This is a genomic window from Burkholderia sp. AU44665, from assembly GCF_030504405.1.
GTDB lineage: Bacteria > Pseudomonadota > Gammaproteobacteria > Burkholderiales > Burkholderiaceae > Burkholderia > Burkholderia semiarida.
Map to the genome: position 1 here is coordinate 57672 of NZ_JAUJRI010000007.1, position 114029 is coordinate 171700.

104 protein-coding genes and 1 pseudogene (1 of these 105 only partly in view) are annotated in these 114029 nt (G+C 68.9%); 56 read left to right on the forward strand and 49 right to left on the reverse strand.

Going from position 1 to position 114029, the window contains the following annotated elements:
• The 7 genes from QZM15_RS16635 to QZM15_RS16665 all read left to right on the forward strand — a co-directional run.
• Positions 1-759 carry the 3' portion of a slipin family protein gene (locus tag QZM15_RS16635; protein WP_059644665.1) on the forward strand. The gene continues 381 nt to the left of window position 1, outside the view, so 759 of the gene's 1140 nt are visible here — the last part of the coding sequence; its start codon lies beyond the left edge, outside the window; it ends in the stop codon at positions 757-759.
• A gap of 62 nt (positions 760-821) precedes the next feature.
• A complete protein-coding gene (locus QZM15_RS16640; protein WP_059580335.1) occupies positions 822-2045 on the forward strand; it encodes an RtcB family protein in 1224 nt (407 codons plus the stop codon).
• Between the two features lie 52 nt (positions 2046-2097).
• Positions 2098-2910 (forward strand): nucleotidyltransferase domain-containing protein, encoded by an 813-nt coding sequence (locus QZM15_RS16645; RefSeq protein ID WP_059580270.1) that lies wholly within the window; start codon positions 2098-2100, stop codon positions 2908-2910.
• Between the two features lie 257 nt (positions 2911-3167).
• Positions 3168-4316: a DUF1176 domain-containing protein gene (locus QZM15_RS16650; protein ID WP_302106805.1), complete on the forward strand. Its 1149-nt coding sequence runs from the start codon at positions 3168-3170 to the stop codon at positions 4314-4316.
• Between the two features lie 62 nt (positions 4317-4378).
• Positions 4379-5683, forward strand: coding sequence for a hypothetical protein (locus tag QZM15_RS16655; RefSeq protein ID WP_059580264.1), 1305 nt, complete (start codon positions 4379-4381; stop codon positions 5681-5683).
• 253 nt (positions 5684-5936) lie between these two features.
• Positions 5937-7232, forward strand: a complete 1296-nt coding sequence (locus QZM15_RS16660) for an O-acetylhomoserine aminocarboxypropyltransferase/cysteine synthase family protein (protein ID WP_059580261.1) — start codon at positions 5937-5939, stop codon at positions 7230-7232.
• Between the two features lie 161 nt (positions 7233-7393).
• On the forward strand, positions 7394-8119 hold the full coding sequence (locus tag QZM15_RS16665; RefSeq protein WP_059580259.1) for a ZIP family metal transporter: 726 nt from the start codon (positions 7394-7396) through the stop codon (positions 8117-8119).
• A gap of 22 nt (positions 8120-8141) precedes the next feature.
• Here QZM15_RS16665 and QZM15_RS16670 read toward each other — a convergent pair whose 3' ends face one another.
• The gene (locus QZM15_RS16670; RefSeq protein ID WP_089465426.1) at positions 8142-8645 is read right to left on the reverse strand and encodes a hypothetical protein; all 504 of its coding nucleotides are present in this window, start codon (positions 8643-8645) and stop codon (positions 8142-8144) included.
• Between the two features lie 220 nt (positions 8646-8865).
• Positions 8866-9261 (reverse strand): hypothetical protein, encoded by a 396-nt coding sequence (locus QZM15_RS16675; RefSeq protein WP_302106806.1) that lies wholly within the window; start codon positions 9259-9261, stop codon positions 8866-8868.
• A gap of 142 nt (positions 9262-9403) precedes the next feature.
• On the opposite strand from QZM15_RS16675, the gene QZM15_RS16680 reads away from it, so the two are divergent.
• Positions 9404-9691 (forward strand): DUF4148 domain-containing protein, encoded by a 288-nt coding sequence (locus QZM15_RS16680; protein WP_059580250.1) that lies wholly within the window; start codon positions 9404-9406, stop codon positions 9689-9691.
• Between the two features lie 79 nt (positions 9692-9770).
• On the opposite strand, the gene QZM15_RS16685 is transcribed toward QZM15_RS16680, so the two are convergent.
• From QZM15_RS16685 to QZM15_RS16735, 11 genes are all read right to left on the reverse strand, one after another.
• Positions 9771-11195 (reverse strand): heavy metal sensor histidine kinase, encoded by a 1425-nt coding sequence (locus QZM15_RS16685; RefSeq protein WP_302106807.1) that lies wholly within the window; start codon positions 11193-11195, stop codon positions 9771-9773.
• Positions 11192-11875, reverse strand: a complete 684-nt coding sequence (irlR, locus tag QZM15_RS16690; protein WP_006490455.1) for a heavy metal response regulator transcription factor IrlR — start codon at positions 11873-11875, stop codon at positions 11192-11194. Before irlR ends, QZM15_RS16685 begins: the two co-directional genes overlap by 4 nt.
• Positions 11875-15087: an efflux RND transporter permease subunit gene (locus tag QZM15_RS16695; protein WP_302106808.1), complete on the reverse strand. Its 3213-nt coding sequence runs from the start codon at positions 15085-15087 to the stop codon at positions 11875-11877. The genes irlR and QZM15_RS16695 overlap by 1 nt, the downstream gene beginning before the upstream one ends.
• A gap of 128 nt (positions 15088-15215) precedes the next feature.
• Positions 15216-16685, reverse strand: coding sequence for an efflux RND transporter periplasmic adaptor subunit (locus tag QZM15_RS16700; RefSeq protein ID WP_302106809.1), 1470 nt, complete (start codon positions 16683-16685; stop codon positions 15216-15218).
• Between the two features lie 26 nt (positions 16686-16711).
• Positions 16712-18022 carry a TolC family protein gene (locus QZM15_RS16705; RefSeq protein WP_104012984.1) on the reverse strand — a complete coding sequence of 437 codons (1311 nt, stop codon included), beginning with the start codon at positions 18020-18022 and terminating at the stop codon, positions 16712-16714.
• A 242-nt stretch (positions 18023-18264) separates the two neighbouring features.
• Complete coding sequence (locus tag QZM15_RS16710) at positions 18265-19473, reverse strand: phosphotransferase enzyme family protein (RefSeq protein WP_060011758.1); 1209 nt, start codon at positions 19471-19473, stop codon at positions 18265-18267.
• Between the two features lie 35 nt (positions 19474-19508).
• On the reverse strand, positions 19509-20120 hold the full coding sequence (gene pnuC / locus QZM15_RS16715) for a nicotinamide riboside transporter PnuC (protein ID WP_059580234.1): 612 nt from the start codon (positions 20118-20120) through the stop codon (positions 19509-19511).
• Positions 20121-20179: 59 nt separating this feature from the next.
• Positions 20180-22411, reverse strand: a complete 2232-nt coding sequence (locus tag QZM15_RS16720; protein WP_302106810.1) for a TonB-dependent siderophore receptor — start codon at positions 22409-22411, stop codon at positions 20180-20182.
• 616 nt (positions 22412-23027) lie between these two features.
• Positions 23028-23231, reverse strand: a complete 204-nt coding sequence (locus QZM15_RS16725; RefSeq protein ID WP_006486164.1) for a DUF2970 domain-containing protein — start codon at positions 23229-23231, stop codon at positions 23028-23030.
• A gap of 121 nt (positions 23232-23352) precedes the next feature.
• Positions 23353-25416, reverse strand: coding sequence for a pyridoxamine 5'-phosphate oxidase family protein (locus QZM15_RS16730; RefSeq protein WP_302106811.1), 2064 nt, complete (start codon positions 25414-25416; stop codon positions 23353-23355).
• Between the two features lie 36 nt (positions 25417-25452).
• Complete coding sequence (locus QZM15_RS16735) at positions 25453-26097, reverse strand: glutathione S-transferase family protein (RefSeq protein WP_059580227.1); 645 nt, start codon at positions 26095-26097, stop codon at positions 25453-25455.
• Positions 26098-26223: 126 nt separating this feature from the next.
• Between QZM15_RS16735 and QZM15_RS16740 the strand changes: the two genes are divergently transcribed.
• Entirely contained in the window at positions 26224-27165 is a 942-nt protein-coding gene (locus tag QZM15_RS16740; RefSeq protein ID WP_302106812.1) for a LysR family transcriptional regulator, read from the forward strand.
• Between the two features lie 69 nt (positions 27166-27234).
• Here the strand turns inward: QZM15_RS16740 and QZM15_RS16745 are convergent, their stop codons facing one another.
• Positions 27235-27564, reverse strand: coding sequence for a type II toxin-antitoxin system Phd/YefM family antitoxin (locus QZM15_RS16745; protein ID WP_302106813.1), 330 nt, complete (start codon positions 27562-27564; stop codon positions 27235-27237).
• 93 nt (positions 27565-27657) lie between these two features.
• A complete protein-coding gene (locus tag QZM15_RS16750) occupies positions 27658-28302 on the reverse strand; it encodes a TetR/AcrR family transcriptional regulator (RefSeq protein WP_302106814.1) in 645 nt (214 codons plus the stop codon).
• A 103-nt stretch (positions 28303-28405) separates the two neighbouring features.
• Here QZM15_RS16750 and QZM15_RS16755 point away from each other — a divergent pair, with 103 nt between their 5' ends.
• From QZM15_RS16755 to QZM15_RS16765, 3 genes are read left to right on the forward strand one after another with little or no spacing between them, the layout of a single operon-like run.
• Positions 28406-29308, forward strand: coding sequence for an SDR family oxidoreductase (locus QZM15_RS16755; RefSeq protein WP_302106815.1), 903 nt, complete (start codon positions 28406-28408; stop codon positions 29306-29308).
• Complete coding sequence (locus QZM15_RS16760) at positions 29305-30906, forward strand: NAD(P)/FAD-dependent oxidoreductase (protein WP_226221470.1); 1602 nt, start codon at positions 29305-29307, stop codon at positions 30904-30906. The genes QZM15_RS16755 and QZM15_RS16760 overlap by 4 nt, the downstream gene beginning before the upstream one ends.
• Positions 30907-30913: 7 nt before the next feature.
• Positions 30914-31897: an alpha/beta fold hydrolase gene (locus QZM15_RS16765; RefSeq protein ID WP_302106816.1), complete on the forward strand. Its 984-nt coding sequence runs from the start codon at positions 30914-30916 to the stop codon at positions 31895-31897.
• A 63-nt stretch (positions 31898-31960) separates the two neighbouring features.
• Here QZM15_RS16765 and QZM15_RS16770 read toward each other — a convergent pair whose 3' ends face one another.
• Positions 31961-32359, reverse strand: a complete 399-nt coding sequence (locus tag QZM15_RS16770) for a carboxymuconolactone decarboxylase family protein (protein ID WP_059580213.1) — start codon at positions 32357-32359, stop codon at positions 31961-31963.
• A 361-nt stretch (positions 32360-32720) separates the two neighbouring features.
• On the opposite strand from QZM15_RS16770, the gene QZM15_RS16775 reads away from it, so the two are divergent.
• From QZM15_RS16775 to QZM15_RS16785, 3 genes are all read left to right on the forward strand, one after another.
• On the forward strand, positions 32721-34907 hold the full coding sequence (locus tag QZM15_RS16775; RefSeq protein ID WP_302106817.1) for a collagen-like triple helix repeat-containing protein: 2187 nt from the start codon (positions 32721-32723) through the stop codon (positions 34905-34907).
• 127 nt (positions 34908-35034) lie between these two features.
• Positions 35035-36318 (forward strand): isoprenylcysteine carboxylmethyltransferase family protein, encoded by a 1284-nt coding sequence (locus tag QZM15_RS16780; protein ID WP_302106818.1) that lies wholly within the window; start codon positions 35035-35037, stop codon positions 36316-36318.
• Between the two features lie 576 nt (positions 36319-36894).
• Positions 36895-37545: a histone acetyltransferase gene (locus tag QZM15_RS16785; protein WP_226221474.1), complete on the forward strand. Its 651-nt coding sequence runs from the start codon at positions 36895-36897 to the stop codon at positions 37543-37545.
• 148 nt (positions 37546-37693) lie between these two features.
• On the opposite strand, the gene QZM15_RS16790 is transcribed toward QZM15_RS16785, so the two are convergent.
• The 5 genes from QZM15_RS16790 to QZM15_RS16810 all read right to left on the reverse strand — a co-directional run bounded on the left by QZM15_RS16790 (position 37694) and on the right by QZM15_RS16810 (position 43485).
• Positions 37694-38320 carry a DUF2894 domain-containing protein gene (locus QZM15_RS16790; protein ID WP_302106819.1) on the reverse strand — a complete coding sequence of 209 codons (627 nt, stop codon included), beginning with the start codon at positions 38318-38320 and terminating at the stop codon, positions 37694-37696.
• Positions 38317-38961, reverse strand: a complete 645-nt coding sequence (locus tag QZM15_RS16795) for an OmpA family protein (protein WP_059640250.1) — start codon at positions 38959-38961, stop codon at positions 38317-38319. The genes QZM15_RS16790 and QZM15_RS16795 overlap by 4 nt, the downstream gene beginning before the upstream one ends.
• A gap of 3 nt (positions 38962-38964) precedes the next feature.
• Complete coding sequence (locus QZM15_RS16800; RefSeq protein ID WP_302106820.1) at positions 38965-41772, reverse strand: DUF802 domain-containing protein; 2808 nt, start codon at positions 41770-41772, stop codon at positions 38965-38967.
• A 10-nt stretch (positions 41773-41782) separates the two neighbouring features.
• Positions 41783-42556 (reverse strand): DUF3348 domain-containing protein, encoded by a 774-nt coding sequence (locus QZM15_RS16805; RefSeq protein ID WP_302106821.1) that lies wholly within the window; start codon positions 42554-42556, stop codon positions 41783-41785.
• 290 nt (positions 42557-42846) lie between these two features.
• Positions 42847-43485: a LysE family translocator gene (locus QZM15_RS16810; RefSeq protein WP_027805824.1), complete on the reverse strand. Its 639-nt coding sequence runs from the start codon at positions 43483-43485 to the stop codon at positions 42847-42849.
• 359 nt (positions 43486-43844) lie between these two features.
• Here QZM15_RS16810 and QZM15_RS16815 point away from each other — a divergent pair, with 359 nt between their 5' ends.
• Positions 43845-44423, forward strand: a complete 579-nt coding sequence (locus QZM15_RS16815; RefSeq protein WP_302106822.1) for a hypothetical protein — start codon at positions 43845-43847, stop codon at positions 44421-44423.
• A 179-nt stretch (positions 44424-44602) separates the two neighbouring features.
• Positions 44603-45982 (forward strand): FAD-containing oxidoreductase, encoded by a 1380-nt coding sequence (locus QZM15_RS16820; protein ID WP_302106823.1) that lies wholly within the window; start codon positions 44603-44605, stop codon positions 45980-45982.
• Between the two features lie 80 nt (positions 45983-46062).
• On the opposite strand, the gene QZM15_RS16825 is transcribed toward QZM15_RS16820, so the two are convergent.
• A complete protein-coding gene (locus QZM15_RS16825; protein WP_302106824.1) occupies positions 46063-46956 on the reverse strand; it encodes an SDR family oxidoreductase in 894 nt (297 codons plus the stop codon).
• Positions 46957-47051: 95 nt separating this feature from the next.
• Here QZM15_RS16825 and QZM15_RS16830 point away from each other — a divergent pair, with 95 nt between their 5' ends.
• Positions 47052-47909: a helix-turn-helix transcriptional regulator gene (locus QZM15_RS16830; RefSeq protein WP_104012994.1), complete on the forward strand. Its 858-nt coding sequence runs from the start codon at positions 47052-47054 to the stop codon at positions 47907-47909.
• A gap of 168 nt (positions 47910-48077) precedes the next feature.
• Here QZM15_RS16830 and QZM15_RS16835 read toward each other — a convergent pair whose 3' ends face one another.
• Positions 48078-48461: a hypothetical protein gene (locus QZM15_RS16835; RefSeq protein ID WP_059580183.1), complete on the reverse strand. Its 384-nt coding sequence runs from the start codon at positions 48459-48461 to the stop codon at positions 48078-48080.
• Between the two features lie 376 nt (positions 48462-48837).
• Between QZM15_RS16835 and QZM15_RS16840 the strand changes: the two genes are divergently transcribed.
• Positions 48838-49785: a GlxA family transcriptional regulator gene (locus tag QZM15_RS16840; RefSeq protein ID WP_104012995.1), complete on the forward strand. Its 948-nt coding sequence runs from the start codon at positions 48838-48840 to the stop codon at positions 49783-49785.
• A 104-nt stretch (positions 49786-49889) separates the two neighbouring features.
• On the opposite strand, the gene QZM15_RS16845 is transcribed toward QZM15_RS16840, so the two are convergent.
• The 4 genes from QZM15_RS16845 to QZM15_RS16860 all read right to left on the reverse strand — a co-directional run bounded on the left by QZM15_RS16845 (position 49890) and on the right by QZM15_RS16860 (position 53317).
• Complete coding sequence (locus QZM15_RS16845; RefSeq protein WP_124863847.1) at positions 49890-50363, reverse strand: SgcJ/EcaC family oxidoreductase; 474 nt, start codon at positions 50361-50363, stop codon at positions 49890-49892.
• 67 nt (positions 50364-50430) lie between these two features.
• A complete protein-coding gene (locus tag QZM15_RS16850; RefSeq protein ID WP_302106825.1) occupies positions 50431-51285 on the reverse strand; it encodes a DJ-1/PfpI family protein in 855 nt (284 codons plus the stop codon).
• A gap of 153 nt (positions 51286-51438) precedes the next feature.
• The gene (locus tag QZM15_RS16855) at positions 51439-52185 is read right to left on the reverse strand and encodes an SDR family oxidoreductase (RefSeq protein WP_302106826.1); all 747 of its coding nucleotides are present in this window, start codon (positions 52183-52185) and stop codon (positions 51439-51441) included.
• A 226-nt stretch (positions 52186-52411) separates the two neighbouring features.
• Complete coding sequence (locus tag QZM15_RS16860) at positions 52412-53317, reverse strand: IclR family transcriptional regulator (RefSeq protein WP_302106827.1); 906 nt, start codon at positions 53315-53317, stop codon at positions 52412-52414.
• A gap of 294 nt (positions 53318-53611) precedes the next feature.
• Between QZM15_RS16860 and QZM15_RS16865 the strand changes: the two genes are divergently transcribed.
• The 8 genes from QZM15_RS16865 (at position 53612) to QZM15_RS16900 (ending at position 61964) form a co-directional block, all read left to right on the forward strand.
• A complete protein-coding gene (locus tag QZM15_RS16865) occupies positions 53612-54694 on the forward strand; it encodes an ABC transporter ATP-binding protein (RefSeq protein WP_302106828.1) in 1083 nt (360 codons plus the stop codon).
• Complete coding sequence (locus tag QZM15_RS16870) at positions 54695-55693, forward strand: ABC transporter permease (protein ID WP_302106829.1); 999 nt, start codon at positions 54695-54697, stop codon at positions 55691-55693.
• Positions 55690-56484, forward strand: a complete 795-nt coding sequence (locus QZM15_RS16875) for an ABC transporter permease (RefSeq protein ID WP_059580164.1) — start codon at positions 55690-55692, stop codon at positions 56482-56484. Before QZM15_RS16870 ends, QZM15_RS16875 begins: the two co-directional genes overlap by 4 nt.
• A complete protein-coding gene (locus tag QZM15_RS16880; protein WP_302106830.1) occupies positions 56484-56831 on the forward strand; it encodes a (2Fe-2S)-binding protein in 348 nt (115 codons plus the stop codon). Before QZM15_RS16875 ends, QZM15_RS16880 begins: the two co-directional genes overlap by 1 nt.
• Positions 56828-58270, forward strand: coding sequence for an NAD(P)/FAD-dependent oxidoreductase (locus QZM15_RS16885; RefSeq protein WP_104012999.1), 1443 nt, complete (start codon positions 56828-56830; stop codon positions 58268-58270). Before QZM15_RS16880 ends, QZM15_RS16885 begins: the two co-directional genes overlap by 4 nt.
• Positions 58263-59414, forward strand: a complete 1152-nt coding sequence (locus QZM15_RS16890) for an FAD-binding oxidoreductase (RefSeq protein ID WP_302106831.1) — start codon at positions 58263-58265, stop codon at positions 59412-59414. Before QZM15_RS16885 ends, QZM15_RS16890 begins: the two co-directional genes overlap by 8 nt.
• Positions 59411-60457, forward strand: a complete 1047-nt coding sequence (locus QZM15_RS16895; protein WP_124863837.1) for an ABC transporter substrate-binding protein — start codon at positions 59411-59413, stop codon at positions 60455-60457. The genes QZM15_RS16890 and QZM15_RS16895 overlap by 4 nt, the downstream gene beginning before the upstream one ends.
• Positions 60458-60626: 169 nt before the next feature.
• A complete protein-coding gene (locus QZM15_RS16900) occupies positions 60627-61964 on the forward strand; it encodes an MFS transporter (protein WP_059580143.1) in 1338 nt (445 codons plus the stop codon).
• Positions 61965-62083: 119 nt separating this feature from the next.
• Here QZM15_RS16900 and QZM15_RS16905 read toward each other — a convergent pair whose 3' ends face one another.
• The gene (locus tag QZM15_RS16905) at positions 62084-63094 is read right to left on the reverse strand and encodes a 3-hydroxybutyryl-CoA dehydrogenase (protein ID WP_302106832.1); all 1011 of its coding nucleotides are present in this window, start codon (positions 63092-63094) and stop codon (positions 62084-62086) included.
• Positions 63091-64197 (reverse strand): NAD/NADP-dependent octopine/nopaline dehydrogenase family protein, encoded by a 1107-nt coding sequence (locus QZM15_RS16910; RefSeq protein WP_302106833.1) that lies wholly within the window; start codon positions 64195-64197, stop codon positions 63091-63093. Before QZM15_RS16910 ends, QZM15_RS16905 begins: the two co-directional genes overlap by 4 nt.
• 149 nt (positions 64198-64346) lie before the next feature.
• Between QZM15_RS16910 and QZM15_RS16915 the strand changes: the two genes are divergently transcribed.
• Both QZM15_RS16915 and QZM15_RS16920 read left to right on the forward strand, forming a co-directional pair.
• Positions 64347-65321, forward strand: a complete 975-nt coding sequence (locus QZM15_RS16915) for an AraC family transcriptional regulator (protein ID WP_059580135.1) — start codon at positions 64347-64349, stop codon at positions 65319-65321.
• Positions 65318-66355 (forward strand): LysR family transcriptional regulator, encoded by a 1038-nt coding sequence (locus tag QZM15_RS16920; protein ID WP_302106834.1) that lies wholly within the window; start codon positions 65318-65320, stop codon positions 66353-66355. The genes QZM15_RS16915 and QZM15_RS16920 overlap by 4 nt, the downstream gene beginning before the upstream one ends.
• 44 nt (positions 66356-66399) lie before the next feature.
• Here QZM15_RS16920 and QZM15_RS16925 read toward each other — a convergent pair whose 3' ends face one another.
• A complete protein-coding gene (locus tag QZM15_RS16925; protein WP_302106835.1) occupies positions 66400-67518 on the reverse strand; it encodes a porin in 1119 nt (372 codons plus the stop codon).
• Between the two features lie 410 nt (positions 67519-67928).
• Between QZM15_RS16925 and QZM15_RS16930 the strand changes: the two genes are divergently transcribed.
• Entirely contained in the window at positions 67929-69332 is a 1404-nt protein-coding gene (locus tag QZM15_RS16930; protein ID WP_302106836.1) for an MFS transporter, read from the forward strand.
• A gap of 214 nt (positions 69333-69546) precedes the next feature.
• Positions 69547-70527 carry a PDR/VanB family oxidoreductase gene (locus QZM15_RS16935; protein ID WP_302106837.1) on the forward strand — a complete coding sequence of 327 codons (981 nt, stop codon included), beginning with the start codon at positions 69547-69549 and terminating at the stop codon, positions 70525-70527.
• 121 nt (positions 70528-70648) lie between these two features.
• On the opposite strand, the gene QZM15_RS16940 is transcribed toward QZM15_RS16935, so the two are convergent.
• On the reverse strand, positions 70649-71566 hold the full coding sequence (locus QZM15_RS16940) for a LysR family transcriptional regulator (protein ID WP_124863819.1): 918 nt from the start codon (positions 71564-71566) through the stop codon (positions 70649-70651).
• A 140-nt stretch (positions 71567-71706) separates the two neighbouring features.
• On the opposite strand from QZM15_RS16940, the gene QZM15_RS16945 reads away from it, so the two are divergent.
• The 3 genes from QZM15_RS16945 to QZM15_RS16955 all read left to right on the forward strand — a co-directional run bounded on the left by QZM15_RS16945 (position 71707) and on the right by QZM15_RS16955 (position 73942).
• Positions 71707-72990 carry an aromatic ring-hydroxylating dioxygenase subunit alpha gene (locus QZM15_RS16945; protein ID WP_302106838.1) on the forward strand — a complete coding sequence of 428 codons (1284 nt, stop codon included), beginning with the start codon at positions 71707-71709 and terminating at the stop codon, positions 72988-72990.
• Complete coding sequence (locus QZM15_RS16950; protein WP_059640303.1) at positions 72987-73490, forward strand: aromatic-ring-hydroxylating dioxygenase subunit beta; 504 nt, start codon at positions 72987-72989, stop codon at positions 73488-73490. The genes QZM15_RS16945 and QZM15_RS16950 overlap by 4 nt, the downstream gene beginning before the upstream one ends.
• A gap of 65 nt (positions 73491-73555) precedes the next feature.
• Positions 73556-73942 carry a tautomerase family protein gene (locus QZM15_RS16955; protein WP_059580117.1) on the forward strand — a complete coding sequence of 129 codons (387 nt, stop codon included), beginning with the start codon at positions 73556-73558 and terminating at the stop codon, positions 73940-73942.
• Positions 73943-73992: 50 nt separating this feature from the next.
• Here QZM15_RS16955 and QZM15_RS16960 read toward each other — a convergent pair whose 3' ends face one another.
• Positions 73993-75540, reverse strand: coding sequence for a sensor histidine kinase (locus tag QZM15_RS16960; protein WP_059580114.1), 1548 nt, complete (start codon positions 75538-75540; stop codon positions 73993-73995).
• Between the two features lie 153 nt (positions 75541-75693).
• Between QZM15_RS16960 and QZM15_RS16965 the strand changes: the two genes are divergently transcribed.
• The 5 genes from QZM15_RS16965 (at position 75694) to QZM15_RS16985 (ending at position 79855) form a co-directional block, all read left to right on the forward strand.
• A complete protein-coding gene (locus QZM15_RS16965; protein WP_302106839.1) occupies positions 75694-76887 on the forward strand; it encodes an acyl-CoA dehydrogenase family protein in 1194 nt (397 codons plus the stop codon).
• A gap of 101 nt (positions 76888-76988) precedes the next feature.
• Positions 76989-77366: a hypothetical protein gene (locus tag QZM15_RS16970; protein ID WP_059580110.1), complete on the forward strand. Its 378-nt coding sequence runs from the start codon at positions 76989-76991 to the stop codon at positions 77364-77366.
• 8 nt (positions 77367-77374) lie between these two features.
• On the forward strand, positions 77375-77896 hold the full coding sequence (locus tag QZM15_RS16975; protein ID WP_302106840.1) for a nuclear transport factor 2 family protein: 522 nt from the start codon (positions 77375-77377) through the stop codon (positions 77894-77896).
• Between the two features lie 31 nt (positions 77897-77927).
• Positions 77928-79052 (forward strand): amidase, encoded by a 1125-nt coding sequence (locus tag QZM15_RS16980; protein WP_059580105.1) that lies wholly within the window; start codon positions 77928-77930, stop codon positions 79050-79052.
• A 59-nt stretch (positions 79053-79111) separates the two neighbouring features.
• Positions 79112-79855: an SDR family NAD(P)-dependent oxidoreductase gene (locus QZM15_RS16985; protein WP_302106841.1), complete on the forward strand. Its 744-nt coding sequence runs from the start codon at positions 79112-79114 to the stop codon at positions 79853-79855.
• Between the two features lie 12 nt (positions 79856-79867).
• Here QZM15_RS16985 and QZM15_RS16990 read toward each other — a convergent pair whose 3' ends face one another.
• Complete coding sequence (locus QZM15_RS16990; RefSeq protein WP_059580100.1) at positions 79868-80500, reverse strand: response regulator transcription factor; 633 nt, start codon at positions 80498-80500, stop codon at positions 79868-79870.
• Between the two features lie 354 nt (positions 80501-80854).
• Between QZM15_RS16990 and hpaC the strand changes: the two genes are divergently transcribed.
• Entirely contained in the window at positions 80855-81400 is a 546-nt protein-coding gene (gene hpaC, locus QZM15_RS16995; protein WP_059580098.1) for a 4-hydroxyphenylacetate 3-monooxygenase, reductase component, read from the forward strand.
• 11 nt (positions 81401-81411) lie between these two features.
• Here the strand turns inward: hpaC and QZM15_RS17000 are convergent, their stop codons facing one another.
• Together QZM15_RS17000 and QZM15_RS17005 are read right to left on the reverse strand one after the other, a co-directional pair.
• Positions 81412-82671 (reverse strand): YbfB/YjiJ family MFS transporter, encoded by a 1260-nt coding sequence (locus QZM15_RS17000; RefSeq protein WP_302106842.1) that lies wholly within the window; start codon positions 82669-82671, stop codon positions 81412-81414.
• A gap of 178 nt (positions 82672-82849) precedes the next feature.
• Positions 82850-83395 carry an alpha/beta hydrolase gene (locus tag QZM15_RS17005; RefSeq protein ID WP_059640318.1) on the reverse strand — a complete coding sequence of 182 codons (546 nt, stop codon included), beginning with the start codon at positions 83393-83395 and terminating at the stop codon, positions 82850-82852.
• Between the two features lie 116 nt (positions 83396-83511).
• On the opposite strand from QZM15_RS17005, the gene QZM15_RS17010 reads away from it, so the two are divergent.
• The 3 genes from QZM15_RS17010 to QZM15_RS17020 all read left to right on the forward strand — a co-directional run bounded on the left by QZM15_RS17010 (position 83512) and on the right by QZM15_RS17020 (position 85443).
• Positions 83512-83967, forward strand: a complete 456-nt coding sequence (locus QZM15_RS17010; protein WP_059580088.1) for an Lrp/AsnC family transcriptional regulator — start codon at positions 83512-83514, stop codon at positions 83965-83967.
• Between the two features lie 341 nt (positions 83968-84308).
• Entirely contained in the window at positions 84309-84431 is a 123-nt protein-coding gene (locus QZM15_RS17015; RefSeq protein WP_006479692.1) for a hypothetical protein, read from the forward strand.
• Positions 84432-84489: 58 nt separating this feature from the next.
• A complete protein-coding gene (locus QZM15_RS17020) occupies positions 84490-85443 on the forward strand; it encodes a leucyl aminopeptidase (RefSeq protein WP_089465401.1) in 954 nt (317 codons plus the stop codon).
• A 19-nt stretch (positions 85444-85462) separates the two neighbouring features.
• Here the strand turns inward: QZM15_RS17020 and QZM15_RS17025 are convergent, their stop codons facing one another.
• Positions 85463-85972 carry a GNAT family N-acetyltransferase gene (locus QZM15_RS17025; RefSeq protein ID WP_302106843.1) on the reverse strand — a complete coding sequence of 170 codons (510 nt, stop codon included), beginning with the start codon at positions 85970-85972 and terminating at the stop codon, positions 85463-85465.
• A 299-nt stretch (positions 85973-86271) separates the two neighbouring features.
• On the opposite strand from QZM15_RS17025, the gene QZM15_RS17030 reads away from it, so the two are divergent.
• Positions 86272-86604 (forward strand): type II toxin-antitoxin system RelE/ParE family toxin, encoded by a 333-nt coding sequence (locus tag QZM15_RS17030; RefSeq protein WP_124863799.1) that lies wholly within the window; start codon positions 86272-86274, stop codon positions 86602-86604.
• Positions 86601-86930 carry a DNA-binding protein gene (locus QZM15_RS17035; RefSeq protein ID WP_006479699.1) on the forward strand — a complete coding sequence of 110 codons (330 nt, stop codon included), beginning with the start codon at positions 86601-86603 and terminating at the stop codon, positions 86928-86930. Before QZM15_RS17030 ends, QZM15_RS17035 begins: the two co-directional genes overlap by 4 nt.
• 24 nt (positions 86931-86954) lie before the next feature.
• Here the strand turns inward: QZM15_RS17035 and QZM15_RS17040 are convergent, their stop codons facing one another.
• Complete coding sequence (locus QZM15_RS17040; protein ID WP_302106844.1) at positions 86955-88973, reverse strand: LssY C-terminal domain-containing protein; 2019 nt, start codon at positions 88971-88973, stop codon at positions 86955-86957.
• Between the two features lie 122 nt (positions 88974-89095).
• Positions 89096-89548, reverse strand: a complete 453-nt coding sequence (locus QZM15_RS17045; RefSeq protein ID WP_099317114.1) for a hypothetical protein — start codon at positions 89546-89548, stop codon at positions 89096-89098.
• A 332-nt stretch (positions 89549-89880) separates the two neighbouring features.
• Here QZM15_RS17045 and QZM15_RS17050 point away from each other — a divergent pair, with 332 nt between their 5' ends.
• Both QZM15_RS17050 and QZM15_RS17055 read left to right on the forward strand, forming a co-directional pair.
• Positions 89881-90528: a response regulator transcription factor gene (locus tag QZM15_RS17050; protein ID WP_059580324.1), complete on the forward strand. Its 648-nt coding sequence runs from the start codon at positions 89881-89883 to the stop codon at positions 90526-90528.
• Complete coding sequence (locus QZM15_RS17055; RefSeq protein WP_302106845.1) at positions 90525-92324, forward strand: sensor histidine kinase; 1800 nt, start codon at positions 90525-90527, stop codon at positions 92322-92324. Before QZM15_RS17050 ends, QZM15_RS17055 begins: the two co-directional genes overlap by 4 nt.
• A gap of 40 nt (positions 92325-92364) precedes the next feature.
• Here QZM15_RS17055 and QZM15_RS17060 read toward each other — a convergent pair whose 3' ends face one another.
• The 4 genes from QZM15_RS17060 to QZM15_RS17075 form a co-directional block, all read right to left on the reverse strand.
• Complete coding sequence (locus QZM15_RS17060; RefSeq protein ID WP_059580066.1) at positions 92365-92664, reverse strand: type II toxin-antitoxin system RelE/ParE family toxin; 300 nt, start codon at positions 92662-92664, stop codon at positions 92365-92367.
• On the reverse strand, positions 92661-92936 hold the full coding sequence (locus QZM15_RS17065) for a YlcI/YnfO family protein (RefSeq protein ID WP_302106846.1): 276 nt from the start codon (positions 92934-92936) through the stop codon (positions 92661-92663). The genes QZM15_RS17060 and QZM15_RS17065 overlap by 4 nt, the downstream gene beginning before the upstream one ends.
• 98 nt (positions 92937-93034) lie before the next feature.
• Positions 93035-94345, reverse strand: coding sequence for an MFS transporter (locus QZM15_RS17070; protein WP_059580063.1), 1311 nt, complete (start codon positions 94343-94345; stop codon positions 93035-93037).
• Between the two features lie 124 nt (positions 94346-94469).
• The gene (locus tag QZM15_RS17075; protein WP_302106847.1) at positions 94470-95495 is read right to left on the reverse strand and encodes an ABC transporter substrate-binding protein; all 1026 of its coding nucleotides are present in this window, start codon (positions 95493-95495) and stop codon (positions 94470-94472) included.
• Positions 95496-95732: 237 nt separating this feature from the next.
• Here QZM15_RS17075 and QZM15_RS17080 point away from each other — a divergent pair, with 237 nt between their 5' ends.
• The 5 genes and pseudogenes from QZM15_RS17080 to QZM15_RS17100 form a co-directional block, all read left to right on the forward strand.
• On the forward strand, positions 95733-96398 hold the full coding sequence (locus QZM15_RS17080; RefSeq protein WP_302106848.1) for a response regulator transcription factor: 666 nt from the start codon (positions 95733-95735) through the stop codon (positions 96396-96398).
• The gene (locus QZM15_RS17085; protein ID WP_302106849.1) at positions 96385-97836 is read left to right on the forward strand and encodes a sensor histidine kinase; all 1452 of its coding nucleotides are present in this window, start codon (positions 96385-96387) and stop codon (positions 97834-97836) included. Before QZM15_RS17080 ends, QZM15_RS17085 begins: the two co-directional genes overlap by 14 nt.
• Before the next feature lie 174 nt (positions 97837-98010).
• On the forward strand, positions 98011-98598 hold the full coding sequence (locus tag QZM15_RS17090; RefSeq protein ID WP_302106850.1) for a PAAR domain-containing protein: 588 nt from the start codon (positions 98011-98013) through the stop codon (positions 98596-98598).
• 35 nt (positions 98599-98633) lie between these two features.
• Entirely contained in the window at positions 98634-99215 is a 582-nt protein-coding gene (locus QZM15_RS17095; protein ID WP_302106851.1) for a hypothetical protein, read from the forward strand.
• 322 nt (positions 99216-99537) lie between these two features.
• Positions 99538-99770: pseudogene (locus tag QZM15_RS17100) on the forward strand (sensor histidine kinase); the annotation flags it as partial.
• Positions 99771-99782: 12 nt separating this feature from the next.
• On the opposite strand, the gene QZM15_RS17105 reads toward QZM15_RS17100, so the two are convergent.
• Genes QZM15_RS17105 through QZM15_RS17120 form a run of 4 tightly spaced genes read right to left on the reverse strand, consistent with a single transcriptional unit; the run spans position 99783 to position 104457 of the window.
• Positions 99783-100547 (reverse strand): ABC transporter ATP-binding protein, encoded by a 765-nt coding sequence (locus tag QZM15_RS17105; RefSeq protein ID WP_059580051.1) that lies wholly within the window; start codon positions 100545-100547, stop codon positions 99783-99785.
• The gene (locus tag QZM15_RS17110) at positions 100544-101401 is read right to left on the reverse strand and encodes an ABC transporter ATP-binding protein (RefSeq protein ID WP_302106852.1); all 858 of its coding nucleotides are present in this window, start codon (positions 101399-101401) and stop codon (positions 100544-100546) included. The genes QZM15_RS17105 and QZM15_RS17110 overlap by 4 nt, the downstream gene beginning before the upstream one ends.
• An 11-nt stretch (positions 101402-101412) precedes the next feature.
• Positions 101413-103224, reverse strand: a complete 1812-nt coding sequence (locus QZM15_RS17115; RefSeq protein ID WP_302106853.1) for an ABC transporter permease — start codon at positions 103222-103224, stop codon at positions 101413-101415.
• Between the two features lie 39 nt (positions 103225-103263).
• Positions 103264-104457 carry an ABC transporter substrate-binding protein gene (locus QZM15_RS17120; RefSeq protein ID WP_302106854.1) on the reverse strand — a complete coding sequence of 398 codons (1194 nt, stop codon included), beginning with the start codon at positions 104455-104457 and terminating at the stop codon, positions 103264-103266.
• Between the two features lie 355 nt (positions 104458-104812).
• On the opposite strand from QZM15_RS17120, the gene QZM15_RS17125 reads away from it, so the two are divergent.
• From QZM15_RS17125 to QZM15_RS17140, 4 genes are read left to right on the forward strand one after another with little or no spacing between them, the layout of a single operon-like run.
• Positions 104813-105826 (forward strand): LysR family transcriptional regulator, encoded by a 1014-nt coding sequence (locus QZM15_RS17125; protein WP_302106855.1) that lies wholly within the window; start codon positions 104813-104815, stop codon positions 105824-105826.
• Complete coding sequence (locus QZM15_RS17130; protein WP_302106856.1) at positions 105823-107283, forward strand: NAD(P)-binding domain-containing protein; 1461 nt, start codon at positions 105823-105825, stop codon at positions 107281-107283. Before QZM15_RS17125 ends, QZM15_RS17130 begins: the two co-directional genes overlap by 4 nt.
• On the forward strand, positions 107280-107810 hold the full coding sequence (locus QZM15_RS17135; protein ID WP_124863781.1) for a CMD domain-containing protein: 531 nt from the start codon (positions 107280-107282) through the stop codon (positions 107808-107810). The genes QZM15_RS17130 and QZM15_RS17135 overlap by 4 nt, the downstream gene beginning before the upstream one ends.
• On the forward strand, positions 107807-108400 hold the full coding sequence (locus tag QZM15_RS17140) for a peroxidase-related enzyme (RefSeq protein WP_302106857.1): 594 nt from the start codon (positions 107807-107809) through the stop codon (positions 108398-108400). Before QZM15_RS17135 ends, QZM15_RS17140 begins: the two co-directional genes overlap by 4 nt.
• Positions 108401-108667: 267 nt before the next feature.
• Here the strand turns inward: QZM15_RS17140 and QZM15_RS17150 are convergent, their stop codons facing one another.
• From QZM15_RS17150 to QZM15_RS17160, 3 genes are read right to left on the reverse strand one after another with little or no spacing between them, the layout of a single operon-like run.
• On the reverse strand, positions 108668-111436 hold the full coding sequence (locus QZM15_RS17150; protein WP_302106858.1) for an Hsp70 family protein: 2769 nt from the start codon (positions 111434-111436) through the stop codon (positions 108668-108670).
• Positions 111437-111441: 5 nt separating this feature from the next.
• Entirely contained in the window at positions 111442-113283 is a 1842-nt protein-coding gene (locus QZM15_RS17155; RefSeq protein ID WP_302106859.1) for an Hsp70 family protein, read from the reverse strand.
• Complete coding sequence (locus QZM15_RS17160) at positions 113280-113870, reverse strand: DUF2760 domain-containing protein (RefSeq protein WP_060315824.1); 591 nt, start codon at positions 113868-113870, stop codon at positions 113280-113282. Before QZM15_RS17160 ends, QZM15_RS17155 begins: the two co-directional genes overlap by 4 nt.
• Between the last annotated feature and the right edge of the window lie 159 nt (positions 113871-114029).

The following is a 114029-nucleotide window of genomic DNA, read 5'->3' on the forward strand; positions in this document are numbered from 1 at the left end:
AAGCGCATCGCGCAACCGTCGCTGCGTGCGCGCGGCGTGGCCGGCCTGACGGGCGTGCTGCTGGCGCAGGTGCCGGCGTACCACGTCGGTGTACTGAAGATCGACGGCAAGATCGAGCGGTTGCTGGACGCGGGCACGTCGGCGTTCTGGCGCTTCAACCGCGACGTCGCGGTCGAGCTGGTCGACCTGCGCGTGCAGGCGATCGAAGTCGGCGGGCAGGAAATCCTCACGCGCGACAAGGTCGCGCTGCGGCTGAACCTGTCGGCGACGTGGCGCTATGCGGACGTGCTGCATGCGTTCGGCCAGTTGCAGAAGCCGGTCGAACACCTGTATCGCGAGTTGCAGTTCGCGCTGCGCTCGGCGGTCGGCACGCGCTCGCTCGACGAGCTGCTGGAGGACAAGCAGTCGCTCGACGACGTCGTGATCGCGCAAGTACGCGCCCGTCTCGACGGTTCGGGCCTGGACGTGCGCAGCGTCGGCGTGAAGGATATCGTGCTGCCGGGCGACATGAAGACGATCCTCGCGCAGGTGGTCGAGGCCGAGAAGTCCGCGCAGGCGAACGTGATTCGCCGCCGCGAGGAAACGGCGGCCACGCGTTCGCTGCTGAACACCGCGAAGGTGATGGAAGAAAACCCGACCGCGCTGCGGCTCAAGGAGCTGGAAACGCTCGAGCGCGTCGCGGAACGGATCGACCGCATCTCGGTGTTCGGCGGCCTCGATCAGGTGCTGAACGGACTCGTCAGCATCAAGGGCACGTAATGCGGGATCCGGCGCGATGCAGGTAACTCGCGCCGGATACCGAAATGAATCAGGTGAAGCAAATGACAGACACGGATTACCAGGTAATGGAACTGGCGAACGGCAAGCCGGTGAAGATGTGGACGCAAGGCGTCGCCGTCGAGGAGGAAGCGCGCGCACAACTGCGCAACACGGCGCAAATGCCGTTCATCTTCGGCCACGTCGCGGTGATGCCGGACGTGCACCTCGGGAAGGGTTCGACGATCGGCAGCGTGATTCCGACGAAGGGCGCGATCATCCCGGCCGCGGTCGGCGTCGACATCGGCTGCGGGATGATGGCCGCGCGCACGACGCTGACGGCGTCCGACCTGCCGGATTCGCTTGGTGGGCTGCGCGGCGCGATCGAACGCGCGGTGCCGCACGGCCGCGCGCCGGGCCGCCGCGATCCGGGCGCATGGGGTGATCGGGCGCCGGCCACCGTGACCGAAGCATGGAAGTCGCTGCAACCGGGCTTCCAGCGGATCGTCGACAAGTATCCGAAGCTGGAAAAGACGAACCACTACGCGCATCTCGGCACGCTCGGCACCGGCAACCACTTCATCGAAGTGTGCATCGACGAAGCGGACCGCGTGTGGTTCATGCTGCACAGCGGCTCGCGCGGCGTCGGCAATGCGATCGGCAGCCTGTTCATCGAACTCGCGCAGGCCGACATGCGGCAGCACATCGCGAACCTGCCGGACCGCAATCTCGCGTATTTCACCGAGGGCAGCCGGCACTTCGACGATTACGTCGAGGCGGTCGGCTGGGCGCAGGACTACGCGCGGCGCAACCGGCAGGCGATGATGGACGCGGTGATCGGCGCGGCGCGCGGCGTGATCGCGAAGCCGTTTTCGGTCGACGAGCACGCGGTGAACTGCCACCACAACTACGTGCAGCGCGAACGCCACTTCGGCGAAGAGGTGCTCGTCACGCGCAAGGGCGCGGTGTCCGCGCAGAAGGGGCAGCTCGGGATCATTCCGGGGTCGATGGGCGCGAAGAGCTTCATCGTGCGCGGGCTCGGCAATCCGGAAAGCTTCTGCTCGTGCAGCCACGGCGCGGGCCGGACGATGAGCCGCACCGAAGCGAAGCGCCGCTTCACGGCCGACGATCAGGCGAAGGCGACGCAGGGCGTCGAATGCCGGAAGGACGCGGGCGTCGTCGATGAAATTCCGATGGCGTACAAGGACATCGACGCGGTGATGGCGGCCCAGCGCAGCCTCGTCGAAGTCGTGCATACACTGCGCCAGGTGGTGTGCGTGAAAGGATAGCGCGGTGCGCGGCCAATGGCCGGCGGCCGCGCGCAACAAAAGGGAACCAACAATGAAAACGGAACAATTGACGCCCGTGCGCAGCGCGCACCCGGTCGATCCGGCCGTGCGGGCGCGCGTGATGGCAGAACTCGCGGAAGTCGAGCGCCGCCACGACGTGACCGTGCTGTTCGCATGCGAATCGGGCAGCCGCGGCTGGGGCTTCGCGTCGCCGGACAGCGACTACGACGTGCGCTTCGTGTATGCACACCGGCGCGACTGGTACCTGAGCGTCGAACCGCAGCGCGACGTGATCGAGCGGCCACTCGACGACGAACTCGACGTCAGCGGTTGGGAACTGCGCAAGGCGCTGCAACTGCTGCGCCGCTCGAACCCGACGCTGCTCGAATGGCTCGACTCGCCCGTCGTGTATCGCGAAGACGCGCGCTGGGCGCCACGGCTCAGGTCGCTGGCGTCGGCGTTCTTCTCGCCGGTGCGCGGGCGTCATCACTACCTCGCGATGGCCAAGAAGAACTTTCGCGGCTACCTGCAAGGCGACACGGTGCGTTACAAGAAGTACCTGTACGTGCTGCGGCCGCTGCTCGCGGTACGCTGGATCGACTCCGGGCTCGGGATGCCGCCGATGCGCTTCGTGGATCTCGTCGACGGCACCGTGCACGAGCCGGCGGTACGCGCGGAACTCGACGCGTTGCTCGCGCTGAAGATGAGCGCGAACGAAAGCGAATACGGGCCGCGCCGGCCGGCGATCCACGCGCTCGTCGAGACGATGCTCGCCGATGCCGAACACGATCGCGAATACAAGCGGCCGTGGGGCGACGTGGCGATGCTCGACGCGTTCCTGCGCGACGTGGTCGATGATCGATGAAAGGCGAACGGCGCGACGCCTGCGGGCATCGCGCCGTATTTGCATCCGCACCTGCCCGGCCCATGCACGCGAGCAACGGTCGTGCCCGCACACTACGCGTCGTCTTCACGATCGCAACGCATTGCGGCGGTATACTCGATGTCGTTCGGTGACGCGCGCCGCCGCATGCGCCGCAGCCTTCGACCTGCCCGCCTGCTGACGATATGCTTGCAGCCCGACGTCTTCCGCGCGCCCATCCACAGTCGATACGAACCGTCATGTCGCACCGCCTTTCGCTCGCCATCGCCGCCCTCCTCGCCGTTTCCCCGATCGTTGCCCAGGCTCGCCCGCTCGCGCGGCCGCCGGTCGAGCGCGAATTCAAGAGCTGGTCGGTCGTCTGCGACAACGGCAATCGCTGTATCGCGGAAAGCCATGCCGACGATATCGACGATGCACGCACCGGCCTGATCCTGCGCGTGACGCGCGATGCCGGCCCGGACGCGCAGCCCTCGCTCGATCTCTACGCATCGGCGCCGATCGACTTGCGCACCGCACGCGTCGATGGCCGGCCGTTCGATGCGATGCCGGCGCAATGGCATGCGTTCGGCGACAAAGCCGACGACCAGGCGCACCCGTTCCGAATCCGGACCAACGATCCGGCAACGGTGGCTGCGTGGCTCGCCGCGGCGCGCAATGCGCAACTGCTGAGCTTCGGCGATCCGGCATCGGCGCCCGCCGCTCGCACGCCGTTGTCGGGACTGAATGCCGCGCTGCTGCTGATCGACGACACGCAGGGCCGCGTCGGCACGGTCACGGCGTTGCTGCGCCCGGGCCTCAAGCCTGCGTCGTCGGTACCGGCCGCGCCCGCCTTGCCGCCCGCTGTCACGCCCGCCCCGCCGCCCGTGTCGAATCTGTCGGCCGCCGAACAGCGGCCGCTCGTCGACGCGGTACTCGCGAAATTCGGCGCCGACGTGAAGCAATGCGCGGCCGATGTCGAAGACGAAATGTCGGCGAGCGATCGCAGGAAAGCGTCGAGAGCCGTCGCGATTTCGTCCGACGAAGCGCTCGTCGCGATTCCGTGCCAGACCAGCAGCCTGTATAACCACACCGACCTGTGGTATCGCGTGCGCCGCACTGCCCCCTACGCGCCGGCCGCGATGAACTTCGGCGAGAACGCGAGCGCGGGCCTCGATGCTGCGTCGTTCGCGAACGAACTGACCGACGCCGGCTACGATCCCGCGAGCGCGACGCTGTCGAGCACGGTCCGGCTGCGCAGCGCGGGCGATTGCGGCTCGACCGCGTCGTGGGTTTTCGACGGTCGGCGCTTCGTACTCGACGGCCTCGCGACGCACAGCACGTGCAACGGCCTGTTCCGGGACCAATGGCCGCACCTGTATCGCCGGGCCGATGCGGCAGGAAACCGCTGACGCACGCATCGCACCGAAACACGCCGGCAGACATAACCGATAACAAACCGAGGGGCCGTACCATGTATCTCCCGTTCATCGACGCGTCGCGCAACCCGACCGCGACGCGGCGCACGCGCGGCTGGCGTGGCGCGCGTGCGTTCGCGCTGGTCACCGTCACCGCAGTCACCGCGTTCGCCTTCTCGCCAGCAAACGCGGCAAGCACCGGCGATTCAGTCGAAATCCCGTTCTGGTCGCGTAACTGGACCGGCACGATCGGCAACCGGCATGTCGAAGTCTCGCTGTCGCGCGTGGCCGACACGGTATCGGGCTCGTACTGCTACGCGCCCTGCACGTCCGACAAACGCTATCGGCTCGCGTTGAAGGGAACGCTCGACGCGCACGGTGTCACGCTTTCGGAACGCGACAGCGGCGCGAAAGCCAACGCCGATCGCGTAACGGGTACGTGGCGCGCGGCATCCTTCGACAACGCCGTGACCGGCACGTGGGCATCGCCGGACGGCAAGCGCACGCTGCCCGTCTCGCTCGCACCGAAACAGGACGGCAGGCCGTTCCCTTACGAGGTCCGCCTCGTCGCCGACAAGCTGCCGGACGACAGCAGTTCGTGCAACGACCCGCCGCACGTCTTCGCGATTCGCCTGTACGACCGCGGCCGCCTCGTGCAGACACTGCAGACGGATTCGCAAGGCACCTGCGGCCTGCCCACGCCCGAATTCGCCGACGTGAACTTCGACGGCTGGCCCGACCTGATGCTTGCGCAAGGGATGGGGGCGAGCCCGAACATTCCGTACCAGACGTGGATCTTCAACCCGAAGACGCGGCGCTTCGTCGATGCGCCGCAGGGACTGCAAGACATCACGTCGCCGGATTTCGATCCGGTGCACCGGATCATATGGACGAACTGGCGCGCGAGCTGCTGCGAGCACGGCGTGACGACGTACCGCTGGCAGGGCAACGACGTGAAGGAGGTCGACTCGGCGAGCAGCTACTTGCTGCCCGTGCTCGACGGGAATACGCGTCGCTATTGCTACGTCGTACCCGGCTACGGCGACGGTTACATCGAGTTTCCGCAACGCATCGAGCAGACCGATGCCGGACTGCGCTCGACGCTCGGTGCACCGAAGGATTGCGAGGTGGGCGATTCGCCGCAGATGTCGCGCGTGTATATCGACATCTGGAAGCCGGGCGCGGCGGGCAGCGCCCCGACGCTCGTGCGTACCGAAAAGGTCGCTTGGAAACGCACGTCAACGCGCGCCGGCATGAAGTTCTGCCCCGACGTGCCGTTCTACGACAACGGCCGCATCCGCCGCATCCTGTTGCGCGACGATCCCGACCAGTGCAGCGACTCGAATCCCGACGAGAGCTAGCATGCGGTACGCCCGCACGGGCGTACCGGCGTCATGTCACGCGGCGCCGACGATCGAAATCGACGGCACGAGCGTTGCCGAGAAGTAAGCATCCAACTGGTTCCAATGATCCTGATTCATCAAGTATCCCTTGTGCGCGGAAGAAGGCATTTTATGCACCGCCCCGCCATAAGCAACAAACCATTCGTTCTAAGGGTTGCCGCGCACGTGCTCCTATAATCGCTCGACCATCACAACAACAGAAGGAGCACCCATGACCGATCAGGCCGTATCGAACTGGCGCCTCGAAACCATCGCAGTACACGGCGGTTATCGTCCCGACCCGACCACGCGCGCGGTCGCCGTCCCGATCTACCAGACCGTTGCGTACGCATTCGACGACACGCAGCACGGCGCGGACCTGTTCGACCTGAAGGTCCAGGGCAACATCTACACGCGGATCATGAACCCGACGACGGACGTGCTCGAGCAGCGGATCGCCGCGCTCGAGGGCGGTATCGGCGCGCTCGCGCTCGCGTCGGGGCAATCCGCCGTCACGTACGCGATCCAGACGATCGCCGAAGCGGGCGACAACATCGTGTCCGCGAGTTCGCTGTACGGCGGCACCTACAACCTGTTCGCGCACACGCTGCCGCAATACGGAATCACCACGCGCTTCGCCGACCCACGCGACCCCGCGTCGTTCGAGCCGCTGATCGACGCGCGCACGAAGGCGATCTTCGCGGAATCGGTCGGCAACCCGCTCGGCAACGTCACCGACATCGCCGCGCTCGCCGAGGTCGCGCATCGCCGCGGCATCCCGCTGATCGTCGACAACACGGTGCCGTCGCCGTACCTGCTGCGCCCGTTCGAGCACGGCGCGGACATCGTCGTGCATTCGCTGACGAAGTATCTCGGCGGGCACGGCACGAGCCTCGGCGGCGCGATCGTCGATTCGGGCAAGTTCCCGTGGGCCGAGCACGCGGACCGCTTCAAGCGGCTCAACGAGCCGGACGTCAGCTATCACGGCGTCGTCTATACCGAAGCGTTCGGGCCGGCCGCGTATATCGGCCGCGCCCGCGTGGTGCCGCTGCGCAACATGGGCGCGGCGATCTCGCCATTCAATGCGTTCCAGATCCTGCAGGGAATCGAGACGCTCGCGCTGCGGGTCGAGCGCATCAGCGACAACGCGCTGAAGGTCGCGCAGCATCTCGCGCGCCACGAACACGTCGAATGGGTGAATTATGCGGGCCTGCCCGATCACCCCGACCATCCGCTCGTCGCCCGCTACCTGTCGGGCCGTGCGCCGGGCATCCTGACGTTCGGCGTGAAGGGCGGCCGCGACGGCGGCGCGAAGTTCCAGGATGCGCTGAAGCTGTTCACGCGGCTCGTCAACATCGGCGACACGAAGTCGCTCGCGACGCATCCGGCATCGACGACGCACCGTCAGTTGTCGCCGGCCGAACTCGCGAAGGCCGGCGTGAAGGAGGAAACGGTGCGGCTGTCGATCGGCATCGAGCATATCGACGACCTGCTCGCCGATCTCGACCAGGCGCTCGCGCAGCTTTGAGCGAAACGGGCGCGCCGGCTTGCCGGTGCGCCCGCATCGAACCGCTTGACCCTGGAGCGGCTTCAAGGTGTTCAATCCCCGGTTGATGCCGGGGCGACGCCCGGCGCGTACGATCGTGCAACGCCCCCTGCGCTGCGATACGCCAACCGCCGAGAGACCCCATGACACCGACCGCGAAGCTTGCGCTGCTCACGTTACCGCCCGTGCTGGCGGCCTGTTTTGGCGCCCTCGCGGCCGCGTGGCGCGCGCCCGGCCCGAAAACGTCGAGCGTGATCCAGCATTTCACCGGCGGCATCGTGTTCGCGGCCGCCGCGCTCGAACTGCTGCCGCAGGACCGCGCGCATGCGCTGTTTCCGGTCGTCGTCGGTTTCGTGCTCGGCATCGCGCTGATGCTGGCGATTCGCGCGCTGTCGGGCGCGATCGAGACACGTTTCGAGGAAGCGCGCTTGCCGGTGAGCCTGATCATCGTCACCGCGATCGACCTCGTCGTCGACGGCCTCGTGCTCGGCATCGCGTTTTCCGCGAGCGACGAAAGCGGCATCATCCTGACCGTCGCGCTGACGCTCGAGGTGCTGTTCCTCGCGCTGTCGGTCAGCGCGGCCTTGGCCGCGGCCGGCATCGGCCGCATGCTGTCGATCGTCGTACCGGTCGTGCTCGCGGCGCTGCTGAGCGTCGCGGCCGTTGCCGGCAATGCGGCGTTCGCCGGACTGCCCGCGAATATCTATGCTGCCCTTCTGGGGCTGGGTACCGTCGCGCTGCTGTACCTCGTCACCGAAGAACTGCTGGTCGAAGCGCACGAGGTGCCCGAAACGCCGTTCGCGACGGCTTCGTTCTTCATCGGGTTCATCGTGTTCTTCCTGATCGAAGGATCGGTGAAGGCCGGGTAAGCCGCGTGCGATGGCGCGACGGTTACCACGTCGTCGCGCCGGTCGGATAGGTATCGACGATACGTGTGCCGTTGACCGGCGTGACGCCCTCGTTGCGCAGCGCGGTCCACAGGTCGATCGCATGTTCGCGCGACTTGCGGCTGCCGTCGTCGGTCAGCACGTTCAGCGCGATCACTTCGTCGCGCGTCGTCAGTTGCAGCTGTTCCTTGAGCTTGCGCGACTGATGCGACGCGCTACGGACGTCGCCGAGCACGATCCGTTTCTCCGTGACGGTCGGCGCGTCGCCGGCATCGGCCGGCACGAACGTCAGCCGGCCGCTGGCGACTTCGCATTGCCCGCGCGCGAATGTCGCGGTCCACGCGCCAGCCGGCACGGCAGCCAACTCGCAGCGCATCCGCTCGTTCACGCGACTGCCAACGTCGTGCGCCGATGCGTGCGACAGCGCACGTTCCGGCCAGCCTGCGGCCATTGCCGCCGTCGACATCAGACACGCCGCCAGCACGATCCCTTTTGCGATAGTACGCATCGAATGCTCCTCTTCGTATGGAGTGCGGTGGCCGGCACAGCGCCGGCTGACAAAAATGTCATGTTGCGATCAGGTTCGCGATGTGCCGCGTCGCTACCATCGAACGCGTCACGGGCCAGCCCGTTTCCACCCACGCAGCGGGTCGCTGCCGCACGGCACGATCACGCATTAGGCCCGGGCTCGTCGAGTGCCGGGCCGCTTTTTTACGCGTGTCCGACACTCACCGCACCGAATTGCGCTGCGGGTACACGCACGGATGCGTTTTCACATACAGGTTCGGATTGCCGCAGCGATGCCCGCCATAGTCGACCTGCTCGCCGGGCATCAGGCCGGACGGCACGGGTTTGCGGCCGACTGCGGCGGCAGTGGTCGCAGTGTCGGAACGTGTCGGCGCACAGCCCGCGAACAACGGGACGATCAAGGCTGCGGTCAAGGCGAGGCGAATGACGGGATGATGCAATTTTCGGTCCGGAATGAAGAGCTGAACGGCGCCGCCCGCGATCGATGCCGCTATCGCGACCGGCATGCACGCCGCCGGCACGCTCGGCCAACGGCAGACTTCATGTTCCGCTTCCCGCTCATCGCACCCATGACGCGAACATGACGGTTGCGTCATGTCGGGTGTGTCCACACGGGGCCCGCTCGCGCCCCGCAATCTGACGCATTTTTCATCTCGCGATCACGATCACGCATGGCTGCTTTCGCATACTGGGTCCATGGTTCGCCACCCCGGCGGCCCTGATCAAGGAGAGCATTCAATGAAAAGCGCAAACCTCGCAGCATGGTTGGTCGTCGCCACGCTGTCGCTCGGCATGGCCACGCAGGCCGCATTCGCCCAGACGCAAACGCAGGGCAAGACCCGCACGCAGGTCGTCAATGAACTGAAGCAGGCGCAGCACGACGGCATCGTGCCGATCAGCAAGACGCAGTACCCGCCGACCGGCGAGCTCATCGCGCGCAACAAGGAGCTACACGAGATCTCGGTGCATGGCGGCGAGCAGAAGCCGCAGACCGACGACCACGACAGCCTGGCCGCGAAGCAATGATGCGCGGCCGCACGGGCGCCGGCAGCGCGCGCCGCGCGGCTGTCTCACCGCGAACGCGCAGGCGTGGCCGCGCGCGCTGTCAGGTGCGAGTAGCGGCCGGCCGCTCCGGTTCGGCCGGCCTTCGCGGAAAGCGCAGCCAGAAGGTCGTGCGGCGGCCCGGCTCGCTGTCGACGCCGCATTCGCCGCCGTGGTTGTCCATGATCGACCGGACGATCGCGAGGCCGAGCCCCGTGCCCGACGCCGAATTGTGCCGCGACGGATCGACGCGATAGAAGCGCTCGAAAATCCGCCCGACATGTTCCGCGGCGATGCCGGGCCCCGTATCCGACACGGCGATCGTCGTCGCGCCGCCCTGCTCGACGCAATCGATCGTCACGACGCTGCCGCGCGGCGCATAGGTCAGCGCATTCGACAGCAGGTTGCTCAACGCGCGCTGATACAGCGTCAGATCCGCGTCGACCCACGCGTGGCCGTCGACCTTCACGGTCACGCCTTCATCTTCCGCCAGCGGCTCGTAGTATCCGGCCACCCGCTCCGCCTCCTCGGCCGCATTCAGCCGCCGCACGCCGATCGACGTGCCGGCCTGTTCCGAACGCGCGAGAAACAGCATGTCCTCGATCATCCGCGACAGCCGCTGGTATTCGTCGATGCTCGACTCGATCACGCTCCGGTATTCGTCCGCGCCGCGCGGTTGCGACAGCACGACCTGCGCGGCCGCCTGCAGGTTCGTGAGCGGCGTGCGCATGTCGTGCGCGAGATTCGACGAGAACTGGCTCAGCCGCGTGAACGATTCGTTCAGCCGTTCGAGCATCCCGTTGAACGCATGCTCGAGCTCCTTCAGCTCGCCGGACGTATCGAGTTCCGGCAGCGGATGCGCGAGCCGGCTCGTCGACATTTGCTCGGCACGCGCCGCGAACCGCCGCAGCGGGCTCAGCCCGAGCGCCGCGATGCCGTACGCGATCGCGGCCGCGAGCACCACGCCGAACACCTCGATCACGACGATCGTATAAGCATGCGTGCGCAACAGCAGCACGTCGGCGCTGCGATCGTACTGCACGGCGACGCGCACCACGGGCGCACCCGCGCCGGCGAGCGGGACGGCCGTCAGCAGGTACTGGTGCCGTGCGCCCGGCGGCGCGACGCCGACCGGCACGCGCCCGGTGTTCATCGACAGCAGCGGCGCGTACGGGCGAAAGCCGGGCGTGCCGACGACGCGCGCGCCGCCGGCATCGAAGATCGCGAGGTCCATGTTCGGGTGACCGTGCAACTGGTCGATCCAGATGTCGGTGTCGCGCGCGACGTCGGCCGTCGTGCGCGCCTCGGCCAGGTGCGCCCCCAATGCGGCCGAAATGCCGGCCATCTGCTCGGCTGCCGTCGTTTCGACGCGGTTGCTCAGCGCTTCGTACAGTGCGACGCCGCTCGACGCGAGGATGACCGACGTCGACAGGATGATCAGCGCGGTCAGCCGGCCGCGCAGCGTCCGCGGCAGCAGGCGCGCGATCATGCGGCCGCGCCGCCGCGCGCTTCGAGCACGTAGCCCATCCCGCGCACCGTGTGGATCAGCTTCGGTTCGTACGCGTCGTCGATCTTCGAGCGCAGCCGGCGGATCGCCGAATCGACGACGTTCGTGTCGCTGTTGAAGTTCATGTCCCACACCTGCGACGCGATCGTCGCGCGCGGCAGGATCTCGCCTTCGCGGCGCATCAGCAGCCACAGCAGCGCGAACTCCTTCGCGGTCAGCAGGATCGTGTCGCCCTGCCGCGTGGCCTTGCGGCGCGTCAGGTCGAGTTCGAGATCGGCCACGCGCAGCGTGTTCGAATCGCGCGGCTGGCCGCGCCGCAGGATCGACTTGATGCGCGCGGTCAGCTCGACGAAGTCGAACGGCTTCGCGAGATAGTCGTCCGCGCCGAGCTCGAGCCCCTTCACGCGATCGCCGACGTCGTCGCGCGCGGTGAGGAACAGTACGGGCGTCGACTTGCTGCGCCGCAGGTTCTGCAGCAATGTCCAGCCGTCCTGCCCGGGCAGCATCACGTCGAGCACGAGCAGGTCGTACTCCTCCGTTTCGGCCTGATGCTGGCCCGTGATGCCGTCCTCGACCCAGTCGACGACGTAGCCGGCCTCGGTCAACCCCTTGCGCAGATACGCGCCCGTCTTCGGTTCATCCTCGACAATCAGAATTCGCATCACGCATTACCCTTGAAGAAACGCAGCCGGCGCATCATGCCCGCGCCGAACCCGCCGCGCAACGCCGCGCGCCACGACACCGCGTGGCTGACACGGTACAGCACCGGCAGCACCAGCAGCGTCAGCGCGGTGGACGACAGGATACCGCCGATCACGACCGTCGCGAGCGGGCGCTGCACCTCGGCGCCGGTGCCGGTCGCGAACGCCATCGGCAGGAAGCCGAGCGACGCGACCAGCGCGGTCATCAGCACGGGCCGCAGCCGCGTGAGCGCGCCGTCGCGCACCGCGGCGTCGAGCGGCATCCCTTCGTCGCGCAGGTTGCGGATGAACGAGATCATCACGAGACCGTTGAGCACGGCCACGCCGGACAGCGCGATGAAGCCGACCGCCGCCGTGATCGACAGCGGAATCCCGCGCAGCCACAGCGACACGACGCCGCCGCTCAGCGCGAACGGAATGCCGGTGAATACGAGCAAGCCGTCCTTCACGTTGTTGAACATCACGAACAGCAGCACGAACACCATGAACAGCGCGAGCGGCACGACGAGCTTCAGGCGCTCGCTCGCGCTTTGCAACTGCTCGAACTGCCCGCCCCACGACACCCAGTAGCCGGCCGGCACGCGCACGTCCTGCTGCAACTGCTCGCGCGCATCGGCGACGAACGAGCCGACGTCGCGCCCGCGCACGTTCGCGCTGACGACCACCCGCCGCTTGCCGTCCTCGCGGCTGATCTGGTTCGGGCCGGGCGCCACGTCGATCGTCGCGAGCTCCGCGAGCGGCACGTACGGCGCCGCTGCGAGCGGTGCGCTGGCGCCGGCCGTCGGCGCGGGCAGCGCGATCGGCAGCCGCTTGATCGCCTCGATGTCGGTGCGCAGCTCGTCGGGCAACCGCACGACGATGTCGAAGCGGCGATCGCCCTGGAACAGCGTACCGGCCTTCTGCCCGCCGACGGCCGCGGCCACCGAATCCTGCAGGTCGGCGACGCTCACGCCGTAGCGCGCGAGCTTGTCGCGGTCGAGGTTGACGGTCAGCACCGGCAGGCCCGTGGTCTGCTCGACCTTCACCTCCGATGCACCCGGCACCTTCTGCAACGCGGCCGCGATCAGTTCGCCGGTCTGGTTCAGCACGGCCATGTCGTCGCCGAAGATCTTCACGGCGACGTCGCTGCGCACGCCCGAGATCAGTTCGTTGAAGCGCAGCTGGATCGGCTGCGAGAACTCGTAGGCGTTACCCGGCAGCTCGGCGAGCGCTTCCTCGATCTCGCTCACGAGCCGCTCGCGCGGCTTCTTCGGATCGGGCCACGTGTCGGCCGGCTTCAGCATGATGTAGCCGTCCGACAGGTTCGGCGGCATCGGGTCGGCCGCGATCTCGGCCGTGCCGGTGCGCGCGAACACGCGCTCGATCTCGGGGAAGCGCGCCTTCAGCGTCTTCTCGATCGACTTCTGCATCTCGACCGACTGCGACAGGCTCGTGCCGGGAATTCGCAATGCGGCAACGGCCAGGTCGCCTTCGTTCAGGCTCGGGATGAACTCGCTGCCGAGCCGCGTGGCGAGTCCGAGTGTGGCGAGCACGATCGCGCCCGCCCCGATCATCACGCGTGCCGGGCGCGTCATGAAACCGGCGAGCACCGGTTCGTACGCACGCCGCGCCCAGCGCATCAGCCGGTTCTCCTTCTCCTCGACCCGCTCGCCGATGAATAGCGCGACGGCCGCCGGAATGAACGTGACGGTGAGCACCATCGCGGCAGCGAGCGCCATCACGACCGTGATCGCCATCGGGTGGAACATCTTGCCCTCGACGCCGGTCAGCGCAAAGATCGGCAGGTACACGACCATGATGATCAGTTGCCCGAAGATCAGCGCGCGGCGCGCCTCCTGCGATGCGCCGAACACTTCGGCGAAACGCTCGTCGCGCGTGAGCGGTCGCCCGGCCCCCGCCTGCGCATGCGCGAGCCGCCGCACGCAGTTCTCGACGATCACCACCGCGCCGTCGACGATGATCCCGAAGTCGAGCGCGCCGAGGCTCATCAGGTTCGCGCTCACCTTCGCGTTGACCATCCCCGTGAAGGTCATCAGCATCGACAGCGGAATCACGAGCGCGGTGATCAGCGCCGCGCGGATGTTGCCGAGGAACAGGAACAGCACGGCGATCACGAGCACCGCGCCCTCGAGCAGGTTCTTCTTCACGGTCGCGACGGCCTTCTCGACGAGCACCGTGCGGTCGTACACCGGAATCGCCTTCACGCCGGCCGGCAGCGTGCGGTTCACGTCCTCCATCTTCGCGGCGACGGCCTTCGACACCGTCCGGCTGTTCTCGCCCATCAACATGAACACCGTGCCGAGCACGACCTCCTCGCCGTTCGACGTCGCGGCGCCGGTGCGCAGTTCGCGGCCGACGTCGACGACGCCGACGTCCTTCATCCGCACCGGCACGCCGCCGACGTTGGTCAGCACGATGTTCGCGATGTCGTCGACGGTGCGCGCCTGGCCCGGCACGCGCACGAGATACTGCTCGCCGCGCTTTTCGATGTAACCGGCGCCGACGTTGTCGTTGTTGCGCTCGAGCGCCCGCACGACGTCGGCGAGCGTCAGCCCGTACGACATCAGCTTCGCCGGATTCGGCGCGACGCGATACTCCTTCACGTAGCCGCCAATCGAGTTGACCTCGGTCACGCCGCGCACGTTGCGCAGTTGCGGCCGCACGACCCAGTCCTGCAGCTCGCGCAGGTCGGCCGCCGTGTAGCGCGTGCCGTCGGGCTTGCGCGCGTTGGCGTCGGCTTCGACGGTCCACAGGTAGATCTCGCCGAGGCCCGTCGACGTCGGGCCCATCGCGGGCGCGACGCCGGCCGGCAGCTTGTCCTTCGCTTCCTGGATGCGCTCGTTGACGAGCTGACGCGCGAAGTAGATGTCGGTGCCGTCCTTGAAGATCACGGTGACCTGCGACAGCCCGTAGCGCGAGATCGAACGCGTCTGTTCGAGCCCGGGCAGCCCGGCCATCGCGGTCTCGACCGGATAGGTGATGCGCTGCTCGGCCTCGAGCGGCGAGTAGCCGGGCGCGGACGTGTTGATCTGCACCTGCACGTTCGTGATGTCGGGCACCGCGTCGATCGGCAGCCGCTGGTAGCTGAACACGCCTAGCGCGGCCACGGCCGCGATCGCCAGCATCACGAGCCAGCGGTGCGCGATCGCAAAGCGGATCAGGCGCTCAAACATGTCGGGATTCCTTGAAACGGGGCACGGTCGCACGCGCCGGACGCGCTGCGCGGCCGGTCAGGCGGCGGATCGGAAAGCGCGCCGCATATCGGGCCGCCAGTCGCGCCACGGCGCACGCGTATTGCTGCTCATTCATGTTCCGCGCTCCCCTTGCCGAGTTCGGCCTTCAACACGAAGCTGTTCGTCGCCGCGTATTCCTGGCCCGGCTCGAGCCCCTTCAGCACTTCGGTCGCGCGTTCGTCGCGCCGCCCCGTTTCGACGGCCTGTGCGACGAAACCCTTCGGCGAACGCACGAACACCGACGGCGCGCCGTCGACGTCCTGCAGCGCGTCGCTCGCGACCGCGAGCGGCACGCCCTGGCGGCCCGCGTCGACCGACACGTTCACGAACATCCCCGGGCGCCACACGCCGTCGGGGTTCGGCAGCACGACGCGCGCCGGCGCGGTGCGCGTCTGCTCGCCGAGCAGCGCACCCACATACGCGATCGGGCCGCTCGAACGCGATTCGAACGCGGTCGCGCTGACGGTCGCATCGCGGCCCACGCGCACGTCGTTCAGCCGCTGCGCCGGCACGGCCATCTCGGCCCACACGGTCGACAGGTCGGAGATCACGAACATGCTCGCATCGGCGGCGATCGCCTCGCCGGGCGTCGCATGCTTCTCGACGATCGTGCCGGCGAACGGCGCACGCAGTTCATACCGGTTCAGCGCGCCCGCGCCCGCCGGCGCGTTCAGCGCGGCGAGCTTCTGTCGCGCGTTCTGCACGGCGATCTCGGCCTCGCGCAACTGCACCTGCGCCTGCTGATAATCCTGTTCGGCCGAGATGCGCTCCTGCCACAGCGTGCGTTCACGCTCGTAGGTTGCGCGCGCACCCGATAACCGGCGCTCGGCCGTCAGCAGTTCGCTTCGGCGGTCCGCCAGATCGGTGCTCGCGATCACGGCAAGCACCTGCCCCTTCGCGACGTTCTGCCCGAGCGACACCGATACCTGTTCGACGATGCCGGCCACGCGCGGCACCACGTGCGCGGTGCGATCCTCGTTGAACTTGATCTCGCCCGGCAACTGGAACGGCGTCGCGATCTGCGCGGGGCCGGCCTTCGCGAGCGCGATCTTCGACGTCGCCAGTTGCGCGTCGGTCAGCACGACCGCGCCGTCGGCGCGCGCGAACGGGAACGATGCGGCGTCGTTGCCGGCCTTCACGTCGATCGTCGCATCGAATACGTGCGGCTTCGCGATCGACTGCGCGGACACGAACTTCTGGCCGGCCGCGTCGAACCGCAGCGGCTCGTGCGTGCGGTCGTACCGCACCAGCGTGCCGGACACGGTCACGCCGTGGGTCGCGGGCTTGCCGTCGACGAACGGATAGACGACGAGCCGCGCATCGCCGGGCTTTTCCGTCATCACGATCTCGACGGACAGCTTGCCGCGCTTGTGCACGACACCGCCGTGCGCGCCGGCGCCGTCGGCCGCCTGGGCGGATTCGGCGGCCGTCGGCGCCGATGCGCCGCTCCCGCCCCGCGCGACGGCGAGCGCGCCGATCACGATTCCTGCGCCGCCGAGCACGGCTGCCGCAATGATGAAGATTCTGCTGCGTGACATGATGATCCTTCAGTCAAGAGGGGCGCTCATTGCGCGCGGACCGCGAGCGGCGTGCCGACGAGCCGGCCGATATCGGCACGGGCCGTATGCGCGTCGGCGAGCGCACGGACGTATTGCGACTGCCCCTGGAACAGCGTGCGCTGCGCGTCGAGCACGTCGAGGAAGCTGAACTTGCCGAGTTCGTAGCCGCGCGACATCGCGTCGAGCGCGACGCGCGCGGCTGGCAGGATGTCGGACTTCAACCGCTGCGCTTCCTGATCGGCGGCCTCGAAATTCGCGTATGCCTGCGTCAGTTCGAGCCGCAGACGTGTGCGTTCGCGGTCGAGATCGGCGTTCGCGCGCGTGGCCTTGTGCATCGCCTCGAGCAGCGCGCCCTGGTTCGTGTTGAACAGCGGAATCGGGATCGACACGCCGACCACCGCCTGGTTGTCCGGCACACCGCCGGTGGTCACGCGCTTCACGCCGGCGCTGACCGTCACGTCCGGAATGCGCCGTGCGCGTTCGAGCGACACGGCCGCGTTCGAGCGCAGCATTTCGGCACGCGCGATTCGCGCGAGCGGTGCATCGTCGAGCCGCGCGGTCAGCGCGGACAGCGGCTCGACCGACGGTACGGCTTCGAGGTCGCCGAGCACCGCAAGCGGGGCGTTGCGCGCTTCGCCCATCACCGCGTTCAGCTTCTCGCGCGCAACGTCGACACGGCCGCGCGCGGTCACGACTTCGATCTGTACGCCGGCCGCCGCCACCCGGGCCTTGGTCGCCTCGACCGGCGACACCTTGCCGGCCTGCGCGCGACGGGCCGCCAGATTCGCGGAGCGCGCGGCGATCGCGGCCGATTCCTCTGTCACCTGAAGCTGACGCTGCGCGGCGAGCAGCCCGTAGAAGGCTGCGATCACGTCGGCGCGCACAGCCGCGCCCTGCTGGTCGAGCGACGCGCTGGCCGATTCGCTGCCGTACGACGCGACGTCGAGCCGCGCGCGACGCTTGCCGCCGAGTTCGATCGTCTGGTTGATCAGCGCGGTCGACGTGCGTTCCGCTCGGCTGAAACCTTCCTGCAGGAACGACACTTCGGGGTTGGGCCGCGCGCCGGCCTGCATCAGTGCGCCGGCCGATGCATCGACATCCGCGCGCGCGCCGCGCAGTGCCGGGTTGTTGCGGGCGGCGACGGCGAGTGCGTCGGCAAGCGTCAATGACGACGCAGGACGTGCGCCGGATGGCGGTGCGCCGATCGGGGCGGCAGCAGCCGGAGCCGTGGCCGGCCCCGGCGACAGCGATGGCTGCGCATGAGCCGTCGCGGCCATCGCGAATACGGCGGCCACGGCGAGGTTGAGCTTGAACATGTTCGGTTCTGCGGTAACGGTTTGCGACCGATGCTACGGACCGGCCGCAGTGCGAACATGAGGCGAAGATGATATTTCCGTCATGTTGGGCGCAACCGTACGCAGACGTGCGGTGCCCTGCGGGGACGGCGTCCCCTCTCGACGATCAGGAAGATTCGGTGAGCGCGCGGCACGATGGCCGCACGAAAGAATGCAGACGTTCGGAAATGCGACACGCGCGGGCCATACGCCCCGCGCGCGAATCAGGTGACGTGCTGCTTTCCCCGCCGCCGCTGCACGAGCCAGTCCAGCAACTGCCGCCCGTCGCGTTCGCCGAACCACCTCGCGTGCCCGATCAGGTAACCGTCGTACGCCACGTCGACGATATCGGGCGCGTTGACGATACAACCGAAATACGCGACTTCCGACAGCGCGAACTCCGTATGTACGATCGGCAGCAGCGCGACCAGCGCCGCATATGCGTCGTCGCTCAGCGGTTCGAGCGATTCGTAGCCGTCGAGCAATGCGTCGATCTGCTCGTATTCGATGCGCCGTGCATCGGCCGGCGCCATCCAGTCGACCGTGTTGCGCTCGATCGCGAGCGCGAGGTCCATCACGGCGCAAGTACGATCCGACAAGCCGAAGTCGAGCACGGTCCGCACCTGCGCGCCGGGCCCGGCGTCGGCCCACAGCAGGTTCGACGCATGCCAGTCGCCATGCGTCCACAGCGGCGGCAACGCAGGCAGCAGCGGCACGAGGCGCGCGTGATACGGGCCGATCGCGTCGGCTACGTCGCCGCGCCAGTCGCGCGCGCCGAGCGCCCTGACGAGCAACGGTTGCGCCGTGACCCAGCGTTCGAGCGCACCGACAAGATCGCTCGACGACAACACGCGAAAACTCGACAGCAGCGGGCGAACCGGCCGCGCCGGCGCATCGTAGCCGGCCGACGCGCGATGCAGCTCGGCGAGCGCGCGGCCGGCCGCATACGCATGCGAAGGATGCGTGAACGGCTTCCACGACATCACGCCGCGATACGCGTCGACACCCGGCGCGACCACGTGCACTTCATACGTCCAGTCGCCGGATGCGAACGCGGTTGCGCCGTCGCGACCGGCGAGCACGTCCGCCACCGGCACGCCGTGTGCGCGCAGATGCGCGATGAAGCGATGCTCTTCCTCGAGCCCCGCGACGTCGCGCAGGCTCGCATGATGACGCTTGACGAACAGCGCGCGCTCGTCGGTCGTGCGCACCAGCACGGCCGCCGAGAACGGCCGCGGGCTGTGCCACGTGAGGCGCGCGGGCGCGCCGGCGCCATCGATCCGCGCGAGCACGGCCGCGACTTCGTCGTGCGTGATCAGCGGCCAGTCGCGTTCGGCCTGTTCGCCGTCGACGCCGAACTGCGGCGGCGCGACCTCGCGCGCCTGCGCGGCGTCACGCGATGCCGGCGCATCCGGTTCGAGGGGAAATGACATGAACGACGTAGCTCCGTGGTTGAATCGGCTGCGAATCAGCCGGCCGGGCTCGCGCTCGCGCGCAGCGTCGCGGCCGTGCGGCTCCAGTCGCGCCAGCCGACCACGGCCAGCCCGATGAACAGCGCATAGAGCCCGGCCGTCAGATACAGCTCCTTGAACACGAACATCCCGACGTACACGACGTTCACGACGATCCACAGCCCCCACGACGCGATGTAGCGCCGCGCGGTCCAGTATTGCGCGACGAGGCTGAACGCGGTCAGCGACGCGTCGACGAACGGCAGCGCCGCATCGGTCCAGCGCGCCATCATCCCGCCGAGCAGCGCGCTGCCGACGACGGCCGCGACCAGGTCGGGCAGCATCTGCATCGGGCGCACGCCGGTGACTGGCGCGACATCGCCGGCAGGCGCCGCCTTGCCGTCGGCCTCGCTCGCCCGCTGCGCGAGCCAGCGCTGCCAGCCGTACACCTGCAGCACCGCGAACGCGCCCTGCAGCAGCATGTCCGAGTACAGCTTCGCATCGAAGAAGATCCAGCCGTACAGCGCGACCGACGCAAGGCCGACCGGCCAGCACAGCATGCGCCGCTTCGCGGTCAGCCAGATCGCGAGCGCGCTGACGATCACGCCTGCGATTTCGAGTGGGGACATCGTCCGTGCTCTCCTGGTGGGCTGCCGGGGCCGCGCGTCATGCGCCCGCTTCCGGCCGATCAGAAATCATAGGTCAACGACACGCGCGCGGTGCGCGGCGCACCCGGGAACAGGTACGCATCGCCCTGCTGCTCGCCTGCGTCGCGCCAGTAGAACTTGTTGAACAGATTGTCCACCGACACGCGCAACACCGTGCGATGGCCGCCGATCTTCGTCGTATAACGCGCGCCGAGATTGAACACGAACCACGACGGCACGCGCGCGGTACCCTCTTCGTTCGCGTTGCGCGCCGCGCTGTACTCGACGCCGCCGAGCACGTTCAGGCCCGCGACGCCCGGCACCGCGTAGTCCGCATACAGCGACGCGCGCAGCGCGGGCACGTTGATGATCTGGTGCCCTTCGTAGGCCGGCGACCCCGAATCGTATGCGCGGGCGCGAATCGCCGCGACGCTGGCCGTCAGCCCCAATCGTTCGGTCACGCGCCCGGCCGCGCCGAGTTCGATCCCCTGGTGCCGCTGCGTACCGCGCTGCACGAACGTGTACGACGTGCCCGACGCGTCGGGATCGGCGAACTGGAACGGCTTGCTGATCGAGAACACGGCCGCCGTGAGGCTCAGCCGGTCGAGCCAGTCGTATTTCGCGCCGACCTCGATCTGGTGCGATTCGACGGGCGGCAGGAACGCGTACGCGTTGGTCGCGCGCACGGGCGCCTGGTCGCCGAGCGACAGCGCCTTGCTGTACGACGCATACAGCGACAGCACGTTCACCGGTTTGTAGACGAGCGCGACCTGCGGCAGGAACACCGAGCGGTCGGTGTGCGTCGTCTCGCCGTCGAGGCTGCTCCAGCTACGCTGGCGCAGCAGCACTTCCTTGCCGCCCGCGAGCACCTGCCAGTGTTCGCCGAGGCTGATGCGGTCGAGCCCGAACACGCCGTACTGCCACGCATCGAGGCGTGGGTACGACGGCCCGGGCGAATTCGGCGACGGCGGGAACGTCAGGTCCGGCCCGTAGATATTCTCGCTGCCCACGTAGTCGTACACGGCGTCCGCCATGCTCACGACGCGGCGCTGCACGCTCACGCCGAGCGTCAACTCGTGCCGCAGCGGCCCCGTCGCGAACTTGCCCGTCGTGACCGCGCGCAAATCGTCGTTGCGCCGGTATTCGCCGGGGCTGCGGAAGTCGTACACGTCGTAGTCGCCGTTCGCGCCGAAGAAGAACGGCGACGTCGCACCGGCCGCGCAGCTTGCCGCATACGAACAGCCGTACGCGAACGCGCTGTTGTCGTCGATCATCGTGCGGCTGCGGCCGGCGGCGATGTACGCCTTCCAGTCGTCGTTGAACCGATAGTCGAAACGCGCGTTCAGGTTCAGCGCGTCGGTCGTCACCGGTTTCGCCCACGGCTGCGTGCCGAGCGCTTTCGACGTCGTCTTGACCGACGGCACGACGGTGCCGCCGAGCAACTGGTAGCCGGGCGCGGAACGCTGGATCCACTGCTGGAATTCGGCGTTGAGCTGCAGGCTCGCGCGCGGGCTGATGTCCCAGTCGGCGGCGATCGACCCGAACGTGCGCCGCCCGTTCGTGCCGTCGATATAGGAGTGCATGTTCTCCTTCGCCGCATTGATCCGGAACCCGAACTGATGGTCGGCACCGAAGCGGCGGCCGAGATCGACGGCCGCCGACGTCGAGCCGCGGCTGTCGACGCCACCCGTCACGCTCGCGACGTTCGCGGAGCGCTTCGTCACGAAGTTGATCACGCCGCCCGGCGCAACGACGCCGCTGTCGATGCCCGCGAGCCCTTTCAGGATCTCGACGCGCTCCTTGTTCTCGAGCGGCACGTTCTGCTCGCCGGACACCGTCAGCCCGTCGATTCGGATCGCGCTCGCGAGATCGACCGGAAAACCGCGGATCGCGAAGCCTTCGAAATAGCCGACCGGCGCATAGTCGTTGACGACCGACGCATCGTTGCGCAAGACGTCGCTCAGCCGCTTCGCCTGCTGATCGTCGATCAGCGCGCGCGTGATGACGTTCACCGACGCGGGCGTGTCGCGCAGCGGCGCGTCGTCGAACCCCGCGACCGACGCTTCGCGCGCCCGCAGCGGGTGGCCGCGCTCGCCGCTCACCGTGATCGCGGGCAGCGTCGCGCTGCCGGTCGCGTCCGCGCCCGATGCGGGCGTGTCGCCCGGAGCCGCGGCGGCCTGCGCCGCGAAAAGCGTGACACCGAGCCCGACGCCGAGCCCGACCGTCGCGCGCCGCCGCCGTGCGCGTGCCGCTGTTGTTCTATTCACCGTCATTGTTCTGGATGGAAAACTCGCCACTCGACCCTGTCGAAAACCGTTACGAAGCTGCAAATCGTGCGCCCGCGAACGCCGCCGCGCCCGTCGCCGGACGCATGCGTCGATACGATATTCATCAGACGAACCGGACGATACAGCGCGCGAGCGGGCCGACCGATCGGAAACACGCAGGATGGGACATCGGATTCGGATGACGCGCCGGGAACCGACGCAGCGGCCGACAGGTTCGTCGAGGGCGGGTCGGAAGGCTGGCTGCATCGCGCGGTCGTCATGCGGGGGACGCTTCGAACGCCCCGGTGCGGGCGGCGGACACTGGCGCCGGCCGTTCAACGGAACGGCGGCGTGCCCGGCTCGCGCGACATCGCGGCGTGGCGCGCATTTTACCCCGGGCGGGGCGAAGGGCCGCGGAACCGGGCGGAACGGGAAACGGGAAACGGGAGACAGGAAAGGCGGGAACGGGAACGAGCGGCTCGGGCAGCGCGACAACGGCGGCAATGCGATGGCGATGCGCGTCGCGCATGCCGGCCTCCGGCGCCGGCGCCGTATGCGCCGGTCGAGCGGCCTGAAACCGGAGCGGAGAAAGCGGCCCGCTACCGGTTCGCCGGCCGTTCGCTCAAAAGCCCTGCATCGTCACGGTCGGATCGACGACCAGATGCACGACGCCGTAAATCACCGCGCCAACCAGCAGCGCAAGCAAAATCGCGACGAACGGCAACAGCGTGAAGTTGGCGTTCGCGAGATCGGTCGCGTGCGCCTTGCTGTTGCGCACGCCGAAGAAACTCCACAGGACCAGGCGGACCATGCCGAGCAGTTTCATGATGAGCTCCTTTCATCGAATCGGTTGACGCTATCGTCGATCCGGACGGCATCCGAAAAAAGAAGCAGTTGCGCGCGCTTTTCGCGCAGCAGGCGATCTGCGGCGGCATGTCGCACACGCGTCAGCAGTCGAGCACGAGCGGCTCCCTGGCCCCTTGCGCGGGCCGCGCGATGCACGGCAGCGCGCAGCCGGGTTCGATCGCCGCATCGGGCGCTCGCTCGTAGTCGACCGCGCCGGACAGCACGCGTGTCGCGCACGTGCCGCACGAACCGGAGCGGCATTCGGACGGCACGCTCACGCGCTGCCCTTCCGCGAATTCGAGCAGCGTGCCGTCGGCGGGCGCCCACGCGGCCTCGCGCCCCGTGCGCCGAAATACGACCGGCACGCCTGCCGTCGCGGGCGTGGCAGCCGCGCGGGTCGCACTGCGCGAGACGCTCGACGGCCCGAATGCCTCGAAGCGGATGCGCTCGTCCGGCACGTTCAGCGCGCGCAGCCCGTCGTACAGGTCGCGCATGAACGCCGCCGGCCCGCACAGGTAGAAATCGTAATCGTCGAACGAAAGGAGCCGCTTCAGTTGCGCGACGTCGATCCGGCCGGCCCGCGCCGCAGTGCGTTCGTCAGGATGACTGTCGAACCAGTGAAGCGACATGCGTGCATCGGCGGCCGCGATGCGCGCCAGCTCGGCGGCAAACGGCCGGTCGGCCGCTTCGCGCGCGCCGTGCACGAACACGATGCGGCGCGACGGCGTATCGTCGGCCACTGCGCGGCGCAGCATCGCGACCATCGGCGTGATGCCGATACCGGCCGACACGAGCACGGCCGGCCGCGGGCTCGCGAGATCGAACGTGAAGCGGCCGCGCGGCATCTGCGCATCGAGCGTCATGCCGGCCTGCGCGTGGTCGTGCAGCCACGCCGATGCGCGTCCCTCCCGCTTCACGGTGATCCGGTAATGCGCGCCGCCCGGTGCGTCGGACAGCGTGTAGCTGCGGATCGTCGGTGCATCGCTGCCCGGCAGCGCGATGCGCAGCGTCAGGTGCTGCCCGGCTTCGTACGCAGGCAATGCGCCGCCATCCGCGGGTTCGAAATGGAACGACCGGATCGCGCGCGCTTCGTCGACGATTTTCGCGATCCGCAGCGGCCGCCATGCGGGCGCCTTTACCGGCGCGGCCGCGGACGGCGCCGGTCCGGCCGTTGCCGGCGCCGGACTCGACGCCGCCGCCATCGCCGCGAACTGCGGCGCACGCTCGACCGCCGACCACCGGAACGGCAGCACCGCCCGCATGCGCCGCACTTCCCGCACATGAAACCGCACGACGCGCTGCGCGCCGTCGAACGACGCGACGACCGGCCCGTCCCACACGATCTCCGCGTGCGCGGCGACATACAGCAAATCGCCGCTTTCGAAATCGATGAACAGCAGCCCCGCGCGCGGATCGTGCCGCAGGTTGCCGAGCGTGTTGAAGAACCGATTGCCGCTGAAATCCGGCGTGGTCAGCGTGCGCGCATCGTCGACGCGCACGAAGCCCGGCATCCCGCCGCGATGCGACACGTCGGCGCCGCGCGCCGCACCGGCCTGCGCCGACGTGTTCGCGCTCGCGACGAAGAACGTGTCGGCCTGCGCGAGCAGCGCGCGATCCGCGTCGCTCAGCGCATCCGACACGTCGGGCGCGACGGCGGCCCCGACCTCCCGCGCGACGAAAGTCGGCTTGCGGCCCTGGATGTATTTCGCGCAGTTGCCGAAGCTCTGCTCGACCGCGATCGTCAGCGCATCGCCGTCGGCCGCGCGCACGACGCCGTTCACGCGATTGCGGCGCCGCGTATCGAATTCGATGCCGAGCCCGCCGAGCGGCCCGCCCGCGTGCCATGCGCCGGCGAGCGGATCGCCCGGCAGCGCGGGCGCCGCGATGCGCAGCGTGCGGGCGTCCGGCGACGTGACGAAACCCGGCGCACCGGCGCGGAGCGTCGCCCACGGCTGGCCGTGCGCATCGACGCCGCCGAGTACGAAGAACGGCAGTTGCGCGAAGAACGTCCGGTGCTGGTCCGGCATGAAGCGCCGGATCCCGCGCCGGCCGGCCGCGCTCGCCGCGTCCGCCACGCCTGCGCGCTGCTGCACGGCAAGCTCGCCCGCGTGAAACGGCGCGGTATCGAGTTCCCACCCCGGTACGACGGCGGTCGGCGCGTTCATCACGTTCTCCGTGGACAGATGCGTTGGCGGCAGGCGTTACGCGGCGAGCAGGCCCGCGCGCGTCGTCGGCATCGCGACGAAACCCGGCAGCGCCTCGATACGCGCCAGCCACGCGCGCACGTGCGGATACGGTTCGAGCGACACGCCGCCTTCCGGTGCGTGCGCGATGTACGTGTACGCGGCGACGTCCGCGATCGTCGGCTGCGCGCCGGCCGCGAACGGCTTGCCGGCCAGCTCGCGATCGATCACGTCGAGCACCTTCGCGGCCGTACGCTTGGCCGCTTCCGCGTCGAGTTGCGCGCCGAACACGGTCACGAGCCGCGCGGCCGCGGGGCCCGACGCGATCGGGCCGGCCGCGTACGACAGCCAGCGCTGCACGACGGCCGCGCCGACCGCGTCGTCCGGCAGCCAGTGTGCGTCGCCGTAGCGCTTCGCGAGATACACGAGGATCGCGTTCGAATCGGCGATCACGGTGCCGCCATCGTCGATCACCGGCACCTGCCCGAGCGGATTCAACGCGAGAAACGCCGGTTCGCGTTGCGCGCCGGCCGCGAGATCGACGTCGATGGTCTTCGACGGCAACCCGAGCAGCGACAGGAACAACCGGACACGGTGCGCGTGCCCGGACAACAGGAACGAATAAACGCGAATCGGCGAGGCAGGCTTGCTGGCGGCAGACATGGAAACACTCCGGAATCTCGCGCCGCCGGGAATCGGCGACGAACGGCTCCAGCGTAGCGCTCGCCGTTCGTCGCCAGAAGACGGATAATCGCGGAAACATTATCCGCTTGCATAGGACAATCGACGATGGCTGATCTGCGCGACGTGAACCTGAACCGGCTGGCGATCTTCGTTGCGGTGGTGGAGGCCGGCTCGCTGACGGCCGCGGCCGAGCGGCTCGGCCTTGCGAAGACGGTCGTCAGCACGCACATGCAGCGCCTCGAATCCGAGGTCGGCGCGAATCTGCTGGTGCGCACGACGCGGCGGCTGAGCGTGACCGATGCCGGACGCGTGTTCTACGACGCGTGCCGCGATATCGTGCGCGCCACCGAAGCCGCGCTCGACGCGGTGTCGTCCGACGCCGGGCCGCTGCGCGGCACGCTGCGCGTGAGCGTGCCGATCGACTACGGCGCGCTGGTCGTCGCGCCGGCCGTGGTCGCGCTGCGCGACCGGCATCCGGCGCTCGCGGTCGAACTCGTCGCGAACGACCGCGTCGTCGATCTCGTCGCGGACAACCTCGACGTCGCGATCCGCATCGGCCGCCTCGCCGATTCGAACTATCGCGCGGTGCAGCTCGGCACGTACGAGAAATGGCTGGTCGCGAGCCCGGCGTTCGTCGCGCGGCACGGGCTGCCGCGCGATCCGGATGCGCTTGCCGCGCTGCCGTTCGTGATGTTGTCGTCGCTGCCGCGCCCGCATACGCTCGAACTCGATCACGTGCGAGGCGGCCGCGCGTCCGTGCGCTGTGTCGCGCCGGTCGTGTCGAATACCGCGACCGCGTGCCGCGCGATCGTGCTCGCGGGCGGCGGCTTCGGGCTGCTGACGGATTTCTCGACCGCGGACGACGTCGCGACCGGCCGGCTCGTGCGGCTGCTGCCGGGCTGGCGCACGGCGCCCGCCGGGATTCATGCGGTGTTTCCGTCGACGCGGCTGCCGTCGCCGAAGGTACGGGCGTTCATCGAGGCGATGAAGGCGAGGCTGGGGGAAACGCCGGCCGCGCCTACGACAAGGCGCTCACAATCGAAGTAGCGAAAGAACGAATAAATACGGAGAGCGGCGCTCGGTACGCCTGCATGAGCCGTCTCATGAGCAACGACTTCAGATCCCTGCGCGTATCGCACACGATATGCACGACTTCGTCGGGAATCCTGCCCTGAGCCGGAAAGGCACGAATCGATGCGATCGCGTCTCCTCCTCGACGGGACGAAAGTAGCCCTGCTCGATTTCGCGATTGCCGAGCGCAAGCAACTTCAGCAACGCGAGCGTCTCTTCATGCTCCTCGCACGACTTGACGTCCATGACGACGAGCTTCGCCTCACCGTTCCGGGTGATGAGCATCGGCTCGCGGCTCTCCGAGATGTCGTTGACGATCCCGGCCGCATGGCGCTTGAGATAACTGATCGGCTTGACTCGAGTCGAGAATTTCATGGAACGCATCCTTTGCCGGGCACCGGATGAGACCGACTATAGTCTGAATTCGGTCCTGCGCGAGACGAGGGCCGCCGACTGTTCCCGACGCCCTTACTCGCCCGCTTCCCTCAACGTCCCCAGCAACACCTTCCTGCAACTCGCGATCATCTGCGCTTCCGGATCGCGATAGCCGGTCAGCAGCCACGCCGCGCCGACGTTCGTCATCGCGCCCACCAGCGCGAGACCGATCAGCCGCTGCTCGGTTCGCTCCGCGGGCGTGACGGCCTCGCGCGACGCGCCGATCGCCATGATCAGCTTGCCGAAGTCGATCAGCATGCGCTGGTACGTCATGTCGGTATCGGCGCTCACGCCCATCACCTCGAGCAGCAGCACGCGCGCCGCGCACGGATCACGCAGGAACGCGAAAAACGCGGCGAGCCCCGCGTCGACACGCTCGCGCAGTTCACCGCCGCGCGCGGCGACCGCCTGAGCGACCGCGTCATGCAACTGCTGCGCGTGATGCAGGTAGGTGCAGCGCAACAGATCCTCGGTGCTGTCGAACGCCGCATAGAAATAGCGGTCGTTCAGCTTCGCTTCCTGGCAGATCGACCGCACGGTCGCCTTGCGAAAACCCACCGTGCCGAACACGCGCGTCGCCGCGCGAATCAACGCGTCGCGCCGCTCGGCGGCCCGTACCTCGGGCGCCACGCCGCCATACGACCGGCCCCTTTTTTCCGTTTCGAGTGCTTTCTCCATTCCGCTATTTGACATCAGGACACCCGAAAACTAAAGTGGTGACGAACAACACCACAATAGATGCGCCGCCGGTACAGTGCAAGCGGAACGGGAGGAACGACGGATGAAGGGATTTTCCGGCAAGGTCGCCGCGATCACGGGCGCCGGTTCAGGCATGGGCCGCAGCCTCGCGGTCGAGCTCGCGCGGCGCGGCTGCGAGGTCGCGCTCGCCGACGTCAGCGAAGCCGGCCTCGCCGGCACCGCGGCCGCCTGCGCACGGCACGGCGTGCGCGTGAGCACGCGGCGGCTCGACGTCGCCGACCGCGACGCGATGTTCGCGTGGGCCGATTTCGTGCGCGCCGAGCACGGCAAGGTCAACCTGATCTTCAACAATGCGGGCGTGTCGCTGGCCGCCAGCGCCGAGACCGCGCGTCTCGCCGATCTCGAATGGATCGTCGGCATCAATTTCTGGGGCGTCGTACACGGCACGCAGGCGTTCCTGCCGCATCTGCGCGCGTCGGGCGACGGCCACGTCGTCAACACGTCGAGCCTGTTCGGGCTCGTCGCGATGCCCACGCAAAGCGCATACAACGCGACCAAGTTCGCGGTGCGCGGCTTCACCGAGGCGCTGCGAATGGAACTCGAACTCGACGGCGCGCCTGTGAGCGCGACCTGCGTGCATCCGGGCGGCGTCGCGACGCGCATCGTCGATGCTGGCCGTGTCGACACCAGTATCCACGCGCTGACGGGCCAGGACGAAGCGACCCATCGCCGCCAGGCCAACCGCCTGATCAACGCGACGACGGCCGACGAGGCCGCGCGGCAAATCCTCGCGGGCGTCGAGCGCAATGCGCGCCGCGTGCTCGTCGGCGCCGACGCGCGCCGGCTCGACCGGATCGCGCGCGTGCTCGGCGCCGGCTACCAGTGGCTGATGCTGCGCCACGTGCGCCGCGCCCGCACCCGCAACCTCGCACGCGCGCACGCACCCGCCGCGCGCCCGACCACGCCGACCCAGGACCGCGCATGACCTCGACGACGACCGACCGGCGCGACGCGCCGCCCGCCCCCGACGCCCGCCAAGACAGTGGCGATAACCATGACGATCGCGAACAGCGCGACCTCGACGTGCTGATCGTCGGCGCAGGCCTGTCCGGCATCGGTGCCGCGTATCACCTGAAGCAGCGCTGCCCGCATGCGAGCGTGGCGATCGTCGAGGCGCGCGACGCGATCGGCGGCACCTGGGACCTGTTCCGCTATCCGGGCGTTCGTTCGGATTCCGACATGTTCACGCTCGGCTACAGCTTCCGCCCGTGGCACAGCGACAAGGCGATCTCCGACGGCCAGACGATCCTCGACTATATCCGCGACACCGCGCGCACCTACGGCATCGACAAGACGATCCGCTACGGCAGGAAGGTCGTCGCGGCCGACTGGGATTCGAGCCGCGCGCGCTGGACGGTACGCATCGAGCGCACGCAAAACGGCGCGACCGACACGCTCGTCTACACCTGCCGCTTCCTGTTCATGTGCAGCGGCTACTACGACTACGACGCAGGCTATCTGCCCGACTGGGCCGGCATGGACACGTTCGAGGGCAAGCTGGTGCATCCGCAGCACTGGCCGAAGGATCTGTCGTACGCGAACCGGCGCGTGGTCGTGATCGGCAGCGGCGCGACGGCCGTCACGCTCGTGCCGTCGATGGCGGCCGACGCCCGGCACGTGACGATGCTGCAGCGCTCGCCGACCTACATCGTGTCGCTGCCCGCGCGCGACCGGATCGCGAACGCGCTGCGCCGCGTGCTGCCGTCGCGGCTCGCGCACCGGCTGGTGCGCGTGAAGAACGTACTGCTGACGATGTACCTGTACAACGTGTCGCGCCGCAAGCCCGAGCAGACGAAGAAGTTCATCATCCGCGCGGCCCGCAAGCAGCTCGGCCCCGACTTCGACGTCGCGAAGCACCTGACGCCGCGCTACATGCCGTGGGACCAGCGCGTGTGCCTCGTGCCGAACGGCGACCTGTTCAAGGCGATCCGCGCGGGCCGCGCGTCGATCGTCACCGACGAGATCGAGCGCTTCACGCCGACCGGCCTCCGGCTGAAGAGCGGCCAGCAGCTCGACGCGGACGTGATCGTCACCGCGACCGGGCTGAAGGTGAAGATGCTCGGCGGCGCGCGCGTGACGGTCGACGGCCGCGTGGTCGATTTGCCGGAGACGGTGTCGTACAAGGGCATGATGTACAGCGACGTGCCGAACCTCGCGTCGTCGTTCGGCTACACGAATGCGTCGTGGACGCTGAAGGCCGAGCTGATCGCGCGCTACGTGTGCCGGCTGCTCAACCACATGCGCGCGAACGGGTACGACACGTGCGTGCCGCGGCTCGGCGCGGGCGACCTCGGCGACGTGCCGGCGGTCAACCTGAGCTCCGGCTACATCCAGCGCGCGGCCGGCATCCTGCCGAAGCAGGGGCGCCGCAAGCCGTGGAAGTTCCACCAGAACTACGTGCTCGATCTCGCGTCGCTGAAATTCAGCGCGCTCGCCGATTCCGCGATGCATTTCGAACGCCGCGCCACAACCGGCCCGGCCGCCACCGCGCCGGCTGCCGAACCCGCACTCGAAACCCGCTGAGGCCGACATGACCCCTACGCTCCATCTGATCGAGAACGTACTGCTCGGCGTCGTCGCGGTGCTCGCCGCGCTCGCGCTGTTTTCCGCTTACGTGGCCCGTCGCGTGACGCGCGCGTTTCCGCCTGAAGGCCGCTTCGTCGACATCGACGGCGACCGCATCCACTACGTCGAATACGGCAACGGCCCGCCGATCGTGTTCGTCCACGGGCTCGCGGGGCAATGGCGCAATTTCGCGTACCTGCCGCTCGCGCGGCTCGCGCAGCAGCATCGCGTGATCCTGATCGACCGGCCCGGCGCCGGCCGCTCGCTGCGCGGCGCGGCCTCGCAGGCGAACGTGTTCGCGCAGGCCCGCACGGTCGCCGCGTTCATCGACGCGCTGAAACTCGACAAGCCGGTGCTGGTCGGCCACTCGCTCGGCGGCGCGATCGCGCTCGCGGTCGGCCTCAACCATGCGGACCGCGTGAGCCGGCTCGCGCTGATCGCGCCGCTGTCGCACGAGCAGACCGAACCGCCCGCGCCGTTCAAGCCGCTGATGCTGCCGTCGCCGCTCGTGCGCCGTTTCGTGTCGTGGACCTTCGCGATTCCGCTGACGATCCTGACCGGGCGCAAGGCCGTACGCCAGGTGTTCGCGCCGGAGGACGTGCCGCGCGACTTCCCGGTCAAGGGCGGCGGCCTGCTCGGGATGCGCCCGCACGTGTTCTACGCGACGGCGACGGACCTGCTGTCGGCGCCCGTCGATCTGCCCGCGATGGAGCGCCGCTATCCGGAACTCGCGCTGCCGGTCGACGTGCTGTACGGCCGTGCCGATCCGATCCTGAACTGGCGCGCGCACGGCGACGCGCTCGCGCAGAAATCGGCGCGCGTGCGGCTGAAGGTCGTCGAAGGCGGGCACATGCTGCCGGTCACGCTTCCCGAAGCGACGGCCGACTGGTTGCTCGAAGTCGCCGCCGCGCCGGTCGACGTCGCCGCGCAGCCGGTGCGCATCGCGTAGGTCGCGGCGGCGACGCAGGGCCGGATTCCGATGCCGTGCCGGGCAGCCGGCGCCGCATCGGGTTCAGGCTCCGTCGTCGGGTATCGACAGCCCGAGATCGGCGATCACCTCGCGCGCGTTGCGAAACGCCTCGACCGCGGCAGGCGCCCCTGCGTACAACGCGCTGTGCAGCAATACCTCGCGGATCTCGACGAGGCTCGCGCCGTTGTTGAGCGCGCCGCGAACATGGCCCTTCAGCTCCGTGCCGCGGCCGAGCGCCGCCAGCATCGCGCACGTGCACAGGCTGCGCGTCTTCAGGTCGATCCCGCCCCGCTGCCACGTGCTGCCCCACGCATGCTCGTTCAGCCAGTCCTGCAACGGGCGCGAAAATCCGTCGAGGTCGCGCATCGCGCGCTCGACGAACGCCTCGCCCATCACGTCGATCCGCCGCGCCTTGCCGTATTCCCTGTCCTGTTCGCTCATGTCGATGTCCTGGTTGGAGTCGAGACCGCTTCGGCGTCGCCGGCGGCCGGAGGATGTCGCGCCATGTTCGGGCGAGGCGCGCGTTTCGTCAAAGATGCGGTGCTCGGTTCGCGGCCGGTCGCGTACCGGGCGGCCGAACGCTACGTAACATCCGGGCGCGCGTTACGGCGCCTGACGGGAACATCGCAGCCGCGACGTGCGCGCGCCGCACGCGCCTGTCGCGCGAAACCGCCATTCCTCCGTTTAAATCGCGTCGATATTCGCGGTTTCCGCAATAAATCGCGACACCGTTTCGCGAAACCTGTCATGGCGCGGAATTTGCAGTGAAGGCCTGGGACACACTTCCAATGTCGAGGCCAACATGCACACTCTCTTCAAGAAGACGACGGTAACGATGGCCGTCTCGTCGCTGCTCGCGCTGTACGGCTGCGGTTCGGTCGACGGACCGACGACCCCGCCGACGATCAAGCCGAGCACGTCCGGGACGAGCGGCAGTTCGGGAACTTCGGGTACGTCGGGCGGCGGCTCGTCGGGGACATCGGGCGGCGGGAGTTCGGGTACTTCCGGCACCTCGGGTACTTCCGGCACCTCGGGTACTTCCGGCACTTCGGGCACTTCGGGCACTTCGGGTACTTCGGGTACTTCGGGTACTTCGGGTACTTCGGGTACTTCGGGTACTTCGGGTACTTCGGGTACTTCGGGTACTTCGGGTACTTCGGGTACTTCGGGTACTTCGGGTACTTCGGGTACTTCGGGCACGTCGGGCACTTCCGGTACTTCCGGTACTTCCGGTACTTCCGGTACTTCCGGTACTTCCGGTACTTCGGGTACTTCGGGTACTTCGGGTACTTCGGGTACTTCCGGTACCTCGGGCACCTCCGGCACGTCGGGTACTTCCGGTACTTCGGGCACTTCGGGTACTTCCGGCACCTCGGGTACTTCCGGCACTTCGGGTACTTCCGGCACTTCGGGCACGTCGGGCACTTCGGGCACTTCGGGTACTTCCGGCACTTCCGGCACTTCCGGCACTTCGGGCACTTCCGGCACCTCGGGTACTTCCGGCACCTCGGGTACCTCCGGCACCTCCGGCACTTCGGGCACTTCGGGCACTTCGGGCACTTCGGGCACTTCGGGCACTTCCGGCACCTCGGGCACTTCCGGCACGTCGGGTACTTCCGGCACCTCGGGTACTTCCGGCACCTCCGGCACCAGCGTCACCCCGCTCGGCAACGTCCTCCAGAAATCCGGCAACCTCGTGACGGCGCTCGGCACGACGGTCGTGAACGGCGGCACCCAGATCGGCGGCGTGCAGATCCCCGGCACGAACCCGACGACGGCCACCAGCGTCGGCAATGCAGTCAGCAGCCTCGGCAACGGCGTGCAATCGCTCGGCAACGGCGTCGCAGCCGGCCTGGGCTCGATCGGCGTGTCGCCGAACCCGCTCGGCCCGACGATCACGTCGACCACCGGCCTGCTGACCGGCGCCGGCGGTGCGGTCAACAACCTCGGCAATGCCGTGACGAGCCTCGGCACCGGTCCGCTGTCGCCGCTCGCGCCGGCGACGACGCTGGTCGGCAGTCTCGTCAACACGGTCGGCACCGCGGTCAACTCGACCGCATCGGCGCTGAACACGGCGCTGAACAGCGCGCCGGTGCAGCAAATCGAGACGCAACTCGGCAGCGTGATCAACCCGATCACGAACACGCTGACCGGCGGCGTCACGACGCCGGGCGTCACGCAAACGCTCGGCAACGCCACGTTGCTCGGCGCCCCGCTCAGCGGCCTGCTGAACACGCTCGGCAGCGGCCTCGGCCTGGCCGGTTCGCAGGTCGGCGGCGCAACCGGCAACCCGGTCGGCACGAGCGCCGGGAACAGCGTGTCCCAGCTCGGTAACACGGTGGCGTCGGCCGGCGGCCTGCTGTCCAGCGGCAGTTCCAGCAGCGGCACCAATCCGCTCGCCCCGATCACGGGCGTGCTCGGTTCGCTGACGGGCGCACTCGGCGGCGGCAGCAGTTCGAGCGGATCGGGCGGCACCAGCGGTACCAGTGGCGGCCCGCTCGCTCCGATCACCGGCCTGCTCGGCACGGTGACGGGTGCGCTCGGCAGCATCGGCTCGAGCGGCACCGGAGGCACCAGCGGCACCAGCGGCACAAGCGGGACGAGTGGCACGAGCGGCGCGGGTCTCGGCGGCCTGCTCGCGCCGGTCACCAACCTCGTCAACTCGCTGACGCCGCTCGGCGCGAGCCTCACCGGCACCGTCACGACGCCGGGCGGCAACCTGTCCGGCACGCTCGGCGGGGTGCTGACGAGCGGCCCGGTCGGCACGCTCACGGGTGCGCTGGGCACGCCGGCCGGCTCGGCCGGCGCCGTCGGCACGGTCAGCCCCGGCGGCGCGACGGGCACCGTGACGACGCCGGGCGGCAGCGGCTCCGTGGTGACCGGCCTGACCGGCAGCACGAGCGGCGGCGCCGCCAGCGGCACCGGCAACCTGCTGTCGCCGGTCACCAACCTGCTCGGCGGTCTGCTCGGCGCCGGCACCAAGAAGTAAGCCTCGACGCATCACGTATCAGAACGACAGGCCAATGGCCGGGCGCGCATCCATAAACAGCCCGGCCGACGGCCGGCGTCACCCGCCAAGCGGGGGCGCCGGCCCTCATCCCTACGAGGATCCGATCATGAACTCGACGCTCGACGGCATCGTCGCCGCTCCGGACCGCCCACCCCGTTCCGCCACGCCGTTCCGCGCCGGCCTGCTCGGCATCGCGGCCGGGCTCTTCGCGCTGTGGATCACGCGCGACCACCCTGCCCTCGACGCGGCGACACGCGCGGTCCTCGCCAGCCTCGCGATCATCGGCACGATCGCGCTGCACGAACTCTTCATCTCGCGCGTCTACCTGCGTCCGAGCGCGGGGCTGTCACGGCAGGCCGTCCGGCCGCTGAGCGTCGCGCGCGTCGCGACGCGGCTCGGCGCGCTGACGTCGATCTACGCGGGCATCGGCCTCCTCTACTGGCTGCTGCCCGAATACCACGGCGCGTTCTACCTGCCGTTCTGGTCGCTGCTGCGCTCGCTCGCGCCGTACGTGATCGTCGCCGCGCCGTTCTACTTCGCGTGGATGGACCGCCACCAGCGCGAGACCGACGACGCGTACCTGCTGTGGGGCCGCTTCCTGTTTCGCCGCGAGCGGCCCGCGAGCTGGAAGCCGGTGCGCGAGATGCTGGCCGGCTGGGGCGTGAAGGCGTTTTTCCTGCCGCTGATGACCGTCTACCTGTCGAAGGACGCCGATCACCTGAGCGCGTCGCTCGCGAACGCGATGCATGCGCCGATGACGATCGCGACCTTCGTGTTCATGTACGACCTGTCGTTCACGATGGATCTGATGTTCGGCACCGTCGGCTACCTGTGCACGTTCCGCATCCTCGACAGCCACGTGCGCACCGTCGAGCCGACGACGCTCGGCTGGGTCGCCGCGCTGATCTGCTATCAGCCGTTCTGGTCGCTGATCTCGAACAACTACATCCGCTACGAAGGCTCGATGTTCTGGGACAACTGGCTGCTGTCGGCGCCGACGCTGCGCGTGATCTGGGGCGCGGTGATCATCCTGCTCCTGCTGACCTACGCGCTGTGCACGATCTCGTTCGGGCTGCGGTTCTCGAACCTCACCAACCGCGGGATCATCACGTCGGGCCCGTACCGCTTCACGAAGCATCCCGCGTACATCACGAAGAACCTGTCGTACTGGATGGTGTCGGTGCCGTTCGTCGAGCCGCTCGGCTGGCAGATCGGGCTCATGCACTGCGCCGGGCTCGTCGCCGTCAACCTGATCTACTACACGCGCGCGAAAACGGAAGAGCGCCACCTGATGCGCGACCCCGACTATCGCGCGTATGCCGAATGGATCGCGCAACACGGCTTGTTCGCGCGGGTCAGGCAGGCGTTTGGCGGGCGGCAGGCGGTGTGACGGCGCGGCCGGGGCGGCGGTTCATGCCACTCCGGTTCCTCGCGCGGATGCCAAGCGGGCGCGGGCGTCGCACAGGCCGCGACACTTTCCACATGCGCCGTCCAGCGCTCGACGATGCGCTTGCGCGTGGATCTCCACACGCCTGAACGCGCCCCATGCGGCCAATTGTCGCGAAATACGGCGATTCTCCGCTTTTCGTCGCTTTTCTCCGCCCGTCCGATTGCCCGCTCCCGACGCGTCGCGTATGGTGCTGGCCGTCCGCGTACGATCCGTCGCCGGACACCCGACCGTCGCCCCGCGCGGCGGCCGCGCGGGCCGTGCCCGCCGCTCACCGTCTCCGCGATGCCGCCCGTTCGGCGCCGCGCGTTCATGAGGAAAGAGGCGTGATCCACAAAGTCCTGATCCTGTTCGCACTCTGCATCGCGGGCCTCGCCGCGATCGCCGCCGGTTTCCAGCACATCCCCAGCTGATTCGCGGCCCCGGCTCGCTTCGCCGAGCCCGGGGGCCGCTTTCATTTCCGTTTCCCCGTTGCCATGAACTTCTTTCTCGATGCGCCCGGGACGGGCGCCTTTTGCCATGCGTATCGACGTACAGCATTCCCAGCACGACATCGACGACGAACTCGACACCCTTTATGAACGTCTCCACCAGCCGGGGCATCGCCTGCACGGGCTGCCGGGCGTCGCGCTCGGCCGCTCGGGCCTGATCGTGCGCCATCGCGAAGCCGACGGCGAATACTTCCTGTACGTCGAGGATCCGTCGGCCCGGCAGCTCGCCGGCTATACGGTGTTCAACCGGCTTCCCGAAATCCCGCGCCGCGCCGACCGCTACCTGCGCGCGCCGCACACACGGCTGCGCGGCTCGGCGCAACGCCAGGGCCTCGCGACGACGCTGTACCGCTGGGGGCTCGACGCGGGCCTGTGCCTCATCAGCGGCGCGCGCCAGTCGGTCGGCGCCGCGCGGCTGTGGACGGCGCTCGCGCAGGACTACCGGCATGGTTTCGTCGATGTCGAAGGCCGCGCACTGCGTTATCTCGGCGAGACCGTTGCCGACGACGTGCACGGCGCGCTGCACACGCGGCGGCTGTTGCTCGGGAAAGGCTGGGCGCTCGACACGTTCGCGCAGGCGGCCGGGATGAGCGATACATGGCCCGAACGCCGATGCGATAATCCGTCGGATCCGCGCGACGCGCGGGCTCAACCCGCCAATCGAAACGCCCTTCGATGACGCTCGATCCCCGCACCGACGTCGAACGCACGCGCGATATCGGCACGGGTCGAAGCATTGCACGCGCTACGCGCGGCGATCGACGCCCCAACGCCGAACCGGTAGGCGATCCGCACGCGGACCGCGCGCGGCGCGGCGTGACGTGGCGTTATCGCGCCTTGGCGCGCGTCGACTTCTTGGCCGGTTTGGCGGCCTTCGCGCGCGGCGCTTCCTTCTCGGGCTGCGCGCCGCCGCCGGCGAGATCCTCGAGCCATGCGAGCGCATCGACGTACGACAGGAACTGCTGCAGATAGTCCGGCGACAGTTCGCGCATCGTCGCGAGCGAGCGGTGCACCAGGCTGTTCGAGTTGAGCGGCCCCGCGTTGCGCGGCACCTGGTCGAGCGACTGTCGATACTGCTGCTCCGTGCGGACTCTCGACCACGTCGCGCGGAAGTAGTCGACCAGTTCGGGATCGAGCCCGCGCCGGTCGGCCCGAGCATCGCGCGCGAGCCCTTCGACGAGCGCGGCAAGCGCGCCACGCGCGGGCGCACCCGGCGAAGCCTCCACCGTCATGCGCGTCGCTTCGGCTTCGCGCGCACGCGCGACGGTCTCCGCAAACCCTTCGACCAGCGCCGCCAGCCGCGCGTCGAGCAGCGCGCGCGCGGCGCCGTCGAGCACGGCCGTGCGCCGTTCGAGCGCATCGATCCGATGAAAGCGCACGGGATCGAGCCGGTCGGCGCCCTGCTCGCGCCATGCATCGAGCGTCGCGCGTACCCGCGTCGCGTCGCCCGTCACTTTGCCTTTCCTCCGTTCGACGCCGACTTGCGCGGCACCGGCGCGATCTCCACGCGGCGGTTCTTCGCGCGACCTTCATCGTCCGCATTCGAGCTGACCGGCTGTTCGGAGCCGAACGCGGCCGCGAACACCGACGAGGCCGGCACGCCGGCATCGATCAGTGCGCGCGTGACCGTCAACGCGCGCTTGGCCGACAGTTCCCAGTTGTCCGCGAACAGGCGGTTGCCGGCGTGCACCTGCTGGTCGTCTGCGAAGCCGCTGACCATCAGGATCTCGTCGCGCGTCTTCAGGTACGTGGCCAGCGGGCTGGCGAGCGTCTTCAGCAGGTCGCGGCCAGCGGGCTGCAACTGGTCGGAATTCAGCGCGAACAGCACGTTGCCGCTGATGCCGATGCGCCCGTTCACGAGCGTCACGCGGCCGGCCGCGAGCGGCCCGGCGAGCGCCTGTTCGAGCGACTTGCGCTGCCGCGCCTCGAGCTGGCGCGCGCGCACCGCTTCCTCGAGCTTCGACGTGAGCTGGAGCTGCATGCCGATCACGCCGACGAGGATCAGCACGAACGCGCCGAGCAGCACCGACATCAAGTCGGCGAACGCGGGCCATACCGGCGCCGATTGCGCGCCGCCGTCGATTTCGTCGTGCATGCGTTACGCTCCGACGGGCGCCCGCCGGCCGGCGAGCTGCTGCAGGTCTTCGACGATCTGCTTTTGCGACATCACGCTCAGGTCGATCACCTCGCGCGCCTGCGCGACGTAGTACTCGAGCTGTTCGTCGCTGCGCGCGAGCGATTTCTCGAGCGCGGCCTCGATGCGCTGCAGATGCGCGAGCAGCTTGTCGTTCGATTCGCCGAACACCTGCACGGCCATCCCGAACGCGTCGCCGAGGCTCGCCACCTCGACGGCGCCGGCCGTGACCTGCGCGGCCACCGAATCGAGCTTGCGCGTTTCGGCATCGACGGTGTCGTTGAAGCGCGCACCGACGCGATCGAGCAGATCGGCCGACGTGCTGACGAGCGCGTCGATCGCGGCACGCTGTTCGGTCGATGCATGGTTGACCGCGCCGAGCAGCGTCTCCAACGTCGCGAGCAGGCGGCTGCGTTCCTCGAGCGTCGCGGTGTCGCGCACCATGCTGTCGGACAGGCGCTGGCGCAGCTCGGCGACGACGTCGGCCGCGGCCTTCGGCGCCTCCGACGCGGCCTGCACGAGACGTGCGATTTCGTTGATCGTGTCGCTCGCGTGAACCTGCGCCTGCGCGGTGATGTCGTTCGCGGTGCGGGTGAGCGTGTCGCAGATGTCCTGCTGGCGCGCCGCGGCCTGCGCGCTCGTCTGCGCCCATTCGTCGCGCAGCGCGGCCGCCATCGCGGCGAGCGAATCGTTCCATGCAGCGAGACGTTCTTCGTCGCGTGCTGCCAGTTGCGATTGGAGGCCGGTGTGCGATTCGCGGATCGTCGATAGCAAATCGTTCGTGCGTTGTTCGAACGCCGATGCCTGTGCGGCCAGGTCGCGCGTCGTTTGAGCGAGCGCGTCGCAGATTTCCTGCTGACGGCCGGCGCTGTGCACGCCAGCACGCTGCCATTCTTCGCCGAGCTTCGCGGCCATTGCGGCCAACGAATCGTTCCACGCAGCGAGGCGTTCTTCGTCACGCGCCGCCAGTTGCGATTGCAGGCCGGTGTGCGATTCGCGGATTGTCGACAGCAGATCGTTCGAGCGTTGTTCGAACGTCGATGCCTGTGCGGCCAGGTCGCGCGTCGTCTGAGCGAGTGCATCGCAGATTTCCTGCTGACGGCCGGCGCTGTGCACGCCAGCACGCTGCCACTCTTCGCCCAGCTTCGCGGCCATTGCGGTCAGGGAATCGTTCCACGCAGCGAGGCGCTCTTCGTCACGCGCCGCCAGTTGCGATTGCAAGCCCGTGTGCGACTCGCGGATCGTCGACAGCAGATCGTTCGAGCGTTGTTCGAACGTCGATGCCCGTGCGGCCAGATCACGCGTCGTCTGAGCGAGTGCATCGCAGATTTCCTGTTGACGACCGGCACTATGCGCGCCCGCACGCTGCCATTCGTCGCCGAGCTTCGCGGCCATCGCCGCCAGCGAGTCGTTCCACGCAGCGAGACGTTCTTCATCGCGTGCGGCCAGTTGCGTCAGCAAACCCGCGTGCGACTCGCGCATCGCGGCGAGCGTCGCGGCCGAATGGCGTTCGAACGTCGCGGCCGCTTCGCCGAGCGCACGCGCATGCTGGCCGGCCAGCGTCTCGCCGACCTGCTCCTGGCGCGCCAGCGCATCGCGCCAGGCGTCCGACAGGCGGCCTTCGGTCGATTCGAGGCGCGTCGCGACGCCGTCGAGCAAATCCGACGAACGCTGCGCGAACGTGTCGGTGAACTGGCCGAGCGTCGTCTGCAACTGCTGCGCGACGGCGTTGCCGGCCTGACGTTGTTCGTCGATCGCGCGGTTCCACACAGCCGTCACGTTGCCGGTGGTCTTCTCGAAGCCGTCCGTCAGCCCGTCGAGCTGACGCTGCACCGCGCCCGTCACGGTGTCGCGCAGCGCGGCCATCTCCTGCGCGAGCCCCGTCATCGTCGCGGCGACGACCGGCTGCAACGCGGCGCCGGCCACGCGCGCGCTTTCGGCGGCGCTTTCCTTCAGCGCGTCGCCGACGTTCGACGCCAGGCCCGCGTACGCCCGCTCGGTCCGGTCGAAAAACGCCTGCTGGCTTTCGAGCTGGCGATCGTGCAACGCGACGCTGCGCGCCTCGAGCGTCGTCATCATCGTCTGCAACCGGTCGACCAGCGCCGGCATCACGTCGGCCTGCCGCTGCAGCAGCCGGAACGATTCGTCGCGCTGGTGCGCGGACGAATGCACGCGCAGCGTCGTCGCGATCTTCGCGTCGAGCTGCTGGGCCGCATCGATCCGTTCGCGGCGCACGAGCGCGGACAGCAGCCCGAGCATCGCGGACGTCGCGACGCCGGCGATCGACGTGCCGAACGCGAACCCGAGCCCTTTCACCGGCGCGATCAGCGACGCGCGGATCGCGTCGAGATCGGTCGCGCTCTCGAGCGCGGCGCCCGTGCCCTTCAGCGTGACGACCATCCCGAGCAGCGTGCCGAGCATGCCGAGCAGCACCAGCAGGCCGACGAGGTAAGGCGTGAGCGACGGGCCCGGCAGCGCGACGCGCGCGCCTTCGACGCGGGCGCGCACCGCGCCGCGCAGGCCCGGATGCAGCATGTCGAGCCACGTGTCGAGCTTCGCGGGCGGCTCGGTCAGGCCGGCGACCGCGCGCGACAGCGTGGCGGTCGCCTGCCGGTAGCGCAGCAGCTCCCATGCGCCGGCGACGTAGCACGCGCCGATCAGCAGCGTGACGGCCGCCGCCAGCGGGTTCGATGCGACATAGCCGGCACCGATCCAGCCCACTGCGAGCAGACCGGCGACGAAGACAACGAGATCAAGGCGAATTCTGGACATAGGGTGTGGATTAGCAGGTGCGAAGGGCCGCGAGCAGCCCGTCTACCGTTTGAAACCGGACTTCGAGTTCGGCAAGCAGGATGCTTTGCATCTCGTCGCGAAACGTATCGAGCCATGCGCCGGGCACGATCGCCGCGACGGTCGGGGTATCGGCCACCGGGCCTTCATCGGCCGGGGCGGCGGCGTCGAGTGCGGCCGCGGATTCGGCGTCAGCCAGCGCTTGCCGCTCCGCTTCACGCAGCCGCGCGAAGCGCGTGCCGAGCAGCGCGGGCACGGCCGACAACAGGCTGCGCTCGCGCGCGCCGAGCACGCGCTCCATGATCGTGTCGAGCGTCGCGAGCCGCGCCATCCCGGACGAGCGTGCGGCGAGCGCGACGCGCAGGCGGCCGCGCAACTGGCCGATCGCCGTTTCCATGTCCTGCTGCAGGGTCAGATAACGTTGACGAAAATCCGCGAAATCGGCCGTGTCGGCGGCCGGCGGCGGCGGATCGCCCGGCCGGCGCCGCGCCCGCGGCCGGCTGGCGGCCGTGATCGCCTGCGCGAGATCGTGGCGCACGCGCGCGCAATCGCGCTCCGCGTCGTAGCCGCGCACGCCGGCCGCGACGCCCGGCGGGCTCGCATTCAGCGCGGACGACAGCGTGATCGCGTCGGTCCAGCCGAGCCACTGGCTCAGCCGGTCGGACAGCGTCTGCCGGGATTCCGCGACGTCGGCATCGGCCAGGCGCGCGAGCAGCCGGACGAGCGTCGGACCGCTCAACGCCGGGCGCGGAGATGCTTGCACCATGCTGCAAACCGTCAAAAAAGGCAGCAGTTTACACGTCGTCGGGCAGTCGACCGCCAGAATCGGGGAAGCGGCGCCGTTCGACGCGCCGGTCAACCCATGCGAACGCCCGTCGCGCAAGGCTGGGCGGGCGGCGGTGCCGGGTGGGGAAGCAGGATCGGCGGCAGCCGGCGAGCGGCCGCGCCACGAGGAAGTCATACGTTTGCGAACCGGCCGACTCGCCGGTTCGCGCCGGTACGGCGACGTGCATGGCCGCCGCCGCGCGCGCCGATACGGTCCGGGAATGAAAGCGCTCAGATCCCCGCTTTCGGCGCATTCAGGATCAGCCGCAGCCCGAGCAGCGTGATCGCGCCGGCCGCGATGCGGTCGACCCACTTCTTCGCGCGCAGATAGAGCTCGCGCGGCCGGCGCGTCGAGAAACACAGCGCGACGAGCGTGTACCAGCCGAATTCGACCGCGAACACGAGCGGCGGCAGCACGAGATAGCACCACAGCGGCGGATGCTGCGGGAGCAGCGCCGCGAAGATACTGCCGTACCAGATCGCCGTCTTCGGGTTGCTGAGCTGGGTCGTGAGGCCGGTCCAGAACGACTTGCGCGCGCTGCCGCCGGCCATCGCCTGCGGATCGTCCATCGCGATCGGCCGGTCGGCGCCGCGCCAGATCTTCGACGCCATGTAGATCAGGTACACGCCGCCCGCGACCTTGAGGCCCACGTACAGCCATTCGACGGCCTGCAGCAGCGTGTAGAGCCCGGCCAGCGCGACGCCGCCGAACACGATGCCGCCGATGCCCATGCCGAGTGCGGTGGCGAGCCCGTCGCGGCGCGACAGCCCGATCGAATTGCGGGCAACCAGCACGAAGCTCGGGCCCGGGATCATCGCGCCGAGAAACAGCGCAGCCAGAATGGCGAGTACGGCAGCCGATGCGGTCATCGAAGTCTCCTTGGTCAGCGACGCCGCTGCGCCGGCGCCTGCGTGTCGTTTCCGACGGTCGAGCGCTCGATTCTGGCACGCTTCGCGGATGGCCGAAAGCGGCTGTGCGCTGCTATGCTGGCCCTCTTTCCCGTGATCCCGCGCCGCCCCATGATCGAGATCCGCGTCGCCCGCTATCCCGACGATGCCGCCGTCGCCGATCCGATCATTCGCGAGTCCATCGCGAGCCCGACCGTCAGCCTCGCCTTTCCGAGCGACGAGCCCGGAAATCCGGCGCCGGGCGGCGAGTTGTCCGGACGTGATCTGTCACGCGCCGCGCGACTCATCCCCCTTTCCTCCTTTCGACCGGACCGCCCGTCATGCGCGCCCTTCGCCTTTCCGCCCTGCTGCTCCCGCTGTTCGCCGCCCTCTCGCTCCACGCCCGCGCCGACGGCCTGCCGAAATCGATCGCCGCGCAACTGCCGCCCGGCTACCAGCCGCTGACCGCGCAGGCCGGCCCCGATCTCGACAACGGGCGGCGCAGCTTTCTCGTCGTCGTGCATCGCGCGGTCGATACGCGCGAGCAGCCGTCGCCGCGCCCGCTGCTGATCTACGAGGAACAGGCCGATCACACGTACCGGCTCGCCGCCCGCAACGACCAGGTCGTGCTGCGCGCGAACGAAGGCGGCCAGTGCGATCCGTTCGATCCCGACGATGCGGCCGGCAACGGCTTGTCGGTGAAGGGCCGCTATTTCACCGTGCAGAACGCCGTCGCGTGCGGGCAGCACTGGACCGACTACATCACGTTCCGCTACGACCCGCGCACGCACGGCTGGCTGTTTTCGAACCGGATCGTCACCGAATCGTTTCCGCTCGACGACCAGCCCGACCACGTCACCGTCACGCGCGCCGACGCGCACCGGCCGGTGTCGTTCGGGCAGTGGCAGCGCAAGGACTAGACGCCGCACGCCGCGCCACCCGCGGCGGCGCCGTTTTTCAATACGGCGCGTCGCCCGCCCGACGCTCGCGACACCGGGCCAACAGGTCTACCATAGGCGCTCGTCGCCCGCGCGACCGCCGGCACGGCATGCGGCTTGCGCCTGCCCCTTTCCCCGTTGTCCCCGCCCAGGAGGACGTCATGACGCAACACTTCGATGCGATCGTCATCGGCACCGGCCAGGCCGGGCCGCCGCTCGCCGCGCGGCTCGCAGGCGCCGGCATGAAAGTCGCGATCGTCGAGCGCGGCCGCTTCGGCGGCACCTGCGTAAATACCGGCTGCATCCCCACCAAGACGCTGATCGCGAGCGCGTACGCCGCGCAGCTCGCCCGACGCGCCAGCGAATACGGCGTGTCGGTTGGCGGCCCCGTCACCGTCGATATGAAAGCCGTGAAGGCGCGCAAGGACCAGATCTCGGGCCGCTCGAACCACGGCGTCGAGCAATGGGTGCGCGGCCTCGACAACACGACCGTCTTTCAGGGTCACGCCCGCTTCGAACGCGCGAACGCGGTGCGCGTGGGCGATGACGTGCTCGAAGCCGAACGCATCTTCATCAACGTCGGCGGACGCGCGCAGGTGCCCGCGATGCCGGGCCTCGACTCGGTGCCGTACCTGACCAACTCGACGATGATGGACGTCGACTTCCTGCCCGACCATCTCGTGATCGTCGGCGGCAGCTACGTCGGGCTCGAATTCGGCCAGATGTACCGCCGCTTCGGCTCGAAGGTCACGATCGTCGAGAAGGGCCCGCGCCTGATCCGCCGCGAGGACGAAGACGTGTCGCAGGCCGTGCGCGAGATCCTCGAAAAAGAAGGGATCGACGTGCAGCTCGACGCGAATTGCCTGAGCGCGCGCCGCGACGGCGACGGCATCGTGGTCGGCCTCGACTGCGCGGGCGGCGGCCGCGAGGTGGCGGGCTCGCACCTGCTGCTCGCGGTCGGGCGCGTGCCGAACACCGACGATCTCGGGCTCGACCGCGCGGGCGTCGTCACCGACGCGCGCGGCTACATCACCGTCGACGATCAGTTGCGCACCAACGTGCCCGGCATCTGGGCGCTCGGCGACTGCAACGGGCGCGGCGCGTTCACGCACACCGCGTACAACGACTACGAGATCGTCGCGGCCAACCTGCTCGACGACGATCCGCGCAAGGTGTCCGACCGCATCATGGCCTACGCGATGTACATCGATCCGCCGCTCGGCCGCGTCGGCATGACGCTCGAGGAAGCGAAGCAGACGGGCCGCCGGCTGCTGGTCGGCACGCGCCCGATGACGCGCGTCGGCCGGGCGGTCGAGAAAGGCGAAAGCCAGGGCTTCATGAAGGTGATCGTCGACGCGGATAGCCACGCGATCCTCGGCGCGTCGATCCTCGGCGTGACCGGCGACGAAGTCGTGCACGGGATGCTCGACGTGATGACCGCCGGCGCGCCGTACACGACGATCAGCCGCGCGATGCATATCCACCCGACCGTATCGGAGCTGGTGCCGACGCTGCTGCAGGATCTGCATCCGGTCGAATGACGCACGGCAGGCGGGTGGCCGCGACGTACGCGTGTTCGTCACGGCCCGAGCCGCGCATGATGCGCGGCGCCCGCCGCTCGTCAGCTTTCGAAATACGCCGGCCGGTCGATGTCGGCCAGCAGCCCCGGCTGCGTCGGCGCCCAGCCGAGCGACGCCCGCGTGCGCTCGCTCGTTGCGGGCGCATCCATCCCCGCGAACATCGCGAACCAGCCGAAGTGTTCGCCGGCTTCCTCCGCCGACTTCGCGGCGACCGGCACGTTCAGCCGGCGGCCGATCACCTCCGCGATTTCGCGAAACGGCACGCCCGTATCGTCAACCGCGTGATAGCGCGCGCCGGCCGCGCCGCGCTCGATCGCGAGCCGATACACGCGCGCCGCGTCGAGCCGGTGCACGGCGGGCCAGCGGTTCGCGCCGTCGCCGATGTACGCCGCCCCCCCTTTCTCGCGCGCGAACGCAATCAGGCGCGGCACGAACGCGTGATCGCCGTCGCCGTGCACGGACGGCGGCAGGCGGACGACCGACACGTGCACGCCGCGCGCTTCGAGCGCGACCGCGCTCGCTTCGGACGCACGCGGATAATTCGCCGACACCGGCACATGCGGATCGTCCTCCGTCGCCGCGCGGCCGGGCGCGACGAGCGCGAGGCCCGACGTGACGATCAGCGGCCGCGCCGAGCCGGCGAGCGCCGCGCCGATCGTCTCGATCGCGCGGCGGTCGAGTTCGCAGTTCTGCGCGAAGCGCGAGAAGTCGTGATTGAATCCCGTGTGGATCACCGCGTCGGCGGCTTCGGCGCCGCGCGTCAGGCTCTCGAGATCCTCGAGCGACCCGCGATGGACGTCGGCGCCGGCCGCGGCAACCGATGCCGCCGCTGCATCCGACCGCGCGAGTCCGAGCACCGAGTGCCCGGCGGCCAAGAGTTCGGCGACGACGGCCGAGCCGACGAATCCCGACGCTCCCGTAACAAAGACACGCATGTTCAGCACCTCCGGATGAAATGGAGGCTTACTATCTGCCGAGCGCCGCTCGCGGTGAAGCCGTGACGGTTTACCGGTAAACGAACTAACAGGATATGGCTGACGCCCCCGACAACCTGCTCGGCGCGTACCTGCGGGACCGCCGCGAGAAACTCGACCCGGCCGCGCTCGGGCTGCCGCCCACACGCCGCCGCACGCCGGGCCTGCGGCGCGAGGAAGTCGCGCAGCGCGCGCACGTGAGCGCCGCGTGGTACACGTGGCTCGAACAGGGGCGCGGCGGCGCGCCGTCGGCCGACGTGCTCGACCGGCTCGCCCGCGCGCTGATGCTCAACGACGCCGAACGCGAACACCTGTTCCTGCTCGGCGTCGGCCATCCGCCCGAGGTGCGTTATCACGCGCCGGCCAGCGTGACGCCGCGGCTGCAACGCGTGCTCGATTCGCTCGACGCGAGCCCCGCGATCATCCGCACCGCGACGTGGGACGTCGTCGCATGGAACGACGCCGCGGCCGCGACGCTGACCGACTATGCGACGCTGCCGCCGGCCGCGCGCAACATCCTGCGGCTGATCTTCGTCGACGCGCGCGTGCGCGATGCGCAGCCGAACTGGGAGCGCGTCGCGCGGTTCGCGGTCGGTGCGTTTCGTGCGGACGTCGCGCGCAGCGGCGCGACGCAGGCCGTGCAGGCGTTCGTCGACGAGATGCGCGCGACCAGCGCCGAATTCGACGCGATGTGGCGCGACCACGATATCCGAACGCACGACGAAGGCACGAAGGAGATCCGCCATCCGGAAGTCGGCCGGATCGCGCTCGACTATTCGGCGTTCTCGGTCACCGGCAGTCCGGACCTGAGCCTCGTGACCTTCACGCCGGTGACGCCGGCCGACCGCGAGCGGATCCGGGAACTCGTCGCGGCCCGCGAACGGGGTCGCGCGGCACAGGCGCCGGCTGCGTGACCACGCATGGCCTTCTCGCGAGCCTGGTTCGGGACGGCATGGTTCGACGGATCGCGCAGCAGTCCTTCGCGTTCGATATCCGCGATTGAAAAACGCAGGCGGAAAATGCAAAGAGGCGTCGCGCACGAATGCGCGACGCCTCTTGTTCATTCACGGAAAAATGCCGGATTACGCGGCGCGCTGCAGCAGGTCCGTGGCGAATGACTTCGCATGCGCGACGGCTTCCTGCGCGTCGCCGAATACGCCGAGTTCGTCCCAGTGCTCTTCGGCCGCGTACGTGCCCTTCACGGCGAGCGCTCGCTGAACGCTCAACTGCGCCGCGTAGCGGCCGTCGTCCAGCGGCCGTGCCGTCGCGACGACCTTGTGCGGCGGGCTCGCCCGCTCCGGCTGAACCAGTTCGACAGGACCGCTGGCCGTGCCGATATTCATCAACTCGTTTCGGGTGTTGCAGTCGGGGCAGTAGAAGCACCAGCCCGCGCCCTCCTGATGGTGCCTGACCTGCCCGCGAGCCAGCACGGCACGACATTCGACGTTTTCGCAGATGAACGGCATCGCAGTCTCCGGAGTTGTTTGACGGAAATCCTAGCATGACCGCCGGCGGTCAACCATCGGCATCCGCATGATGGCCGCGGCGGCGGTTTCAGTTCGTGACGGAGGCTCGACCGGGCGGGCGTCGCCGTCTTTCGCTGCGCTGCAATACCGGCGCTTTTTCCCGGATCGGGACGCCCGCTGCGCGAGATCAGCCGGCATTCACCTATCGTCGCTGTTCGTTGCTTCCTGTCGGCATCGCATCCGCGCGGCGCAAACCCATACAGTCGATCGATGAAGACGTAAAGGACGCTTTTCCCTCGTTTCAAGCCAAATGACATGATTCGAGGGTTCCCCCGTAAAATTCGCCATTCCGGCGTTACCGACTCATTGCTTCGTCATGCATCGAATTGGATTCTTCGTCTGCCGCGGCTACGACGCGCTCGATCTTGGCGGGCCGCTATCGGCCTTCAATCAGGTGGCCACGGCCGCCGGCCGCACGCCATACGATCTTCACGTCATCTCGCCATTCGGCGGCCCGATTCCCGGCAATACCGGCCTTTCGATCGACACGAAGCCGATCGGACGGCGCGCGTTCGACACCGTCGTGTTCGTCGGCGGCGATATCGCGCCGATGCAAACGTCGGAGAATATCGTCGCGGCCAGCAAGCTGGCCGCCAGGGCGTCGCGGGTGGCAAGCGTGTGTACCGGCGCATTCCTGCTTGCGGAAACCGGCTCGCTGGACGGGTTGAGAGCGGCGACGCACTGGCGATACGCCGCGCAATTGCAGTCGCGCTTTCCTCGCACACGGGTCGACGGCGACAGCATCTATGTCGTCGACGGCCGCGTCTGGACGTCGGCGGGCATCGCGTCCGGCATCGACCTCGCGCTCGGCATGATCGAACGGGACATGAGCGCGGAGATCGCGCGCGAGGTGTCGCGGCTTCTCGTCGTTCCGTATCGGCGGCCCGGCGGGCAGTCGCAATTCTCCGCGATGTCGCAGATGGAGCCGGAATCGGATCGCATCCGTATCGCACTGAATTTCGCTCGCGAACATCTGGCCGAAGCATTGCCGGTCGAACGGCTCGCCGATGCGGCGAGCTTGAGCGTGCGACAGTTCGGGCGCGCCTTTCGCCGGGAAACCGGGGAAACGCCCGCGAGGGCGGTCGAGCGTCTACGAGTAGAAGCGGCAAGGCTGCGCCTGCAGAGCGGCAGCGAACCGATCGAACAGATCGCGCTGGCGGTGGGATTCACCGATCCGGAACGGATGCGCCGTGCCTTCATCAAGCTGCTCGGGCACCCGCCGCAAGCGGTTCGACGCGAGAGCAGGTCGAACGCCGCGCGCTGATCGGCAGGCGGCCGATCAGCGCGCGGCCGGGTCGACGTCTCGCCAATGGGCGATTGGCGCGTGGGTACCCAACGCGCCATTTCGCCGGACGTCGATAGTCGTCGTCAATCCTTGACCGGCGGGTAAGCGTTCCACATGTCGCGATGCAGCTTCCACGTGCCGCCCTGCTTCAGGAACACGAGCGTCTGCTTCGCGCGGATCTTCAGCACTCCGTCGTGATTGCGAACCTCCACATCCGATACCTCCGTCACGGCCCGGTCGTTACCGTAGAACTCGTAGTTGTCGAACGACACGGTGCCGGGTTTCGATCCGGCATACCCGTTGGTGAAGTACTCGGTGATCGCGCGGCGCCCCGTGACCTTGTCGCCGCCCGGCGGCAAGAGCGCGCCGTCGTCGGTATAGAGACGGCCGATCGCGTCGTAATCCCCTCGCGCAAAGGCGTCCGCCCATCGCGCGTTTTCGGCCTTGATGGCCGCTTCGGGCAGGCGTTGCGCACCAGCGGCGACAGCCGGCGCCGCGAATGCAAAAAAGGACACGCACGCCGCAAGCGCGGCAGTACAAAGATGAATCCGTCGCATCGAATGATTTCCGAATCGGGTTTGAATTGAAGAGGCGGCAACGCTGCTCGCGGTGCCGGCAAGCGTTTCAGCGCACGCCGGGAATGCGTGCGAGCCCCTTTGATGCACCGGGCAGCTTCTTGTCGACCATCGCGACGAGTTCGGGCCGCGCCTCTCTCGGATGACCGGCGTGGAACGGCGGATCGGGATCGTATTCGATCACGAGCTGCGTGTATTCGGCGGCCTGCTGGCCGCGCAGCTTCGCCGCCACGCGCAGCGCGAAGTCGATGCCCGCCGTCACGCCGCCGCCGCTCATGAAGCGGCCGTTGTCGTCTTCGACGAAGCGATCGGGAACGGGAATCGCACCATATTCGGCCAGCTTGTTGACGAACGCCCAATGGCAGGCGCTGCGCTTGCCCTGGAGCACGCCCGTCGCGGCGAGCACGAGCGACCCGTTGCATACCGACGTCACGTGTTTGGCGCTCTCCGCCAGACGGCGGATCTGCGCCTGATACGCCGGCCGCATCGGCACCGACAAATTCGACCCGCCGGGCACGAGGATCACGTCGGTCCGGTCGATATCGGCCAGCCGTTCGGTCTTGCCGTACACGACGCCGAATTCGAGCTTCACGCTGCCGCCGTCGAGGCTCGCATAGCGCACGTTCGTATTCGGCAAGCGGTGGAAGACCTCGCTGGGGCCCGCGAAGTCGAGCAGCGTGCCGCCGTCGTAATTGACGATCAGGATCTCGAGCGGCTCGTTCGGCGCGAGCAGCCCCGTGCTGCCCGCAGGCGCCGGCGCCGGCGTGGCGTGCCCGAGCAACGCGCCGCCGCCCAGCACGGCGCCGAGGGTGGCCACGCTGCCGAACTTCAGGACATCGCGGCGCGAACGGCCTGCCCGCGTGAGCGGCCCGGCGAACGCATGGTTGTCGCTACTGTCGGTCAAGATGATTGCTCCTTGCAACTTCGGCCCATGAGCGCGCGCAACCGCGCCGGGCCGGATCGAAGAAACGCCGCGGCGAACGGCGCGGCGGACGTGAAATCGGGATGAGGATGAGCCGGGGTGACATGCCGGGCCCGGCGATCACGAAGCGCGGGCTTAAAGCTGCGACGCACCGCCGTCGACGACCAGCTCGGTACCGACGACGTACGAGGATTCGTCGCTGGCGAGATAGAGCGCCGCGTACGCGATGTCGTCGGCCTCGCCCATGCGGCCAACCGGAATCGCGTGCGCGAATTCGGCCTTGCGCTCGCGCACCCATTCGTCGGGCTTGCCCCACCTGGACAGCAGCGGCGTATCGATCGGGCCGGGTGCGATCGCGTTGAAACGGATTTTCCGGTCGAGAAATTCGTACGACCAGCTGCGGGCCAGCGAACGCACGGCGGCTTTTGCCGCCGCGGTCAACGAGATGCCGTGCTTGCCGGTCTGATCGACGAACGAGGTATTGAGGATCACCGACGAACCTTCGCGCAGGTACGGCAGCGCTGCTTGAAGCGTGAACACCACACCCTTGACGTTGACGTCCATGATGTCGTTGTAGAGCGTGTCGTCGATGTCGTTCACGGCGGACGGGAACGCCCAGCCCGCGTTGGCGAACACGACATCGAGGCCGCCGAACGTCTCGTCGGCCGCGGCGGCAATCGCGCGTATGTCGTCCAGCGACCTGACGTCGCCCTTGAGCACGAGCGCATGCTCGCCGAGTTCCGCCTTCACGCGCTCGAATGCGGCCTCGTCGCGCCCCGTCACCGCGACGCGCGCACCTTCCGCCATGAACAGCTTCGCGGTGGCCAGACCGATGCCGCTGGTGCCGCCCGTGATCAACACCGATTTATTTTTGAGTCGCATCTTCCGTTCCTTTTCGTGTCGTGATTGACCAGGCCGGCTACGCGACACGCGATGGCGCTTGCGTGCGGGTTCCTGCTTGATCGTTCACGTGCAGTATGGAACGTGACGCGGATGGCTCAAAGGTCGTATAACCCTCGAAAAACGTCATTCGACGCGTTCGATCCGCGCCGGCGGACGGCATGGCGCTTGCGGCAAGCAAGCGATGAAACGGCCACGCGCGACGCGGCTAGACGGTTTTCCCCGACAGCCCGTGCATCGGCCGACGCAACGCGGCGTCGAACGGATTGGTGCGCGGGCCGATCGCGTCGGCCTGACGTCGCAGCAGTTCGACGACCATCGGCATCCGGTCGTCGCCGAGCCGCGACGCGAGCGTGCCGACGCTCAGCGCACCCACCGGATAACCGGTGCGATCGAGAATCGGTACCGCGACACCGGCCATCCCGTCGAGCACGCCGCTGTTGCGGCCCGCGTAGCCGAGTTGCCGCACGCGTTCGATCTCGGTGCGCAGATACACTTCGTCGAGGACACCGTAGCCGCGGATGCGCGGCACGTTGAAGCGGATCACCTCCTCGCGCTCGGCTTCGGGCAGGAAGGCGAGGATCGCAAGGCTGCCCTGCCCGACGCCGAGCGCGATGCGCCCGCCGATATCGCCGGTAAACGAGCGGATCGGAAACGGCCCTTCGCACAGGTCGAGACACACGGCGTCGAAGCCGCTCTTCACCAGCAGGAAGATGGTTTCGCCGAGGCTCGCGCACAGCCGCAGCAGCGCGGGACGACACAGCGTGCGCATGCTGCTCGGGTTGCCGGCCTGCGCGGCGAGCGCGAAAAAGTCGACGCTCAGCCGGTACAGCTTCGACTGCTCGTCCTGTTCGACCATCCCTTCGGCAATCAACGATTGCAGGATGCGGTGCGCGGTGCCCTGCGTCAGGCCGACGGCCTTCGCCAGATGCGTGACGCGCACACCGTCCTGCTGCATGCCGGCCAGCGCGCGCAGGATCGCGAACGCACGGTGCAGCATGCCGGTGCCGGGCGCACCGGCGGAATCGACGGGATCTGCCGCATCGGCGGCGTGCTCGTCCGGGCGCGGCGCGCGGGCGGACGGCGACGTTCCGCGCGAACGAGGTTCCTGCATGTCGGCTCTCCTCGACGATTTCAGTGAATGGAATACGGTAGCCGCTATTGTCGTCCGGCCGAAAATCCGCGGGCATCCGGGTGTGCACGGGATTGACGCGGACATTTCACGGATCGGCCGCCCATCATCCAACGGAACGATTCGCAGGCGGTTCTCCGATTCGTTCCGGTCAATGGAATTTTTCCGAAATTCATCCCGTTCAGCAGAATTCGAAATTGACGCGCCGAAATATGGCTGGCTAGAGTCCGCGTCATCGGCGCACCGGCCATGCGGTGTGCGAACCCGGAGCTCTCCATGTCGTTTCTCACGCTTACGGATCTGACGAAAACCTTCGGCGAGCTCACCGCCGTCGCGGACGTCAACCTGTCGGTCGAGCAAGGCGAATTCGTGTCGCTGCTCGGGCCGTCCGGCTGCGGCAAGACCACCACGCTGCAGATGATCGCCGGCTTCGTCGACGTCACGCGCGGCCGCATCGCGCTCGACGGGCAGGACATCACGCACCTGAAGCCGAACCGCCGCGGGCTCGGCATCGTGTTCCAGAGCTATGCGCTGTTTCCACACATGAGCGTCGCGGAGAACGTCGGCTTCGGCCTCGACATGCGCGGCGTCGACAAGGCCGAGCGCGCGGAGCGCATTCGCGCGGCGCTGGCGCTCGTGCGGCTCGACGCGCTCGCGCACCGCTTTCCGCGCGAATTGTCCGGCGGCCAGCGGCAGCGCGTGGCGATCGCGCGCGCGGTCGTGATCGAGCCGCCGGTACTGCTGCTCGACGAACCGATGTCGAACCTCGACGCGAAGCTGCGCGAGGACATGCAGTTCGAGCTGCGTGCGATCCAGCGCAAGATCGGCACGACGACGATCATGGTCACGCACGATCAGTCGGAAGCGCTGTCGATCAGCGACCGCGTGGTCGTGATGGAAGCCGGCCGCATCACGCAGACCGATACGCCGTATCGCGCATACGAGCGCCCCGAAAGTCACTTCGTGTCGCAATTCATCGGCAAGGCGAACCTGCTGCCCGGCACGATCGTCGCGCACGACGGCGACGCGATCCGCATCGACCTCGGGCACGATCTCGCCGAGACGGGCCGCACCGCGAACCTGCCGCCGCACGAGCGCGACGTGCGCGTGGGCGACGCGGTATCGGTCTGCATCCGCCCCGAAAAGCTGCGGCTGTGCGCGCCCGAGGCCGGCCGCTTCGCGGCGACCGTCACGAGCCGCTTCTTCCTCGGCAGCCAGTGGCTGTACCGCGTCGACAGCGCGCTCGGCGAAGTGCTCGTGTGCTGCCAGAACGAAGGCGCGGAGCCGCTCGCGGAAGGCGCGCCGGTCGGCATCGACTGGCACAGCGACGCGGTGCGCGTGATGCGCCGGGAGGCCTGAATGCGACAGCCTTCCCGCCCGCTCTCGACCGAAGGCGCACCGGCCGGGCTCGCGCGATCGGGCGCGACCGTGGCCGCCACGGCCGCGGCGGACGCGGTGACGCCCCGTGCCGTCGGCGGCGGTGCGCCACGCGCGCGCTGGCGCGCGCATGCGCCGCTGTGGCTGATGTGCGCTCCTGCATTCGCGCTATTCGCCGCGCTCGTGCTCGTGCCGCTCGCGATGACGTTCGTGCTGACGTTCTACCGCTTCGACCCGGCCACCGGCCCGATCGCCGCGTTCCAGTTCGGCAACTACGCGGAAGTGCTCGGCTCGTCGTACTTCCACACGATCTTCGCGCGCACGTTCGGCATTGCCGCGCTGACCACCGCGATCTGCGTCGCGATCGGCACGCCCGAAGCCTACGTGCTGTCGAAAATGCGCGACCCGTGGCGCTCGCTGTTCCTGCTCGCGATCCTCGCGCCGCTGCTCGTGTCGGTGGTCGTGCGCGCGTTCGGCTGGAGCATGCTGCTGAACACGAGCGGGCTCGTGAACCAGGCGCTCGCGCTCGTCGGCCTCGGGCCGTACAAGCTCGAATACACGACCTTCGCGATCGTGATCGCGCTGGTGCACGTGATGCTGCCGTTCATGGTGATCCCGGTATGGACCGCGCTGCAGCGGCTCGATCCGCAGACCGAGCACGCCGCGCTGTCGCTCGGCGCGTCGCCGTTCACGACGCTGCGCCGCATCGTCGTGCCGCAACTGATGCCCGGCGTGCTGTCGGGCAGCCTGATGGTGTTCGGGCTGTCGGCGAGCGCGTTCGCGATTCCGGGCCTGCTCGGCGGGCGCCGCCTGAAGGTCGCGGCCACGGCCGTCTACGACGAATTCCTCGGCTCGCTGAACTGGCCGCTCGGCGCGACGATCGCGGTGCTGCTGCTCGCGGCGAACCTCGCCGTGATGCTCACCTACTACCGCGTGCTCGAACGCCGCTACGCGCGCAGCCTCGGAGGCGCCTCCCGATGAGAAAGAACGGCCCCTTTGCGCTGGCGTTCCACACGCTCGTGATCCTGTTCGTGCTCGCGCCGCTCGTGATCGTCGTGCTCGTCGCGTTCACGCCCGACGAAACGCTGACGCTGCCGACCCGCGGCGTGTCGCTGCGCTGGTTCCGCGCGATCCTCGACTATCCCGACTTCGTCACCGCGTTCCTCAACAGCGTGAAGCTCGCGTTCGCGTCGGCGACGCTGTCGCTCGCGATCGCGTTGCCGGCCGGCCTCGCGATCGGCCGCGCGACGTTTCCGGGCCGCGCGTTCCTGAACGGGCTGCTGCTGTCGCCGCTCGTGATTCCCGGCCTCGTGCTCGGCATCGCGCTGCTGCGCTTTTTCGCGCTGATCGGCGCGACCGGTTCGTTCGCATGGCTCGTGCTCGCGCACATGATCGTCATCACGCCGTTCGTGATGCGGCTCGTGCTCGCGTCCGTCGCGGGCCTCGACCGCAGCATCGAGCAGGCCGCATGCTCGCTCGGCGCGGACCCGTGGACGACCTTCCGCCGCATCACGCTGCCGATGATCGTGCCCGGCATCACGGGCGGCTGGCTGCTCGCGTTCATCAACAGCTTCGACGAGCTGACGATGTCGATCTTCGTCACGTCGCCGCAGACGGTCACGCTGCCCGTGCGCATGTACATGTACGCGACCGAATCGATCGACCCGATGATGGCGTCGGTGTCGGCGCTCGTCATCTTCATCACCGCCGGCGCGATGCTGCTGCTCGATCGCGTATACGGCCTGAACCGCATCCTGATCGGCCAACATTGATGACGACTCCCGTTTCCCGTACCAACGACATCGCGGACGACGGCGCGCAGTTCGTGCGCGTCGCCGAACGCGAGCGCGCGGCCGTCGCGTTCACACTCGACGGCCGTCCTGCGCAGGCGCTCGCCGGCGACACCGTGCTCACCGCGATTCTGGTCGCGCAGCGTCGCGTGCGCGTCAACGAATTCAGCGGGCAGCCGCGCGCGGGCTTCTGTCTGATCGGCGCGTGCCAGGACTGCTGGGTGCGCACCGAAGCCGGCGCACGCGTGCGCGCATGCTCGACGCCGATCGTCGAAGGCATGCGGATTCTCACGATCGCCCGGCCGATCGCAGCCGGAGACGCAGCATGAACGCCGCGCTGCAGCCGGTGATCGTCGGCGCGGGGCCGGCCGGCGTGCGCGCGGCCGAGGCACTGGTCGACGCGGGACTGCGCCCGGTCGTGATCGACGAGAACGCGCGCTGGGGCGGACAGATCTATCGTCAGCCGCCGGCCGGCGCCGCGTTCGCGCGCGACAAGCGAACTCTGTACGGCTTCGAGGCCGCGAAGGCCGACGCACTGCACCGGACGATGGCCGCGCTGCTGCCGCACGTCGACTACCGGCCGAACACGCTGGCGTGGTCATGCGGCGCGGGCCGCGTCGACACGCTGCAGGACGGCCGTGAAGTGACGGTGCCGTACGCGCACCTGATCGTCGCGAGCGGCGCCACCGACCGCGTGCTGCCCGTGCCGGGCTGGACGCTCGCGGGCGTCTATACGCTCGGCGGCGCACAGGTCGCGCTGAAGGCGCAGGGCTGCGCGATCGGCCGGCGCATCGTTTTCGCGGGCACGGGGCCGCTGCTTTACCTCGTCGCTTACCAGTATGCGAAGGCCGGCGCGCAGGTCGCGGCCGTGCTCGATACGAGCCCGCTGCGCCGCCAGGCCGCCGCCGCGCCCGCGCTGCTGCGCCTGCCGTCGATCTTCGCGAAGGGGCTCTACACCATCGGCTGGCTGCGCGCGCACGGCGTCACGATCGAAACGGGCGTCACGTTCGAGCGCGTGCTCGGCGCCCGACATGTGACGGGGCTCGCATGGCGCGCCGCAGGCGACGACGAGCGCACCGCGTCGCCGCGCGTGCTCGACTGCGATGCGCTCGGCCTCGGCTTCGGCCTGCGTTCCGAAACGCAGCTCGCCGATCTGGCCGGCTGCCGGTTCGGCTTCGACCCGCTCAATCGCGCATGGCTGCCGGAGCGCGACGCGGCCGGGCGCACGTCGGTGCGCGGTATCTACGTCGCCGGCGACGGCGCGGGCATCGCGGGCGCCGACGCGGCCGAAGCGTCGGGCCGACGTGCGGCGCTCGCGTTGCTCGACGATGCCGGCATCGCCTCTCGCTCGCCGTCCGGCAAACCCGACACGGCGGCGCTCGACCGCACGCTCGCACGCATCGGCTCGTTCCGCGTGGGCCTCGAAGCGGCATTCGCGCCGCCGGCCGACCAAGCCGCGCGCTGCCCCGACGACACGATCGTGTGCCGCTGCGAGGAAGTCGACGCGGGCACGCTGCGCCGCTGCATTCGCGCGGGCGCAGCGACCGAAATGAACCGGCTGAAAGCGCTGACGCGCGTCGGCATGGGTCGCTGCCAGGGCCGCATGTGCGGCGACGCGGCCGCGCTCGTGCTGGCCGCCGAAACCGGCCTTCCGCTCGCCGACGTCGGCCGGTTGCGTGCGCAACCGCCGGTGAAGCCGTTCCCGATCTCGGCCGCGCTCGCGGGCGACGACGTCGCGGCGATTCCCGACGAGGCGCGCGATGAGTGAGCGTCGACATTACGACGTCGCGATCGTCGGCGGCGGCCTCGTCGGCGCGTCGGCCGCACTCGCGCTCACGCGACGCGGCTTGCGCGTCGGGCTGTTCGAGCGGCGCGACTGCGGTGCGCAGGCGAGCGGCGTGAACTACGGCGGGGTGCGCTGCCAGGGCCGCCCGGCCGAGCAATTGCCGCTCGCGCTGCGCGCGCGGCGTATCTGGGATCGCCTGCCCGAACTGATCGGCATCGACGGCGAATTCGTCGTGTCCGGCCACTTGCGGCTTGCGCGCAGCGACGCCGATCTCGACGCGCTCGACGCGTACGCCGCGCTCGCCGGCGAACACGGCTTGCCGCTGCAGGTGATGCGCGGCGACGCGTTCCGCCGCCGCTACCCGTGGCTCGGCCGCGCGGCGCTCGGCGGCTCGCTGTGCGAGACCGACGGCCATGCGAACCCGCGCCTCGTGTCGCCCGCGTTCGCGCGCGCGGCTCGCGCGGCGGGCGCGGACGTGTTCGAGCACACCGCGGTCGACGAGGTTCACCACGACGGCACGCGCTTTCACGTGCAGGCCGGCGGCCGCGCGCACACGGCGACATGGCTGATCAATTCGGCCGGCGCATGGGCGAACACGATCGCCGAGCGCTTCGGCGAAGCCGTGCCGATGGAGCCGATCTACCCGAACATGTGGGTGACCGAACCGCTGCCGCCGTTCATCGCGCACAACCTCGGCGTGTACGGCGGCGGCGTGTACGCGCGCCAGGTCGCGCGCGGCAACTGCGTGATCGGCGGCGGCCGCGGCCGCGGCGACGGCGAATTCGGCCAGCCGTCGGTCGATACGACGCGCGCGGTGATGCGCGACGCGTGCGCGCTGCTGCCCGCGCTGCGCGACGCGCTGCTGATCCGCACGTGGAGCGGCGTCGAAGGCTGCACGCCCGACCACAACCCGATCATCGGCGCGAGCCGCACGACGCCGCGCCTGCTGCATGCATTCGGCTTTTCAGGCGGCGGCTTCCTGCTCGCGCCGGGTGTCGGCGACGTGCTCGCCGATCTCGTCACGACCGGCGAAACCGTCACGCCACTCGATGCATTCTCGATCGGCCGCTTCTTCCCGCAAGCCGCGCCGACCGCCCCTTTCCGTCAAGAGGAGATCCAAAAATGAAACTGCTCGGCACGATCGCGGCGGCCGCCGCCCTTTGTATCGCAGGCGCCGGCGCGCCCGCGTGCGCGCAAACGAAGACGATCTACGTCGGCATGAACGGCGGGCCGATGGAAAAGGCCTATACGAGCCAGGTGCTGCCCGACTTCGAGAAGGCCAACAACGTGAAGGTGGTGATCGTGCCCGGCACGTCGTCGGACGTGCTCGCGAAGTTGCTCGCGAACCGCAACAAGCCGCAGATCCACGTCGCGTTCCTCGACGACGGCGTGATGGCGCGCGCGGTGAGCCTCGGCGTATGCCAGAAACTCGACGATTCGCCGGTATTGAAGGAGTTGTACCCGTTCGCGCGGATGAAGGACGACGTCGGCGCGGGCGTGCAGCTCGGGATGACCGGCATCGCGTACAACAAGAAGCTGTTCACCGAGAAAGGCTGGGCGCCGCCGACGTCGTGGATGGATTTCGCCGATCCGAAATACAAGGGCAAGGTCGTGTTCCAGTCGGCGTCGAGCAGTACGTTCGGGCTGCACGGCTTCCTCGCGATCAACCGGCTGCTCGGCGGCAACGAACAGAACGTCGAGCCGGGCTTCAGCAAGTGGGCGAGCACGGTCGGGCCGAACGTCGTCGAATACATCCCGAACTCGGCGAAGATCTCGGAGATGGTGCAGACGGGCGAAGCCGGCCTGTTCCCGCTGACGCCGACCGGCGTCGGCGACCTGCAGGACAAGGGCATCCCCGTTGCGTATGCGAATCCGAAGGAAGGCCCGGTGCTGCTGCTCGTCGACCTGTGCGTGGTCGCTAACAATCCCGATCCGCAACTCGCGCAGAAGCTCGCGCAGTTTTTGCTGTCCGCGCCCGCGCAGACGAAGGCGGCCGAGGCCGGCAAGCAGATTCCGACCAACCGTCTCGCGAAGATGCCTGCCACGATGCAGCAAAGCCTCGGCAACGTCGACGATCTGGTGCGCAAGGTGACGGTGGTCGACTGGACCGCGATCAACGCACGCCGTGCGCAGTGGGATACGCGGTGGAATCGGCAGATCGAGCGGTGAGGGCCCCGCCGCGCGCGCGGCACGCAGCAACGCGCGCGGCGACCATCATCAACCGGAGTGATGACACTCCCCTTTTTCTGCGGATTTGACCGGGGCCGGCGGGGCCGACAACACTAGCCCGCAGTGCTGCAAAAGACGGCACGCGCCCGCCTCCCCTTCAGAGTCCGCCATGTACCCGACCGACACCGTGCAATCCCCGAGCGCCGCCCGGCCGCTCGCCGACCGGCAGCTACGCCGGATCGTCATCGCCTCCGTCGCCGGCAACGCGATGGAATGGTATGACTTTTTCGTCTACGGCACGGCCGCAGCGCTGGTGTTCGGCCACGTGTTCTTTCCGCCCGGCGCATCGCCACTGGCCGGCAGCCTCGCCGCATTCGCGGCATTCGCGCTCGGTTTCGTCGCGCGGCCGCTCGGCGGAATCGTGTTCGGCCACGTCGGCGATCGTTACGGACGCAAGGCGTCGCTCGTGTGGACGCTGCTGATCATGGGCGCATCGACCTTCGCGATCGGCCTGCTGCCGACCTACGCGCAGGTCGGCCTGTGGGCGCCGGCCGCGCTCGTCGTGCTGCGGCTGCTGCAGGGCATCGCGTCCGGCGGCGAATGGGGCGGCGGCGTGCTGATGATCAGCGAGAACGCGCCGCCCGAGCAGCGCGGCTATTACGCGGCGTGGAGCCAGCTCGGCGTGGGCGGCGGCTTCGTGCTGTCGTCGGCCGCGTTTCTCGCCGCGCAGGCGCTGCCGGACGACATGTTCCGCACGTGGGGCTGGCGGCTGCCGTTCCTCGCGAGCATCGCGATCTTCGCGATCGGCATCTATATCCGCCGCCATCTGCCGGAAAGCCGCGACTTCGAGCAGGCCGGCAAGCGCGGTGCGCGCACGCATTTGCCGATCGTCGAGTGCATCCGCCGCCATCCGAAGGAAATCCTGCTCGCGATGGGGCTGCGCGTGGCCGAGAACGGCGGTGCGTACATCTTCCTCGCGTTCTCGCTCGTCTACGGCAAGTACGTCGGGATTCCGAACGGCACGATGCTGACCGGCGTGATGATCGCGATGATCGTCGAGATGGGCGCAATGCTCGCGTGGGGTCGCCTGTCCGACCGGATCGGCCGCAAGCCCGTGTACCTGATCGGCGCGCTGAGCCTGATCGCGTGCGCGTTTCCGTTCTTCTGGCTGCTCGATACGCGCGTGACGCCGCTCGTGTGGCTCGCGCTGACGGTCGGCACGGCGGTGAGCCACGGTGCGATGATCGGCACGCTGCCGGCGCTCGTCGGCGAGCTGTTCAGCACCGAAGTGCGTTACTCGGGCGTCGCGCTCGGCCACGAAGTCGCGTCGATCTTCGCGGGCGGCATGTCGCCGCTGATCGCGACCGCGCTGCTCGCGCGCTATCACGCGTCGTGGCCCGTATCGCTGTTCCTCGTCGCGCTCGGCCTCGTGACCGTCGCGACGCTGTGCGTGATGCGCGAGACGCGTGCCGTACCGGCGGCCGGCACGCGCGGCGACGCGGCATGAGCGCGCGGCCCGCGCCGGCCGCCGCACCCGCGTTGCCGGTAAACGATTGGCGCACCGGTTCACGGCGCCACGTGCGCGCTGGCGCGGCGCCGCAAGCGCACGCAGCCGCAACGTCGAGGCTACGCGCCCCGGCCGCGCCGCGCGCTGTCGAACGTCGGCGCGAGCCCAAGATGGTCGAGCAGCCGCGCGAATTCGCCGAGCCGCCGGCGCATGTACGCGGGCACATCCACGTTCGCGTAGTCGTGGAAGCCGGCGCCCGTGCGCACGCCGTCGCGGCCGGCTTCCATGTTGCGCACGACGCTCGCGGCCGGCGCGAAGCGCAGCCCGATCTCGCCGGCCAGGTACGTCGACGCGTAATACAGGATGTCGCAGCCGCCCCAGTCGATGAATTCGAGCAGCCCGAGCACCGCGAAGCGCGGGCCGAAGCCGGTGCGGATGGCCGTGTCGATATCCTCCGCGCTTGCGACGCCTTCCTCGACCATCCGCGCGGCCTCGTTCATCGCGAGCGCCTGGATGCGCGGCACGATATAGCCGGGCGCCGGCCCGCAGATCACCGGCTTCTTGCCCACGCGTTCGAGCAGCGCCGCGAGCGCGTCGACGACGGACCGATCCGTTACATCGCTGCGGCTGACCTCGACGAGCGGCATCAGCAGCGCGGGATTGAGCCAGTGTGCGTTCAGCATCCGCGCCGGGTGCGCGACGTAGCGCTGCAATTCGGTGACGACGAACGTCGACGTGGTGGACGCGATCGTTGCGTGCGCATCGACGTGTTCGCCGAGCCAGCGCAGCGCGTCCGCCTTGGCATCGAGCACTTCGGGCAGCGCTTCGAACACGATATCGGCATCGCGCACCGCGTCGGCCGCGCCGTCCCGCGCGACGATCGCGATGCGCGCGACGACGGCATCCGCCTGTGCGGCATCGATGCGGCCCAGCGCGACCTGCGCATGCAGCGGCCGGGCGATCTCGTCACGCGTGCGATCGTCGAATGCGCGACGGCCGGCCGCATCGCGCGGCTTGAAGTCGATCAGCGTCACGTCGAGGCCCGCGAACGCGAACACGAGCGCGATGCCCTGCCCCATGCGCCCCGCGCCGAGCACGTGGATGCGCGTCACTTCCGCGGCCGCCTTCATGCCGTGTACCCCGCGCCGAGCAGCACGCGCAGCGCGTCGCGTGACAGCGTCGCGAGCCCGAGCCGTTCCAGCGTGCGGCCTTCCGCGTACAGGTCCCGCACCGCCACCGCGCTCGCGATGCCCAGCAGTCCCTGCGCGACGGGCGTCGGCACGCCGGCCCAACGCCCGCACGACACGATGAACGACAGCCCGAGCCGGGTGTCCTCGAGCATGTAGCGATGCGTGCGCAGATCGATCTTCTCGCGCCAGTCGCCGCTATCGGTCAGCTTGCCGTGCGCGCCGCGCCCGTACATCCACTCGTCGCCTTCGGTCGCGTAGTGATCGGCGAGCGGAAAATGCGGCGCGCGGTAGCCGAGCGCTTCGCGCACCGCGATACGTTCGGCGTCGAGCGCGTTCGTCACGCGGCGGATCGACGGCTGCGTGCCTTCGTTGTGGATGTCCCACGCGTCGAAGTGTTCGAGCGGCCCGGCGTTCATCAGGATCAGCGGCGGATGGATCACCGGGCCCGCGTTCATCAGCGCGCCGGACAACGCATCCTCGACCGCCTCGACCGACGGATAGCCCGCACGCAGCACGTCGAACGCCCAGCCGGCCGCGTTCGCCGGCCACACGCCGGTCGGCAGGCGCGTCGCGTACGCGCTGATCACGACCTCGTTGTCGCCATGCTTGCGCACGAGGTACGGCAGCGTGCCCGTTTCGGCGAACGCGACGCGCGCACGATTGCCGGCATCGGCCGCCGCGCGGGCGAACACGACGCTGCCGAACGTGCCGGGCGGCAAAAACACGACCTGGCCGCCCTCCAGCAGCGGCGCGACCTGCGCGGCGAGCGCGTCGTGCGACGTGGCCGGCAGCGGCACCACGACGAGCCGCGCGCCGCTCAACGCGGCGGCGAGATCGTCGGTCAGGCGGATCGCGCCGGGCGCGTCGCCGAGCGGCACCGTGCGCTTGCCGCGATAGTCGGTGACGTTCAGCACGCCGAGCTCGCGCAGCCGCGCATGCGGCGCGCGGTCGCGCCGCCACCACGTCACGTCGTGGCCTTTTTCGAGCAGGTCGATGGCCGCCGCATGGCAGCCGTGGCCGCCGCCCAGAACACATACCTTCATCGTTTTCTCCCGGTGATCGAGTCTGTCCGAGACTACGCGGGCGCCTGCGCCGCGTCGCTTCAAAACGCGCAACGACGCGCCCGTTCGCGCAACGCAATCGCGGCGCCGTGCACGGCGCTGCACGCCCGCCTTCGCTTCGAGGTCTAGGAATGGACATCGCCCTTTCCCGTCATGCGCCGAACCGGCTCGGCACGCTGCAGGCGCCCGATGAAGTCGAACGCGCGGTCGCGCATCGTCTCGGGCCGCATCGGATGGCCGCGTCCGGCCGCGATCCGTTTCATGCGGAGCTGTACGAGGTGCCGCTGCATCACGGCGCGCTGCTCGAACTCTGCTACGGCCGTGAAACGCGCATCGATTTCGGCGACGATGCCGATCACTTCCTGTTCCGGCTGACGCTCGCGGGCGCGTGCGAACTGCAGGCCGGCAGCGTCGTCGCGCGCGCCGGCCCCGGCGCGCTGACCGTGTCGTCGCCCGCGCTCGCGAGCCGCCTGCGCACGAGCCGCGATTGCCGCAATCTCGTGCTGCGGCTCGAACGCGGCGCGCTCGAACGCAAGCTGCAGGACATGCTGCGCGCGCCGCTCACGCGGCCGCTGCAATTCGACCTCGCGACGAGCGGCGCGGGCGCGGGCGCCGCGCTCGTGCTGTCGACCTTCGAATACCTGTGCCGGCTCGGCGCGCAGCCGCGCATCGGCACGGCGTCGCCGGTGGTCGGCGCGGACCTCACCGCGTGGCTGATGTCGCTGCTGCTCACGCACCTGCCGCACGCGTACAGCGACGCGCTGCTGCGCGGCACGCCACCGCTGCCCGCGCACGTTCGGCGCGCGTGCGATCACGTCGATGCGCACCTCGGCGAACCGCTCGCGCTCGCCGTGCTGGCGGCCGTCGCGGGCGTCGCGCCGCGCACGCTGCAGCATGCGTTCCGCGCGTTCCTGCACACCACGCCGGCCGCGTACGTGCGCGAGCGCCGGCTCGCCGCCGTGCACGCGGCGCTGCAACGCGGCGACGCGCGCAGCGTGACCGACGTGCTGATCGCGCACGGCATCCATGGCTTCGGCCATTTCGCGAAGGCATATGCGCGGCGTTACGGCCACGCGCCTTCCGTCACCGCGAGGCAGACACGTTGACGCTCTCCACTCCCGGCCGCGCGACGGCCCCCGCCCGCCCCGACGCCGCGCCGCACGACGGCGACTCGCCCGACGGCCTGCGCGTGCAGGATCTCGATCTCAACTTGTTGAAGACGTTTCGCGCGGTGTATGAAGAGCGGAACGTCGGCCGCGCGGCGCTGCGGCTCGGCGTCACGCAGCCGTCCGTCAGCCACGCGCTCGGCCGGCTACGGCTGATGTTCCGCGACGCGCTGTTCGTGCGCACCGGCACCGGCGTCGAGCCGACCCCGCGCGCGCAACGGCTCGCGATCTCGGTCGACAAGGCGCTCGCGATCCTGCAGGGCGTGCTCGACGAAGGCTCGCGCTTCGCGCCCGACAGCACGCAGCGCGTGTTCCGCCTGCACATGAGCGATTTCGCGGCGAGCGCGTTCCTGCCGACGCTGCTCGCCGCGTTCGACCGCCGCGCGCCGGGCGCCGTGATCGAGACGCTGCACGTCGACGAATGCCGGCTCAACGTCGCGCTCGAATCGGGGCGCATCGACTTCGCGCTCGGCCATTTCGCCGATGCGTCGAGCCATTTCCAGCGCACCGCGCTGCTGCACGAGCGCTGCGTGCTGCTGATGCCGCGCCGCACCGCCCGGCGCGTCGGCCTGCCCGACGATTTCGTGCTCGACGGCGCGGCGCCCGACGCGCTGCGCTTCGTCGCGATCACGTCGCATCCGCAATCGATGCAATTGCTCGAACGGCACGAACTGATGCCGCGCGTGCGCGCGGCGCTGCCCGATTTCATGGTGGTGCCGGCATTACTGCAAGGCGGCGACTATGCGCTGATCCTGCCTGAGACGATCGCGATCACGTTCGCGGCGCGCCAGCCGTGCGTGCTTTACGAAGTCGCCGGCGCCGGCGAGTGGTCCGTCAACGCGTACTGGCATCGTCGCTTCGACGCGGACCCCGGCCATCGCTGGCTGCGCGCGCTGCTGCTCGAACTGTTCAATATCGGCGAGCAGGCGCCGTTCGACGCATGGCTCGCGCCGCACCCGCCCGCCTGCGCGTAGCGGCGCGAGCGGGCCCGCACCAGGGCGCGGGTCCGCCAAAACGCTCAGAACGACGTGAGGATGCCCGCGACGAGCGAGCTCGCGGTCGCGCCAGGCTTCGCGACCGCGACGCCGCCGCCCGCCGCGCCGTTGACGACGAAGCGCGCATGCGCGCCGTTGCGCACCATCGCGGCGCCCGTGTACAGCACCGTGCGCTTCGACAGCGGATAGTCGAAGCGGATGCCGTACGAATCGGCGTTGCCGTCGCTGTCGGCGACCTTCCGGTAATGGCCGACGCTCAGCAGCAGCGACGCGCGCCCGATCGGCACCGTCGCGCTGAGCTCCATGATGTCGCTGTGCGGATACGCGCTCTGGCTGTCGACCGCGGTCGCCACATCGGGGCCGCCGCGATGGCGCATATACAGCGCGGCCACCTTCACGACCTTGAAGTCGTACGAAATCGCGCCGAGCGTGTAGTGGCCGTTCGCGGCCGGGCTCGTGTTGCCGAGCGTCGATGCCGCTACCGAGCTGAACTTCTGCTGCATGTAGTCGACGTCGACCGACAGCCCGCCGCGCACGTAGTTGATGCCCGCGCCGTACGTATCGCCGAGCGTCGCCGGCTGCCCGGCCGCGCCATTGGCGCCGCGCGCGGCCATCGCGCGCAGCATGAAGCCCGCGTAGCGCGGCGACGTGTAGCGCATCGAGTTGCGCACGCGCAGGAACGCGGGCCCGACGAAGTTGTTGGTCGCGTTGCCCCAGGCGAGCCCCGCGCCGAGGCCGGGCAGGCTGTACGTGACGAGCGTCGTATGCAGGATCGTGTAGAGCTCGCCGAACTGCACGCCGCCGAACGGCCCCGTGATGCCGACCCACGCTTCGCGGCCGAACAGCGCGCTGCTGTTCGACAACGCACCGTTCGCCGCGTTGAAGCCGTCCTCGAGCTTGAAGATCGTCGCGTAGCCGCCGCCGAGATCCTCGACACCTTTCAGCCCCCACTGCGACGCCCACAGGTTGCCGCTGCCCATGCGTGTCACGTGGTTCGGCCCGGCGTTCGCGTATTCGATCGCGGTGTCGATGCGGCCGTAGAGCGTCATGCTCGATTGCGCGGCGGCCGGCAGCGTCATGCACGCGAGCAGCGCGGCAAGCAGTACGGCAAGCCGGTCGGCCCGCCCGTTCGGTTGGTTCATCTGCGTCGTCCCGTAGAAGTTGCGGCGCCTGTCGGCATCGCGCCGCTCGGTGTGAAGCGCGTTCGCCTTGAGACGCGAACGCCGCCGATCAAAACCCGGCCGAGTCTAGGAACGACAATTTCGGACGTCGACGCAATGCGCTCTATAACGCTTATAGACGCGCCGCATGATGCGCGCGCGCCCCGTCGCACGTACGCTGCGGGGCGGCTCGCGCGCAGGGCCTCGGTGTTTTCTTTATCCGCGTCGGTAAATGTCCGTGCGGCGCGGCTGTCACTCCGGCTATGGCGGCCGAATTTGGCCGACTACGCTGCGTCACCGATCGTGTCACCCGCACGCGTTCGCGCCGCGACGGCGCCCGGCCCGCGAGGCCGATGCCGCGCGTTTCCACCGCCCGCTCCTGGAGAACCCGCATGTCCGCATCCACGGCCCGCGCTGCCGACGGCAAGCGCTATACGTACGAATGGTATGTCGTCGTCATCTGCATGCTCGCGTACATCTTTTCGTTCGTCGACCGCCAGGTCCTCGTGCTGATGATCGAACCGATCAAGCGCGACCTGCACCTGTCCGATACGCAGTTCAGCCTGCTCAACGGCTTCGCGTTTTCGCTGTTCTATGCGGTGATGGGGCTGCCCGTCGCGTATCTCGCCGACCGCTATGCGCGCCCGCGCATCATCTCGCTCGGCATCGCGCTGTGGAGCGTCGCGACCGCCGCATGCGGGCTCAGCCAGCATTTCGTGCAGATGTTCGTCGCGCGGATGGGCGTCGGTGTCGGCGAGGCCGCGCTGTCGCCCGGCGCGTATTCGATGCTCGCCGACTACTTCCCGAAGGAGAAGCTCGGCCGCGCGATCGCCGTGTATTCGCTCGGCTCGTTCATCGGCGGCGGCATCGCGTTCCTGATCGGCGGCTACGTGATCGCGCTGCTCAAGCATGCGAGCGCGTTCACGCTGCCGATCGTCGGGCAGGTGCATGCCTGGCAGGTCACGTTCCTGATCGTCGGGCTGCCGGGGATCCTCGTTGCGCTGCTGTTCGCCGCGACCGTGCGCGATCCGCAGCGCAAGGGGCTCGCGCAGGATCGCTCGGGCGCCGTGCGGCGCGTGTCGATGCGCGATTCGCTGCGCTTCGTCGGCGCGCATCGCGCGACCTTCGCGTGCCACTACCTCGGCTTCTCGTTCTATGCGATGACGCTGTACTGCCTGCTGAGCTGGACGCCCGCGTTCTATATCCGCCACTTCGGGATGACGGCCGTCGAAGCCGGCTACACGCTCGGCATCGTGCTGCTGGCCGCGAACACGGCCGGCGTGTTCTGCGGCGGCTGGCTCAACGACTGGCTGCTGCGGCGCGGCCGAAGCGATGCGCCGATGCGTGCCGGCGCGATCGGCGCCGCGTGCATGGTGATTCCCGCGACGCTGTTCACGCAGCTCGACAGCCTGCCCGCGTCGCTCGCGATGCTGGTCGTCGCGATGTTCTTCGCATCGTTCCCGATGCCGACGTCGACCGCCGCGATGCAGACGCTCGCGCCGAACCAGATGCGCGCGCAGATCTCCGCGCTGTTCCTGCTCGTGTCGAACCTGATCGCGCTCGGGATCGGCACGACCGTCGTCGCGCTGTTCACCGATCGCGTGTTCGGCGCGCCGGCCGCGGTCGGCCATTCGATGTCGATCGTCAACGTCGCGGCGGCCACGCTGGCCGCGCTGCTGCTCGCCGCAGGGTGTCGCCGCTATCGCCGCAGCCTCGAACGCGAACGCGGTCATGCGGCGGCATCGGCTTCGGCTGACGCGGCCGTCGACGGCGGCAACGTCATCGCCGTTCGCTGAAGCCACGCGGTTCACCGATCGCGTGGTCGGCGTACCGGCCGCGCGAGCGCCGCCACGCCGACCGGCGACAATCGGCACGCCCACCATCATCCATCCCGCTTATTCCAACATCGATTTTTAATCGATTTGATTTATGCGATGCCCATCCCTATTCTCGATTGCATGCCGGCGCGGGCTCGGCCGCGCCGCTTTTCTCTACCCCACGGAATTTCCCATGCAAGCGAACCGCCACCAGGTCCGGATCGACGCGCTGATCGACGCGGCGCAGGACATCCGCTGTTTCCGGATCTCGCGCGTCGACGGCCAGCCGTTCGACGCGTACGAACCCGGCGCCCATATCGACGTCACCGCGCCGTCCGGCATCACGCGGCAATACTCGCTGTGCGGCAACCCCGACGAGCGCCGCAGCTACCTGTTCGCGGTGAAGAAGGAAACGCACTCGCGCGGCGGCTCGCGCTCGCTGCACGACGACGTAAGCGTCGGCGCCGAATTGTCGATCGGCGCGCCGCGCAACCTGTTTCGCTTGACCGATGCCGCGAGCGAGCACGTGCTGATCGCGGCCGGCATCGGCATCACGCCGCTTCTGTCGATGGCGTATGCGCTGAACCGGCGCGGCGCACGCTACCGGTTGCATTACTTCGCGCGCAGCCGCGATCACGCGGCCTTCGTCGACGAATTGTCGGCCGAGCCGTTCGCATCGCACGTGACGTTCCACTACGGCGCCGAGCCCGATGCGCTCGCGGCCGAACTCGGCCGCTGCATGGAGTCGATCGACTCGAGCGCGCATGTCTATACGTGCGGCCCCGGGCCGTTCATGGATGCGGTCGTCGCCGCCGCGGTCACGCGCGTTCCGGAAGACGCGATTCATCTCGAACGCTTCGCGGCGGAACCGTCGGCGGCCGTCACCGCCGCGGATGACGCCCCGGCGGAGGGCTTCGAAGTGCGCCTGCAACGCAGCGGCCAATCGGTGCGCGTCGCACCCGATACGTCGATCGTCGACGCACTCGCGAAGATCGGCATCGAGGTCGATACGTCATGCGGCGAAGGCGTATGCGGCACCTGCATGGTGCGGGTGCTCGACGGCGAACCCGATCATCGCGATCACTGCCTGAGCAAGGCCGAGCGCGCGAGCAACACGGTGATCTGCTGCTGCGTGTCGCGTGCGCGCTCGCCCGTGCTCGTGCTCGATCTCTGATGCGCGGGGCGCGCTGGCGTATCGCGATCTGGCGATCGACTGACGCTCCGATGCGCTGAAGGTCGGGACAGGCCGGCGCCGGCGACACGCGGCCGCCGCCCATCTCGCACCGGCCCGATCGTCATTCGTCGAAACGCTCGACGATCTCGGCGAGCAGCGCGCGCATCCATGCGTTGCCCTCGTCCTCGTGGAAATGCTCGTGCCAGTGCATCGTCACCGGCGCGGGCGGCAGCGTGACCGGCAGCTCATACAGCCGGAACGCGTTGTCGCGGTTCAGGATCCGCGCGAGCCGCTTCGGCAGCGTCGCATACAGATCGGTGACCGACAGCACGCTCGGCAGCGCGACGAAGTGCGGTACCTCGAGCGCGATGTTGCGGCCCACGCCTTGCGCGCGCAACGCATCGTCGAGCGCGTGGTGGCTGTGCTCGACCGATTTCACGTTCACGTGCGCGGCGCGCACGAACTGCTCGAGACTCAGCGCGGCGCCGACCGGCAAGCCGCGCCGCCGGCCCGTCATGCACACATAGGTTTCCTCGAACAGCACCTGGTGGCGCGTGCGCGGCATCAACTCCGGCAGGTTGCCGATCGCGAAGTCGAGCCGGCTCGCGCGCAGCGCTTCCTCGATCTCCTCCACCGGCAGCGGCTGCACGCTGAGCGTCACGCGCGGCGCGCGCTCGCGCAGCGCCCGGCAGATCGCCGGCAGGTACGCCATCTCGCCCGCATCCGACAGCGACAGCCGGAACGTGCGCGTGCTGGTGGCCGGATCGAAGCGCTCCGCGTAGCGCAGCGCGACGCGCACCATGTCGAGCGCCTTGCCGACGATGCCGGCGAGCTCCAGCGCGACCGGCGTCGGCTGCATGCCGGCGCGCGTGCGCACGAACAGCGGATCGTCGAACAGCGTGCGCAGCCGGCCGAGCGAATAGCTGACGGCCGGCTGCGACAGCGCAAGCCGCTCGCCGGCCTTCGTCAGGCTGCGTTCCTCGACGATCGCCTGGAATACGCGCAACAGGTTCAGATCGAGATGATCGACCGATGTCATCGTGACCTCCATCATTTGCCGCATTTATTTGATCGTCGATTTTAGATCAATTTGACCGATATGCGGCAGACGACGAGACTGATCTCCGGACGCTGCGCCCGGCGCGGCCCGATTTTCGCGACTCTTTCCCCACGACGACGATGAGCGACATTGCCTACCAGACGATCGACACCCGCGCGTTGCACGTTCTCGCGCAGCCCGACCGCATCGCGCCCGCGATGTACCACGACCCCGCGCTGTTCGAAGCCGAGCTCGACCGCATCTTCTACCGCACCTGGATCTGGGTCGCGCACGAAAGCGAACTGCCGAACCCGGGCGACTTCATCACGACGACGATCGGCCGCCAGCCGGTGATCGTCGTGCGCGACAGGACGGGCGAGGTCAACGTGCTGCAGAACCGCTGCCGCCATCGCGGCGCGACCGTGTGCGAAGCGCACAAGGGCAACGCGAAGGGCTTCACGTGCCCGTATCACAGCTGGTCGTACGCGCTCGACGGTACGCTGCGCGCGCTGCCGTACGGCGACGGCTACGAAGGCGTGTGCGACAAGGGCGACCTGCCGCTCGTGAAGCTGCGCGTCGGCGTGTACCAGGGGTTGATCTTCGCGAGCTTCAACGACGCGATCGAGCCGCTCGAGGATTTCCTCGGCGGCGCGAAGCCGTGGATCGACCTGTTCATGAAACAGGGCGCCGGCTACCCGATCAAGGCGAACGGCGAGCACAAGTTCAGGTTCAAGGGCAACTGGAAGATCCAGCTCGAGAACACCACCGACCTCTACCACTTCCCGGTCGTGCACAAGTCGTGGATGAAATCGATCGACGACGAAACGGCCGCCGCGATCACGCGCTTCATGACGAGCGAGGACGCGTTCTGCCGCGCGCTCGGCAACGGCCACAGCCTCGCGGTGCTGATGCCCGAGCTGATCGATCTCGACGCGGACGACGGCGCCCCGCTGCCCGAACGCTTCGCGCCGCTCGCGGCGAAGCTCGCCGAGCGCCACGCGCCGGACGAAGTGCGCCGCATCGTGCGCTCGCTGATGGGCGTCGGCTTCAACCTGAACCTGTTCCCGAACCTCGCGCTGTCGATGGCGTTCTTCCGCGTGCTGCGGCCGATCTCCGCGAACGAAACCGAGATCCGCCACGTCGCGCTCGCGATGGACGGCGGCCCCGACGAAGCGAACCGCGAGCGCCTGCGCATTCACGAACACTTCCAGGGCCCGTTCGGCTTCGGCAGCCCCGACGACGCGGAAGCCTGGGAGCGCGTGCAGCGCGGCGCGCATGCGGGCCCCGACGTGCCGATCCTCGTGAATCGCGGGCTGAACCGTGAAATTACCGCCGCGAACGGCGAAAAGACCGCGCACGCGACCGACGAAACCGGCATGCGCGAGGCCTACCAGCAGTGGCGCAAAATGATGGAGCAACAGTGATGGACGACCGCAACGCCCTCTTTTCCGAGCAGACCTTCGCCCGCGCGGTCGAATTCGTGTGGCGCGAAGCCGAGATGCTCGACCGTCGCGACTACCGCGCATGGCTCGACCTGTGGGATCCGGCCGGCCACTACGTGGTGCCGATCGATCCCGACGCGACCGACTTCGCGGCGACGCTGAACTACGTGTTCGACGACCACGACATGCGCGAGAAGCGCGTGCAGCGGATGGTGTCCGGTTACTCGGCGTCGGCCGCCGACGCGGCGCGCACGGTGCGCACCGTGTCGCGCTTCACGCTGGAGAGCGGCAGCGCCGACACCGTCGAGCTGAAATCGGCGCAGGTCGTCGTCGCGTACAAGCGCGGTGCCGCGACGCTGTTCGCGGCCGACGTCACGCACAAACTGCACGTCGATGCCGACGGCGAGATGCGGATCGCGGAGAAGGTCGTGCGCCTGATCGACTCGACCGAAGCGCTCAGCGCGATCGGCTTCCTGCTGTAAGCCGTGGCCGGTTCACCGCTGCACGCGCAAAGGTGAACCGGTCACCTTCACCTTTCCGAGCCATCATGCCCACACTCGAAGTTTTCCTGCCGGCCGGCCATGACGATGCGCGCAAGGCCGAGCTGATCGCGAGACTGACCGGTGCGACCGTCGACGCGATCGGCGCACCGATCGAATCGGTGCGCGTGCTGCTCACCGAACTGCCCGCGACGCATATCGGCCTCGGCGGCCGCAGCGCCGCGGACGGCGCGCCGCCGTCGCTGCCGGTGATCGTCGCGATCCTGATCGCCGGCCGCACCGACGAGCAGAAGCGCGCGCTGATCGCCGCGCTGTCCGACGCGGGCGCGAACGTGCTCGACGCGCCGCTGCAGGCGACGCGCGTGATCATCAAGGACATTCCGAACACCGGCTTCGGCATCGGCGGCCGGACCGCGCGGGCGCTGGGGCGCTGACGATGCGCCGTGCGCCGCCGCCCCGCCGCGACGCGCCGCCGCGGTTGCGCTCAACCATCGGCGAGCGGCAACGTGACGCGGCAGTCGAGCCCGCCGCCAGCAGCCGCGCTCGCGGCGATCCGCCCGCCGTGGCGCGTGACGATGCTCTTGCACAGCGACAACCCGATCCCGTTGCCGCCGGCCTTCGACGACGAGAAGCCGTCGAACAGCCGTTCGTGCGCGCCGGCCTCGATGCCCGGGCCATTGTCGACCGCACGCAACTCCGCCTGGCCGGCCACGTTCGCGGTGCCGAGCGTCAGCGTGCGCGGCACGCGCTCGCAACTGGCGAATGCCTCGATCGCATTGAACGCGAGATTCAGGATCACCTGCCCGATCAGCACGCGCTCGCAACGGATCGGCAGCGGCGTGTCGGCCTGCACGATCGCGACCGTCACGCCGGCTTCCTTCGCGCGCAGCTCGATGAAGTACGCGACGTCCGCGAGGATGTCGCGCAGGTCGGCCCGCGCGACGACCGGCTCGCGCTTCACGATGAACTCGCGCACGCTCTTGATGATCAGCGCCGCGTGCTCGGCCTGCCGGTCCGCGCTGCGCAGCCCCCAGATCGCGTCGTCGACGGCGCCGTTGCCGTTCAGCCGTCGCACCGCGCCTTCGATGAAATTGCGCACGGCCGCGAGCGGCTGGCTCAATTCGTGCGCGATCACGGTCGCCATCTCGCCCATCGCGTTGTAACGGCCCGCGTATTCGAGCATCCGCGCCTCGGCGCGCCGCGCGTCCTCGATCGCGACTTCGTCGCTCACGTCGCGGAACTGCACGAGCAGCCCGTCGAGATCGCCTTCGATCTCGACCTGCCGGCACAGGATGCGCAGCCAGCATGCCGAGCCGTCGCGCCGTACGATCCGGTAGCGCTGCGGCGCGGACGGATGCGCCGACGGTGCATCGCGCAACTGCGCGACGAGCCGGTCGCGATCGGCTTCGGCGCAGTAGTCGAGCACCTCGCCGAGCGGTTCGCCGGGCGCGAGCCCGAGCACGCGGCGGCCCGACTCGCTGATGAACTGCACGCCGCCGTGCGGCGTCACGACCGCGATCCCTTCGTCGAGATCCTGCATGAACTCGCGCAGCCGCGCCTCGTAGCGGCGCAATTGCTGGCGCACCGCCTCTTCCGCGCTGATGTCGCGAAACTGCACCATCACGACGTCGCGCCCGCGCAGCGGCACGTAGGTCGCGGTGGCCTCGGACAGCATGTCGACGCCCGTACGCGATCGATAACACCACTCGTACACCTGCGGCCCGTCGACGAGCGCGCGATCCCACGCGCTCACCGCGATCTCGCGCCGGTACTTCGGCTCGGGGCGCGTCATGTCCGGCGCCTTCAGCGGCAGCAATTCCTCGACGGAAAAACCGAGCGCGATGCACGCGGCGCGATTCGCCCACACAATCGCCTTGGTCTGCGCGTCGTGCAGCAGCACGCACGTGGTCAGCGCGTCGAGCAGCCGGTGGAAATCGTCTTCGTCGGGAAAACTCATGATCGGATTCAGAGCAAGGCGCGCGGCGTCGCGCGGCCGGAAGCCCAACATAGCACCGGCGCGCGCCGATCGCATCTGAAGATTTCTTTAGGCCGGCACGGAGCGTCACCAGTCAGGCGGCCCAACGCACCAATTGCTGCGTGTTTTCGGCGTTTCTAGACTAGGGTCTGTTTGCATATGACACGCACGTGCGAATGCCCGACATCGCCCCATCCCCAGGAGACTTTCATGCCGCAAGCCGCCCTCGCCATCGAATCCGCGCCGCCTTCGCCGCCCGCGGCCCGTCCCGCGGCCGGGCAGTTGTCGCCGCTCGACGCGGTGATCGAAACCGTCGCCGCCCGCCGCGACGAGTTCGACCGGCTGTCGCACGTGCCGCGCGACGTGATCGCGCTGTTCAAGCAGGCCGGCATCTATCGCGCGGGCACGCCGCGCCGCTTCGGCGGCGACGCGCTCGCGCCGACCGCGTTCCTCGACATGATCGAACGGATCGCAACCGCCGACGGCTCGGCCGCGTGGGTCGCGAGCTTCGGCTCCGCGAACGTCTACCTCGCCGCGCTGCCGCTCGACACGCAGGCCGAGCTGTACGCGAGCGGCCCCGATCAGGTGTTCGCGGGCGGCCTGTTTCCGGTGCAGCCCGCGCAGGACGCTCCGGGCGGCTGGCGCGTGAACGGCACGTGGAAATTCGCGAGCGGCTGCAAGGGCGCCGACTGGCTCGGCGTCGGCATCGCCGTGCCGGGCGCGCGGGACGCGGCGCCCAACAAGCCGCGCACGGCCGTGTTCCGCGCCGCCGACGTCGAGATCGTCGAGAACTGGAGCGTGGTCGGCATGCAGGGCACCGGCAGCCACGACCTGCGCGTGAACGACCGCTTCGTGCCCGAGGCGTGGACCTTCGTGCGCGGCGGCGAGGCGACGGTCGACGAGCCGCTGTACCGCTACCCGACCGTCGCGTATGCGGCGCAGGTGCTGGCCGTCGTCAACCTCGGCCTCGCGCGCGCGGCGCTCGACGTCGTGAACCGGATGTCGGGCGGCCGCCAGACGACGACCGGCGCGCCGCGTCTCGCCGATCGCGCGTACTTCCGCATCGAGCTCGCGAAGGCCGAAGCGCAACTGCGCTCGGCACGCGCGTTCTTCTATGACGCGACCGATACCGTGTGGCAATCGATCCTCGCCGGCAATCCGGTGACGCCCGACCAGATCAGCCTGCTGCGGCTCGCGGCCACGCAGATCGCGCGCGAAGGCGCGAGCGTCGTCGAACGCGCGTACCGCCTCGGCGGCACGGCGGCGATCTATCGCACGCATCCGTTGCAGCGGCTGCTGCGCGATGCGATGGTCGTCACGCAGCACGCGTTTCTCGGCGAAGGCAACTTCGACGGCGCGGGCGCGGTGTTCACCGGCGTCACGCCGTTTCCCGGCTATCTGTGACCGGCATCGACCGCAACCTCGATGCATACGCATGAAACCGGATCCGGAGCGCGCTCGCCGGCCGGATCATGCATCCAACCGATTCCTCTGGAGAACCCGATATGTCCGATTCGAATCCGCTGCCGCTGCGCGTGCTGTTCTGCTGCGGCGTGTCGCAGAATTTCTTCGACCTGCCGCGCGAGCGGATCGGCGAAGTGTGGCAGGCGTACGGCGCGATGCTCGCGGCCGTCGAGGCGATGCCCGGCGTGCGCGTGCTCGGCGTGATGGACGACGACCGCCTCGTGGTCGGCCAGGCCGACGGCGCGCCATGGACGTTCTACATCATGGCCGACGTCGCCGATTTCGACACGGCGGTCGCGGTGTGCAACCTGTACCGCACGACGCCCGTCGGCGAATACAACCTGTGGCGCTACGGCAAGATCGAGGCGCGCGTCGGCCGCGCGCTGAGCGTGCCGCCGGCCGCGAAGCCCGCGGCGTGAGGCGCGCGATGAGCGACCTGACACCCGCCGCGATCGACGCGCTCGCGCGGCGCGTCGCGGCGCTCGACGCCGAGCGCGCGGTGCGCGCGACGATCACGCGGTACATGGCGCTGTGCGACGTACCCGACGATGCGGGCGCGGGCCCGTCGCTGGCCGAACTGTTCACGACCGACGCCGTGTGGGAAGGCATCGGCCTGCAGTATGCAAGGAAATTCGGCCGCGTCGAAGGCACCGCCGCGATCATCGCGATGCTCGGCCGCTATCTGCCGCCCGATCCGCATTTCGCGGCGAACCTGCACTTCCTGACGTCGGAGTCGATCGAGATCGGCGCCGGCCATGCAAGCGCACGCGGCCGCTGGGTCATGCTGCAGGCGTCGCGCTACGCGGACGGCTCGGCCGAGCTGATCGCCGCGCGGCTGACCGTCGATTTCGCGCCGGCCGCCAGCGGCTCCGCCTGGCTGATCCGCCATTTCCGCACCGAACGCGTGCTCGACGGCCCGTGGCCGCTCGCCGCCGCGCCACGGTCCTGATGTTTCCCGCCGCTTTCGCACGATACCGACCATGACAGGCTTCATCGACACTTTCACGCTCGGCGGCCCGGGCCCGACGATCGCGATCAAGGACACGATCGATATCGCTGGCCATCCGACCCGCGCGGCGAGCCGCGCGCTCGCCGACGCGCCGCCCGCCGTACGCCACGCGGACGTGGTCCGCCTGCTGCTCGACGCCGGCTGGCAGATCGCCGGCAAGGCGAACATGCACGAGCTCGCGTTCGGCATGACCGGCATCAACGACTACACGGGCACACCCGTCAATCCGCAGGACGCCTCGCGCATTCCGGGCGGCTCGTCGAGCGGCTCCGCGTCGCTCGTCGGGCTGCGCACTGTCGATGCGGCGCTCGGCACCGATACCGGCGGCTCGATTCGCGGGCCGGCCGCCTGCTGCGGCGTGGCCGGGCTCAAGCCCACGTTCGGCCGTGTGTCGCGGCGCGGCGTCGCGCCCGCGGAAACCACGCTCGATTGCGTCGGGCCATTCGCCCGCGACATCCGCACGCTCGTCGCAGTGATGGCCGCGATCGCGCCGGGCTTCGATCGTGCGCAGGCGACGGCCTCCGTTGAAGGCTGCACGGTCGCTCGACTCGCCGTGGAAGCCGATCCGGCGATCGCCGCCGCGCTCGACGCGGCCGTTCGTGCATCGGGCCTGCGCTCGCACACCGTCGTGCTCGATGCAATGCCGGCCGCGTTCGCCGCGGGGCTCACCGTGATCAACGCGGAAACGTCGCGCGCGTTCGGCCATCTGGTCGCGACCGGCAAACTCGGCGCCGATCTCGATGCACGATTGCGTGCGGCCGCAACGACCGCGCCTGCGGCATTGAAGGAAGCCGAGGCCGTGCGCGCACGCTTCGCCGCGCAGGTCGATGCCGCGCTCGAACACGCGGACGTGCTGGTGCTGCCGACGCTACCCGCGCTGCCGATCACGCTGCAGCAGGCCCGCGACGGCGTATCGGTGATCGCGATGTCGTCGCTGATCCGGCCGTTCAACCTGAGCGGCCATCCCGCGCTCAGCCTGCCGCTGCCGCTCGCCGGTTCACCGTTGAAGGCCGGCTTGCAGATCGTCGGGCGCAAGGGCGCGGACGAACGGGTCTGCGCGATCGCGGCACACTTCGAAGCGGCGCTGGCCGCATGAACCACAATGCGGGGGCCGCCTTCACCGGCGTGCGCCCACGAACCACGGAACACCACACCATGTCAGACCGAGTCGTCCTCGTCACCGGCGCCGCGCGCGGGCTCGGCGCCGTCATCGCCGAACGCTTCCATGCGGCCGGCTACCGCGTCGCGCTGGCCGACATCGCGGCCGATGCCGTTCATGCGCATGCGCGCGAGCTCGATCCGAGCGGCGAACGCGCGATCGCGCTGCCGCTCGACGTCACGTCGAAACGCGATTTCGAAGCGGCGCGCGATGCGCTCGTCGCGCGCTGGGGCGCGATCGACGTGCTCGTCAACAACGCGGGCGCATCGAAGGTCGTGCCGGCGATGGAGATCACGGCCGAGCAGTTCGACCACGTAATCGACGTGAACCTGCGCAGCGTGCTGTTCGGCTGCCAGGTGTTCGGCCAGTATTTCGCGCGGCGCGGCGCGGGCCGCATCGTCAACATCGCGTCGCTCGCCGGGCAGAACGGCGGCTCGGCCACGGGCGCGCACTATGCGGCCGCGAAAGGCGGCGCGCTGACGCTGACCAAGGTGTTCGCGCGCGATCTCGCCGCGCAGGGCGTCACCGTCAACGCGATCTCGCCGGGCCCGCTCGATCTGCCGATCGTGTACGAAAGCGTCGCGCCCGACAAGCTGCGTCAGGTGCTCGCGAGCCTGCCGGGCGGCAAGCTCGGGTCGGCCGCTTTCGTTGCGGATGCAGCCGTATTGCTCGCGTCGGGCGACGCGCATTTCGCGAACGGCGCATGCTGGGACATCAACGGCGGGCTGTACATGCGCTGAACGCGCCGAACCTCATCGCGACGGCTCACCGTCGTCGCCCCACACGACCATCACGTCGCGCACGAGCGCGGCGATCGACGTCGCGCCGAGCTTCTCCTTGATGCTCGCGCGATGCACGTCGACCGTCTTCACGCTGATCGACAGATCGGATGCGATCTGCTTGCTGCCCTTGCCGTCCACGACGCCGCGCAGCACTTCCTTCTCGCGCGCGGTCAGCGCATCGAGCCGCTGGCGCAGTTCACGGTGGCGCTGGCTCACCGCATGCCGCTGCTGCGCGAGCCGCAACGCACGCTGCACGCGCTCGAGCATCTGCTGCGAGTTGTACGGCTTCTCGACGAAATCGATCGCCCCGTTCTGCAGCGCGCGCACCGACATCGGAATGTCGCCGTGCCCGCTGACGAAGATCACCGGCAGCGTCGCGCCGCGCGCGTTCAGTTCGGCCTGCACGTCGAAGCCGCTTTTCTCCGGCATCCGCACGTCGAGCACGAGACACGCAGGCAGGTTCACGTCGAAGCGCGCGAGAAAATCGGCGGCGCTCGCGAATCCCTCGGACGCGATGCCGACCGATTCGAGCAACCAGGCGAGCGACGTCCGCATGCCGCTGTCGTCGTCGACGATGTATACGATCGGTGCGGGTGACGTCATCGCGGGGGTCTCGCTGAATATCGGTATCGGTATCGCACGCGCCGCGCGCAACGCCGGTGGCCGGCGTGGCGCAAGCGTCGTTCGCTGGGGGTGTGCGGCACATCATAACGAGCCGAAAACCCGCTGCAAACCCCTGGACGTGCCGCGCGAACGCACAATCGCGGCTTTTTTTGCACGCGGCGGCACGCGTCTAGGTAGAACCTTTAGACGCGTTGGCAGGAACGCCATCCCGATCGTCAATCGTGCGAATGGTCGGCCGCCTTTTCGCGACGTACGCTTGGGTCATCGTCGGCGATCCGGCGCTGCCCTCGCAGCGCCGCGCGGTTCGCCGCTTTCGTCCAATCAGGAGCGCCCATGTCTTCCACGACCGATATCCAGCGACCGCCGCGCGTCGAACCGACCGACGCGCAGAAGGCCTTCCGCCAGGCAATGGCCCACCTCGGTGCGGCCGTCAACGTGATCACCACCGCGGGGCCGCACGGCCGCTGCGGGATCACCGCGAGCGCCGTGTGTTCCGTCACCGATGCGCCGCCGACGCTGCTCGTGTGCCTGAACCGGTCGAGCGCGATGCACGCGACCTTCGAGCGCAACCGTCAGGTGTGCATCAACGTGCTGCCGGCCGAGCACGAACTGCTCGCGCGACACTTCGCGGGGCTCACCGACCTGCCGATGGAACAGCGCTTCCAGTTACCCGTGTGGGATCGCGGCGAACAGGACGTGCCGGTGCTGCGCGATGCGCTCGCGAGCCTGCAGGGCACGATCGCCGAGATGAAGGAAGTCGGCTCGCACTCGGTGATGTTCATCGAGGCGACGTCGATTCGCGTGCGCGACGACGGCGACAGCCTCATCTACTTCAGCCGTGCATTTCATCGCGTGTCGCGCGCCGCGTGTGTGCGGTGACGTTCGCGTGACTACGCGGACCTGCTGTGCAGCGCGCGCTGCCCGGCCGCGAGCGCGGCGCCCGCGAACAGCGTCAGCGCCGAATACACGAGCCCGCGCGCAAGGCCCGCGCTGTCCGACACCCACCCGATCGCGACCGGCCCCGCGATCTGCCCGAATGCGAAGACCGTCGTGAACGCGCTGATGCCCTTCGCCCAGCCGTCGGGCGGCAGGTTGTGCCGCACGAAGGCCGTCGTCGACGCGACCGCCGACAGGAACGTCGCGCCGAACAGCAAGCCCGACGCGAACGCGGCAGCCGGATGCACGAACAGCGCGGGCATCAGCGTCGCGACGCCGAGCAGCGCATTGAGCACGGCGAGCGCGTGGCCGCCGCGCATCCGGTCGAGCAACCCCGACCACAACCGCGCGGACACGACGGTCGCGATCCCGAGCATCACGTAGAACGCGGCGACCACCGTGCCGCTCATCCCCGCGCCGCGCAGCAGCGCGACGATGAACGTCATGTAGCCGATATAGCCGACGCCGAACAGGCCGTAGCCGGCCAGCGCGAGCGCGAAGCGGGCCGGGCTCGCGGTCACCGCCGGTTTCGCGCCGTCGGCGTCGGCCTGCGTGACCGGTGCCGCATGTGCCTGCTCGATGCGGCGTGCAGCCGACACGGCCACCGCCGAGAACAGCACGCACGCCGTCGCGAGCGCGAACCACGCAGGTTGCCAGCCGTGCATGCGCGACACGAGCGTGGCCGGCACGAGCAGCGACGACGCGACGATGCCCCATCCCGTGCCGCCGTAATAGAGGCCGAGCAGCAGCCCCGCGTCGCGCGGCGACGCGGATGCGAGCCGCGCGGCCAGCACGCCGCCGCTGATGAAGATCGATGCGCTGCCGACACCCGTTGCCAGCCGCTGCGCCAGCAGCGCGTGCATGTCCGACGTGAGCCCGCCCGCGGCCATCAGCACGGCGGTCAACGCGCAGCCGGCCGCGAGCAGCGTGCCCGCGCGCCAGCGCCGCGACAGCAGCGGGAATGCCAGCGCGCCGATCAGGTAGCCGGCCGCGTTTGCCGTGTTCAGCGCGCCGGCCTGCGCGAACGTCCAGCCGAGATCGGCCTTCATCGGCGGCAGCAGCAGCGCGTACGAAAAGCGTGCGAGGCCAAGCGCGATCGCGCTGCCGAGCGACAGACCGATCGCGAGCCGCCATGCGGCCATGCGGCCGGGATCGGTTGCGCCGGCGTCCGGCCGCGAGCGGCCGGCACGCTCCGGTTGCGGCACTGCACGCATCGGGGGTGTCTCCTTCGTTGTTCGATTCCGGGGCTTCCGCCGCCATCGGTCGATCATACTGGAGCCGCCGTGAAACCGGCGCGCGCACGCGGCAAAATCGCGACGGCCGGTGCGCCCGCTCCCGTCGGTCCGGCGCAACGGCGTGAATGAGCCGAAGGTCGGCCGGCGCTGACCCGCACTACCGCCCGAGTCCGGCCGCAAAAGCCGCAAGCAGGGCGCGCCCTTCCGACCATCCGCCCAACCCGGACGCCGCGTTCAGATGGCCGCGTGCGCCGAGCAGAAGCGGCGTCGCGCCCTGTTCCGTTGCCCATTCGAGCGCGCGCCCGGATGGATCGTAAGGATCGTCCGCGCTCGCGATCGCCAGCACCGGCACGCGCCCGAACGAACGCTTCGGCAGGTTCGCGAACGCGGCGGCGGCAACCGGAAAGCGCGGCCCTTGCGGGTCGGGCACGGCCACGAGAAACGCGCCGCGCACCGCGCGCGCCGATGCGGCATGCCAATGTGCGAACAACAGACAACCCAGCGAGTGACAAACCACGAGCGGCGGCGCCCCGGCGTTCGCGACGGCCGCGTCCAGCGCCGCCGTCCAGTCGGCCAGGTCGGGCGCCTCCCACGAAGCCGGCGCGATGCGCGCGGCGCCGGGCAACGCCGCCTCCCAGTGGCTCTGCCAATGATCCGGTCCCGAATTGCCGATACCCGGCACGATCACGATCGCTTGCTCCATCACGCCCTCCGTCAACGCAAAGCGCGCAGTGTGACGGGGCGCCGATCGGCGTGGAATGGCAAGTCATCGGTTATTGAGCCAGAATGCCGATGAATCAACGGTAACGGAGGACCGTCATGCCGGACGAAGCACTCGATCGCCTGGATCTTGCGATCCTCGAAGCGCTGCAGGAGAACGCGCGGACGCCGCTGTCGGAAGTGGGCAGGCGTATCGGGCTGTCGCAGCCCGCGACGTCGGAGCGCGTGAAGCGGCTGGAAGAACGCGGCATCATCGCCGGCTACGGCGCACGGATCGATCCGGCGGCACTGGGCTTGGGCATGATGGCCATCATCCGGCTGAAAACGACCCACGAGCACATCAAGCCGGCGCTGCGCACGTTTGCCGAGATGCCGCATGTGATCGAAGTCCATCGCATGACCGGCGAGGATTGCTTTCTGCTGAAGGTGCTGGTGCCGACACCGGGCCAGCTCGAAACCCTCATCGATGCGATTGCCCGCTTCGGCGCGGTCACGACTTCGCTGGTGCTGCGCTCCGAGCCGACGAAGGCGATCGGCAAGGCGTTGCTCGGATGACGCTCGCATGCGGCTTTCTTCAATGACATGAAACGCAGCAATTCCGGCAATTGAATCCAAATTAAAAATGATCGAATTCATTTCGGCGATCCGAATTCGATTCACTAAAAAAAGATGCGTGATCCGTCGGTCGTTTTATCCGGTTTTTCCAATATTTGAACCGCAAACGCCCTTGTTTAGCATGCTTCGGCTAAAAACCTTGCAACGCATTGCTTTCGTAAATTCATCCGACTAATATCGACGCCACTCGTCCGGCATTCACAAAATATCGAACGAGGAGCGGGATTGTTTTTTCCGCGCTTTCATGTTGAATCACTCATGTTCACCACAGGAGAATTGACATGCAGGAAACCCAGCAGATCGAATTGCTTGACTGGATGCAGGAAGACACGCACCCCGAGGCCGTCGACATGATGGTCGAGGACGCCGTGGTGCCGTTCGGCACCGCGCTCTGGCCGGTCTGAGCGGGCCACCCGTTCTCGCGGAAGGGCCGCGGCCCTTCCGCCGCTTCCGGAGATACGCATGCTGAACCTGCACCGCGCGCTCGGTTTTCACCCGGCGCTGCGCGACAAGCTAGCACGCGGCGAATCGGGGAAACTGCTGGTCGGCTACGACGCCCGCAATCGCGACATCGCGTTGCGCGCCTTTTCCGCCCTGCCCGATTCGCTTGACGCGACCACCCTCTGCCTCGAAAGCACCCCACCCGCCGACATCGCCGCCGCACTCGGCGACGCCGACCTGTTCGTGCTGCTGTACGACTCGTCGTGCCTGCCGACGCCTTCTCCGAGCGGGCCGCCGTTCCTCGCCGCGATCCGCCCCGCGATCGTCGAGCACTGGAGCAAATCGGTTTTATTCAAGGATTACGGCCCGCATCTCGACGAGGCGTTCGCCGAATCGCTCGACGACATCGCCGCACGCAACGCCCGGCTGATCGAGGCGGCCGCGCGCGCGTCGCAGATCCGCTTCATCGACGAAGCCGGCAACACGCTGACGGGCTCGCTCGCGCCGGACCAGAAATGGACGAGCGTGGACGGCATGGGCAACCTCGACGTCGTGCCCGGCGAGATCGCGACGCACGTGACCGACCTGAACGGCTCGGTCGTGTTCAGCGGCACGTTTCTCGGCACCGTGCCGTTCGCGATCAAGTACAAGGTGGCCGAGCGGCTCGCGACGCTGCACGTCGAGCACAGCACGATCGTCGATTTCGACACCGACGACGCAGGCTTCCGCCGCGATTTCTCGACCTATCTCGACCGGCACGCGAATCACCGGCGGATCGAGGAATTCGGCATCGGCACGAACCTCGGGATTCGCGGGCTGTACGGCCGCAACGCGGGGTTCGAGGAACGCCACCCCGGGCTGCATCTCGGGCTCGGCGGCGGCGAAAACGGCAGCCACCATCTCGACCTGATCTTCGCGCGCGGCACGCTCGCGCTCGACGAGCGGATCGTGTTCGACGGCGCGTTCGCCGTCTGACGCGGCGGCGATTGCCGGCTCAGGCTTCGGCGGCCGCCGCGTCGCCGAGCCATTTGAACATCACGAAGCAGTCGACGAAGCCGAGCCGCGCGTGACGGTATGCGCGCGGCAGCCGGCCGACGATCTCGAATCCGAGCTTCTGCCACAGCGCGACCGCGACCTCGTTCGTCGCGACCACCGAATTGAACTGCATCGCGAGGAAACCGCGCTCGCGCGCGACCTGCTGCGAGTGTTCGCACATCAGGCGCGCGACGCCGCGTCCGCGCGCGGCCTCGCTCACCATGTAGCCGCAGTTGCACACGTGCTTGCCCGGCCCGGCCGCGTTCGCCTTCAGGTAGTACGAGCCGAGCAGCACGCCGTCCTCCTCGGCAATCCACGTGCAGAGCGGCGCGTCGACCCACTGTGCGCGCGCCGCTTCCGGCGTCGGCTCCGGATCGAATGCGTAGGTTTCCTGAGCAGCGACGATGGCGCGGTAGGTTGGCCAGAAGCGTGCGAAATCGTCGTCGGTCATCGGGCGGATCGTGATCATGCGGGTTCTCTCGTGCGGGTGATGTCGGCAGGCAGGCCAGCGATCGTACCGCGTTTCATCGACGCTCGCCGGCGCGCAATGCCGCGCTGCGATACGCGCCCCTCATCACACCATCGACCGTGGCCATTCGGCCGAATCGCCACGCTTCGAACCGGATGAAAGAATGATCTTCGTCCGTGAAGCCGGCATCACTGCCTGAAACCTCGAGCCATGAAGACGCCGCGTGCGTGTCGGCCGCAACGCCGCCGCGATACGGATTGCCTCGTTCCAGCCACCTTTTTTGTAGCTTATAAGTTACAATACTTTTCAGGTTCGAACTGCTTCGCTATCAGTGCGACGACGGTCGCGAGCCTTTCACCGAATGGCTGAACGCCGTGCGCGACAAGCTTGCGCAGGCACGGATTCGCGAACGCCTGCGCCGCGTGCAGACCGGCAATTTCGGCGATTGCGAACCGGTCGGCGAAGGCGTGATCGAACTACGCATCCACGTCGGTGCCGGCTATCGCGTGTACTTCGGCCGGTACGGCGGTGCGCTGATCCCGCTGTTGTCCGGCGGCGACAAGGGTAGCCAACCCGACGACATCAGGCGCGCGAAGGAACACTGGTCGAACTGGAAACGGAGACAAACATGAACAAGCTCAAAGGCGCGGTATCGCACCACGACGCGGAAGTCGCCGAACTCGGCGCCGACCGCGAACTCGCGGTGGCCTATCTGCGCGTCGCAATGGAGTCGCTCGACGATCCCGACAACCGCGCGGCCGGCCTGCTCGCGCTGCGCACGGTCGCGGAAGCGTACGGCGGGCTCGGCGCGGTCGCGGCCGAGGCCGGCATCAGCCGCGAATCGCTGTATCGCACGCTGTCCCCGAACGGCAACCCGACGCTGAAGACCCTGCTCGCGGTGCTCAAGACCGTCGGCCTGCGCCTGTCCGTCGTTCCCGCACAGCCGTCGCACGCGTAACGGGCGCACGTCACGCCTGCCCGCTCACGGCCTGACCATCCATACGAGCAGCATCTCGCCCGGCGCGGCGGTCGTCCCCGCCGGCCGATGCTCGATCGTCGGCTCGACCGCCAAAGCTTGCGCGATCGCCGCCGCATCGTCGATCGTCGTCGTACGCACGAACGTCATCAGCCGCGCCGGCCGGCGCAGCGTCTCGCGATACAGCGCGCCGTACCACAGCGGGCGCATGCCGAGCGCGTCCTGCAGCACGTACGGATAACGCCACAGCCGCAGCACGAAGCGGCTGTCCGGGTGGGCCGGATCGACGCGGACGAACACGCGCCGCGTGCTTTCGCCGTGCGTATAGCGCGGCAGCACCGGCAGCGCGTCGGCCGGCGCCTGCGGCAACAGCCAGCGCAGCGCGGTGGCCGGCGACCACGGCGTCGCACGCTGCCAGCCGGTCTGCGCGAGATGGCGGTCGAGCGTGTCCGACGTCACGCTCCATTGCAGCGGCAGATACTCCTCGCGGTCGCCGCCGATCTCGGTGCGCCGCGTCGGCACGCGCTGCCACCCGCCGCGCCGCCACTGGTCGACCGTCATCGCGACCACGTCGCCGGCATGCGGGCGCGATGCGCGATCGATCTGCCATTGCGCGGGAACCGTCCATACGCCGGCCGTCGCAAGCACGACCACCATCGCGACGAGCGCGCCTCTCGGCTGCACGTGCTCGCGCACGCGCCAGTACGCGTAGGCGCCGGCGAGCAACGCGAACCACGCGAGCCCGAGGCTCCAGCCGCCCAGCAAACCCGACAACCAGGTATCGCCCACGTACAGCCGCGCAAAACCGCCGAGCACGATCCACAGCACGACCGCCGTCACGACCGGAATGCGCCACGGCGCGGGCCGGTCGCGCGTCAGCACCCAGCCGAGGCCGCTGCTCGCGAGGATCGCGAACGCGGCGTCGGCATCGGGCAGCGGCACGTGCGGCGCGCCGGGCGGCAGGCTCGCCGGCGTCGCGCCGGGCACGCTCGCGCCGAACACCGGCACGAGCACGACGGCGACGCCGACCGTCGCGAGCCACCATGCAGCCGTCAGCCAGCAGCGATGGATCATCAGCCAGACGAGAAACGCGGCCGCAACGATCAGCCCTGTGTCGTGCCCGTGCAGCACGGCGAGCGCGCTCATCGCGGCGTCGACGGGCGGCGTGCGCAGGTTCTGCAGGAACGCGTACAGCGCGATGTCCGCATGCATCAGCGGGTCGTTCGCGACGACGTCCCGCACGATTCCCGCGAACAGCCACACGCAGCCGATGAACAGCAGCGCGAGCACGGGCACCGCGCCCGGCAACGCGCGCAAGCGGGCGATCGCGCCGTGCAATCGCGCGCCGACCCGCGGCCAGCGGTGCGCGCCTGCGTGCACGGCGTCGGCGAGCGCACGGCGCAGCAGCGGCCAGCCGCGCCGCAGCGCGACGCGCACGCCGATCCATACCAGCGCGACCAGCGCGGCCACGACCAGCAGGATGGCGGCGACCCGCACGCTGATCGCCGCGGCCAGTGCGGCCGATGCGCCGAACAGAATGCCGGGCGCGACGTGCACGGGCGCCCACACGAGTGCCGAGATCACGTTGACCGGATAGAACGACCGGCGCGGCAGCGTCGCGCAGCCGACGACGACCGGCACCACCGCCCGCACCGGCGCGAGAAAGCGCGCGAGCACGATGCTCTTGATGCCGTGACGCAACACGAATTCCTCGCCGCGCGCGTACGCGCTCGCGTAGCCGAAGCGCACCCATGCGTTGCGGATCATCCCGCGGTAACGTCGCCCGAGTTCGTAGCTGATCCCGTCGCCGATCACCGCGCCGACGGCCGCGACGCCGATCGTCGCCCATGCATCGAGCGCGCCCGCGCCGATCAGCGCGCCGGCCGCGAACATCACGGCGCCGGCCGGCACGACCGTGCCGATCAGCGCGATCGCCTCGGCGCACGCGGCCACGAATACGATGGCCAGCACGAGCAGCGGATGCGCGCCGATCGCGCCGATCCACGCATGGATCGTGTCGCTCATCGCACACTCCCGAGCGGGGCGGCCCGGTGTGCGAACGCCGGGCCGGCAGGGGCATTGGATACGTTCATCGCAACATGTACACGCTCGCGCCGCCGGCGGGGTTCAGGGGGCAGGGTTGCGGCTCAATCGAACTCGTGCTGCCGCGCGTCGGCCTCGAGCGGCGCATCGTGGTAGCCGACCGTCGCGATCTCGCGCAGGTAGCGCGCAAGAAACGCGCCGATCGAGCCGGCGGCCTCGTATTGATGTACGTGACGGAATTCATGGGTCAGCAGGCGGCGCGTGTCGTGCCCGCGCAGCACGTACACCGCATGACCGAGCGTGAGGCCGATCGTCCCGGGCGACAGCAGCCCGGCCTCGCGGGCGATCTCGGCAAGCGTTGGCGTATCGGGAAACGGCATGCGATCGACCGCCACCACGCGAATGAGGTCCGGCTGCACGACGCCCACCGCGCGCGCATCGTCGGCTTGCGCCGGCGTCAGCGGCGCGCCCCGCGCGAGCCCGCTCGCCGCCTCGGCTTCGGCCCAGGCGAGCGCGGCGGGCAGCGCGGACGGCAGGATATCGGCCAGGTCGATCATCGCGGGCTCCCCGGTTCGCGCAGTGGCATCGCGCACCAGTTTAGTCCCGATTCGGCACGGTTCGCGGGGCGGTTGCGGCGACGGCGCGCCGGGCCGCGTCGGACGTCACGATCCCTCCGGGAATACCCTGATTCGCCCGGGCTGGGGCCGTGCCATTCCGCGTGAATTATTTCGTGTCGGTGGGCATTTCGCGACCCACCATCCTGAAAATTTCGCGAACGAGTACCGTTTTCGGGTTCGGGGGCATATATTGGTCAGAAGAACGGCCGCGGCAACACCCGGACAGCAACGACAGCAGCGCGCGGCGTCATCCCGAAGAGGACCGCTGGAAGATGATCAGGGTAATTCTGGCTGACGATCACGCAGTCATGCGGGACGGACTGCGTCACATCCTGGAAACGGCCGGCGGTTTCGAGATCGTCGGCGAGGCGAGCGACGGCTCGGGCACGCTCGCGCTGGCCGAGCGCGCCGCCGCCGACGTGCTGCTGCTCGACCTGTCGATGCCCGCCCCCACCGGCATCGAGCTGATCCGGCTGGTCAAGCGCCAGGCGCCGTCGCTGCGCACGCTCGTGCTGACGATGCACGCGGAAACACAGTACGCGGCACGCGCATTCAAGGCCGGCGCCATCGGCTATCTGACGAAGGACAGCGCAACCGCCGAGCTCGTCGAGGCCGTCGGCAAGGTGGCGGCGGGCGGCGTCTACGTGAGCCCGTCCGCGGCCGAAAGCCTCGCTCGCACGTTGCGGGCGCCGGCTCATGCCCTGCCGCACGAGCGACTGTCCGCGCGCGAGCTCGACGTGATGCGCCGCATCGTCACGGGCCGGACCGTCACGCAGATTGCGTGCGAACTCGCGCTGAGCGCGAAGACGGTCAGCACGTACAAGACGCGGATCCTCGAGAAGATGGCGCTGCCGCACGAAGCCGCGCTGATCCGCTACGCGGTGCGCCACGATCTCGACCTCGGCACCGACGACGCATGACGGCCGCCTTCCCCCTCCCGCCCACCCCGCCGCCGTCGGACGACGACGGTCCGGATACGTCGCGCCTGTTCATGTCGTCGCTGCCGCCGGGCCGACGCGAGCGGCGGCTCGCGCTCGCGACGGCGCTCGTCTCGGCCGTGATCTTCGCCGCGCTCGCGCCGTTCGCAGCGATCCCGCTCGCGCCGGGCTGGGCGTTCATTCCCGTGTACCAGTCGGCGATCGTCGTCAACGACATGGTGACGGCCGGCCTGCTGCTCGGCCAGTACGCGATCCTGCGCGAGAAGCCGCTGCTCGTGCTGGCGGGCGGTTATCTGTTCACGGCGTTCATGGCCGGCACGCACATGCTGACCTTCCCCGGCCTGTTCGCGCCCACCGGCCTGCTCGGCGCCGGCGAACAGACCACCGCATGGCTGTACCTGTTCTGGCATGGCGGCTTTCCGCTGTCGGTCGCCGCGTACGCACTGCTGCGCGCGACCTCGCGCGGCCGTGCGGTCCCGGCCCCGCAGCGTCGCGCGGCGATTCCGGTCGTCCTCTGCATCGCGGCCGCAGGCGGCGCGACGGTCGCGCTCGCGCTGCTCGCGACCGCCGGCCACGACCTGCTGCCGCGCATCATGAGCGGCAACCGGATGACCGCGACGATGACGAACGCGATCACGGTCGTCTGGGGGCTGAACCTGGTCGCGCTGATGCTGATGTGGCGGCAGCGGCGGCGCCATTCCGTGCTCGACCTGTGGGTGATGACGGTGCTCGTCGCGTGGCTGTTCGACATCGCGCTGTCGTCGATGCTGAACCACGGGCGCTTCGATCTCGGTTTCTATGCGGGGCGCGCGTACGGTCTCGTCGCGTCGGGCGTCGTGCTGTTCGCGATGCTGTTCGAAAACGGCCGGCTGCATGCGCAGACGGTGCGCGCACTGGCCGGCGCCCGCTACCAGCATCTGCTCGTCGCGCAGAAAAGCGCGCAACTGAACGACGCGAACGAACGGCTCGAACAGCGCGTCGCCGCGCGCACCGCGCAACTGAGCGCGTCGAACCGCGACCTGCGGCGCGAAGTCGAGGAGCGCGTGCGTGCCGAGCGGGCGCTGCAGGCGTCGCGCGAGGAGCTGCGCGAGATCGCGGCGATCAGCGCCAGCGCGCGCGAAGCCGAGCAGCGCCGCATCGCGCGCGAACTGCACGACGAACTGGCGCAGTCACTCGCGGCGCTGAAGAACGACCTCGAATGGCTGATCGACCGCGTGCCGCAGGACGACGCGTCGCTCGCACGCAAGATCGCGGCGATGCATACGCTCGCACGCGGCGCGGTGGCCGCGACGCGCCGCATCGCGTCCGACCTGCGCCCGCTGATGCTCGACGATCTCGGCTTCGCGGCGGCGATGCAATGGCTCGTGGAGGATTTCCGGCACCGTCACGGAATCGCCTGTTCGCTGCACGTCGAGCCGCCCGAGCTGCAACTCGACGAGCCGTATGCGACGGCCGTGTTCCGCATCGCGCAGGAAGCGCTCGCGAACGTCGCCCGGCACGCGGCCGCGTCGAACGCGGCCGTCGAGCTCGTGTGCGGCGGCGAAGCGATCGCGCTGACGATACGCGACGACGGCGCGGGGTTCGATCCCGCGGTGCCGCGCAAGTCGGCATCGTTCGGGCTGGTGGGGTTGCGCGAGCGCGCGTATCTGGTCAGCGGCACGCTGCGGATCGCGACGACACTCGGCGAAGGCACGACGGTGGAGGTGGATATTCCGGTGGCGTCCGTGCATGCGGCGATTGTGCATGAAGGACCCGGCGCGTTGCGGACGAAAGGCTGAAGCGGTCAAAGCAACGGTAGCGGGATGCTGCCGCGAGGGGTCAGTGGTAGTCCTCTTCGCGCTGATGCCGAACGGCCAAGACCGTGACTTGTTCTGCACTTTCGATCTCGAACAGGAGCACATAGCCTGACGTGCCGAAGGAAACGATGAGTTCACGCAGGAAGGGATTGCTCGCATCCAGCTTGCGGCAGGTAAACGGAAACAATCGCAACATGGCCACACCTCGTTCGATCGCTTCCAACGCCCTCGCTGCCGCTTCCTCATCACGTTCGACGAGATATCGATACAGTCGCACCAAGTCTTCGCGCGCCGCACGCGTATATCTGACTTGGTAACTCAATCCGCCGCCTTCTTCGAACGAGCCGCTTTCAGCATGGACTCGAGCTCGCGCTGAACGTCGACGGCATCGATGTATTCGCCCGTGCGTCGCGCCTCGTCGCGAGACGCCAAACCTCGTGCGACGAACTCGCGCTGCAAGCGTCGCCGAGCGATGCCATCACGCAACGCCGACTCCATGAACGCAGACAGCGTCTCGTTTTCCGCAAGAACTGATTCCGCTTCCTCGCGCAACTGCGGATCGACTCGCAGCGCGGGCATCGTGGCCGTTTTCATCGCACCCTCCATGCATTACATATGTAATACATGGTAGCACATCGGCCCGAATCGACGACAGTCGACCGTTCGTTCTAGTCGAGCTGTCGACGGAACGCTCACGCCCGCGCCGCCACCATCCCCCGCTCCGAGCGCGTCCACGCGACCAGCGCGCCGACGCCGAGCAGCGCGAGGCACACGATCGGCACGATCATCGGCCCGAACGCGGTGCCCGTCATCTTGCCCGCGAACGGCATCAGGTTCTGGCTGAAGAAGCCGCCGAGGTTGCCGATCGAGTTGATCGCCGCGACGCTCGCGGCCGCCCGCGCGCCGGTGAAGTAACGCGGCGGCATCGACCAGAAGCACGGATACAGCAACGGGATGCACGCGCCGCCGAGCACCAGCGCGATGAAGCGCAGCGGCGTCGACGGCAGCACGAGGCTCAGCAGGAAGCCGAGCGCACCGAGCGCCGCGACGATCGCGATCGTGCGCAGGATGCTCTTGGCGCGGCGCAGCTTCGCCGGCAGCCACACCAGCAGCACCACCGCGAGCGCCCACGGCAGCATGCTCAGGAAGCCGTTCGTCGCGCTCGACACGCCGAACGATTTCACGAGCGTCGGCAGCCAGTACGTGACGCCGTACAGCGACGTCGACATCAGCATGTAGGTCGCCGCGAACAGCATCACGCGCGGATCGAGCAGCGCCTTCCACGGCTGCCCGTGCTCGGCCTGCGCCGGCTTCTCGCGCTCCAGCGCGGCCGCGACGATCTGCTTCTCGCGTTCGTCGAGGAACGGCGCTTCGCGGAACGACGCGGGCAGCACGCGGAACACGACGATCGCGACGATCACGGCCGGAATGCCCGTCGCGACGAACACCCACTGCCAGCCCGCGAGCCCCCACACGCCGTTCAGGCTCAGCAACACGCCGCCGACCAGCGAGCCGAGCATGTTCGCGAGCGCGCTGCCGAGCGTGAAGATGCCGAGCACCTTCGCGCGGTAGCTCTGCGGGAACCACAGCGTCAGGTAGTAGATCACGCCCGGATAGAAGCCGGCCTCGGCGATGCCGAGCAGGAAGCGCAGCGAGCAGAACGCGGGCATCGACGTGGTGAAGCCCATCAGCACCGTGATGAGCCCCCAGGTCAGCATGATCCGCGCGAGCCACACGCGTGCGCCGTAACGATGCAGCGCGAGCGTGCTCGGCACCTCGAACAGCAGGTAGCCGATGAAGAACAGCGACGACGCGAGCCCGAACGCGGCTTCCGTCATCCCGAGGCTGTGCACCATCTGCAGTTTCGCGAAACCGACGTTCTGCCGGTCGATGAACGCGATCAGGAACATCACGACGAGGATGGGCAGCAGGCGCCGCGCCATCTTCGACATGATGCGCTGTTCTTCGGCGGACGCGGGGTCCAGGGTGTCGGTAGCGTTCACTTCAGGCTCCTTCGTGAATCGGTTGCGTATCGGTTGAATCGGCGGGTTGAATCGGCGCCGCGCGGAACGAGCGCGCCGGCGCCACGTGGTTCGATGAATGGAATCGGCTCGCGGCCCGCGTGGCTCAACCCGACCGGTAGTCGTCGAGCATCGGCGCGAACATCTCGTGCCACGCGCGCGGCTTCGCCTTGATCGTGCCGGCGAGGTACAGGAATTCGACGTAGTCCATCAGCTGGTTCGGCCGCACCGAGAAGCGCGTGTCGGGCGCGGCCAGCATGCGCATCACGTCGTCGTGCGACACGCCGACGCCGGACGACGCCGCATAGAGCGCCGCCGCCGCGCGCGGGTCCTGCGCGATCAGGCGGTTCGCTTCGTCGAGCGCGCCGAGAAACGCCGCGGCCAACGCGGGCTCCGCATCGACGAGCCGCTTCGGCGCGAACACGACGTCGAGCGTCATCGGCCCGAGCACGTCGACCGAGCTCACCACGCGATGGATGCCCGGCTGCCGCAATTCGAGCGTCGAGAACGGCGGCGACGTGAAGTGCGCGGTCACGCCGTGCTCGCGGCGGATCAGCGCCTGCATCGCCTGCGGATGCGGCAGGTTCACGGTGATCGAATCGAGCTGCGCGAAATGCGTGGGGCCGAGCTGCCGGCTCGCGACCATCTGCAGCACGACCGCCGACAGCGACGTGCGGATGCCCGGCACCGCGATCCGGTCGGACGGCGTGAAATCGCGCAGCGACACGAGGCCCGGCCGGTTCGCGTTCAGCGACAGCGACGTGGTCGACAGCCCGCTGATGCCGATCACCTCGACATTCGGAATGCCGCGCGCCCGCGCCCACAGCTCGATGAACCCCGGCGCGCCGGCGCCCGCGAAATCGAGCGTGCCGGCCATCATCGCGTCGTTGACGGAATTGCCGCCGTCGAGCAGCACCCATTCGACCGCGACGTCGCGCACGCCGTGGCGCACCGCATGCCGCTCGAACAGCCGCTGCTTCTCCATCACGAGCAGCGGCAGGTACAGCACGCCATAGCCTTTCGAGATCCGCACCGTGCGCGGCTTCGCGCGCACGAGCGCCGGGGCCCCGAGCGCGCCCAGCACGCCGAGGCCGGCGGCGATCAACGCGCGGCGGCGCGGCGACGTCGTCATGCGCGCACCGCCGCGCGGCGAACGGCCAGCGGCGACGCGCCGGCCGGCGTGGCGCGGCGGCGCGCGTTCGTCGTGCCCGTGACATGCTGCATGTTGCCGTCTCCTTGAATATTTCTGGTATTAATGCCGTCCTTGCATCCTGCTTCCGGCTCGACACAGGTTATCGGGCGAGTCTGAGAAAATGCTGACATCCCGTCCCCGGGAAAACCCCTAATCCACCTACCTGCAACCGGCACTATGCGCATTCTCGTCGTGGAGGACGATGCCGAAATCGGCGCGGCGATCCGCAGCCGCCTGGCGCGGCTCGGCCATGCCGTCGATCTCGAAACCGACGGCTCGACCGCGAACGGGCTGCTGCGCGTCGAGCGCTTCGATCTCGTCGTGCTCGATGCGAACCTGCCCGGCATGGACGGCTTCACGGTGCTGCGCAACCTGCGCGCGGCCGGCAGCACGACGCCCGTGCTGCTCGTCACCGCGCGCTCGGCGATCGACGACCGCGTGAGCGGCCTCGGCCTCGGCGCCGACGACTACCTCGTGAAGCCGTTCGACTACCGCGAGCTCGACGCGCGCGTGCAGGCGCTCTTGCGCCGCAACAGCGGCCACGCGAACGACGTGCTGACGCTCGGCGGCCTCGTGATCGACCGCAGCAGCCGCCTCGCGGAACTCGACGGCCGGCCGCTGTCGCTGTCGCGTCAGGAGTTCGCGCTGCTCGAAATCCTCGCGAGCCGTCCGCAACGCACCTTCTCGAAGGAAGAACTGCTGAACCAGTTGTTCAGCTTCGGCAACGAGCCCACGGCGAACGCGGTCGAGCAATACGTGACGCGCGTGCGCAGGAAGCTGCAGGGCAGCTCGGTCGAGATCCGCACCGCACGCGGGATGGGGTATCAGATTGCCGCGCATTGACTGGTTCCCGAAGACGCTGTTCGGGCGCACGCTGCTGTTCATCGCGCTCGTCGTCGCGACCGGCGCGCTCGCGCTCGCGGCGATCGCGCGCTACTACGCGGGCGTCGCGGCCGAACGCGCGTACGACCAGTTGCTGGCGGGCGCGTCGATCCAGGTCGCGGAAAACCTCTACGTGCAAGGCGGCGTGCTCGCGCTGAATCCGCCGGTCGCCGCGCTGTCGACGCTGTCGCGCTACGACCTCGTCTACTACAAGGTGGTCGATTCGCGCGGCGTCGTCGTGGCCGGCTATCACGATCTCGCGAGCCCCGCGACACTCGCCGCCGCGAAGCAGGGCCCCGCGTTCGCGAACGCCGTCTACCAGGGGCACCAGGTCCGCACCGCGACGATCGCACGCTACATGCCGGAAGAAAGCACGCCGGGCTGGGCGCTCGTGACGGTTGCGCAGACCACCAATGCGCGCCAGCAACTGACGAACGACATGAGCATCAAGGTGTGGACGCTGATCCTGCTGATGAGCGTGCTCGCGATCGGTGCGAGCGGCCTCGCGATTCGGCGCGGCCTGCGCCCGCTCGCGCGGATCGGCGCGATCATCGCCGCACGCGACCCGGCCGACCTGCGGCCGGTGGCCGTCGATACGCCGAGTGAGATCGACGCGATCATCGGGTCGATCAACGGGTTGATGCGGCGGCTCGCCGAGCGGATCAACGCGATGCAACGCTTCATCGCCGACGCCGCGCACCAGATGCGCACGCCGCTCGCGCGGCTCGACGCGCAGATCGAGCTGCTCGACGGCGAATCCGATCCCGCGCGTCACGCGGCGCGGCTCGATGCGTTGCGTGCGACCTCGTCGGACGTCGGCCGGCTCACCGGGCAGTTGCTCAATCATGCGATGGTGATTCATCGCACCGAGGCCGTGCCGCTGCAACCGGTCGACCTCGTCGCGCTCGCGAAAGAAGTGCTGGGCCGCACGATTCCGCTCGCCGGCGAACGCGACGTGGCCGTTGCGTTCGCGAGCGACGCGCCGCATGCGTGGATCGACGGCGATGCGATCAGTCTTCAGGAAGCGCTGTCGAACGTGCTGCACAACGCGTTGCTGCACGGCCATGCGGACGACATCGTCGTGTCGGTCGCGACCACCGGCAACGCGGATCAGGCGGTGACGCTGACCGTCACCGACAACGGGCGCGGGATACCGCGCGAGCACTGGGACGCGGCGCTGCAGCCGTTCGTGCGGATCGCGCCGGACGGCAGCGAACGGCGCACGGGGTCCGGCCTCGGGCTCGCGATCGTGCAGGAAGTGATGAAGGCGCACGGCGGGCGCGTCGGGTTCGCGTTTCCCGAGGCGGGCGGGTTCGCGGTGGTGTTGACGTTTCCGCGTGGTACGGGAATAGATGGCGGCGCAAATGCGGGTGGATCTTCCAAACGTACACGCGTCTGAAGTTGCCCAGCAGCGTTGCAATGCGACTCTCGATTTCAGGCACCGCTCCAGATAATTCCCTAAACAAGTCTGAAATCATGGCGATCTGAACGAAATATTCGAATCTGTCTTATTGCGTGTCGTCGTTTCCAACCGACATCATGTTGACGCCAATTCGCGTTGGCGGATGAGCGCGTGACAAACGCTCAAACACAGCGCCACCGTCTCAACATTGACGACACCGAGGTTTTGATCATGCGTAAGGCAGCCGTACGTGACGGCGATCCGACTACCACTCGCGGATCGGTCATCGCTCACGCCTCCACCATCTATGACGGCAAGAAAAAAGTTGCACTGGATGGAGAAAAAGCAACCTGCGGCACTTGCAAGGGTGCATTCAAGATAGTCGCTACCGGGAAGGGTATCTCGGAAAAAGGGCGCAATGTCGTCGTCGATGGAGACATCGTGATGTGCCCTTGCGGGGCTAACCGCGTCCTTGTCGGCAGCGACCCCGGCATTTTTCTGCAATCGAGCCGACACCCGTCGGATCTCGCGGACACGGCAGCCTCTACGGACGCAAGTTCGTCTTTCGTGGGCACGGAATCGTTCGATGACCGATTCGTGCTCTACGATCCGACCGGAGTGATCCTGTCTCATACTGCATATGCCATGCAGTTCGAAAACGGCAGCCTCCTGTACGGCACAACAGATCATTTTGGACGCACACGCCAGATCGAATCCGGACAGCAGCCAGAACGAATCAAACTGTACGTAGCGGGATGACCATGGGAAATCGGACGCACATTGCTCCGGATGGCGTGAAATATCGACTTATCGCAGTTAAGGAGACTACGCCAGCCACGGACAAAGCCATCAAGAAGGTGATCACTGACACGACAGGCGTCGAAGTAATCGTCAGCGATTCACGCTTGCGCAGTCGAGGTTCTCAATGGGGTCACGTGGCAATCGAAATTGACGGAATCGTGTATAGCCGCGCCCATGAAGAATACGTCAAGATCGACAAGAGTACCTACCTGCATGGCGGAATCGTGTCGCTGGCAAACGGTTCGATAAGAACCGGCGGAAATTTATGGCGGGATAACCTCGGTCTGGTCGTGAGACTTTCGCCTGCTGAAAAAGAGAAGATCAGGAAGGAGCTCGAACGACGTGTCGCCGTTGATCGAGCGTTCAAAATCACACGCCCCCATTCCAGCACTTATAGTGTCTTCGACAACAGTTGCTCGTCCAACGTGGCCGACGTACTTGAATCGATCGGCATTCTCGCCCATGATCCACGCTGGCTCCCGACGCCTGTGACGCCGGCCGAATTGTTGGCCGTCCTCGAAAAATCGAAGCGATTGGCGAAAGAAAATCACTATCCGAAGCGCACAGATCAATGATCGTCCGATACATCACCCTCGGGCTCGTGCAAGTGCTGCTGATTGCAACCGCCGGCTGGCTCAGGCGACGGGCTTGGCCAGACATCGACTTTCTCGACGGCCCTGGGGAATGGTCCCTCGTCGTACGATCGTCCTTCTACTGCCTTGCTGGATGGCTCGCAACGGTACTACTGGCAATCGCACTCGCAGTATCGGATAAGCGGAACCGATCGATGATCGTTTTGTTTCTCGTCGTCACGCTGCCTTCCGTGGAACTTCTGACCCTGCTGTTATTTGCGTGGTGAGCATGGCTGCCCGATAACAGGCAACGCGGTCGAACGTGCTGCTGCACGGGCATGCGGACGACAACTTCGTGTCGGTCGAGACCTCGAGCACCGCCGACGATGCCGTGACGCTGATCGCCACCGACAATGGTCATCGCAGTCCGCGCGAGCATTGGGACGCCGCATTGCAGCCGTGCATGCGGATCGCGCCGACGGCAGCGAGCGGCACACGGTGTCGGGCCTCGATCCCGCGATCGTGCAAAAAGTGATGAAGGCGCGCGGCGGGCGCGTGGAGCTCGCGCCCCTACGCCGCCACCGCCTCCCCACCGAGATACGCATCGCGCACGCGCTCGTCGTCGAGCAGCGTTTTCGCGGGCCCTTCCAGCACCACACGCCCCGTCTGCAGCACGTACCCGTAGTGCGCGATTTCCAGCGCGAGGCTCGCGTTCTGCTCGACCATGAACACCGTCACCCCTTGCGTGTTGATCGCGTCGATCAGTTCGAGCACCTTGTCGACGTAGAGCGGCGACAGCCCCATCGTCGGCTCGTCCATGCATATCAGTTTCGGCCGCGCCATCAGTGCGCGCGCCATCGCAAGCATCTGTTGCTCGCCGCCCGACAACGTGCCCGCACGTTGCGTCAATCGTTCTCGCACACGCGGAAACAGGTCCAGCACGCGCTCATAGTCCTCGGCCACCGCCGCGCGATCGCCGCGCGTGTACGCGCCCATCAACAGGTTCTCGCGCACGCTCATGTCGCCGAACAGCCGCCGCGCTTCGGGCACGGCCGCGATCCCGCGCCGCACGCGCTGCGGCGTCGCGAGCGCGGTCACGTCGTCGCCGTCGAAACGCACGACGCCGCGGCGCGGACGCATCAGCCCGAGAATCAGCTTCATCGTCGTCGACTTGCCGCTCGCGTTGCCGCCGAGCAGGCTGACGATCTGCCCACGGGCGACTTCGAAGTTCACGTCGAAGTGCACCTGCACGGGCCCGTAGAACGTGTCGAGGTGTTCGAGTTTCAGCAGCGCGTCGGTCATGGTCGTATCAGGCACGGAAGATTGCACGGTCATGCGGCCGCCTGCGTGGTATGGTCCGCCGGCGCACCGCCCGCGTGGCGGCGACCGAGATAGGCCTCGATCACGCACGGATCGTGCCGCACGTCGCGCGGCGCGCCTTCGGCGATCTTCACGCCGTTATCGAGCACCATCACGCGGTCGGACACGCGCATCACGAGTTCGAGCTTGTGCTCGATCAGCAGGATCGTCAGTCCGCGTGCCTTCAGCGACTGGATCAGTTGGAGCATCTCGGCCGTCTCCGTCTCGTTCATCCCGGCCGTCGGCTCGTCGAGCAATAGCAGGCGCGGATGCAGCGCGAGCGCGCGACCGATCTCCACGCGCCGCCGGTTCGCGTACGACAGGCTGTGCGCCGGATGATCGATGCGCGGCGTAAGCCGTTCGCCGAAGCCGGCAATGATGTCGCGCGCTTCTTCACGCAAAGCGGCTTCCTCGCGCCGCACCGACGCGGGCCGCACGAGCGCGCGCAGCACTTCGGCCGCCGCGCCGAGCGCCGGCCAGCCCGGCCGCGCCGCACGCAGCCGCGCATGTGCGCCGATCAGCACGTTGTCGAGCACGCTCAGGTTGCCGAATACACGGCCGTGCTGGAACGTGCGCGCGATGCCGAGCGCCGCGAGCCGTTCGGGCGCGGTGCCGGTGATGTCGCGGCCGTCGAACGTCACGCGGCCGGCATCGGGCCGGTCGGCGCCCGCGATCAGGTTGAACAGCGTCGATTTGCCCGCGCCGTTCGGGCCGATCACGCTGAGCAGTTCGCCGTCGGCGAGCGTCAGGCTCGCGCCGTCGAGCGCGGTCACGCCGTCGAAGCGGCGCGTCAGGCCCTGCACGTCGAGCAGGGGTCGAGTCGTCGTCATCGCATTCCTCCTCACACCGTGCCGAGCAGGCCCTGTGGCCGGAAACGAACGAGCAGCAGCAGCACGAGGCCGTAGATCAGCATCCGGTAATCGGCCGCCCAGCGGAACAGCTCGGGCAACCCGATCAGCGCGATCGCGCCGACGATACCGCCGAGCACGTTGCCGAGCCCGCCGAGGATCACCATCGTCAGCGCGAGGATCGACACCTGCGAGTCGAAGGTCTGGTGATTGATGTAGCTGTACAGATGCGCGGCGATCCCGCCGCTCACGCCCGCCGCGACGCCGCCGACCGCGAACGCGATCGCCTTGTAGCGGTTCGGCGCGATGCCGTGCGCGCGCGCGGCGACGTCGTCCTCGCGCACCGCGCGCAGCGTGCGGCCCAGATGCGAGCGCAGCAGCCGCACCTGCACGAGCGCAGACACGACGAGCACCGCGAACGTGAACCAGTACGCGGCGCGCGCGGTCGTCGCCCACGGCAGCGGCGCGATGCCGGTGATGCCGAGCGGGCCGCGCGTGAGGCCATCCCAGTTCAGGATCACGAGGCTCACCACTTCGCCGATGCCGAGCGTCGCGATCGACACGTAGTGCCCACGCAGCCGGAACGCCGGATAGACGAGCAGCGTGCCGAGCACGGCGGTGATCACACCCGCGCACGGAATCGTCACGGCCGGCGACCAGCCGAGATCCGACGACAGCAGCGCCGACGCATACGCACCGATCACGAGCAGCGCGGCGTGGCCAAGCGAGATCTGCCCGACCGTGCCCGCGACGAGCGTGAGGCTCAGCGCGAGCAGCCCGTACAGCCACGCGTTGGTCAGCGTCTGCAGCACGTAAGGCGATGCACCGAGCCACGGCAGCACGGCCGCCGCCGCGATCAGCGCGACGAGCACCGGGCGCGGCACGCGCACGGCTTTCGCGGCGGCGAGGAAGGTGCCCGTCATCGGTTCGGGCGGCAACGCGCGGTTCGCGCTGAACAAGCCGTTCGGCCGCCACACGAGGAACACGATCAGCAGCCCGAACGCGAACAGGTCGCGGTAGCTGGTGCCGAACAGCGCGACGCCGTAGCTTTCGACGAGACCGAGCAGCAAGCTGCCGGCGATCGCGCCGGGCACGTTGCCGAGCCCGCCGATCAGCAGCGCGACGACGCCCTTCAGCGTCGCCTGAAAGCCCATTGCCGGATCGATGCTGTTGTAGTACATGCCGACCAGCAGCCCGCTCACGCCGCCGAGTGCGCACGCGATCGCGAATACGGTCTGGTTCACGCGATCGACGTCGACGCCCATCTGCAACGCCGCGTCGCGATCCTGCGCGGTCGCCCGCACGGCCCAGCCGAGCCGCGTGAAGCGCAGGAAGCCGTACAGCAGCGCGGCCGCCGCGATGCCGATGCCCGCGATCAGCAGGTCGAGCGAGCCGAGCGTCGCGCCGGCGATCCGCAGGTGCCAGTCGGGCAGCGGCGTCGGCACCGCGCGCGGGTCCGCGCCGAACGCGAGCTGCGCGAGCTGATCGAGGATGAAGCTGATGCCGATCGTCGCGAGCAGCGGCGCGATGCGCGCGGCATGGCGCAGCGGCCGCAGCCCGATCCGCTCGATCGCGATGCCGAGCGCACCGCAGCCGACGACGACCGCCGCGAGCGCGACCGGCAGCGGCAGCCCGAAGCGCGTCAGGCACAGCCAGCCGATGAACGCGCCGACCATGTACACCGAGCCGTGCGCGAAGTTGATCAGGTGCGACACGCCGAAGATCAGCGCGAGCCCGACCGCGAGCAGCGCGTAGATGTTGCCGACGATGAGGCCGTTGAGCGTGTAGTCGAGCCAGGAAGCCATCACGATGCGTCCGTCAGGTGCAGGCGGTTCATGTCGGGTTCAGCGCGCCGCGAGCTGCGGCTTCGCGCCGTCCCACAGCGCCCACTGCCCCTGCTTCACGACCAAGTACACGGTGCGTGCGCCCGCGACGCGGCGCGTCTGCGGATCGAAACGCACCTTGCCGAAGATCACGCTCGGCACGTCGCTGATCTTCGCGAAGCCGTCGTGCGCGGCCTGGCGCGTCGTGCCGTAGCGGCGCAGCACTTCCGCCGACAGGATCAGCGCATCGTACGCACGCGCGACGAACGAATCGGGATCGGCGTGGAATTTCGCGCGATAGCGCTGCACGAACGCCTGCACCTCGGGGCGCGGCTCGGCCGGGAAGAAGTTCGATTCCGTATAGACGCCTTCGACGGCCGTGCCGCCCAGTTCGAGGAACTTCGGCGAATACACGGAGCCCACCGCCGCGATCGGCAGCGCGACGCCCGACGTGCGCGCCTGGCGCACGATCTGCGCGCCGTCCGCGTAGTAGGAAATCAGCACGATCGAATCGGGCTTCGATGCGCCGATCCGCACGAGCGTCGAGCGGAAATCCTTCTCCGCCGGCTGGTAGCCTTCGGCCGCGACGACCTGCGCGCCGAGCCCCGTCACCGCCTTCGCGAAGATGTCCTTGCTGGTGCGGCCCCAGTCGGTGTTCAGGTACAGCACCGCGATCCGCTTGAAACCGAGTTCCTTCACCGCGTAGCGGGCGAGCAGCGGCTGCTCCTCGGCCTGGCTCAGCGCGGTGCTCCACAGATAATCGCCGCCCTTCGTGAAATCCGGATGCGAATTCGTGAAGCCGAACTGCACCAGTTGCCCGCGCTGGTAGATCGGCGATGCGGCCATCGACGTCGCGCTGGAAAAATCGCCGAGCTCGATCGCGATGCGCGGATCGGCGACGAACTTCTGCGCGATCGCCACCGCCTGGCGCGGGTCGCTGCGGCTGTCCTGGAAGTCGATCGCGAGCGGCCGGCCGTGAATGCCGCCGCTGCCGTTGATCTCGTCGAGCGCGAGATCGAAGCCGCGCTTCCACTGCTCGCCGTATTGCGCGTCCTGGCCCGTCAGCGGCCCGCTCACGCCGATCACCACCGGCTCGCCCGACACGCCGGCCGCGAGCGCGCCGCCCGTCGACAAGCCCCATGCGGCGGCGAGCGCCGCCACCGTGCCCAGCACGCGCCGCCATGCGCCGCGCGCGTCGTACCCCGAAACCTTCATGCGTCCCCCAGCTTCAGTCAGTCGAAAAGAGTGAGGGCATGTAACCATCCGGTTCAGGACGATCCAACGAAGTTTTGCGCATATCGATATCGTATGCGGCGCGAAGCCGATGACGAGCGCGAACGGCCGCCGATACCCGCCGCATCGATCGACATGCCGGCATGCATCGCATCGTGTTGATTCGATTGGCGTTTCGTTCGGCGCACCGTGCACGACCGGTGCGACTGCACGCACGACGGGCCGCCGCGGTCGTTACGCCCTTCGCAGTTTTCCCGCTGTCGATAGCAAAAATCATTATATGAATCGTGCATGCTCGCACTCCTACAATGCGCAAATCGCATCATCGGAACGCGTCATGGAGTTGCATCAACTCGAAGCCTTTTCCGCGGTCATGTCGGCCGGCAGCGTCACCGGCGCGGGCGAGCTGCTCGGCCGCTCGCAGCCGGCCGTCACGCGGCAGATCCAGGAACTCGAAGCCGATCTCGGCTACGCGCTATTCGACCGGCACGGCCCGCGCGTCACGCCGACGCGGCGCGCGTTCCTGCTGTACGAGGAAGTCGAGCGCTCGCTGGTCGGCCTGCGCGCGATCGAGGCGCGGGCCCGCGCACTCGGCGACGAAACGGCCGAACCCGTTCGCATCGCGGCCACGCCGTCGCTCGCGGCCACGCTCGTGCCGGCCGCGCTCGCCGCGCTGCCCGACGACGCGCATGCGCCGCACTATCAGTTGCGCAGCGAATCGGCCGAGCACGTCGTGCACGAGGTGCTGGCCGGCACGGCCGATGTCGGCGTCGTCACGCTGCCGATGGCGCATGCCGGGCTCGACGTGCACTGGATCGCGCAAACGCCGTGCGTCGCCGTGCTGCCGGCCGACGACCCGCTCGCGGCGAAACCGCGCATCGCGCTGCGCGACCTCGCGCGGCGCCGCATCGTGACGGTCGCGAACCGGCACCGGCTGCGCCAGCGGATCGACGCGGCGTTCGCGGCCGCGCGCGTCGATGCGCACGTGTTCATCGAAACCAACGCGTCGCTGAATGCGGTGATGGCCGCGCGCGCGGGCATCGGGGTCGGCATCGTCGATCCGGCCACGGGCGTCGCATTGCCGGTGGACGGCGTCGTCGCACGCCCGCTCGATGTCGACATCCCGTTCGCGTTCGGCGTCGCGACGCCGGCCGGCAAGGCACGCACGGCGGCCGTCGATGCGTTGCTCGACGCGCTGCACCGCACGACGGGCGCGCTGCTCGACGACGTGATCTTCCACGATGCCGCCGCGCACGATGCGCTGCTGCGCGGCGACCGGCTGCGGGCCGACCGCGCGGCGCGCGCGCCTCGCCCGGCACGTACCCGCCGCGTGCGCCCGGAGGCCGCATGACGACCCCGCTCGACGCACTCGAGGCGCGGCTCGCGCAGGACCTGCGCTGGCTCGACCTGCCCGCGCCGTCGTGGGTGCCGCCGCGCGAAGCGGACGGCGCGCGCGTGCTCGACGTCGCGATCGTCGGCGGCGGCATGGCCGGGCTCGCGGCGTCGGCCGAGCTGCGCCTGCTCGGCATCGACAACCAGTGCGTGATCGACCGCGCGCCGGCCGGCTACGAAGGCCCGTGGGTCACGTTCGCGCGGATGGAGACGCTGCGTTCGCCGAAGCAGCTTGCGGGCCCCGCACTCGGCCTGCCCGCGCTGACGTTCCGCGCGTGGTTCGAAGCGCAATACGGCCGCGACGCGTGGGACGCGCTGTACAAGATTCCGCGCCCGCAATGGATGGACTACCTGCGCTGGTATCGGCGCGTGCTCGACCTGCCGGTGCGCAACGACACGACGCTCGTCGCGCTGCGCCCGCGCGACGACGGGCTGCTCGCGCTCGACGTGCGCGGCAACGGCGAAGCGCACACGCTGCTCGCGCGGCACGTCGTGCTCGCGACCGGCCGCGACGGCCTCGGCGGCCCGTACGTGCCGCCCGTCGCGCGGCGCGCGCAGCGCACGCGCTGGGCTCATTCGTCCGAGCCGATCGATTTCGCCGCGCTCGCGGGCAAGCGCGTCGGCGTGGTCGGCGCGGGCGCGTCCGCGTTCGACAACGCGGGCACCGCGCTCGAAGCGGGCGCCGCGCGCGTCGACCTGTTCTTCCGTCGCGCGGACATTCCGCGCATCAACAAGCTGACCGGCATCGGCAGCCCGGGCCTCGTGCACGGCTACGCCGATCTCGACGATGCGACGAAGTGGCGTTTCATGCACTACGCGCTGACGTCGCAGACGCCACCGCCGCGCGACAGCGTGCTGCGCGTCTCGCGCCACGACCATGCGCATTTCCATGCGGGCAGCCCGATCGAAATGCTCGCCGACCACGCGGACGGCCTCGAACTGACGACGCCGCGCGGACGCTACACGGTCGACTTCCTGATCTTCGCGACGGGCTTTCATTCGGACTGGACGACGCGCGAGGAATTCGCGTCGTTCGGCGCGCACGTGCGGCGCTGGAAGGATCGGTATCGGCCGGAACCGGCGCTGTGGCTCGACGAGCTCGCCGAGTCGCCCGATCTCGGCCCCGCGTTCGCGTTCCAGGAGCGCGAGCGCGGCGCGTGCCCGGCCGTCACGCGCATCCATTGCTTCAACCATGCGGCGAGCCTGAGCCACGGCAAGCTGTCCGGCGATATCCCGGCGATCAGCGCGGGCGCGCAGCGGCTCGCGCGCGGCATTGCGAGCCGGCTGTTCGATGCCGATCGCGACCGCCACTACGATGCGCTCGTCGCGTACGCGAATGCCGAACTGCAAGGCGACGAATGGCGCGACGCCGACGCCATCGATCACTTTGACGACGAAGGGAAACCGAAACGATGACTGACTCCATCACGCCGGCCGCCGGGCCGGACACGATCGACGCGGCAGCCGGCCTGCGCGCCGGCGACGCCGTCGCCGCGCTGCGCCGCGCGCGCGACAAGGTGCTGTTGCATACGCAACTGAGCGAAGCCGCGCTGTTCGATCCCGCGCTACCCGATCTTTCGCTGATCGAGCGGCTGCATGCGGCACGGTATGTCGCGTGGCAGTCGAATGCGCACGCGCTGGCCGACATCTATCGCGCCCGGCTGCTCGACGCAGGCGGCACGCTCGACGACATCGAGCACGCAGATGCCGACGCGTTCGACGCGCTGCCTCGCCGCCTCGGCGCGATCCTGCTGCACGCGAAGCGCCTGACGCACGCGCCGGTCGACGCGCGCGCATCCGATCTCGACACGTTGAAATCGGCCGGGCTCACGACGCCCGCGATCGTCGCGCTGTCGCAGCTCGTCGCGTTCGTCGCGTATCAGTTGCGCGTCGCCGCGGCCGCGCGGGCGCTTCAGGCACGCGTCGCAAAGGAGGCCGCATGACGACTGCCACCCACGGCTTCACCTTCGACACGCTCGGCTGGCGCGCGTGGCTCGACACGGTCTCGCTCGATGCGGCGACGCCCGATCAGCTCGCGGTGCTCGAAGCGAGCCATCCGCAAGCGAAGACGTCCGACTACTATCTGCTGCTCGTCCATCATGCCGAGATCCTGCTGCAGCGCTCGGGCGTGTTCAACGCGATCATGTACGGCCCCGGCGGGCTGTCGCGCGCGGAACGCGAACTGGCGAGCACGGCGGTGTCGCGCGTGAACGGCTGCGTGTACTGCGCGTCGGTGCATGCGCAGCGCTTTACGCAGCTCGCGAAACGCACCGATGCGATCGAGCAGGTGTTCGACGATCCGGCGGCGGCCGGCACCACGGCACGCGAACGCGCGATCGTCCGCTATGCGATCGCGTTGACCGAACGGCCCGACGCGATCGACGCAAGCGACATCGCCGCGCTCGAAGCCGAAGGGCTGACGCATGAGGAAATGCTCGACCTGTCGCACGCGATCGCGATCTTCGCGTGGGCGAACCGGTTGATGCTGACGCTTGGTGAGCCGGTGTTTCCGGAGCCGGCGCCCAGCGCCTGACCGCACGCAGGAACGTGGCGCGGAACCGGCCCGTTTCGCGCCTTGCGCGTCAACGGTCGGTGCGCTGTATGCTCGCGGGAATTCATCTCGCGCGGCGTTCGGCGGCGGCGCAGGAGGGCGCGAAATTCGAATCAATGGAAAAACGACGCGAAGCAGCGTCGGTATCGCACGCCTGAATGGAACGGGCGTCGCGGTCGCGCCATGGTTGGCGCGACCGCGACCGGATGCTTCGACCTTCCAACGAGATCGAAACATCCTGTACTGCCATCAATCGCCCAGCAGCTTCAACCCGGCCGGCAGCGTTTCGCCGAACACGCGCACCGTATCGGCTTCGTCGAACGCGATCGCTTCACGCACCATGTCGATCCACGCCGTCGATGCATTCGCGGCCGACAGGCGCTTGATCACCGCCTCGCGCGTGTCCTCCGGCAGATCGCGCGAGCGGTCGCCCGTCATTCGCGCAATCTGCGCAGCCGCGAACGCAGCCGGCTCGACCTGCTTCCAGTCGAGCGCGAACAGCGCATCGAGCCAGCCGATGACGATTTCCGCCGGCACGACGCCGTGCGCGCTGCCGTAGAACGGCCGACGCGCGCCGATCCGCCCGAGCGCCCACGCGCACAGCGTGCGTTCGGCCGGCTTCTGCAGTTGCGCGATCAGGCGCTCGGCCAGCTCGACCTTGCGCTCGACCGGCAGCCGTTCGAGCGACGCGGACAACCGCGTCATGTCGGCCGGCCCGACCTTGGCCGGATCGAACGGCAGCTTGCGCCGCTTGTCGTCGGACGGTTCGAGGAACGCGATCGCATCGCGCACCTGCGTCTGCGCAGCGTCGTCGAGCCCGCCGGCCACGCGCCGCCACAGCGTCCACCACTCGGACCACACCTGCGCGTCGGTCACGTATTGAATGCCGTCGTCGAACAGCGGCCACAGTTGCTCGATGCGCCACGCGTCGAGCGGATGGCCGAAACCCGGACGCAGGCAATATCCGGCGAGATTCAACCAGGCGCGCTCGTGATCGGCCGAGCGGCGCCGCCGCCGCGCCCGCGCGAGCAATGCGTCGAACAGTTCGCGTGCGAGCGCGACGTCCCACTCTTCGCGTGCGCCGAGCACGTGCTCGAGTTGCGCGCGCAACCGGCGCGTGTCTTTCGGCGTGACGCCCGCGGCCTTGCTGCCGAACGAGCGCTCGATCAGCTCGATCGCCTGGTCGAGCCGCGGATGCCGCGTGGGCGCGGCAGCGTCGCCGTGCACCGGCGCGTCGCCGCGCAACTGGAATTCGAGCCGCCAGCGTCGCGCCGCATCGTCGATCGCGATGCAGTGCATTTCGAGCGTGCCGACCTCGGTCAGCGACGCGGTGAGCGTCACCGGCGTTTCGCGCACGTCGCCGCCCGCCTTCGCGTCGACGACCGTCGCGATCGGCGGCAGCCGCACGAAATCGCCACCGTCGAGATCGACGAGATCGCCGGGTCGATACTTCGTGTCGGCCACGGTCGATACGAGGTGGAAGCGCACCGGCTGCCCAAGCTGCAGCGCGAACGTGCGATCGTCGAGCCGGATCTCGCGGCCCTCTTCCGCGCCGCGCGGCAGCAGGCAGACGCCGCGTGCGGCCGCGCCATCGGCGCCATCGTCGAGCACGAGGAAATAGCTGCGCGCGGAGCCGCCGCCGATGCGCGGCGCATGCCCGGCGCGCGCGAGCCCGTAGGCCACCGCGCCGCGCGCGACGGCCACGTCCGGGTGCGCGTTGTGCAGCACGTCGAGCGGCGCGCCACGCCACGCACCGAGCGTCTGCGCGAGACGGCCGGCGAGCGCATCCGCGCGGAACACGCCGCCGTTGAGCAGCAGCGCGTCGGGCAGCGGGCCCTCCGCATGACGCTTCAGGAACGCGGCGACGTGGCGCGTAATGGCCGCGTCGCTCGCATACGGCAAGCCGAATTCGACGATCGCCGCGCGCGCCCGGCGCGGCAATTCATCGGCGTCGACCTGCGGAAAGAACCCGTCGACGACGATCTGCTCGACTTCCTGCCGGGTCAGCTCGGCCGAGCGCGCGCCGCCCACCAGCTTGCTGCCCGCGCCGAGCAGCGTGACGGTGACGGACGCGGGTGCGTCGTCGCCGAGCAGCCGCTCCTTCGCCGCGCGGCAGCGCTCGACGAGTTGCGACAGGCTCGCCGCCGACAGCCGCGTGCCGGGCTCGGTCAGCCGCGTCTCGACGAGGCGCGCGAGCGCGAGATCCATGTTGTCGCCGCCAAGCATCAGGTGGTTGCCGACGCCGACGCGCGTAAAGGTCGGCTCGCCGTCGTCGCCCGGCGCGACGTCGACGAGCGTGAGGTCGGTCGTGCCGCCGCCCACGTCGCAGATCAGCACGCGCCGCGGATGGGCGAACGCCTCGCGCAACGTGTCGCGTTGCCCATACAGCCAGTCGTAGAACGCGGCTTGCGGCTCTTCGAGCAAGCGCAGCGCCGGCAGCTTCGCGCGTTTCGCGGCCTCGACCGTCAACGCGCGCGCGCCGTCGTCGAACGACGCGGGCACCGTCAGGATCACGTCCTGCCGCGCGAGCGGCGCATCGGGAAAATGCGCGTCCCATGCGTCGCGCACGTGCGCGAGATAACTCGCGCTCGCGTCGACCGGCGACACCTTGTCGACGCCGTCAGCCGCGCCCCACGGCAGGATCGCCGCGAGCCGATCGACCGCGGCATGCGACAGCCAGCTCTTCGCGCTCGACACGAGCCGGCCCGGCACCTGCGCGCCGAGCGTGCGCGCGTAGCGGCCGATCACGGCCGGCGGCGCGTCGGTCTTGACCGATTGCGCGTTTGCCTTCGTATTTGCCTTCGGATCGACCGCCCACGGCAGTCGCAACGCGTCCGGCGGCAGCTCGCCCGCCGCCGGGTGATAGCGCACCGACGGCAGCAGCGGCTGCGCGGCCACCGCGCCGGGCCCGACCAGTTGCTCGACGTCGAACACGCGGATCGCGTCGGAGCCGGCCTCGACGTACGCGACGACCGTATTGCTCGTGCCGAGGTCGATGCCGACCGTATAACGCTTCATCGCGCTCAGGCGGCGCCGCGCACGTCGAACTCGACCTTCCAGCGCTCGTTCGTGCCGCTCGGGATCGCCTCGAGTTCGAGCGTGCCGGCTTCGGTCACGCGCGCATGCAGCTTCACCGGCACGACTTCGCCGACGGTGCGCCCTTCGGCGGGCAGCGTCGCCTGGATTTCCTCCAGCTCCTGCAACTCTTCCGGCGACCAGTAGTCGAGCAGCGTGCCGACCTGGTCCTGGCGCCGCACCGACGAGCCGAAGAAGCGGAACTGCACCGGTTCGCCGACGACCAGCCCGAACTCCTGCGGCGGCAGCGCCGCGTCCGAGCCTTCCTCCATCCCGAACGGCGCGACGCACAGCGCCTGCACCGGCGGCTCCAGCCCCGGCACCGCGGGCATCGCCGATTCGATCGCGACGTAGTACGCGCGCGCCGTGCCGCCGCGAATGCGCACGCCGCGGCCGCGCTTCACGTAGCCGTAGTACGCCGCGCCGCGCGCGACCGCGAGATCGAGATCCGCGCCTTCGAGCAGGCGCGCGGCCGGCGCGCCTTCGGCGGCGAGCCAGCCGTTGAGCGTGTCGAGCACGCGCTGCGTGAGCAGCGTCGACTTGAACACGCCGCCGTTGAACAGCACGGCGGTCGGATGCAGGAACGTCGCGCCCTGCGGCAGCGTGCGCTGCACGCCTTCGAGCGTGTCGAGCGCCGCGACCTGGCGGCCGAGGAATGCCGCGAGATGGCGCGTGATGCCGGCGTCCTGCGCATACGGCAGGCCGAGCTGCGTCAGGCCGACACGCGCGCGGCTCACCGGGCGCGCGGCCGCATCGACCTGCGGGAAGAAGCCTTCGAGGATCGTCTGCGTCAGTTCCGCGCGCGTCAGTTCGGTGCGGATCGAGCCGCCGATCAGCTTCGAGCCGCGGCTCGGCACGACGAGCGGCACCGCGTCGGCGCTCGGGTCGGACAGCAGCGTTTCCTTGGCCGAGCGGCACGCGTAGGTCAGCGCGCGCAGTTGCCACGGATCGGCCTGCGTGCCCTGCTGCGCGAGCTTGCGCGCCACCACGTGCGCGAGCGCGAGGTCCATGTTGTCGCCGCCGAGCAGGATGTGCTCGCCCACGGCCACGCGATGCAGTTCGAGATTGCCGTCGCGCTCGACCACCGCGATCAGCGACAGGTCGGTCGTGCCGCCGCCGACGTCCACGCACAGGATCAGGTCGCCGACCTGCACCTGCTTGCGCCAGCCGCCTTCGCTCTTCTGGATCCAGCTATACAGTGCGGCCTGCGGTTCCTCGAGCAGCGTCATCCGCGAGTAGCCGGCGGCGCGCGCCGCCTCGGCCGTCAGCTCGCGCGCGGCCGGATCGAACGACGCGGGGATCGTCACCGTCACGTCCTGGTCGGCGAACGGTGCGTCGGGATGCGCGTGGTCCCACGCTTCGCGCAGGTGCGTCAGATAGCGGATCGAGCTTTCCAGCGGCGACACGCGCGTCACTTCCGGCGGCGCATCGCTCGGCAGGATCGCCGCGCGGCGATCAACGCCCGGGTGGCACAGCCAGCTCTTCGCGCTCGACACGAGGCGGATCGGCGTGCCGGCGCCGCGCGTGCGCGCCATCTCGCCGACCGCAAAGGTGCGCGAGGCCGTCCACGGCAGCGTCAGGTCGCCCTGCGTCAGCTCGCTTTCATGCGGCAAGTAGAGAAACGACGGCAGCAGGTCGCGCGATTCCAGCGCGCCGGGCGCAGTGAGTTGCGCGATCGGCAGCACCTGCTGCGTGATCTTCTCGCCGTCGCTCGTGCTGCTGTCGACGTACGACAGCGCGCAATGGGTCGTCCCGAGGTCGATACCGATCGAATAGCGCGGATCGCTCACAGTTCCACCTCCGCCGGTGCGATGACCGATGCGTCGTGGCTGCCCGTCAGCTTCGGCAGGCGCACGTCTGCGACACGCCAGCCGCGATGGCTGACCGTGCCCGTAAACGGCGCGGAACCGACCACGTTGCCGGTCACGCGCACGGCCGTCGCGTCGAAGCCGGCCGGCAGCGTCACGCGGCTGCCTTCGGCTTCGTCGCGCACGGGAACGATCGTGAAGTGCTCGCGCAGCGCGGCGCGGCAGCCGTCGTGCACGAGGCGCGCGGCCGCGCCGATGTCGGCGTCCGCGTAGCCGGCGATGTCTTCCTCGACGAAATCGATGAAGCGCGCATCGCGCTGCAGCAGGCCGAGCAGCTGCAGCGCGGCCTGCGGGCTGGCTTCGCGCAGCTCGGGCGCCGGCGGCTTCACGGGCGCGGGGGCGACGGGCGCGGCGGCCGGTGCCGGCGTCGGAGCGGGCGCGACGGGCGCCGCGGCGCCATCGCGCACGCGCAGCACGTCGGCGGCGAACTCGCGATTGCCGAGCACGGAGAAGAACGTGCCGACGGCCAGCGACAGCCGGCCGAAGAAGGACAGGTTGGATTCGGGCATGGGGTCTGGACTCCTGTGGGCTCGCAGCGTGGCGAGCGATCTTGCCTGGGGCGCCGGGCGGCGGCGTGCGGCATGCGCACTGCCGCCGCCCGGCGCGTGATTCGAACGCGCCCTCGCGGGTGCGGAAAACCCGTATTTTGCCCTGTGGCGGGCGAACCG

Coding starts and splice junctions, on each gene's coding strand:
- QZM15_RS17115 (WP_302106853.1), bottom strand. CDS start 103,224: ATGGCTTCCTGGCTCGACTACACGCTCAACGGCCTCATCGTCGGCAAC.
- QZM15_RS16795 (WP_059640250.1), bottom strand. CDS start 38,961: ATGCACGACGAAATCGACGGCGGCGCGCAATCGGCGCCGGTATGGCCC.
- QZM15_RS17015 (WP_006479692.1), top strand. CDS start 84,309: ATGCAGGAAACCCAGCAGATCGAATTGCTTGACTGGATGCAGGAAGAC.
- QZM15_RS17020 (WP_089465401.1), top strand. CDS start 84,490: ATGCTGAACCTGCACCGCGCGCTCGGTTTTCACCCGGCGCTGCGCGAC.
- QZM15_RS16930 (WP_302106836.1), top strand. CDS start 67,929: ATGTCCGCATCCACGGCCCGCGCTGCCGACGGCAAGCGCTATACGTAC.
- QZM15_RS16895 (WP_124863837.1), top strand. CDS start 59,411: ATGAAACTGCTCGGCACGATCGCGGCGGCCGCCGCCCTTTGTATCGCA.
- QZM15_RS16700 (WP_302106809.1), bottom strand. CDS start 16,685: ATGTCACGCAGCAGAATCTTCATCATTGCGGCAGCCGTGCTCGGCGGC.
- QZM15_RS17010 (WP_059580088.1), top strand. CDS start 83,512: ATGCCGGACGAAGCACTCGATCGCCTGGATCTTGCGATCCTCGAAGCG.
- QZM15_RS16655 (WP_059580264.1), top strand. CDS start 4,379: ATGTATCTCCCGTTCATCGACGCGTCGCGCAACCCGACCGCGACGCGG.
- QZM15_RS16695 (WP_302106808.1), bottom strand. CDS start 15,087: ATGTTTGAGCGCCTGATCCGCTTTGCGATCGCGCACCGCTGGCTCGTG.
- QZM15_RS16965 (WP_302106839.1), top strand. CDS start 75,694: ATGCCGCAAGCCGCCCTCGCCATCGAATCCGCGCCGCCTTCGCCGCCC.
- QZM15_RS16845 (WP_124863847.1), bottom strand. CDS start 50,363: ATGCGACGGATTCATCTTTGTACTGCCGCGCTTGCGGCGTGCGTGTCC.
- QZM15_RS16745 (WP_302106813.1), bottom strand. CDS start 27,564: ATGAAATTCTCGACTCGAGTCAAGCCGATCAGTTATCTCAAGCGCCAT.
- QZM15_RS16750 (WP_302106814.1), bottom strand. CDS start 28,302: ATGGAGAAAGCACTCGAAACGGAAAAAAGGGGCCGGTCGTATGGCGGC.
- QZM15_RS16815 (WP_302106822.1), top strand. CDS start 43,845: ATGCGCGCCCTTCGCCTTTCCGCCCTGCTGCTCCCGCTGTTCGCCGCC.
- QZM15_RS16840 (WP_104012995.1), top strand. CDS start 48,838: ATGCATCGAATTGGATTCTTCGTCTGCCGCGGCTACGACGCGCTCGAT.
- QZM15_RS16835 (WP_059580183.1), bottom strand. CDS start 48,461: ATGCCGTTCATCTGCGAAAACGTCGAATGTCGTGCCGTGCTGGCTCGC.
- QZM15_RS16685 (WP_302106807.1), bottom strand. CDS start 11,195: ATGATCGCGCGCCTGCTGCCGCGGACGCTGCGCGGCCGGCTGACCGCG.
- QZM15_RS16980 (WP_059580105.1), top strand. CDS start 77,928: ATGACAGGCTTCATCGACACTTTCACGCTCGGCGGCCCGGGCCCGACG.
- QZM15_RS16855 (WP_302106826.1), bottom strand. CDS start 52,185: ATGCGACTCAAAAATAAATCGGTGTTGATCACGGGCGGCACCAGCGGC.
- QZM15_RS16985 (WP_302106841.1), top strand. CDS start 79,112: ATGTCAGACCGAGTCGTCCTCGTCACCGGCGCCGCGCGCGGGCTCGGC.
- QZM15_RS17080 (WP_302106848.1), top strand. CDS start 95,733: ATGCGCATTCTCGTCGTGGAGGACGATGCCGAAATCGGCGCGGCGATC.
- QZM15_RS16890 (WP_302106831.1), top strand. CDS start 58,263: ATGAGTGAGCGTCGACATTACGACGTCGCGATCGTCGGCGGCGGCCTC.
- QZM15_RS16905 (WP_302106832.1), bottom strand. CDS start 63,094: ATGAAGGCGGCCGCGGAAGTGACGCGCATCCACGTGCTCGGCGCGGGG.
- QZM15_RS16665 (WP_059580259.1), top strand. CDS start 7,394: ATGACACCGACCGCGAAGCTTGCGCTGCTCACGTTACCGCCCGTGCTG.
- QZM15_RS16710 (WP_060011758.1), bottom strand. CDS start 19,473: ATGTCATTTCCCCTCGAACCGGATGCGCCGGCATCGCGTGACGCCGCG.
- QZM15_RS16800 (WP_302106820.1), bottom strand. CDS start 41,772: ATGTCCAGAATTCGCCTTGATCTCGTTGTCTTCGTCGCCGGTCTGCTC.
- QZM15_RS16730 (WP_302106811.1), bottom strand. CDS start 25,416: ATGAACGCGCCGACCGCCGTCGTACCGGGGTGGGAACTCGATACCGCG.
- QZM15_RS16870 (WP_302106829.1), top strand. CDS start 54,695: ATGCGACAGCCTTCCCGCCCGCTCTCGACCGAAGGCGCACCGGCCGGG.
- QZM15_RS17065 (WP_302106846.1), bottom strand. CDS start 92,936: ATGAAAACGGCCACGATGCCCGCGCTGCGAGTCGATCCGCAGTTGCGC.
- QZM15_RS16780 (WP_302106818.1), top strand. CDS start 35,035: ATGAACTCGACGCTCGACGGCATCGTCGCCGCTCCGGACCGCCCACCC.
- QZM15_RS16805 (WP_302106821.1), bottom strand. CDS start 42,556: ATGGTGCAAGCATCTCCGCGCCCGGCGTTGAGCGGTCCGACGCTCGTC.
- QZM15_RS17050 (WP_059580324.1), top strand. CDS start 89,881: ATGATCAGGGTAATTCTGGCTGACGATCACGCAGTCATGCGGGACGGA.
- QZM15_RS17005 (WP_059640318.1), bottom strand. CDS start 83,395: ATGGAGCAAGCGATCGTGATCGTGCCGGGTATCGGCAATTCGGGACCG.
- QZM15_RS16680 (WP_059580250.1), top strand. CDS start 9,404: ATGAAAAGCGCAAACCTCGCAGCATGGTTGGTCGTCGCCACGCTGTCG.
- QZM15_RS16820 (WP_302106823.1), top strand. CDS start 44,603: ATGACGCAACACTTCGATGCGATCGTCATCGGCACCGGCCAGGCCGGG.
- QZM15_RS16645 (WP_059580270.1), top strand. CDS start 2,098: ATGAAAACGGAACAATTGACGCCCGTGCGCAGCGCGCACCCGGTCGAT.
- QZM15_RS16640 (WP_059580335.1), top strand. CDS start 822: ATGACAGACACGGATTACCAGGTAATGGAACTGGCGAACGGCAAGCCG.
- QZM15_RS16865 (WP_302106828.1), top strand. CDS start 53,612: ATGTCGTTTCTCACGCTTACGGATCTGACGAAAACCTTCGGCGAGCTC.
- hpaC (WP_059580098.1), top strand. CDS start 80,855: ATGTCTTCCACGACCGATATCCAGCGACCGCCGCGCGTCGAACCGACC.
- QZM15_RS16660 (WP_059580261.1), top strand. CDS start 5,937: ATGACCGATCAGGCCGTATCGAACTGGCGCCTCGAAACCATCGCAGTA.
- QZM15_RS16900 (WP_059580143.1), top strand. CDS start 60,627: ATGTACCCGACCGACACCGTGCAATCCCCGAGCGCCGCCCGGCCGCTC.
- QZM15_RS16935 (WP_302106837.1), top strand. CDS start 69,547: ATGCAAGCGAACCGCCACCAGGTCCGGATCGACGCGCTGATCGACGCG.
- QZM15_RS17045 (WP_099317114.1), bottom strand. CDS start 89,548: ATGATCGACCTGGCCGATATCCTGCCGTCCGCGCTGCCCGCCGCGCTC.
- pnuC (WP_059580234.1), bottom strand. CDS start 20,120: ATGTCCCCACTCGAAATCGCAGGCGTGATCGTCAGCGCGCTCGCGATC.
- QZM15_RS16670 (WP_089465426.1), bottom strand. CDS start 8,645: ATGCGTACTATCGCAAAAGGGATCGTGCTGGCGGCGTGTCTGATGTCG.
- QZM15_RS16705 (WP_104012984.1), bottom strand. CDS start 18,022: ATGTTCAAGCTCAACCTCGCCGTGGCCGCCGTATTCGCGATGGCCGCG.
- QZM15_RS16960 (WP_059580114.1), bottom strand. CDS start 75,540: ATGCGATCGGCGCGCGCCGGTGCTATGTTGGGCTTCCGGCCGCGCGAC.
- QZM15_RS16725 (WP_006486164.1), bottom strand. CDS start 23,231: ATGAAACTGCTCGGCATGGTCCGCCTGGTCCTGTGGAGTTTCTTCGGC.
- QZM15_RS17110 (WP_302106852.1), bottom strand. CDS start 101,401: ATGACGACGACTCGACCCCTGCTCGACGTGCAGGGCCTGACGCGCCGC.
- QZM15_RS16830 (WP_104012994.1), top strand. CDS start 47,052: ATGGCTGACGCCCCCGACAACCTGCTCGGCGCGTACCTGCGGGACCGC.
- QZM15_RS17035 (WP_006479699.1), top strand. CDS start 86,601: ATGAACAAGCTCAAAGGCGCGGTATCGCACCACGACGCGGAAGTCGCC.
- QZM15_RS17130 (WP_302106856.1), top strand. CDS start 105,823: ATGACGACCCCGCTCGACGCACTCGAGGCGCGGCTCGCGCAGGACCTG.
- QZM15_RS16925 (WP_302106835.1), bottom strand. CDS start 67,518: ATGAACCAACCGAACGGGCGGGCCGACCGGCTTGCCGTACTGCTTGCC.
- QZM15_RS16990 (WP_059580100.1), bottom strand. CDS start 80,500: ATGACGTCACCCGCACCGATCGTATACATCGTCGACGACGACAGCGGC.
- QZM15_RS16810 (WP_027805824.1), bottom strand. CDS start 43,485: ATGACCGCATCGGCTGCCGTACTCGCCATTCTGGCTGCGCTGTTTCTC.
- QZM15_RS17075 (WP_302106847.1), bottom strand. CDS start 95,495: ATGACGACGTCGCCGCGCCGCCGCGCGTTGATCGCCGCCGGCCTCGGC.
- QZM15_RS16945 (WP_302106838.1), top strand. CDS start 71,707: ATGAGCGACATTGCCTACCAGACGATCGACACCCGCGCGTTGCACGTT.
- QZM15_RS17040 (WP_302106844.1), bottom strand. CDS start 88,973: ATGAGCGACACGATCCATGCGTGGATCGGCGCGATCGGCGCGCATCCG.
- QZM15_RS16975 (WP_302106840.1), top strand. CDS start 77,375: ATGAGCGACCTGACACCCGCCGCGATCGACGCGCTCGCGCGGCGCGTC.
- QZM15_RS16755 (WP_302106815.1), top strand. CDS start 28,406: ATGAAGGGATTTTCCGGCAAGGTCGCCGCGATCACGGGCGCCGGTTCA.
- QZM15_RS17120 (WP_302106854.1), bottom strand. CDS start 104,457: ATGAAGGTTTCGGGGTACGACGCGCGCGGCGCATGGCGGCGCGTGCTG.
- QZM15_RS16770 (WP_059580213.1), bottom strand. CDS start 32,359: ATGAGCGAACAGGACAGGGAATACGGCAAGGCGCGGCGGATCGACGTG.
- QZM15_RS16785 (WP_226221474.1), top strand. CDS start 36,895: ATGCGTATCGACGTACAGCATTCCCAGCACGACATCGACGACGAACTC.
- QZM15_RS17000 (WP_302106842.1), bottom strand. CDS start 82,671: ATGCGTGCAGTGCCGCAACCGGAGCGTGCCGGCCGCTCGCGGCCGGAC.
- QZM15_RS16775 (WP_302106817.1), top strand. CDS start 32,721: ATGCACACTCTCTTCAAGAAGACGACGGTAACGATGGCCGTCTCGTCG.
- QZM15_RS16760 (WP_226221470.1), top strand. CDS start 29,305: ATGACCTCGACGACGACCGACCGGCGCGACGCGCCGCCCGCCCCCGAC.
- QZM15_RS16675 (WP_302106806.1), bottom strand. CDS start 9,261: ATGACGCAACCGTCATGTTCGCGTCATGGGTGCGATGAGCGGGAAGCG.
- QZM15_RS17135 (WP_124863781.1), top strand. CDS start 107,280: ATGACTGACTCCATCACGCCGGCCGCCGGGCCGGACACGATCGACGCG.
- QZM15_RS16885 (WP_104012999.1), top strand. CDS start 56,828: ATGAACGCCGCGCTGCAGCCGGTGATCGTCGGCGCGGGGCCGGCCGGC.
- QZM15_RS16910 (WP_302106833.1), bottom strand. CDS start 64,197: ATGAAGGTATGTGTTCTGGGCGGCGGCCACGGCTGCCATGCGGCGGCC.
- QZM15_RS16650 (WP_302106805.1), top strand. CDS start 3,168: ATGTCGCACCGCCTTTCGCTCGCCATCGCCGCCCTCCTCGCCGTTTCC.
- QZM15_RS17025 (WP_302106843.1), bottom strand. CDS start 85,972: ATGATCACGATCCGCCCGATGACCGACGACGATTTCGCACGCTTCTGG.
- QZM15_RS16825 (WP_302106824.1), bottom strand. CDS start 46,956: ATGCGTGTCTTTGTTACGGGAGCGTCGGGATTCGTCGGCTCGGCCGTC.
- QZM15_RS16940 (WP_124863819.1), bottom strand. CDS start 71,566: ATGACATCGGTCGATCATCTCGATCTGAACCTGTTGCGCGTATTCCAG.
- QZM15_RS16955 (WP_059580117.1), top strand. CDS start 73,556: ATGCCCACACTCGAAGTTTTCCTGCCGGCCGGCCATGACGATGCGCGC.
- QZM15_RS16875 (WP_059580164.1), top strand. CDS start 55,690: ATGAGAAAGAACGGCCCCTTTGCGCTGGCGTTCCACACGCTCGTGATC.
- QZM15_RS17105 (WP_059580051.1), bottom strand. CDS start 100,547: ATGACCGTGCAATCTTCCGTGCCTGATACGACCATGACCGACGCGCTG.
- QZM15_RS16735 (WP_059580227.1), bottom strand. CDS start 26,097: ATGTCTGCCGCCAGCAAGCCTGCCTCGCCGATTCGCGTTTATTCGTTC.
- QZM15_RS17150 (WP_302106858.1), bottom strand. CDS start 111,436: ATGAAGCGTTATACGGTCGGCATCGACCTCGGCACGAGCAATACGGTC.
- QZM15_RS17055 (WP_302106845.1), top strand. CDS start 90,525: ATGACGGCCGCCTTCCCCCTCCCGCCCACCCCGCCGCCGTCGGACGAC.
- QZM15_RS16915 (WP_059580135.1), top strand. CDS start 64,347: ATGGACATCGCCCTTTCCCGTCATGCGCCGAACCGGCTCGGCACGCTG.
- QZM15_RS17140 (WP_302106857.1), top strand. CDS start 107,807: ATGACGACTGCCACCCACGGCTTCACCTTCGACACGCTCGGCTGGCGC.
- QZM15_RS16880 (WP_302106830.1), top strand. CDS start 56,484: ATGACGACTCCCGTTTCCCGTACCAACGACATCGCGGACGACGGCGCG.
- QZM15_RS16860 (WP_302106827.1), bottom strand. CDS start 53,317: ATGCAGGAACCTCGTTCGCGCGGAACGTCGCCGTCCGCCCGCGCGCCG.
- QZM15_RS17125 (WP_302106855.1), top strand. CDS start 104,813: ATGGAGTTGCATCAACTCGAAGCCTTTTCCGCGGTCATGTCGGCCGGC.
- irlR (WP_006490455.1), bottom strand. CDS start 11,875: ATGCGAATTCTGATTGTCGAGGATGAACCGAAGACGGGCGCGTATCTG.
- QZM15_RS17160 (WP_060315824.1), bottom strand. CDS start 113,870: ATGCCCGAATCCAACCTGTCCTTCTTCGGCCGGCTGTCGCTGGCCGTC.
- QZM15_RS16970 (WP_059580110.1), top strand. CDS start 76,989: ATGTCCGATTCGAATCCGCTGCCGCTGCGCGTGCTGTTCTGCTGCGGC.
- QZM15_RS16740 (WP_302106812.1), top strand. CDS start 26,224: ATGGCTGATCTGCGCGACGTGAACCTGAACCGGCTGGCGATCTTCGTT.
- QZM15_RS16765 (WP_302106816.1), top strand. CDS start 30,914: ATGACCCCTACGCTCCATCTGATCGAGAACGTACTGCTCGGCGTCGTC.
- QZM15_RS16720 (WP_302106810.1), bottom strand. CDS start 22,411: ATGACGGTGAATAGAACAACAGCGGCACGCGCACGGCGGCGGCGCGCG.